Origin of the sequence: Rheinheimera pleomorphica, assembly GCF_011634895.1 — a bacterium.
In the GTDB taxonomy this organism is placed as follows: domain Bacteria; phylum Pseudomonadota; class Gammaproteobacteria; order Enterobacterales; family Alteromonadaceae; genus Alishewanella; species Alishewanella pleomorphica.
Window position 1 is genome coordinate 115,344 of sequence record NZ_SIRR01000005.1, and the last position, 114,608, is coordinate 229,951.

The following is a 114,608-nucleotide window of genomic DNA, read 5'->3' on the forward strand; positions in this document are numbered from 1 at the left end:
GTATGGCCTTCTACCCGCTCGTTCACCTTGTTGTAGTATGTATCCGGCGTTGGCATAAATTCCATACCACGGCTACGCAGCGTGCGTACAGTGTCATAGATATTGTCGGTGGTTAAGGCGATATGCTGAATACCCTCACCTTTGTATTCGCGGATAAACTCTTCAATCTGTGACTTGTCATCAGAGGACTCGTTAATCGGAATACGGATTTTACCGCATGGCGCTGTCATCGCTTTTGATACCAGACCGGTTAACTTACCTTCGATGTCAAAATAGCGGATTTCACGGAAGTTACCGATGTTCTCGTAAAAACCGGCCCAGACATTCATATTGCCGCGCATTACGTTATGGGTTAAATGGTCCAACACTTCCAGGCCAACACCATGCTTGGCCATCTCAACCTGCCAGTTGTCATAATACTTAAAGTCAATGTCGTACACGCTGCTTGCGCCATAACGATCTACAAAGTACAGCAGGCTGCTGCCAATGCCGTACACAGCAGGAATATTCAGCTCCATCGGGCCAATCTGGTTTTTGTACTCTTTGGCGCCGTTGGCTACCGCATGTTTCAGTGCATGAGCGGCATCTTTTACCCGAAACGCCATAGCACAAACGCTGGGGCCATGGGCGCGGGCAAATTCCTCTGCCTGTGAATTAGGCTCTGCATTGACGATAAAATTGATATCGCCCTGTTTATACAGCCAGGCTTGCTTAGAGCGATGTTTAGCCACCTCGGTAAAACCGAGTGAGTAGAATAAATCTTTTAACTTTTGAATGCCTTCTGCATCGGCCGCTGTGTATTCAACAAACTCAAAACCATCGGTACCCAGTGGGTTAATGTTATCAATCATTGGTGTATTCCCTGCTACGTCTTAGATGGCGCTAATAATGCGCTAGCGGCAAAAAAAAGGAAGAGGCCAACAGTCGACACTTAGCTCAGGGCCAAACACTGGTTTTGTAAAGTTGGCGCTACGAAACGCACAAAGTACCCATAACAGGGCAAAAAAGGGCCGCCAACTGGCATTGGCAGCGGTATTTTTGTATTACTTTACAGACAAAGCGTAGTTAAATTTTTACACTCTTGCGATTTATACCGTAATCGCGCAGCTTGTTGGCAACCGCGGTATGGCTTAAACCGAGCTTTTTCGCCAACTGGCGCGAGCTGGGATAGGCCGGAAACAGCTTACGTAACAGATTGGCTTCAAAGCGTTTTACCGCTTCGTCCAGGGTGCCGTCAAAGTCTTGCTCTAAATAGCCAAAGTCGTTGTTGTAACTGGGTAGCTGCAAATGCTCTTTATCCAGCTCAAAGCCTTCTAGCAGTGTAATAGCGCGATACAAGGCATTTTCTAACTGCCTTACATTGCCCGGCCAGGGGTAGTTTTGTAAAAACGTCATGCAGCTGTCAGTGAGTTTTGGTGCTTTGCGGCCTAAGCGGGCGGCAAAACGGGCAATAAAAAACTCCGCCAGTGGCACGACGTCTTGCTTGCGCTCTCTAAGTGCCGGCAAACTTAGCGTCAGTACGTTTAAGCGATAGAACAAATCCTCACGGAATTTGCCTTCCTGCACCATGCCGGGTAAATCTTTTTGTGTGGTGCAAATCACCCGTACATCCACTTTTACTTCATTTTCATCAGCCACGCGGCGGAAACTGCCATCCTGTAAAAACCGGATCAGCTTGGTTTGCAGTGAATGCGACATCTCGCCCACTTCATCTAAAAATACTGTGCCGCCGTTGGCCTGTTCAAAAATGCCTTTTTTGCCCTCCGTCGTGCCGGGAAAGGCATTGGCACCATAGCCAAACAGCTCAGACTCAGCGACATTATCTGGCAAGGACGCACAATTGAGCGCTAAAAACGGTTTGCCACTGCGACTGCTGGCGGCATGGCAAGCGCGGGCCAATAGCTCTTTGCCAGTGCCGGTTTCGCCCATAATTAAAATGGGCGCATCGAGCTGCGACATTTTTTTCGCTTCACGCACCACTTTACGCATGACATTGCTATGCGCCTGTAAGGTGTTAAAACTCTCCTGATCGCCTTTTTTAAACGCGACGATATGCTGCCCCAGCCGGCTTTCAGATTTTAAGTTAATCACGGCACCAGCCAGAATTTCATGGCCGGTTTCATCCGGTACCATTACCGGCAGAATATCGGCAACAAAACGCTTGCCGTGAATTTCTATACGACGGGTTTGCGCCAGCACTTCATCGCCTTCTAACCAGCGCTGAAAATTAAAGCCTTTCACCATGCCCTGCAACGATTGTCCGGCAATCGCATCGTGTGACACGGCTAAGACTTCCAGCGCGGCCTCGTTAATCACAGTAACATTGGCTTTAATATCCACCGCAATCAGACCATCGGGTAAAGTTTTTAATAAGGTAGACAGCTCGTTGTGTTCGCGCTCTGACGGCATAAAAGCCGTGGTTTTCACATCTTCCACGCCGGCAATGCGGCGCATTTTTGCCATCAGTTCCTGAAACTTTTCAAAATTAACCGTCGGAAAGGACACGTACATCCGGCTTAAACCGGGATCCACTTCAATACCGCGCAAGTCCAGTTGATAACTTACCAGTACATTTAATACTTCCTGCGCCAGCCCGAGCCGGTTCTGACATTGAATTTCTAACCGCATACCGCAAAGTGCCTCACGACGATGTAATGAGCAGCATAATACGGTATAACGACAACAAGAGACCAGTAGTTTTGTAAAGAAATGTGAACAAAAACCAATTTAGCCGTGTGCTGTGCTAAGTAAGACGTGGGGCGGGTAAATATCTACTAAACAGAAGTGGCGTCTAAACGCCACTTCGTTCCAATCAGGCCGACAACAGCGCATCGGTTTTGGCAGCACAAATAAAGTCATTTTTGTGCAGGCCTTTAATTGAATGTGACCACCAGGTCACCGTCAGCTTGCCCCACTCCAGTAATAACGCCGGATGATGGCCTTCTGCCTCGGCCAGCTCAGCCACTTTATGGTGAAATGCCCAGGCCAATTTAAAGTTCTTAAATTTAAACTCGCGTTCCAGCTGCAAAATACCGTCGCGCACTACTGGCGTCCAATCCGGGATTTGACGCATTAATTCCGGTAATTCGGCATCTGACACTTTGGGCGCGTCAGCACGGCAGGCCTCGCATTGCATTGCTTTTAATTCAGACATGAATAATTCCTAACTCGCTTGTTTTTCTTTCGGGGGAAATTTTGGCGCATGCAGCCCCAACGCTTTAGCCTGTTCAACCAATGCCATCATATCCAGATGCGCAATATCAAATAGCTGGTCAATACGCTCTATCATAAAGTAAATCGGCTGCATAATATCAATACGATAAGGTGTACGTAGTACATCTACCGCATCAAAGACTTTGCGCTCAGGCACATCAGACTCCAGCGCATAACGGGTTTCACCTGGCGAAGATAAAATACCACCGCCGTATATGCGCAGGCCATCCGGCGTATTTAACAGGCCAAACTCAATGGTAAACCAGTACAAACGAGCCAGATACACTCTGTCCTGCTTACTGGCTGCCAACCCCAGCTTGCCATAGGTATGGGTAAACTCAGCAAAAGCCGGATTGGTTAACATGGCGCAGTGGCCAAAAATTTCGTGGAAAATATCCGGCTCCTGCAAATAATCAAATTCTTCGCGCGAGCGGATAAAGGTTGCAACCGGAAAACGTTTGTTTGCCAGCAGCTCAAAAAATTTATCAAAGCTAATCAGTGCCGGCACCTCAGCGCATTCCCAGCCGGTCGTAGCACGCAGCACCTTACTGACTTCTTCCAGTTGCGGAATGCGGTCAGTGGGTAATTGCAGCTTTTCAAGCCCAGCCATATATTCATCGCAGGCTTTGCCTTCTATCACGCCCAGTTGACGGCTGATCAGCTCATGCCAAATCTGGTTTTCTTCCTCAGACCAGGCGATAACGCCGTGCTCGTCCGACTGACGGGAAACATATTTACTCGACTTACTCATAAACAACCTGTTGAACCATTTGTTATACGGGGGTGTCCCGCTTATCTGCGTTATATGACGTTTATTAGTATGTGCAGATAATTAGTTAGTGCGGATACTAAGCGATAGCGCGGCAAGAGTTAATCTCGTTGCCGCCTAAAGTTAACCGGGTAGGCGTAAAGAATGGCTTACAAGATGCGCAGTACTTAACGCTGCTGTTGCTGCATTTTGGCCAGCGCTTGTGCCAGATCAGCAATAATGTCGTCGACATGCTCCAGCCCGACCGACACCCGAATCAGCCCATCGCTGATCCCCGCCATTTGTCGCTCTTCAGCGCTGTAGGGGCTATGTGTCATAGACGCCGGATGCTGAATAAGTGATTCAGCATCGCCCAGGCTGACCGCCAGGCTCAACAGCTGACACTGGTTAATAAAATAGCGGCTATCATCCAGGCTGGCGTTTAGTTCAAACGCCAGTACACCACCGGCGGCTTTCATTTGCGTGCCAATAAACTTGTAGCCAGCATGTGACGGCAGTCCCGGATAATACACTTCGCGTACCGCCGGGTGCCCCGCTAAAAACTCCGCGACCTTTTGCGCATTGCTGCAGTGGCGCTCTAAGCGCACCGCTAAGGTTTTTAAACCGCGGATAATTAACCAGGCATCATGCGGACTGATGGTCGCGCCCATATCTTTTAGCGTGGTCAGCTTAATGGTTTTAATGGTTTCACTGTCAGACACGATAAGACCGGCAACCACGTCACCGTGGCCATTTAAGTACTTAGTGGCACTGTGAATAACAATATCAATGCCGTACTCGGCCGGCTTTTGCAGCAGTGGCGTCATAAAGGTGTTGTCGATAACCGAGATCAGCTGATGCCGGCGGCAAAAATCGCCCAGAAACGCCAAATCCAGCACCACCATATTCGGGTTGATTGGCGTTTCGGCAAACAACATTTTGGTGTTGGGCTTTATCGCTTGCTCAACCGCGCTATGGTCAGTCATATCAACAAAACTGACGTCGATACCATAACGGGCAAACATGTGGTTAAACAGCGCAAAACTGCAGCCATATATCGCCTTACTGGCAATTAAATGGTCTCCGTGCTGTAAGAACGCCATAGTACTGGCGGCCACCGCGCCCATACCGGTTGCGGTGGCCGCTGCATCTGCCATGCCTTCGAGCGCGGCAATTTTTAGCTCGAGTTCGCGCGTGGTCGGGTTGCCTAAGCGGGTATAAATATAGCCCTCGGCTTCGCCGGCAAAGCGGGCGGCGCCCTGCTCAGCATTGTCAAATACGAAGGTTGAACTTTGGTATAAAGGTGTGGCTAAAGTGCCATATTGGTTTTTTTCTTTACCGGCGTGAATACACAGGGTTTCGGCGTTTTTATTCTTGTCGTGCATAAATGTACTGCTACTGAAAGTTAAAGTCGCTGTAACAAATAGCAGAATCTGATATTTATGGAAGCACGCCAGACATCTTGCAGTCTGGCGGTATCATCAAAGCGACGGTGTACTGTCAGCTTTAGTTTGCACTGCCGCTTTAAAACGCTGCAACAAGGCTTTGCTTAACGCGCTGATGCTAACCCGTGTCGTGGCATCTGCCGGTAGCGGTCTTAACTGTTGCTGGGCCAAATTACCCAGCCGTGCCACTAATAAGCCGGCAATCAATCCCTGCCCGGCCCGGGCCGATAATTTAGCGGTCAGCTCGCTACCGATAACATCGGACGCCATATCCAGTGCCAGCTCTGAGCCTCCGGCCCACAGCAAAGCAGTAAACAGTTGTTTTAATAACACCAGGCTACGCAACTGGCCAATACTGCCGCCATACAATTGCGCCAGCTCACGCACTAAACGGCTGCTGCGCCATAGCACCAGCAGCATATCGGCCAGTGCAAAGGGGCTGATGGCTACTGCCATGCTGGTGTCCGTTGCCGCCCGGTAGACCAGTTGTTGCGCTTGCTTATCCAGTACTGACAACACCAGATGCTGAAATAACTGCAGTTGTTCTTCATCACTGTGTTCATCTTTTACTGCACTGCGCCAATGCGCCAGTGCCGCGCTGAGCGGCGCACTGGCAGGTAAACTTGCCGCTATCGCCTGACATAAAGGCCCGGCTTCACCATATTGCACACTGTTACCAATACGTTCGGCACTTAGTTGCCAACGCCGGTTGCGCGCCAAGCGGCGCCACAGCGCCAGCTCACGCCACAGCAGCGCCGCCAGTAACAGCGCCAGCGCCAATGAGATAAAGGTCAGCACAGCGCCATAAATCAGGCTGTGTTGCCAGCTTTGTTCAAGCCACAGTCCCCACTGCCAGACAGCTAACAGCACTATGGTCAATAAGGTGCACCCGGCTAACCGCCACCACCAGCGTGGACTCGGTTTAACCGTTGCGCTGTCAGCAGTGGCCGGCTCAGCAATAAAAGCGCCTGCTGTAAACTGGCTGGCCGCTTGCAGCGGTGCCGGCTCAGCAGCATGTTGCGGGTCAAAATAACGCGCTTGCTTTAACTCACTCATCGTAGTTTATCTCCAAGCAAAAACTGCAGCACATGGTCCATTCTGACATGCGGTAACGGTTGATGTTCCTGCCACGGCAATGGCCTGAAGTTAGCAAAGCTAAACTGATGGCGGCTAAATAGCGATGCATCGGGCAGCGTTGCCGGCACTTCACCGGGGAAATAGGTCATCGCTTTGCCCTCAACATCGGTGCCACTCAGACACGGCTGTGGCAACCCCTCTACCTGGACAAAACCCGAGCTGCTGGCACGGATAGCGGCAATCGCCATCGCTTCGGTGGTGGCGGCCTGATACTGGCTGTGTTTTAGCGGCTGCTGCAATAATTGCTGTAGCAACAGTGTCAGTGCTTTATGCTGCTCAGGTGTCACATGATCGGCTTTACTGGCTGCAAACAGTACTTTATCAATCCGTGGCTTAAACAGTCGGTTTAACAAGCCTGAGGGGCCATAGTGGAAACTTTGTAAGATAAGCCGCAGCGCCTGTTGCAACTCTGTCATGGCAGCATAGCCGGCATTAAGTGCAGACAAGCAATCTACCAGGATCACCTGACGGTCCAGCGCCGCGAAGTGTTGCTGATAAAATGGTTTAATCACATGCTGGCAATAACTTTGGTAGTGCTGTGCCAGCTTCCTGCTAAGGGCCGTGTCTTGTGCCGCCTGTTCGGGTAACAAAGGAAACAGCTGCAACATCGGCGCGCCAGCCAACTCGCCAGGCACCAACAAGCGGCCGGGCTGGTTCAGGTAAGCACCCGCGGTCTGATGAAACTGGCTTAGCAACTGTTTATAAGCATCGGTCAGTTGCTGTAATGCCAGCTCGCTGTCGTCGTGCAAATTCACTGCCGCTAATTGCTGCTTAAACGCCTCAGCCTTAGCCTGGCGATGATCTTTAGCAAACAGCTGCCAGCTAAACTCGCACCAGTTGGCATAACTGATGTCCAGCATCGGCAGGTCGAGTAACCATTCACCGGGGTAATCGACAATTTGCAGTGCCAGTTCGCTGTGAGTCTGTAGTTGCGCCCTGAGTCCGGCGCTGGCTTTATAACGCAGCTGCAAATTTAACTGGCACCAAAGCCGGGTTGACGGCGGCCAGACAGGAGGCTGTTGTGCCAGACATTGCAGGTTTTGCTCCAGCGGAAAACGTGGCACGGCCAGCCGCTGCTCAGCTAAGCGCCCACCAAGGTAGCGTTGCTCTCGCACCACACTAAAAAAAGGCAAGTTAGCCGCGTTATCACCCTGTGTCAATTGCTGGACTAAAGACGTAATAAAAGCCGTTTTACCCGAACCACTTAAGCCGGTAACGCCCAGACGCAGATGACGGTTAAAGGCGCGACCGGTTAGCTCGCGCCCTTGCTGCTGTACTTTGCTAAAGAAACTCATAGGTTGTGGCAATACCACCTTAAAGGTTATTAAATTCGCGGTTTAACTGGAATCTGGCCGAGGTAACATGACGTTCCATGTCACGCAGGCGCAGCTCCAGGCCGTCAAACTGACTGGTTAAGTGTAGCAGGGCTTCTTTTGGGGCTTCGCCACGTTGCCAAAGCCGGGTTTTCACTTCGACCACCTTCTGTGTCTGCGGACTTAAGTCAGCCGTAGTATTGGTTTTGAAGGCGGCCTTGGACTTTTTTTCCAGTACCACCCAGGCGGCGATATACAACACCAGTACCAGGCCACCGGCACCGAGAAAGAACGCTGATACGGTGATAATACGCACCAGCCATAATTCCCAGCCAAAGTAATCAGCGATACCGGCACAGACACCGGCAATCTTGCCATTGGCGTCATCGCGTAACAGCTCCCGCTTTGGTTTAGTCATGTTGCGACCTCCACTTAGGGCTTTCGGCATCCAGAATCGCTTCCAGCGTTTTAATGCGATCGGCCATTTTTTCTGCCCGGTGAGCCAATTCATTTAACTGCGTCAGCTCTTGATCTGATAAACCTTGTCCCATTTTATTTTTACTGCGGTAATGCATTATGACCCAGATCGGCGCCACAAAAATCATAAACAAAATAAACGGGATGCCAATAACCTCTGAAATTTCCATATCGACTCCTCAACGCCTGATAATCAGGCGTCTTTACCTTTTTGATTAACTTTAGCCTTTAACGCAGCAAGTTCATTATCAATTTTGTCTTGTGCAGCCAGCTCGGCAAACTCATCTTTCAGGGTTTTCTTACCTAAATCGTAAGCTTCAACCTGGGCCTCCAAGGTGTCAATTTTTTGCTCGTAGCGCTCAAACTTGTACATCGCATCATTAATGCGGTTGCTGTCCAGCGTCTTTTTCACTTCCAACCGTGATGCCACAGTTTGCTGGCGCATCAGCATGGATTTCTGCCGCGCTTTGGCATCAGCCAGTTTTTCCTGCAACTGCGCCACTTCGTCCTGCAGCTTACCGATGTGTTCATCCAGATTGGCAATATCCGCAGCTACCGCATCGGCTTGATCTGCTGCTTTTTGCCGCTCAATCAGCGCTGCGCGAGCTAGATCGTCACGCTCTTTACTTAAAGCCAGTTCAGCTTTAGCCTGCCAGTCTGCAACCTCTTCCTGCAAACGGTTTACCACACGTTGCAAATCTTTTTTCTCAGCAATGGTTTTTGCTGATGACGAGCGCACTTCAACCAGGGTGTCTTCCATTTCCTGGATAATCAACCGCACCATTTTTTCCGGATCTTCGGCTTTATCTAACAATGCGTTGATATTTGAGTTCACTATGTCGGAGAAGCGTGAAAAAATACCCATAATATTTACCTCTGTATATGACTGGATTAGTACATTCCAGCTTATTCAGTTTTCTTGCCAACTTTGCAGATTATTTTAACGCTATGATTAGTATTGGTTTTTATTTATTTTGTCGAAAAGCTTCTGCTGCCTGGCATTATGAAATACACTACTAATTAGCCAAATTAACTAACAAATAGCACGCCATGAACCGAAAATTCCAACAAGACAATCTGGTGGGCCAGTCTAACAGCTTTTTAAATGTGCTGGATCAGGTGTCACAAATTGCACCGCTGGACAAACCGGTGTTAATTATTGGTGAGCGCGGCACAGGTAAAGAACTGATCGCCGCCCGCCTGCACTTCTTATCACAGCGCTGGGATCAGCAATATCTGACACTGAACTGCGCCTCACTAAATGAAAACCTGCTGGAAAGCGAGTTATTTGGCCATGAAGCTGGCGCTTTTACCGGTGCCAGCAAACGCCATGAAGGCCGGTTTGAACGTGCCCACGGCGGCACATTATTTTTAGATGAGCTGGCCAATACTCCCGGTCTGGTGCAGGAAAAACTGCTGCGGGTCATTGAATATGGCGAGTTTGAGCGCGTTGGTGGCAGCCGCTCTATCAAGACCGATGTGCGGCTGATTTGCGCCACTAACGAAGATTTACCGGCACTGGCAGAGCTGGGTGAGTTTCGCGCCGACTTACTTGACCGCCTGGCCTTTGATGTCATTACCCTGCCGCCTATGCGCGAGCGGCGCGAAGATATTTTACTGCTGGCAGAGCACTTTGCTATTAACATGGCGCGCGAACTTGGCTTTGAATTGTTTAGTGGCTTTAGCGAAAAGGCCAAGCGCAGCTTACTCGACTACCACTGGCCGGGTAATGTGCGCGAGCTGAAAAATGTGGTAGAGCGCAGTGTTTATCGCACCAATAACGCTTATGTGCCGGTGCATGAGATCCAGTTAGATCCGTTTGAGTCGCCCTACCGCCCGACACAACGTATTAAAGCCACGCGTTTAACGCACAGCACAACACCAGAACAGCCTGCAGCGGCAGCCGCCCCCCCGGCCAGTGCACCGTCACAAACCGCGGATAAATTCGATTTTAGCCAGGTACAGGATTTTAAAACCCTGTCACAAGACTTTGAGATAAACCTGATTAAACAAGCGCTGGCCGCAAGCCAGTATAACCAGAAAAAAACCGCTGAACTGCTTAATCTGACCTATCATCAGCTACGTGGTTACATGAAAAAGTATCAGTTACTGGAAAGCCAGCAAGCATGAACCTGCCGTGGATAACAACCGCTAACACCCGTTACCTTACCCGGCTTTGGCTGTTAAGCGCAGCCAGCGTGCTAAGCGCCTGTCAGCCGCAGCTGCCCGAGACAGTGCGCAGTGGTCTGGTGTATTGCTCAGAAGGTTCGCCTGAGTCTTTCAACCCGCAGTTGGTGACCTCCGGCACCACCATAGACGCTATCAGCCAGCAGCTGTATGACCGCTTACTGGACATTGCCCCCGGCAGCGGCGAGCTGTTGCCAGGGCTGGCGCTCAGTTGGCAGGTCAGCGACGATGGCCTGGTATATCAGTTTACTTTGCGCCCGGATGTACAGTTTCATCATACCGAATATTTTACGCCCAGCCGGCCGCTCAGCGCCGATGATGTGGTATTTACCTTTAACCGTATTATGCTGACAGAACATCCGTTTCATGCCCAGGGCGGCGCGAACTATCCGTTTTTTCAAAGTGTCGACTGGGCCGGGCTGGTTAAAAGTGTTACGGCGCCCAGCCGCACACAAGTACGTTTTACCCTGAGCCGGCCTGACAGCTCATTTTTGTCGAACCTGGCAACCGACTTTGCTGCCATTTTATCTGCTGAATATGGCCAACAGCTGCAGGCCAGCGGTAATCTTTCCCGTTTAGACAGCCATCCGATCGGTACCGGGCCCTTCCGCTTTAGAGAGTACCAAAAAGATGTGCTGATCCGTTATTACCGCCACCGTCATTACTGGCGCGAACTGGCCAAGCCAGAACAGTTGGTATTTGACATAGTGCCAAACAACGCCCGGCGTATGGCCAAGTTGTTTACCCACGAATGCGATGTAGTGGCCTTTCCGCGCGTGGCAGAATTAAGCCTTATCAGCCAGCGGCCCGATGTGGATGTGCAGGAAAGCACCAGTATGAACGTGGGTTTTTGGGCCTTTAACACGGCCAAGGCGCCTTTTAACAACGTTAAGGTGCGCCAGGCCTTAGCGCTGGCGATTAACCGAGAGGCTATCTTACAGGCGGTTTATTTTGGCCATGCCACTGCGGCCAATTCTGTATTACCACCAACCTCCTGGGCCTACAACCCTAATTTAAGTGCGCAGCAATTTGATCCCATACGAGCCCGGCAACTATTAACCGAAGCCGGTTATGCTGATGGTTTTAGTATGGATATCTGGGCGATGCCGGTGCAGCGTTTGTATAACCCCAATGCGCTGAAAATGGCTGAGCTGATGCAGGCTGACCTGGCGCAAATTGGTGTCCGGGCCAGTATAGTGTCGTACGAGTGGAACAGCTTTCGCCGTAAACTCGGCGCCAATGAACATGACTCCGTGCTGATCGGCTGGTCTGCTGACAATGCCGACCCGGATAATTTCTTCCGGCCACTGCTCAGTTGCAGTGCCGCGCAAACCGGTACTAACCGGGCAAACTGGTGTGATGAAAACTTTGACCGTTTCATTGCCCAGGCATTGTTAACCGCAGATCAGAAGCAACGGCGTAGCTATTATATGGCGGCGCAGCAGTATCTTAGTGAACAGATGCCCCTGCTGCCGATAGCGCATTCACAACGCTTTCAGGCGATAAACAGCACCATTAAGGGCATCCAGATTAACCCTTATGGCGGCATCGCTTTGGCCAATGCGACCAAGGATATCAAATGATTTTGTATTTGCTGCGTCGCTTGGTGTTGCTGGCATTTGTATTTATTGCGCTAAGTATACTGGCCTTTAGCCTAGGCTATTTATTCCCGGGCGAACCCTGGCAAAACTTTAGCGGTTTGCGCAGTGCTTCGAGCGAACAACTGGCGCAGTTAACGACATTGTACCGGCTGGATCAGGGGTATATTGCCCAGTATCTGGCTTATTTGACGCGAATTTTCAGCGGCGATTGGGGGTTGTCGTTCGCCAGCCAACAACCGCTGCTGCAGGAGATGCTTACTTTGCTGCCGGCGACGCTGGAGCTGGCCGCCTATGCGCTGTTTATTTCTTTTTTTATCGGCATTCCAATTGGCATTATTGCCGCCGTTAAACCCGATGGCGTACTAAGCAAGCTCATTTCCGCTATTGCCGTCACCGGTTACTCTATTCCGGTATTCTGGTGGGCACTGCTGTTGATCATGCTGTTTTCACTTGGCCTGGGCTGGCTGCCTACTGCCGGTAGAATAGGGGTATTGTACGAAGTTAACCATGTTACCGGCTTTATGCTGCTGGACATTTTGTTATCTGACAGCCATCACCAGCAAGAAGCGCTGATCAACGCCTTGCGGCATTTGCTGTTACCGACACTGGTCCTGGCAACCTTCCCCACCACCGTAATGATAAGGTTCACCCGTGATTCGATGCTGGACGTGTGGGAGCAAAGCTATATTAAAACGGCCCGCGCCAAAGGGTTAAACCGTGGCCAGGTGTTGTATCGCCATGGTCTGCGCAATGCGCTATTGCCGGTGATCCGCCAGATCGGTCTGCAATTTAGCACCCTGATCACCCTGGCAATGATTACCGAAGTGATTTTCTCCTGGCCCGGTATCGGCCGCTGGCTGATCGATAGCATTTATCAGCGCAATTACCCGGCTATCCAGGCAGGTTTGCTGGTTATTTCAACCTTAGTCATTAGCGTAAACATGTTAACAGAAATTTTGCACACCCTGTTTAACCCTCTGGCAAGGAAGCGTTAAGATGGCGAAGTTCCGCTTATTGCCTGATGAATATCTGGCCCGTTCACCGCTCACCCAGCTATGGCGTGAATTCTCGCGGCAACACAGTGCCATTGCTGGCTTAATACTGTTTAGTGGTTTTTTCCTGTTGGCGCTGTTATCGCCGTTAATCACCCCACACGATCCTTATCTGCAAAATGATGCGTTGTTGCTACTGCCGCCGTCCTGGTCAGAGCTAGGACTGGTGCAGTATCCGTTTGGTACCGATGATCTGGGCCGGGATATGTTCTCGCGGTTATTGGTCGGCGCTCGTTACACCTTTGGTATCGCTATGATTACCGTATTGGGTGCCTTAATAATGGGGTTACTGTTGGGCACCTTGGCTGGCATGAGCCGCGGTGTAAAATCCAGCGTGTTTAATCATGTGCTGGATTTAGCCCTCACCATCCCGTCATTGCTGTTAGCCATTATTATTGTTGCGATCCTTGGCCCGGGTTTGCTCAATACGACCTGGGCCATCATGCTGGCGTTGTTGCCACAGTTTGTTCATGGCATTCGCAATGCGATCGCCGAGCAGCTAAACCAGGATTATGTGATTGCTTACCGGCTAGACGGTGCCAATAACTGGCAAGTGTTCAGCCGTATAGTGCTACCGAATATCTGGGAGCGTTTAACCTTAATGGCCACCATGGCACTGTCAACCGCCATCCTGGATATCGCTGCACTGGGCTTTTTGGGGTTGGGGGCTCAGGCACCCACCGCCGAATGGGGGGCCATTATCGCCGACTCACTGGATCTGATTTATGTTGCCCCTGTGGGCGTCGCTATACCAGGCTTATTGATTTTTCTGGCCGTGTTGTCGGTTAACCTGGTTGGTGATGGCTTACGTGCAGCGGCTAAAAAGCGGCGGGAAAACTAATGCTGTTATTAGATATCAAGAACCTGACAATAGAGCTCAATACGCCTGATGGCTTGATCCGGGCCGTCGACAGGGTGAACCTCAGTTTGCGTGAAGGTGAAACCCGCGGCCTGGTTGGCGAGTCTGGTTCAGGCAAAAGTCTGGTGGCTAAAGCCATAGTAGGGGTACTGAATAAACGCTGGCAAATCAGTGCCGACCGTTTCAACTGGCGTGGCCAGGATATCCTGACCCTGCCCTACGAGCAGCAGCGGCGCGTGATAGGCCGCGACATCGCGATGATCTATCAAGAGCCAAGCCGCAGTCTCGACCCCACTGCAGCTATATTAGAGCAATTAGAAGAAGCCATCCCCGACCATTTGCTGGAAGGTCCCTGGTGGAAGCGCAGTTACCTGCGCCGGCGCAAAGCCATTGGCTTGCTGCATAAAGTGGGTATTCGCGATCACCAAAGCGTACTACAAAGCTATCCGTACCAATTGTCTGAAGGCGTATGCCAGAAAATAATGATTGCCATGGCCATAGCGAAGAATCCTAAGCTGCTGATCGCTGATGAGCCCACCACAGCACTGGAAAGCACCACCCAGGCCCAGTTGTTTCGCTTGCTGGCCAGCTTTAATCAGCTTAAAGGCATGTCGGTGCTGCTTATCAGCCACGAGCTGGAAAGTATTGCCCGCTATACCCAGAGCCTTAGCGTTTTATATTGTGGTCAGCTGGTTGAAGCCGGTGAAACCGCCGCTATTATCAAGCAGCCTTTTCACCCTTACACCCATGCGCTGATTAAAAGCGTGCCGGAGTTTCAGCCAAACCTGCAACCGAAAACACCACTGTATGCCCTGCCTGGCAGTATTCCGGTATTACAGCACCTGCCGATTGGCTGCCGGCTGGGCCCACGCTGCCCGAATGCCCGTAAAGAATGCGTAAAAACACCGACTCTGGAAAGATTGCAGAACCATTTTTACAGCTGCCATTTTCCGCTAACCGGAACCAAAGAATCATGAGTATGTTGCTGGATGTCCGCCACCTGAGCAAAAGCTACCGTAAATCCGCGGGCTGGTTTCGCTATCGCCATGTGCATGCGCTGGATAATATTAGTTTCAGCCTGCAGCAGGGCAAAACGCTGGCGATTGTCGGTGAAACCGGCTCAGGCAAAAGCACCCTGGCGAAATTGCTGGTGGGCATTGAAAAGCCCGATCACGGCCACATCCTGCTAGACGGCACCGAAGTACAGCTGCGCCATTATCGCCAGTATAACCATATGGTCAGGTTTATTTTCCAGGATGCGTCTAAATCACTAAACCCCCAGCAGAAAATAGGTCAGATGTTGGATGACGTATTACGGTTTAACACTCGTATGGATAGCCAGCAGCGGATGCACAAAATTCATCAGACCTTAAAGCAGCTTGGCTTATTGAATGAGCACAGCGATTACTATCCGCACATGTTTTCCGGCGGCCAGTTACAACGGGTGGCGCTGGCACGGGCACTCATTCTCGATCCGAAACTGCTGATCCTGGATGAAGCGTTAACGGCGCTGGACCCTTCATTGCGGGCGCAGATTGTCAACCTGCTGCTGGAGCTGCAACAAAAAACCGGTCTGGCTTATCTGCTTATTACCAACCACCTGCGACTGGTAAAGCATATAGCGGATGATCTGCTAGTGCTACATCAGGGCAAGGCGCTGGATTACGGTAACACTGCCCATGTCTTCAAACATGCAGAGCACGATTACAGCCGCAAGCTGATCAACAGCGCCATCGCATAAAAAAACCGTGGCAAGCCACGGTTTTTTTTCAATGCACTACAGGTTAAAGCTGTTCTGTGCTTTGTGTCGCACGCAGATTGCGGCTGATGTCTGCTTTGGCTTTTAACGCCGCAATCACCGCACGATAAGCCTGCTCGGCTTGCTGATCGGCTAGCCGCTGCAACTGTGCAGCCTCGGGCACTACAGTAACATCAGCATCTTTCACTGCCGTCACCGAGACCAACACAGCATCACCGTTAGCTAAGCTGATCAACGCCACTTCCGGCTTGTCTGCTGGGCGAGCCATAGCAAAGGCTTTAGCGCGGATTTCACTGTCCAGGCTGCCACCAAACCGTGGCGTATCCGCAGCTTGCTCTACCGTCATGGATAAGGCGGCGGCCTGCTCTGTCAGGCTGCTATCGGCGATCGCAGCTAACATGGCCTCTGCCTGCTGTTTTGCCAGTAAAGCGCTTTGTTCGGCGCGAACGCCAGCTTCAACCTCGGTTTTCACCTCATCCAGTGATTGCGTGCGGGCCGGTTGATAATCGGTTACCCGTACAACGATGGCGCGCTCTTTGCCCAGCTCAATCACTTCGCTGTTCATGCGTTGTTCGATAAATTCAGCGTCGAACAATTTATTCATCACCAATGGCTCAGATAATGGCGCTGTCGCTTCGGTGCGGCTGAACAAGGGTGTGGTAAGTACTTTCTGGCCTGTGGCGGCAGCAGCATCTTCCAGCGTGTCAGGCACTTCAAAGCTCACTTCAGCCAGACGCTGTTGCAATTCATAATACTCAGCGGTAGCGCGGTCTTGTTTTAACACCTGCGCGATATCGTCCGCCACCTCAGCTAAAGGCTGCACCTGAGCAGGCTCTAACGCCACCAGCTTAATAATGTGGTAACCATAAGCACTTTTTACCACCGTACTTAGCTCACCCTGTTCTGACAATGCAAAAGCCGCCGTTTCAAAATCGGCATCCATATCACCCGGCGCCAACCAATCCAGCACGCCACCGTTTTCGGCAGAGAAGGTATCAGCAGAATGCGCCTTGGCCAGTTCGGCAAAGTCTGCACCGTTATTCAGTTGCTGCAACAAGGCTTCAGCCTTTGCAGCAACAGTGCTGTCGGCCTGTTCTGACTCCAACATGATATGCGCCACCTGACGTCGCTCTTCGCGGGTGTAACGGGCCTTATTAGCCTGATAATAGGCCTCAATTTCTTCCGCCGTAGCCTGCTCATCTGACGCCAATGCCGCGGCAGAAATTTCAATATACTCCACTGCGACCTTTTGCTCTGTCTCAAACTGCGCCAGGTTCATGGTGTAATAATCCTGCAGCATCTGCTCTGTCAGGGTAACCTGAGCCGCAAAGTCTGCGGCGTTAAAGCGCACAAAGCTGATATCACGTTGCTGCTGCTGTAACCTCAGCAGTAGCTGCATCTCTTTTGCTGTCGCGAACTCGCTGCCCACTAACCCCATCATTAACTGATTGCGTGACATTTGCTCACGGATCAGCTCGCGAAACTGCTCTGGCTGATAGCCAGCCTGGCGCAGTAAAGCGATATAACGATCGTTATTAAACTGACCGTCGATCTGAAATTCTGTCATACCACGAATAGCGTCGCGCACCTGCTCGTCACTAACACGCAGCCCCAGTGTATTGGCAAACTGTTTTTGCAGTGTTTCGTCAATCAGGCGTTCAAGCACTTCGCTTCTGAAGTTGCTCATATAGGCCGTATCTGCCGCCAGCGCAGCATACATTTCACCAAATTGTTGCTGCATACGGGCACGTTCATTCTGAAAAGCCTGTTCAAAATCTTCACGGCTGATTTTTTCGCCGTTCACTTCAGCAACATTGGTCTCGGCTGGAGTGCTTAAATAACTACCAACACCTGCCAAAGCAAATGTCAGGATCACCAGGCCTAAAATAGACTTGGCAATAATTCCCTGTGAGCCTTCTCTGATTTTTTCTAACATCTTAGCGCGATCTCTTTATTCAACTTTAAGCAGCCGGAGGGCAACGACACCTGTCTGGTGTTGCCGTAAAAAAAAACGCATCTTAACAGATGCGCTTTTTTTAGAGAAGCCTTGGGAGACGTTGGTTGCCGTATTCAGCGACCTTGTTGCCTTACTGTCATTTACCAGCGTTGGTAACAGCACTCCCAAACTGAGCTTTGCCTGTGCGGCAAAACGTCAGATTAGTTACAGGCGTCTTTTAACGCTTTACCCGGCTTGAAAGAAGGAATTTTCGCAGAAGCGATTTGAATAGTTGCACCAGTTTGTGGGTTACGGCCAGTACGGGCTGCACGCTCACGTACGCTGTAAGTACCAAAACCAACCAATGCTACAGAGTCGCCTTCCTTAAGAGCTTCGGTAACAGCGTCGATGAACGAATCTAAAGCACGACCTGCTGCCGCTTTAGAAATGTCTGCACCAGCAGCAATTTTGTCGATAAGTTGAGACTTGTTCACAATATCATCCCCTTCAATTGTTATTATTTTCAACACTTACACGTTATTAGTTCCGTAAGTGAGCCTCATCGTTATAACAAGCATTTTTTGAGCTTGCAAGCAAAAGAAGCGACAAAACTAATAATTATGGCTTTGACTGCAGCCCTTGTATAACAAGGGCTTGGTCGAAACTGTCCATAACTTAGCACAGCCAACGGGAATGAAAAGCCCCTATGCAGGATTTTTTTCCGTTTTTTTGCTTTTTGCTGAATTTTTTGCCGTATCCGGCACCGAAACGCGCTCTAAAGGCTCTTGTAGCGCCAGTTCCAGCACATCATCTATCCATTTAACCGGGCAAATTTCAATGTCACCTTTGACGTTTTCCGGGATATCTTTTAAATCGCGTACGTTGTCATGTGGAATAAGCACCCGCTTAATACCACCACGATGCGCTGCCAGCAGCTTCTCTTTTAAGCCACCAATAGGCAACACTTCGCCACGCAGGGTGATTTCACCGGTCATTGCCACATCAGCACGCACCGGGTTACCGGTGAGGCTGGACACCAGTGCGGTCACCATACCAATACCAGCACTGGGGCCATCTTTTGGCGTCGCACCCTCTGGCACATGTACATGAATATCGCGTTTTTCGTAAAAGTCTTCATTAATCCTAAGCCCGGCTGCGCGGCTGCGCACCACTGTCATCGCGGCCTGGATCGACTCTTTCATCACATCACCCAGTGAGCCGGTAAAGGTTAGCTTGCCCTTGCCCACGACCGACGCCGCCTCAATTGTCAGTAAATCGCCGCCCACTTCTGTCCAGGCTAAGCCGGTCACCTGGCCAATACGATTACTGTCTTCGGCTTTACCGTAGTCATAACGCTGCACGCCTAAGAAATCTTCCAGGTTTTGCTGATTTATCACCACCTGCTTTAAATCTTTGCTCAGCAGTATTTGCTTTACCGCTTTACGACACAACTTAGAGATTTCCCGCTCTAAACTGCGCACCCCGGCCTCGCGGGTGTAATAGCGGATAATGCCGATGATGGCACTGTCTTCAATCACAATCTCGCTGGCTTTCAAACCATTGCGACCAACCTGTTTTGGTATCAGATGCTGTTTAGCAATATTCAGTTTTTCATCTTCGGTATAGCCGGCCAGGCGGATCACCTCCATCCTATCAAGCAAGGCCGCCGGAATATTCAGGCTGTTTGAGGTGGCAAAAAACATCACATCGGATAAGTCGTAATCCACTTCAAGGTAATGATCACTAAAGGCCGTGTTTTGCTCCGGATCTAACACTTCCAACAAGGCTGCGGCCGGGTCACCGCGGAAGTCTGATGCCATTTTGTCAATTTCATCCAGTAAAAACAGCGGGTTACGCACACCTACTTTGGCCATTTTCTGGATAATTTTACCCGGCATAGAACCAATATAAGTGCGGCGGTGGCCACGTATCTCGGCTTCATCCCGCACCCCACCAAGCGCCATGCGTACATATTTACGCCCGGTGGCTTTAGCGACTGATTGCCCCAGCGAGGTTTTACCCACACCCGGCGGGCCAACCAGGCACAAAATAGGGCCTTTTAGCTTATTCACCCGCTGCTGCACTGCCAAATATTCAACAATGCGCTCTTTAACCTTCTCCAAACCATAGTGATCAGCATTAAGAATTTGCTCAGCTACGGCCAGGTTCTTTTTCACTTTACTGCGCTTTTTCCACGGCACATTGGCCAACCAGTCAATGTAGCTGCGCACCACTGTGGCTTCAGCCGACATCGGTGACATCATCTTCAGCTTTTGCAGCTCGCTGCGGGCTTTATCAGCCACTTCCTGTGGCATCTGCGCTTGCTCAATTTTTTTGCTTAAGGTTTCAAACTCGTCCGGCGCATCTTCCAGCTCACCCAGTTCACGCTGAATGGCCTTCATTTGCTCGTTCAGGTAGTACTCGCGCTGGCTTTTCTCCATCTGCTTTTTTACCCGGCTACGAATGCGGCGCTCTACCTGCAGAATGTCGATTTCACTCTCCATCATTGCCATCAGGTATTCCAGCCGTTCGGTAACATCAAAGATCTCAAGCACTTTTTGCTTGTCTTCGACCTTAAGCGGCATATGCGCAGCCATGGTATCCGCTAACCGGGCCGGGTCGTCAATGCCGGTTAATGCCGTTAGCACTTCCGGCGGGATTTTTTTGTTCAGCTTGATGTAGCCTTCAAACTGATTAATCGCAGAGCGTAAAAACACTTCCTGCTCACGGCTGTCTACCTCGGCCGTTTCAATAATATCAACGTAAGCAGCAAAGGCTTTATCCGTTTCGGTAAACTCGCTCAGCCGGGCGCGGCGGCCGCCTTCAACCAGCACTTTTACGGTGCCGTCAGGCAGCTTTAACAGCTGTAAAATAGTGGCAACGGTACCCACCTGATACAGATCGGTAGCGGCAGGATCATCCAGGGTGGCATCTTTTTGCGCCACCAGGAAAATTTGCTTATCGTTTTCCATCGCCGCATCAAGGCATTTAATCGATTTTGCCCGTCCGACAAACAGTGGTATCACCATATGCGGGTAAACCACTACGTCTCGCAGTGCCAGCACCGGCATATGCAAACGTTCAGCGTGTTCTGATGTCATTGATTCTCTCTCGAAATTAGTTACTGCAGGCGCGAATATGTTTCAGTATATGGGGTTCATTTTAAAAACTTCAATTACATATACGAAAAAGGAGCTGATTCAGCTCCTTTTTTTGTTCTGTGCCGCAGCTTAATGTGATTCTGCTGCAACCGGCTCGCTGCTCTGATAAATCAGAATAGGGTCAGTTTCACCGCGGATAACCGTCTCGTCAATCACGACTTTGGCTACATCCTGCATCGACGGCAGCTCGTACATGGTATCCAGCAATACGCCTTCGACGATAGAACGCAGACCGCGGGCACCGGTTTTACGCTCCATCGCTTTTTGCGCGATGGCTTTAAGTGCATCTTCACGGAATTCCAGCTCGACATCTTCCATGGCAAACAGGGCTGCAAATTGCTTCACTAAAGCGTTTTTCGGCTGACTAAGAATTTGCACTAAGGCATCTAAATCCAGCTCGGTCAGGGTTGCCACTACCGGCAGTCGGCCAATAAACTCCGGGATCAGGCCATACTTTACTAAATCTTCCGGTTCAACATCACGGAACGACTCACTGACACTGCGGCTACTTTCTTTACTGCGTACCTCGGCACCAAAGCCAATACCCGCACCTTTGGCGCAGCGCTGCTCGATAACCTTGTCCAGACCGGCAAAGGCCCCGCCACAGATAAACAGAATTTTTGAGGTGTCAACCTGTAAAAACTCTTGTTGTGGGTGTTTGCGGCCACCTTGCGGCGGCACTGAGGCAATAGTACCTTCAATCAGCTTCAACAGCGCCTGCTGCACGCCTTCACCGGACACATCGCGGGTGATCGACGGGTTGTCCGATTTACGCGAAATTTTGTCAATTTCATCAATATAGACAATACCGCGCTGGGCTTTTTCAACATCGTAGTCGCACTTTTGCAGTAGCTTCTGAATAATGTTTTCCACATCTTCACCAACATAACCGGCTTCGGTTAATGTCGTCGCATCCGCCATGGTAAAAGGGACATCCAACAGGCGCGCCAGGGTTTCCGCCAGCAAGGTTTTACCGCTACCGGTTGGGCCTATCAGCAAGATGTTACTTTTACCCAGCTCAACATCTTGTTTGTGCTGCGCGCTGCGTAAACGCTTGTAGTGGTTATACACCGCTACGGCTAATACTTTTTTTGCATGCTCCTGCCCAATAACATAGTCATCCAGATGGGCACGAATTTCGCGCGGTACCGGTAATTTATCGGCATCACGTTTCGGGGAAATATCTTTAATTTCCTCGCGGATGATGTCATTGCATAAATCAACGCATTCATCACAAATATAAACCTGTGGGCCTGCAATCAACTTACGCACTTCATGCTGTGATTTGCCACAAAAAGAACAGTACAACAACTTACCGTTCTTATCGCCGTCAGTGCGGTGATCGGACATGTATCTACCTCTTTCACTGCGGTGCAGCCCTAAAGCGTTGGGCCGCGCCTATAATTACTTCGTTTCTCTTTGCGTTAATATGGCATCTACCAGGCCATATTCCAAGGCTTGCTGCGCACTTAAGAAGTTATCGCGCTCAGTATCCTTACATACCTGCTCATAACTTTTACCGCTGTGTTCAGCCATCAGGCGGTTTAATTTTTCTTTTATGCTTAAAATTTCCCGGGCATGAATTTCAAAATCCGTTGCCTGGCCCTGGAAGCCGCCTAACGGTTGGTGGATCATCACCCTGGCGTTAGGTAAACAGTAGCGCTTGCCTTTAGTACCACCAGATAACAGGAAAGCCCCCATGCTGGCAGCCTGCCCGACACAGACAGTGGCAATGTCTGGTTTGATATAACGCATCGTATCGTAGATAGATAAACCAGCGGTAACCGAACCACCTGGCGAGTTGATATAAATATAGATGTCTTTTTCCGGATTTTCTGATTCTAAGAACAATAATTGCGCCACAATCAGATTAGCCATGTGGTCTTCCACCTGACCGGTTAAAAAAATGACCCGCTCTTTCAGTAAACGTGAGTAAATATCAAAAGAGCGCTCGCCTTTGGCGGTTTGCTCAATAACGATTGGTACCAGAGCGTTTACTATGTCGTTCAGATGTTGCGGCATAGACATATTATAGGGTTCCCTCTAAATGGCTGGATTTTACTGTTGCGGAAAATAAAATGGCCCGAACTGTTGTCCGAGCCATTAAAGCCGTCACGCCAAAATAAGTCAACGTTAGTTGGCAGTTTGCGGGTTCATTATCTCGTCAAACGCGGCTTTTTCTTCAGTGACTTTAGCACCGGCCAGGATCACTTCAATGGCTTGCTCTTCTAACGCAACATTACGCATGCTTTGCAGCAGTTCTTTGTTGCTGTTGTAGTACTGCACCACTTCTTGTGGATCTTCGTAAGCTGAGGCGACAGTTTCGATTAACGCCTGTACCTTGCTGTCATCAACTTTCAGCTCGTTGCTTTTGATCACTTCACCCAGCAGTAAACCTACCTTAACGCGATCTTTTGCCTGCTCTTCAAACAGTGACGCTGGCAGCTCTGGTAATTGTTTCGGGTCCAGGTTGTTGCCAAAACGCTGCAGGGCTTGTTTGCGCAATACGTCAACTTCACCTTTGATCAGCGCCTGTGGTACTTCTACGTCATTATTTGCCAGTAAACCTTTGATCACCTGGTCTTTAACCTTGGCTTTGATGTTCTGGTTCAGCTCTCGCTCCATGTTTTTACGCACTTCAGTTTTCAGCGCATCAACAGTGGCTGTTTCTAAACCAAACAGCGCAGCGAATTCATCGTTCAGCTCTGGCAGAACCTGCTTCTCTACCGTATTTACCGTCACGGCGAAGCTGGCAGCTTTACCTTTTAAGTTTTCAGCGTGATATTCTTCTGGGAACGTCACTTCAACAGTCACCTGCTCACCGGCTTTTTTACCGACGATACCGTCTTCAAAGCCTGGGATCATCCGGCCCTGGCCCAGTTCTAATGTGAAGTTAGTCGCTTTACCGCCTTCAAATTCTTCACCATCAATAGAACCGACAAAATCAATTACTACGCGATCGCCTGTTGCGGCTTTGCCTTTTTTCTCTTCCCATTTCGCGTGTTGTTTACGCAGGGTTTCAAGCATCTTGTCTAAATCAGCATCGGCAATTTCAACAACCGGCTTGTTGACTTCAATTTTATCCAGATTCTTCACTGCAACTTCCGGATACACTTCGAAAGTGGCTTTAAATTCTAAGTCTTTCCCCTGCTCAAGTTGGCCAGGAGCAAAAGTAGGTGTGCCGGCAGGTGTCAGTTTGTTAGCAATGATCGCATCGTAAAAATGACGCTGCATTTGCTCGCCTGCCACTTCCTGCAATACCGCTAGGCCATAACGCTTTTGGATCAGAGATACCGGCGCCTTGCCCGGACGGAAACCGTCGATACGCTGACGTTTGGCCAGATCACGTAAACGGCTTTTTACTTCAGCATCAATTTTATCGGCCGGTACGGTAATGGTGACCTGGCGCTCTAAACCCTGAGTGGTTTCCACAGAAACTTGCATCTTGTTACCTCAAATTCAAAAACAGGCGTTTAATCAACGCCTTACTAGAGTGATCTGGTATCAAAACGCAGCACTGAACCAGACCTGTTATAAAATAGGACGCGGCATTATAGCGGGGTAAATGTCTGGCGTCGAGCCCTTAGCAGTGCACACGACAGCACCGGCGAAGGGCAAATAAAAAACGCAGCATAGTCAGGATATTACTAATGCTGCGTTGTGCTTTATTGCCGGCTATTGCCGTTAATTGCGGGTTTGGCCGTTACCTGTTACCACGTACTTCTCTGTGGTCAGCGCTTCGAGCCCCATCGGGCCGTAGGCATGCAATTTACTGGTTGAGATACCAATTTCAGCGCCTAACCCCAACTCGCCCCCATCCGAGAAACGCGACGAAGCGTTGTGCATCACTACAGCTGAGTCTACCTGGCGAATAAAGCGCTCGGCAATCGCCTGATCTTGTGTACAAATAACCTCAGTATGCTGACTGCCAAAGCGGTCAATATGCGCCATAGCAGCATCGACATCATCAACAATACGCACGGCAATTTCAGGTGCCAGATACTCCTGGCCAAATTCGTTATCTGCAATCGGCTGTGCTTGATTAAAGTAACCAATACTGGCCTGGCAGGCATGTACGATAACATCATGCTGCGCCAACGCATTAGCAACCATAGGTAAAAAGTCCGTGGCAATATGCCGGTTTACCAGCAAGCCTTCCAGCGCGTTGCATACGCCTGGACGCTGCACTTTGCCATTTAGCAACAACCCTAAGGCCATGGCTAAGTCTGCGCTTTGGTCTACATATAAATGACACACACCTTTATAGTGCTGAATAACCGGAATACGGCTGTGCTCGGTAACAAAGCGAATGAGCCCCTCGCCACCACGCGGAATGACTAAATCAATATACTGATCCTGCTTTAACAGCGCCAGCATCAGGTCGCGGTCAGGGTCTGGCACTATGCTGATGACCTCATCCGGTAATTTATGCTCACGCAGTGCCCGTTGCATCGCACCAGCAATCGCCAGACTGGTCTGAATCGCTTCGCGGCCACAGCGCAGGATCACGGCATTACCAGATTTAAAACATAAGGCACCGGCATCGGCCGTCACATTTGGCCGGGCTTCATAAATCATGCAAATCACGCCCAGCGCAATGCGGCGTTTTTCAATATTAATACCGTTAGGGCGTTGTTCAATCTGCCTCGTAGCGCCTACCGGGTCGGGCAGCGCGATGATCTGCTCGATAGCTTTCGCCATGGCCTCAATACGATCGCTGTTTAACGTGAGGCGATCGAGCATAGCGGCACTGGTGCCATTGGCATTGGCCGTGGCCACTTCGTCTTTGTTTGCCTCCAGGATTGCAGTGCTGGCGGCACGGATATGATTGGCCATACTTTGCAACACCAGGTTTTTTTGCTCAGTGGTCAGGTTGGCGACCGCTTTGGCCGCGACTGACGCTTTGGCGGCTATTGTCGCCGCTACATCGGTACTCATATTCTCTCCAATAACATCATTTCACTGCGATGAATAACGGCATTACTGCCGGCAGGGCAATAGCCCAGACAGGATTCGATATCGCGGCTTTGCTGGCCCTTGATTGAAAACAGCTCACTGGCGCTGAAGCGACTAACACCCTTGGCAATTTTACGCTTACCAGAGGCACAACGCACCAGTACCGCATCACCTGAATCAAACTCACCATGAATATTAACGATACCGCTGCATAACAAGGATGCACCTTGTCGACATAAGGCTTCAATACAACCATCATCAACCCAAATTTCACCTTTGGCGCGTAACGTATGGCGTACCCAATGTTTTTTAGCCGGTAAGGGCTTAGCCTGACCATAAAAAATGGTGCCCGGGTTTTTACCCGCTAAAATACACTGAAACCCTTCTGGTTTATGGCCATCGATAATCACGGTGTCGATACCCTGAGCGGCGGCTTTTTCAGCAGCTTCAATTTTGGTACGCATGCCGCCGGTACCAACACTGGATGACGCACCGCCCGCCAGGGCATAAATACGCTGATCAATTTTACGCACTTCAGGTATCAGGCTGGCATACGGATCCTTATTCGGATCGGCCGTGTAAAGCCCGTCGACATCAGAACAAATAATCAACGCATCAGCGTTGGCAACAGTGGCCACCATCGCAGCCAGATTATCGTTATCACCGACTTTTAACTCGTCGGTGGCGATAGTGTCGTTTTCATTGACAATAGGCAACACCTGATGGTCTAACAGCCTACGTAATGTATTCTGAATATTGACATGACGCACGCGGTCGCTTAAATCGCCATGTGTCAGTAATACCTGAGCACAGGGAAAGTCAAAACAGCGGCTCCAGAAGTTCATTAGCTGGCTTTGGCCAACTGCCGCCATCGCCCGTTTTAATGCGATGGGTACCCGTTGATGTTGAAAATTAAAATGATGACGGCCAGCGGCCACACTACCTGATGAGACCAGGATCACTTCCAGACCCTGCAGTCGGCACTGCCGGATAAATTCGGCGATGGGACGCAAATACTGCTCGCTACACCCCTGGTTTTCTGGCGCGATCAGGGCACTGCCGACTTTAAGCACGACCCGACGCCAGGATGGGTTAATCATAACTCCTCCAATGGTTGTTCCGGCGGCTATAGTAGCAAAAACTGTAACCCGGTTCCACTTGGGTTACAGTTTTATCAGCGTACAGCTACGCCAAACCAAACGTAAGACAATGATTAATATAAACTATAAACACAGGAAATACCCACCATAACAACTCATTGCAGTTACAAAAGCGGATAAAAATGTAATTTAATTACATTTTTATCCGCTGAGCTCAGGCGTATAGCTGAACATACTCGGCAGAGGGCTGCATTTGCACCATCTTTTCGAAGCGTAGCCCCAGGCGCTGCAAAATTTTTACTGATGCCATATTACCGGCCGACGTCAAACCGACAATGCGCTTAAGCTTGAGTTTGCCGTAACCAAAATGCATTACAGCGGCTGCCGCCTCATAAGCATAGCCCTGGCCACGAAACTGCGGCATAAAGGCAAAACCGATATCCGTTTCCTGCAAAAAATCGCGGTACAGCAGGCCACAGAATCCCAGCGGGATATGATTAGCGTTGTCTTCAACCAAAAACAGGCCATAGCCATGCTGCTGATAGCTTTTAATGGGGCCTTCAGCCAAATAATGCATAGCATCAAGTTCAGTGCGCACCCCTCTATCCGCAATATGCGCAATAAAGGCTGGATCATTCAGCAACTGGCAGGTAAAAGCAGCGTCCGCAGCAGTAAGATGGCGGATACACAAACGCGGCGTTTCAGCGATAACCAAAATAATTGTCCTTAATTTGCTGGTTTATTTGCAGCATACCTCAGGCAATATGATGGAGGAAATAGGATTTTTGTTAAATTTAAGTAATTGATATGTGCTAAAACGCAGGCTTTAACAAGGAAAAATAGCTGGTGATACAGAATTTGGACCTGCGACACGTGGGATTAAGAGTATCCAAACCAAGTGCGCTGTCTTGCTTTAAATTGTGGGAGAATGGTCGGTGATGCAGGATTTGAACCTGCGACCCGTGGGGTTGAGAGTACCCAAACCAAGTGCGCTGTCTTGCTTTAAATTGTGGGAAAATGGTCGGTGATGCAGGATTTGAACCTGCGACCCCTTGGACCCAAACCAAGTGCGCTACCAAGCTGCGCCAATCACCGACTGTTTTGAAGCAAATGAGATGGGGTGGATGATGGGGCTCGAACCCACGACAACCGGAATCACAATCCGGGGCTCTACCAACTGAGCTACAACCACCACTGAAACTATACTGCGCTTGTTATGGCGCGCCCGATAGGATTCGAACCTATGACCCACGGCTTAGAAGGCCGTTGCTCTATCCAACTGAGCTACGGGCGCAAAATCGAAAGCCCTACCAAGCTGTTTTCTGAACGCAGATTATATGCTGTCAGAAAGATGGTCGGTGATGCAGGATTTGAACCTGCGACCCCTTGGACCCAAACCAAGTGCGCTACCAAGCTGCGCCAATCACCGACTTTGCTGCACTGCTGCAACGGGGCGGAATATTACAGCTGAGCCGCTATAGCGTCAAACCTTTTTTTGCACAATTCAACCGATTGCCTATTATTTGAACCCATTACACAGCGGGCACTGCAGGATGGCGTTCAGCGGGTAGCTGTGCGAAAATATGCCGCAGTAAAATCATGGCAGAGACGTAAGCAGATGACAGCACAAATTATCGATGGCAAAGCCGTTGCCCAGGCAACAAAAGACAAAGTCGCCGCTCAGGTTCGCGCCCGGGTTGCTGCAGGTAAAAGAGCGCCGGGGCTGGCCGTTGTGCTGGTGGGCGTAGACCCGGCATCTCAGGTATACGTTGGCAGTAAGCGCAAAGCCTGTGAAGAAGTAGGTTTTCATTCAGTCTCCTACGACCTGCCCTCTGACACCTCTGAACAACAGCTGATTGAGTTAATTGATAAACTGAATAACGACAACACCGTCGACGGTATCTTAGTGCAACTGCCGTTACCGGCTGGTCTGGATGCTTCAGCCATTTTAGAGCGGATAAACCCGCACAAAGACGTCGACGGCTTTCACCCGTACAATATCGGCCGTTTAGCCCAGCGCATGCCAGCCCTGCGCTCGTGCACGCCTAAAGGCATTATGACCCTGCTGCAAAGCACCGGTGTTAACGTAAAAGGCATGGATGCCGTGGTCGTAGGCGCCTCTAATATTGTTGGTCGGCCGATGGCACTTGAACTGCTACTGGCAGGCTGCACCACGACAGTGTGTCATAAATTTACCCGCAACCTGGAAGCCCAGGTACGCCGCGCCGATTTATTAGTTGTTGCCGTAGGCCGGCCAGAGTTTATTCCCGGTGACTGGGTAAAACCCGGCGCGCTGGTAATAGATGTCGGCATTAACCGGCTGGACAGTGGCAAGCTGGTCGGCGATGTCGAATACGGCACAGCAGTAAAACATGCACGCTATATCACCCCGGTACCCGGCGGTGTAGGCCCGATGACCGTTGCCAGTTTAATAGAAAACACACTGGAAGCCTGCGAGCTGTATCACGATAAATACTAAAGCTGACTGGCAGCGGCAATTGCAGTAGCCGCTGCCGGGCCAGACATCAAGCCATTACTTCTTCTAGAATTTCTGGGTATTTCGACACAATTTTCAGCAAAGTTTCAGCCGCACCTGACGGCTGACGCCGCCCTTGCTCCCACTGCTGTAATGTGCGCGGTGAAATATGCAATGCCTTAGCAAATTGCGTTTGTGACAAGCCACACTTTAACCGCGTGGCAATAATTTCATTGGGCTCAACAGCATAGCTTTGGCCAACTCTGCCAGCCTTAACATCACGGATCGCCAACAGCAGTTCTTCGCCAATGTTGCGGCCAGCATCTCTTTTCAGCAGCTCTTTTTCATCAATCGGCATTGCCCATCTCCTGTGCTATTTGTTTTAGCAAGTGAGCAGGGATATTCTCCTGCGCACTCTTGGCGTAAATAACTAACAACACCAAAGCCCCGTTTTTAAGTCGAGTCGTGTAAATCACTCTGACTCCGGCGCGTTTTCCTGCTCCTGAGCGCGACCAGCGGATCTTTCTGCAACCGCCGGAGCCTGGTATCACGTCACCCGCTTCAGGGCTGGCAGCTAAAAAAGCGGCAAATTCGGCTCGTTCTTCTTCAGTCCAATAATCAGGCCACAACTTGGTAAATAGCGGTGATTCAATGATTGTCAGCATAAGCGCACCATACGCCAAAGGAGTATAAAATTCAAGTTGGCGTGCCGCTGTATGTTTACAACCCAATCACCAGTGACAAGCCAAATTGATAATTATTTGTTTATAAATAGATAATTTATATATATGATTTCAATAATTTTTGCCAACACTAAAGTGGCAGCAAAGCGTCCTTACTACTGCAGGTTATGTATAAATCTATGGCAAAAATAAAGAATATGCTTGCACTAACCCTATTCGCTTTAGTCTTGTCCTCTTGCAGTAATGCCAGTGAAAGTGATGATATTTTCGGCCGCTGGGTGATGACAGAAGTGGTTTATGATGATGGCAGTGTCAATCAACTGGAAGCCGGTAATTTTGTTGATATAAATGCGGATACGATAACAGAGGTTATTAAGGGCTATGGCAACCGGCAGTACCCCTACACCAGGCAAGACAAAGTGCTTACGCTAATTGCGGATGATGAACAAATTACCTGGCAAATACTCAGTGAAGCCACTCATCGTTTAGAAGTTGCTACTCCGATAGGGAAATACATCTTAAATCGCTGATAAATAGTCAGTTAATCATAATGACAGATAAAGCAGTATATCTTGCTGATTGACAACAGACTGGCCGCTAACGCGGCCAGAACAGCTGTTTTACCTATTTAATCCGAGAAGGATAGTATGTGTTAGGCTTTCACCTGCACTTTTTACACTGACTCTGGTTAGTAACACCACCATCTTTGGTTCTATAACCAAAAATTTTATCTAGCTCCTGCTCTGTTTTAGCTACTACTCCACATTTAGGGCACTTGTGAGGCAAAGTGATTTTTCCTGACATAACTTTTATCCTTATTACTTTGAATGATAAAAAAAACTTTATTAGTTTTCGTCACAACTGACACTTGTTTTAAAACCCACTTAGAAATCGGACTTAATCTATCTCACCAAGAAACGAGACTTACGAACTCAGGATTCTTGCTGACGCTCTTTCACCCGATCTTCCCGCTCTTTTTTAATGCGACGCTCTTTCCCTTCTTTTCCAAGCTCTACTGCTCGCCTGGCTTTTTCAATCTGTTCTTCTGACATTGAATCGGAATTTTTATCAAGAAGCTCTTGGGCTTTTTTTCCAGTCGCTTCTGGTAAATTTTTCACTGCTTCAGCACCAATCTCAACAGCCAGCATCCCAATATTGGCAACTGATTTCCCTAACAATTTTGCAGTGGATGAAAATTTGTCAGTTCCACTTCCATAAGAAAAACTATCCTTGGCTTCGTTAAAAGCATCTTTGATTTTAAAGTACGGTAACTTCATAATTTTTCCTTAGATATAGCAAGAAATAGCCCAACGAAATAGACGACAACCTCAGTCCGCCGCATGTTCGACTTTGAGGTGGGCTTATAGCCACATTGGCCGCACCGGCCCAGAAGGAGCGACAACAGCCTTTTGTTATGTCTCTGAATACGCATGAGTCAATACATTCGCTATCGAATAGATCGCTACGATAATCGGCAGCATGAACTCGAATATCGCCCTTAAGAGTGACATTGGCTTCGTTAACCGACTCCATATTTGGTATTTTCGCCAAGCTTTCTCTTCTTCAAATTGCACTTCCGCGTCATATTGGTTTTGTGGGGAATTGTCGTACATATAGCTTTGGATCATTCCCCTAGATTCTTTAATGTATTCCTCCGTCATCTTCTTTCTCCAAACTATGAAGTCCGACATTGAATACAAGAAAAAGGCTGATAGAAAATACAATAGCCCTACTGCAATTATAAAAAGAAACGTACGCTGTTCTCCGGTGCCAAGCTCAACACCAAGGGCAGTGAACTTTGTTGGTAGTGCTCCACCATGCGTGAAAAACAAAGACAACATACTAAGGCCGAGCAGCATCCGTCGTTCTTTTCTTGAAACTTCTGATAATGGGTCAACCAAAGTTACTGACATTCAAGTTCCTCTGACAACGGCCTGAGCACATAACATTTATCCGGCGGAAAAACCGTATTTAAATGCTAACTATCCTGCTTTATCAATTTAATGTAATAAACATTACACCGATTCTTTTCAACTTACAATCACTTATAGGTACAGCTTGTGTTGACCACAATTACAGCATATTTCAGAGGAATATCAGCCAACTAGCCAAGAGTTAACTGCTGCAACTAAAGCCTTTTACCATTTATGCATATATTTACAGGTTATCGCCTGATAAGCATGATTGCAGATGAAGCAGTCAATCTTGCTGGTGGACAAAACACTGGCCGCTAACGCGGCCTGAAGACCGGTTTTAATCTAATGGTTTTACTCAGTCTATTTAGTTTTTATCTGGCCGCAATTATTCTTAACTTGCCCTCACGACTCTAGACTCCAGCATTTTTTTGTTTCCAGCATCTGTTAACTCCCATTTAGACACGTTTTCATCGCTTTTTACCGAGATTAAATTTAGCGCTACAAGCTGTATCCGAATAGTAAATAAAACCTGAATATCGACAACCAAACTGCTTACATTGTAATCGTTCGTATCAACGCCACTATAGTGTGACGCTATAAACTCACTAATTGAGGTTTCATAAGGCTTATCAACTAAGAAAGGCGAAATAGTGCCAAAAAGCTCTGCCCATGTGGTTTCTTTAGACCACTTCGTATGTATGGTTTGGTGATTCATGCTACGGGCATACATACTATAATTGCCTTTAAGCATTATTTTGGTATTGAGATCGGCTAACTCAGCTGAAGATATTTTGAGTGGCAAGGCGTTATTTTCGTTTAGTTGAAATTTTAAATTGTTATTCTCTTTTCTTAATTCGTTTATTTCAGCTAACAATTCAGGCGAAGCCGTTGAATCAGCGCGAACCCAACCTATAGCAGGAAACATCTTAATAGTCTTGTTTAAGCTAAGAGAGACCTCACCTGGCAACTGCTCTGGATTACACCAGTAACGAACTAATCGACCAGTGCTTACTTTATCTCGAAAACTCTGTAGCTTTTTGTATTTGGCTTCTTCTGTTTCTGATTTTGACCTTGGTAATTCATCTGGTGATTTGTGCAATAAAGCTATTACCTTGATGCCTTTACTGACCGCATAATCAAACTCTTTTTCCGTATAGCTGAGTCCATCATCTGCTGTAGAACCATAACGTCCCCCAACTATTAGCAAGTAATAATCACAGTCATCAATCACTCGCTTGATAAATTCCCACTGTTCTTCATCAGCAGCTGGAAACAATTCCATTCCAGCAGGGATACAATCCATCTCCATTAACGTTTGCAAGACACTTTGCCTTTCTTTTTGTAGATCTACATAAGTTGAACTAACAAAAACTTGATAACGCTTATCCATAAAATTCCTATCTAATTCAACGAACTATAGTTGTTATCAATATCTCTACGATAGCCTAATGCCCGTATTTGCGGTTAGTTTGGAGCGCAGCGGAAAATTAGTCTGGCAATAGAATACCTTGTACATTACACCGCTTCTATAAGACTTACAACGACTTATAGGTACAGCCTATTTCAGGGAAATATCCGCTAACTTGTTGGGCCCTGCCTGCTGCAACTTTCGCGCATAAAAAAACCGCCAACAGGCGGTTTTTTCATTAGGGTTACTAAATCAGCCTTTACGCCAGCTGGTTACGCCGTTTTTATCTTCTACGATAATACCTTTTGCCGTTAACGCATCGCGGGCGGCGTCTGCGGCTGCCCAGTCTTTGTTGGCGCGGGCGGTGTTACGCTGAGCGATCAGCGCTTCTATTTCGGCGACATCATCATCCGATGCGCCTGATTGTAAGAAGGCCTCGGCATCGCCCTGCAGTAAGCCCAGCACGCCAGCTAATAAGTTTAATACACCAGCCAGCTCGGCAGCCTTGGCGGGGTCAGTTTCTTTAAAGCGGTTTACTTCACGCGCCAGTTCAAACAATACCGGTAAGGCTTCCGGAGTGTTGAAATCGTCATCCATCGCCGCTTTAAAGCGCACTATGTACGGGCTGTTTAAATCAATACTGTGGCTTGGCGTGACATTACGCAGCGCGGTGTATAAGCGGCCCAACGCCGCATGCGCCTGCTGCAGGTTTTCCGCGGAATAGTTCAGCTGGCTGCGGTAATGGCTGGATAACAGGAAGTAACGCACTGCTTCAGCGTTGTACTGCGCCAGCACGTCTTTTACCGTAAAGAAATTGCCCAGTGATTTAGACATCTTTTCTTTATCTACCTGCACCATACCGGTGTGTATCCAAGTGTTGACGTACTTGTGGCCGTGGGCACAGGTTGACTGGGCAATTTCGTTCTCGTGGTGCGGGAACTGTAAGTCTGAACCGCCGCCGTGAATATCAAAATGCTCGCCTAAATGCTTGGCACTCATGGCGGAACACTCAATATGCCAGCCTGGGCGGCCATTGCCCCACGGCGATTGCCAGAACGGCTCGCCCGGCTTGGCGGCTTTCCACAGTACAAAGTCCAGCGGGTCGTCTTTGTTATCGGCGACCTCTACCCGTGAGCCGGACTGCAGCATCTCCAGATTTTGCTGGCTAAGCTCGCCGTAGGCTTCATATTTACTGACATCAAACAATACATCGCCATCTTTGGCCACATAGGCATAGCCCTTGGCAATCAACTGCTCAATCATCCGGATAATTTCGGCCATATGCGTGGTTACCCGTGGCTCGATATCCGCCGGCAGTAAGCCCAAAGCGGTAAAATCGGCGTGCATGGCTTGGGTAAAGCGCTCGGTCAGGGCGTCGCAGCTTTCGTTGTTTTCGGCGGCGCGCTTAATAATTTTGTCGTCAACGTCGGTAATATTACGCACATAGGTCACGTCATAGCCTAAAAAGCGTAAATAACGGTTTATCACGTCAAAGGCAACATAGGTGCGGGCGTGGCCGACATGACAATAATCGTAAATCGTAATACCGCAGACATAGAGCCCTGCTTTACCGGGTGTTATTGGTGTGAACAGTTCTTTTTTTCTGCTTAAGGTATTGTAGATATGTAACATGTCTTCCCCGACGTCCTTTGACTAAAAAACACTCACCTGAAAAGGCTGAAAGCTGAAATAAGTGCAGCAGCTGCACCAGCGCGCTAGTGTATCACCGGTGCTGTAACGCGGCTATCCTTGCTTTATGATTTGCTCTGCGTACGGTAGAATGAGCGCACTTTGAACTAAGGACACCTTATTATGATTAGCTTACACACTAACTACGGCGTAATTAAATTAAACCTGTTTGCCGACAAAGCCCCTGCTACGGTGGAAAATTTTATCAGTTATGTGAAAGACGGTTTTTATGACAACACCATTTTTCACCGCGTGATTAATGGTTTTATGATCCAGGGCGGTGGCTTTACCCCAGACATGCAGCAAAAAGATACCAAAGGCAAAATTAAAAACGAAGCGAACAACAAGGTGCCGAATAAAAAAGGTACTATTGCCATGGCGCGCACTAACGACCCACACTCCGCTACCTGCCAGTTTTTTATCAACGTGGCTGACAACGACTTTTTAAACTTCAGCTCTGAAACCGGCTCTGGCTGGGGCTATTGCGTGTTTGGCGAAGTGGTTGAAGGTATGGACGTAATAGACAGCATTAAAAAAGTAGCGACCGGTAACCACGCCGGCCACAGTGATGTACCGGTAAAACCGGTTATTATCGAAAAAGCTGAACTGCACGCCTAAGCGCTGTAATGGCTGAAGCCCACACGTTGTTTATTGCCGATCTGCACCTCGCTGCAGATCGGCCTGACATCACTGCCGCCTTTTTACGCTTTTTGCGCGACACTGCCGTACAGGCTGAAGCCCTGTATATACTCGGCGATCTGTTTGAAGTCTGGATAGGTGACGATAACCCAGAGCCTTTACTGGCTGAGGTTGCCGGTGCGTTAAAAGCCGTTAGCGACGCTGGTGTTGCCTTGTATTTTATTCATGGCAACCGCGATTTTTTTCTGCGACAAGATTATGCCAATCGTTGCGGCATGACCTTGCTGCCGCCATTGCAGGTAGTTGATTTATATGGCCGCTCTACGCTAATTATGCATGGCGACAGCCTGTGCACACTGGATATTGCCTATCAGAAATTCCGTAAATGGTGGAACCAACCCTGGTGGCAGTGGCTAATGCTGCATACCCCGCTGTGGTATCGTCAGCACCTGGCGCGTAAAGCCCGTCGCAAAAGTGCCCGCCATAAGCAGCAATATCTGGCACAGGCGCAGGGGCAGATCATGGACGTAACACCGGACGAAGTGCCCAAAGTGATGGCTGAAGCCGGCGTGCTGAAACTTATTCACGGCCATACCCACCGCCCTGCTGTGCATCAGTTACACGTAAATGGCAAAGCTGCCGAGCGCTATGTACTGGGCGACTGGTATACCCAAAGCAGTTATTTAAAAGTGAGTGCCAGCCAGTGGCAACTGTATTTTGCCGGGTTATAACCACAGCTTCGACACCGGCTGTGCGCATAAAACAACCTTTTTATTAATGCTGTGGTGCTTGACGCAGAATAGCCGTAATAAACGCTATAGCTTCTGGTGACTGATAAGAGTTGTGCTGTGATGGCACAACTACCTCAGCCTGTGCTGCCTGCAGATGGGCGCTGTGATACGGCACTACACTATCATGTAAGGTTTTACAGCTGCTGGCACTGCGGCAGCGCAACGGATCATTATTACCAATCACCGAATAGACCGGCACCTGCAGCGGTAGCTGGCTCAGCTGTTGCACTAATGGGTGCTTTGGCGATAACACATCCACACTGTTGGGGCCAAAGCCACGCATAAAGCCGCGCATAGCAGGCTTAATATCTTCTTTAGTTAGCGCCAACCACATTTGGTTAAACACGTTTTTCATGGTTTGCGGCAGCGTAATCATGGCTGAGGCTAAACGGCCAATCCAGCCATCGGCAGTAGCAGCACCACGATGCGGCGTATCAATAAACACCACTGCTTTAACATAGGGTTTGGCAGTAAAGATAAAAATATCTTCTAAGGTGTGCCGGGTGTCGTCATCGACCGGCAATTCAGCGGGTGGCCGGTAAAACGTAGTATCCCATAAGGCGTTACCGCTGTTTTGCACATAGGTTTTGCTGATAATGCCGCCCATACTATGTCCTACGATTACCATATTATTGGCAGCTACTGCTTGCAGATCCGGCGAAATATGCTGCAACAGCGCATCTGTAAGTTTTCTTAAGCGCATGGCATTAAAAAACGGCGGCGGACCGGATGGGTAAAACGCATGCCATACCTGATAGCGCGCAGACAACTGAGGATTGGAAAATATCGCCCAGCTTAAGCGGCGCCATATTAACGGGCTGGAATTTAAACCGTGGATCATCAGTAGCGGAATTTTATCTTTGCTCAGCGGCTCTATGGCATAGATCCCCAGCTTATCTTCTACTTTGTCAGCATTAAACAGGCCGGTTGTTTCAAGTTGATCGGCCACCGCCGCTTCTACCAAACACAAATAGGCCGACGCCGGATCGTAGTTCAGCGCATACTGCTGCTGGCCAAACGGCCACTGTTGCGGCTGTTGCATATAAACGCCGCGTAATGTCAGTACCGGTAATACCGGGTTGCTAAAATCCAACTTGACCGGCATCACCGTAAGTGGGCGGAAAATGCCCTCCGGTGGAAAATAACGGTCCTGTTCAGCGCCGGTATTTTCACGCTGCCCCACCACAGTAATGCCTAAGCCATTGTCCTGCTGGCGCGACATAAAAGGGTCATAGACTTGTAGATCAGCGGTCAGAAAAAACTGTTCGAATGCTAGGCCACTTTCATCGCTGTCGACCTGTAGCTTAAGCTGTAAATTTAGCGGCCTGGTATCCTGCCCGGAGATAGCAGCTCTAACCAACGGCATTAACGCCCTATTGTAGTAGCCTATGGCCTGTTGACGCTGCTCACCGGTTAGTGGCAGTGCCAGCCAGCGCTCGGCACAGCTTAACTGCAACAGAAACAACTGATACCCCGGCGAACGCTGGGCCGTAAGCTGCAGGCAGTAGTCGGCCACTGCTTCATCCGCAACCTGATTTAAGCCAATATACTGATAAGCCAAAAAACCATTTACGGCTTCACTGTGCGCCGGTGCGGTATTTTCCCAGTAAATGTATTTACCTGAGCTACAGGCCTGGCACAAAACGAGCAGCGTTACCCAGGCCAGGCCTCGCCACATTCTGGCGCTTAGTTGCGACATGTGCTCTCCGGCTGACTAAAAACCACTTCTATTCAAGGCAACTAACAGCATAGCAGTAAGCCAGTAGCGCGAAAATAATCGCGCCGCGCAAACAGAGGTAGCGGCTGCAGCCATAGTTAACTTTCGACTGGCGCACCGCTGTGAAATTTAAAATCGCTATCGGCGGTGCTAATCAGCTCAGCCTCAACAGCAGCAAAAAAAGCGATACGTTCACTCAAATCCTCTGCCGCTATGTCACGGGCTAAGCTTAGATAATCCTGATAATGCCGGGCTTCTGAGCGTAGCAATGACAAATAAAAACTGCCGATACGCGGCTCTAACAATGGTGCCAGTTTGGCAAAGCGCTCACAGGAGCGGGCTTCAATAAAAGCGCCGCAAATCAGTTTATCTACCATCGCTGCCGGCTCGAAAGTACGCACATGACGCAGCAAGCCTTTAGCATAGCGGCTGGAGCTGATTTTTTGGTATTCAATATCACAGGCCGCCATCATCTCCAGCACCTGATAAAAATGATGCAGCTCTTCTTTGATCAGCAGCACCATTTTGTCTATCAGATCCTGAGCATATTTGCTGTTAGCCTTGGGAAGCATCGACTTTTTCAGGCTCAGACCTGCCAGTGCCCGCCAATCGCCCTGCTCACGGTAGGTAAAGTCTTCGTATGGCTTAAGCCACTGCAATAAGGCTTCACCACTTTGTTCATCTACCGCATAACGACGGATCAGATACATGGCACTCTGGGCAGCTTTTAATTCGCAAATCAGATGATCAAGTAGCAGTACCGGTAAGCTTTCGGCGCGGGCGGCGCGGTTTAGCCAGCTGTCGGGGGTTTCACAGGCTAAAAACTGTTGTACTGGCTGTAATAACTGACTGATTTCTGCGTTTAACATGCTATGGCTTTGTTGTACTAAAGTGCGGCGAATTATACCGGAAGCCGCTGGCGGAACCAAACACCGTTACCATGTTCAAATTTTATTCAGATAGCTTGACGAAGCGCATTATATTGGCCATAACTGATATAACGGTTATGACAGCATAACCCGGTAGTTCAGACGTAGTGACAAGGATAATAATTATGATATTGAATCACTTATGGGGACTGTATGCACATCCGAAAGAAGAATGGCATACCATAGATGCAAGACATGAAAGTTTCAGATACAGCCTGATCCATATATTACTGGTGGCGTTAATCCCGTCAGTATGCGCTTACTATTCTGCGGTGCATTTAGGCTGGAGTATCGGCGTTGGCGATCGCATTATGCTGACGCATGACAGCGCATTAATGCTGTCTATCGCTATGTATATTGCATTAATTGCCGGGGTCTTCGCCCTGGCATTACTGGCGCACTGGATGGCGCACACCTTCGGTGCTGAACCCACCTATACCCAAACACTGGAATTGGCAGCTTATACCTCTACGCCGCTGTTTATGGTGGGCTTTGCCGGGTTGTATCCTGAGCTGTGGGTGGTAATGACTGTGGGTTTAATTGGCCTGACCTACTCGGTGTACTTGTTATATGTCGGAGTGCCAATACTGATGCACATACCTGAAGAGCGCGGCTTTATATACGCCAGCTCCGTGGTAACCTGCGGCCTGGTATTGCTGGTGTGTATCTTAACAGCCACCGCAATATTATGGAGTTCGGGCTTCGGCCCCACCTTTACTCATTAGCAGAGGGCACCATGAAAAAAGGGAGCGCCATGCTCCCTTTTTTATGTCTCACTGCTTGTGGCTTAACCTTCGTTATAGGTTTCCAGATTAGTTGCCATAGCAGCACCTGATTTAGCCTTAGCATCGTCACTGCGCATTTGATCCAACCGGTTCAGGTATTCCTGATCAATATCGTTGGTCACATAGTTGCCATCAAATACTGAGGTTTCAAAACGTTTGATTTCCGGATTTTCCAGCCGCACCGCTTCAATCAAATCAGGTAAGGACTGGAAAATTAAGCCATCAGCGCCGATGGTATCGCAAATGCTATCAACATCATGGCCATGTGCAATCAGCTCATTGGCAGAAGGCATATCGATACCATAGACGTTAGGGAAACGAATTTCCGGTGCAGCCGAGGCAAAGTAGACTTTCTTCGCCCCTGCTTCACGGGCCATATCAATAATTTGCTGTGAGGTGGTACCACGCACTATAGAGTCATCTACCAGCAACACATTTTTATCTTTAAACTCTTGCTTAATGGCGTTGAGCTTACGTTTAACCGACTTTTTCCGTGCTTCCTGGCCCGGCATAATAAAGGTGCGGCCAATATAGCGGTTTTTTACATAGCCCTGACGGTAAGGTAAACCTAATACAGTGGCAATTTGCAGCGCCGCATCGTTACTGGTCTCCGGAATGGGGATCACCACGTCGATATCCAGATGTGCCCACTCACGCTTAATTTTTTGCCCCAGCATAGTGCCCATCGCAACCCTTGAGGCATATACCGAAATATTATCGATAGTTGAATCTGGCCGGGCAAAATAAACATATTCAAAAATACACGGCGTGTAGCTTGGGTTCTCTGCGCATTGGAAGCTGTGTAATTCTCCCTGCTCAGTAATATACACCGCCTCACCTGGCGACACATCGCGCAGCACGGTAAAACCGTCAGCGTCCAGTGCCACACTTTCGGAGGCAACCATATATTCAGTACCCAGCGCCGTTTCACGTTTGCCCATGACCAGCGGCCTGATGCCATTGGGATCGCGAAACGCCAGTAAACCATGGCCAATAATCAGCGCAACAACCGCATAGCCGCCTTTTACCTTGCGATGCACATTGGCCACGGCACGAAAAATATGCTCGGCCTGCAGCTCCATCACGCCGGTGTTGTGCAGCTCATGCGCCAATACGTTTAACAACACTTCCGAGTCAGAGGTGGTATTAACATGACGACGGGCGACGCGGAAGATTTCCTCTTTCAGCGTATGCGAGTTAGTTAGATTACCGTTATGCGCCAGCGCAATACCAAAGGGGCTGTTGACGTAAAACGGCTGCGCTTCAGCTGTACTGGATGAGCCGGCGGTAGGATAACGCACATGACCAATACCAATATTGCCAGCCAGACGTTGCATGTGTCTGGCTTCAAAAACGTCTTTTACCAGGCCGTTTGCTTTGCGCAGACGCAGCGTATTGTTATCAACGGTAACAATACCGGCCGCATCCTGACCTCGATGCTGCAGCACTGTTAAACCATCATACAGTGCCTGATTAACCGGATATTTCCCAACAATTCCAACAATACCACACATGGATTTTCTTCCTCGCCAGTGTTAAGGCTTTTGCATAAAACTGGAATGGCTCTGCAAATAATCGAAGAACCATTCAATGATAAAACCAAATTCGGGGATCAGGGTTGAACTCTGCCACCAGACAGCACTTGCCGCCGGGGTAAACGCATCCATAAAAAATAACATGGCACTGACTACCAGCACGCCACGAAGCGCACCGAAGACTAAGCCCAACAAACGGTCTGTACCGGAGAGGCCGGTTGATTGCACCAGCTTGCCAATCACAAAATTAATCAGGGCGCCGAGGATAAGGCTGCAAATAAACAGAATAGCGATAGCAGACGCATTACGCAGGGTTTCGTCCTGCATGGAACTGAATAGGCTGGCAAGATGAGGATAATATTGGCTGGCAATAAAAAACGCCAGGATCCAAACCGCAAGAGAGATAGCTTCTTTGACAAAGCCGCGTACCAGGCTTATCACTGCCGATAACGCTATAATTGCCAGGATGGCAAAATCAACCCAAACCATGTGCTACCAAAGGTTGCTTGATGACGGCGCGCATTCTATCAAACTGGGCGGCTGCTTGGCTAATTATTTTCAGTTGGCTGATAGCTCATCACCGCTAACCGCTCAATGCCGGTAAGTTGCTCTAGCCGCGGCAGCTGCTGCTCCAGCCGTTGCTTACGCAGCTCTGGCCCTACCAATACACTGGTCAATTTCAGCCCCTGACTATTGGTAATTTGCCGGGTAAAGGTAACAAACCCCTCCTGACGTAACTTTGCCTCCAGCGCGGAGGCGTTTTGCGCTTTACTGAAGCTGCCAACCCGAACTACCCAGCCGGCTTGTGCCAGTGCCGGGTTGCTCAACGCTTTATTGGCAGTATCAGCTTGAACCGGCGCGGTGACCTGAGCATAGTTTTGCGCTGGCAGTTGCTCCGTCGTTACAGCTTGATCCAGCGCCTGTTCATTGCCTGGCTGGTCGGCAACTTCTGCCTGTAGCTGCTCAAACTGCTGTGGGTCAAGTACCTGTTGCTGCTGCACACCTTTAAACTCAGGCCGGTTAGGGATCACTTTAAAATCATCTTTTACAATTTGTTTTTCGCCATCCAGTAAATCTGGCAAAAAGATAATACCTGCCATCACCAAAATAGCACTACCCAGTAAACGATGCTTAAATGCCGGTGTCACTTTGCCTCCTGTTGCCCTGCCAAGACGGCGGACACAGTGAAAAAAGAACCAAATACAACCAATAACTCGTCCGCCTTCAGGGCTGTACTGATACGCTGGTAAGCTTGCTGCACGTCGTCGTGTAGCTGCAGCGCTGTACCAACGCCGTTGAGATTTTCAGCCAATTGCTGCGCCGATGCGCCACGCGGCCCAGCCAGAGACACAAGATGCCATTGATCAAACAATGGCGTCAAGGGTAACAGAGTTTGCTGAATATCCTTATCTTTTAGCATCCCGACTAAGGCCACTACGCGCCGATAACGGGGTTTTAAGGGGGTTAAGCAACGCGCCAGATAGGCTGCTGACTGCGGGTTATGCGCCACATCAACAATCACGGCGGGTTGTTGCTGCAACCACTGCATGCGCCCGGCCAATGTCAGCGTTGACAACACACTGCACAGTTGTGCCGCGGTCGGTAAAGCGTCTAACTGCTCCAATACAGCAAGAGCACAAGCTGCGTTTTGCACCGGCATGGCCGGTACCGGCAAGTCATTATAACTGGCGGTTTGCCCCTGCCACTGCCAGCTATGCGCTTGCTCGGTGTACTGGTATTGCTGACACACCTGCACCTTAATGCAACCAAGTTTTTGCGCCTGCTGCAACATCGACTGCGGGGGCGCCAGTTCGCCTATCACGGCCGGTTTGCCGGCGCGAAAAATACCGGCTTTCTCAAAACCAATACTTTCTTTGTCGTTGCCCAACCAGTCCTGATGGTCTAAATCTACCGTGGTTATTACACTGACAGCGGGTGACACTATATTAGTGGCATCAAGCCGGCCGCCAAGACCAACTTCTATCAGGCAATAGTCAACCTGTTGCTGCTGTAAGATACGAAAAGCCACTAAAGTGGTAAATTCAAAGTAGGTCAGCTCGGTATCGCCGCGCAGCTGTTCAATAAACGCAAAGGCGTCAAGCCAATCTGCATCGGCAACATCAACACCATTGAGGCGCAAACGCTCATTAAAGGCCAGCAGGTGCGGTGAACTGTATACGCCAACACTGTGACCCTGCACCAGCAACAATTGTTCTAATGCCCGCGCAGTGGTGCCTTTACCATTGGTACCACCAATCAGTACCGTTTTACCGGGCAGATGCTGCAAATCAGCGCGGGCTGCAACGTTCAGCACACGCTCAAGACCGAGTTCAATCTGATGGACAGGATGGCTTTGCTCAATATAACGCAGCCAATCGGCCAGGCTGTGGCACGATTGGCTGGCAGGCAGAGAAGTTGACATGAAACCCTTAAGCGGCGTCGTGCTCCGACACCGGAGCAGGCAGCTGCATAAACTTAGCGACTAATCGCGCAATTGTATCGCGCATTTTGCGCCGGTCAACAATCATATCGATAGCGCCATGCTCTAATAAGAATTCACTGCGCTGGAAACCTTCAGGCAATTTCTCCCGCACGGTTTGTTCAATAACCCGCGGGCCGGCAAAACCGATCAGCGCCTTGGGCTCACCAATATTGACATCGCCTAACATCGCTAAGCTTGCCGACACGCCGCCCATGGTCGGATCGGTTAATACCGAAATATACGGCAGCCCCGCTTCGCTCATTTTGGCCAGGGCCGCACTGGTTTTGGCCATTTGCATCAATGAAAACAGCGCTTCCTGCATGCGGGCACCGCCGCTGGCAGAGAAACAGACAAAAGGCACTTTGTGTTTTAACGCATGCTCGACACCTGCGACAAATTTAGCCCCGACGACCGAGGCCATAGAGCCGCCCATAAAGTCAAACTCAAAGGCTGCCGCAACAATCGGCATGCCTTTTAAGCTGCCGTGCATCACTACCATGGCATCTTTTTCGTTAGTGTCTTTTTGCGCAGCACTGATGCGGTCTTTGTAGCGCTTACTGTCTTTAAATTTCAGTAAATCCTGTGGCTCCAGCTCAGCTGCCAGCTCTTTGGTTGAATTGGTGTCCAAAAAGTTGGTCAGACGGGCGCGGGCCGATACCCGCATATGATGATCACATTTAGGGCAGACGCCCAGATTGCGATCCAAATCAGCTTTATATAGCACCGCTTCGCACGAGGTGCACTTAGTCCAGACACCTTCCGGGATATTTCGACGCGCGGAAGAAGAGGATGTTCTGGGCAGGATCTTTTCTAGCCAACTCATAAATTTGTCCTATAGCTAACACCACAGCGCAGTTGCTATGGCGTAAAAACGTTAAAAAACGCCGAAATTCAGTAAACCGGCGCTATTAAAGCATAAAACCTACAGCGCCGAATACAGAAAACTGGTCTTAGTAGTGCCGCTTAGTCTGGCAAAAATAACGGCCCTACGGCAAGTTTGGGCAAGGAAAAATGCGCCGGATAATCAACATCCACCAGATACAAGCCACCCGGCTTGGCCGTCGCTGCAGCCAGGTTACGATTTTTTGCCGCCAACAGGTCGCCAATCCACTGTGGCGGGCGGTTTTGCATGCCTACTTCTAACAGGCTGCCGGTAATATTGCGCACCATATGATGTAAAAATGCATTCGCTTTAATATCCAACACAATGTAGTCGCCGCGCCGCTCAATGGTTAAATGCTGTACATTGCGAAAGGGTGTTTTCGATTGGCACTGTACGGCACGGAATGAACTAAAGTCCTGCTCACCCAGCAACAGCGGAGCCGCTTGCTGCATCAGTGAAATATCCAACTTTTGGTGATAGTGGCTCAGACCGGAGCGTAAAATCGCCGGCCGGTATTTGTGGTTATAAATAATATAGCGATAGCGCCTGGCCGTGGCACTGAAACGGGCATGAAAGTCATCCGGCACCGGCTGTGCCCAGCGCACGGCTATGGCATCGGGCAATTGCGCATTCGTGCCCATCACCCAGGCTTTGCTGTCACGTACTGCCGACGTATCAAAATGCACCACCTGGCCGGTCGCGTGCACGCCAGCATCAGTGCGGCCGGCGCAAAACAGCTCTATTGGCTGGTTCGCCACTTTACTCAGCGCCGTCTCCAGCTCTTGTTGTACGCTATTCACTTCACGCTGTCGCTGCCAGCCGTAAAATGCTGAACCGTCGTATTCAATCCCCAGTGCAATGCGCATGCCGCCCCCTTTTACTAAACGGCGGCGATTATAACGCAAGCCAGTGCTTAGTACAGCGCTGTTACCGCTTACTGGCGCAGACGTTGCGCTTCGTCTTTAATATGTTCAGGTGCATCTGACGCCGCAATTTCGTCTAACAATAAATTGGCACTCTCGCTGTCATCCATTTCAATATAGGCCCGCACCAGGTCGAGTTTTGCCGAAAAGCCATTGTCTTCAGTATCAACATCGCGTTGCTCATGCTCACCAATGATCGCCGCGTATTCCTCCAGCCCGACATCCACATTCAACTTATTAAAACGCTCCGTGTCTTGCTCCTGCTGACCGGCACTGGCCAGCAAGGTGTCAATTTCGACAAAATCATCATCGGTAAAGTCGAAGCCATTATCTGACTGTTGCGCATTCTCAAGCTGGTGCGCCAGACTCTCATCGGACTGCTGCTCCAGTTCGTGCTCGGCCGCATCCAGATTATCTGCCATCGCTTCAAGCTCTGACATCAGTGAATCAAACTGTGCGTCGGGTATCGGGTCCAGTTCCAGCTCACTGTCCTGTGCCTCGGCCTGCAAATCGTCATCAGCCAGGGCATCAAGCTCTGATAGTAATGCCTCAGTGTCCTGATCTGCAGAGATCTCCTCGTCAGACAATTCAAGTTGGGGATACTGATCCAACATTTTACTCGGGTTTTCTACTGACAAGGCCGCTTCGCTTGGCCTGTCGACCGAATCATCTTCCTGTGTCAACAGATCGGGCACCGCTGCTGCGGGTTCTTCGGCCTCGCTATCGGTGTCATCAAGCAACACTTCGTCTATATCCGCAACGGCGCCATCGTCAACGATGGTCTGATCAGCGATTGCTATCGCCAGCTCATCAGCATCAGGCGTTTCCACAGGCTCAGCGTCCGAAGCGTCATTCACCTGATCCAACAGTTCAGTCAGTTCGGCGTTTAGTAATGCCTCATCGGTTGGGTCAAGATTATCTTGCTCCAGCGTGTCAGCGGTGCCATGCTCTGCCGCCAGGCTTTCCGCGAAGGCATCAAGTTCAGAACTGTCGAAACCGATATTGTCATCAACTGCCGGCTCTGCTACCTCTGTAACACTATCGTCCGCCTCGGTAAGGCTATCTTCCGGCTCTGTACGGGTATCGTCCTGCGTGTTTACGTCTGCATCGGGAAAACTGTCGCCGACCACGGGCTCTGCCGCTTCAGCCGGCGCAGCCATCGCTTGTACGAGTTGTTGCTCTTGGGTTGTGGCTAAAGCCGGCTCGGCTTCGCTGAGCTCGTCCAAATCAACTTCTTCGATAAGATCATCGATATCAAAGTCATCCGGTTCGGGTAACGACTCTGGCGGCGTATCGGCTCCAACAGCGGTATCATCATCAGCGAGCTCAATCACATCATCATCATCTGCTGCTGCCAACAGTGCTGACAAGTCAGTGTCAGATAAAATATTGTCCGGATCAAAATCATCCAGCGCATCGGCATCCGTTTGGTCATCCAGTAGCGCAGCGTCATGCTCAGCGGGTAGCAAGCTGTCATCTTCAAATGACAACTCATCATCGAACTCCAGTAAGTCATCCGTGTCAGCAACGGCTGCCGTTGGTTCTTCCGGCTCTGTAAAGGCTTCTTCGAGTAGCGCATCGTCAATTTCAAACAGGCTGTCGTCTATTTCAGTGTTGTCCAGCGGAGGTAACGGCGAATGATAGCCAGGGTCTGGCGCCGTTTCCGTTGTTGCAGCACTTACTATCTGTTCTGTATGCTGACTGCGCTTTTTTACCCAGAGTAAAATACTCAGCAGCACCAATAATGCCGGTATACAAGCGGCCAATACCCACGCCAGTGGATGTTTCAGCCATTGTTGCCAATCGCTGCTCTCCGCCTCTGCCGCGGCCTCGTCCTGCGCGGCCTTCGCCTGTAACAATTCAGCCTGTTGTTGCAGTAACAATTCAATTTGCTGCTGCATTGCACTGTCGTCACCTAATTGCAGCTTTATCAGCTCGAGCTCCTGCTGTACTTTGGCCAGGCTGGTTTTTAGCTGCAAGTTTTCGTCGGCTATGGTATCAACCAACTGAATAGACTCAGCAAATTGGCTGCGCAAGCTATCCAGTTCTTGCCGTTGTTGCTCACCGATACGGGATAACTCTGCTTGCCACTGTGCTGTTGGTTCAGCACTCACTGTCGCTGCCGTTTGCGTCGCCTGATTGTTGTTGCTGGCAGCTTTTTGCCGCGCCGCCCACACCTGGTCATCCTGCTCCGACTTCTGTCTGGCGACAGTGATGTCAACCTGCTGTATTTCCTCTAAAGTGGGTAACGTCAGTACCGCCGCCGGGCGCAGATGATTGAGATTGCCTTCTAAAAAGGCATCCGGGTTTTTCAGATACAACGCGTACATCACCTGATACAGGCTGACATTTGTATCCGGCCTGACACGCTGGGCCACGCGCCATAAGGTGTCTGATGGGCTAAGCGGGCCTATGGTTAAGGGGGCTGGAGGGGCATCACTGCCGCGTGGGCCACGGATCTGGGTCGCGTTTTCCTGCGCCAGCAGCGCCGACGGAAAATTGACTAACACGGCAATAAAGACAACAAATAACAAAGGCATTAACAGTTCCTACCCCAATTCAGGCGTATTGATACAAAGTTGTCGGCAGCACGGCTGCCAGGCTTTAGATCCTAAGCAAACAATGTTCCAACTTTTTATGCTGGCAATTTCGCTAAAATATAAAGCACTGCAGCAATTTAGACCAGTGTTTAAACATAGCGTTGATATAACAGGGAAGGCAAGACGAAAATGCCACCTTTACGGTTGATGGCATTGCGGCAATGCGGCCCCCTAACTGGGGGCCAACTCAAATTAGAGGTAATCGCGGATCAGATGCTCTGCTATCTGAATACTGTTGGTTGCCGCACCTTTACGGATATTATCCGCCACTACCCACAGGTTAATGCCATTTTCGTGTGATAAATCCTGTCGAATCCGGCCAACAAACACCTCATCCTTGCCTGCAGCGCTGCAGACCTGTGTAGGAAAATCAGCATTGTTCTCCAGCAATACTACGCCTGGTGCATTGGCTAGCAGGGCTTTTACCTGGTCAACACTAATTGGCATCCGGGTTTCAATATGCACCGCTTCAGCATGGCCAAAAAATACCGGCACCCGCACTGCAGTGGCATTAACAGAGATACTGCTGTCGCCAAAGATTTTCTGCGTCTCCCAGTGCATCTTCATTTCTTCTTTGGTGTAGCCGTTATCCATAAACACATCAATTTGCGGGATCACATTAAAGGCAATCTGGCGGGCAAATTTGCCTTCACTTTCAATCGGACGGCCATTCATCAATTGTGCGGCTTCGTGCGCCAGCGCTTCTACTGCATCCTGGCCAGCACCGCTGACAGACTGGTAAGTGGCGACGTTAATGCGGCTGATGCCCACAGCATCGTGGATCGGTTTTAACGCCACCAGCATCTGGATGGTTGAGCAATTCGGGTTGGCAATAATATTGCGGTTACGGTAGTCCGCTATAGCATGGGCGTTGACTTCCGGCACTACCAGCGGAATATCGGGCTCATAGCGATAATGCGAGGTGTTATCTATCACGACACAGCCGGCATCAGCCGCTTTAGGCGCATAAATGGCTGATACACTGCCACCGGCAGAAAACAAACCGATTTGTGCTTGTGACCAGTCGAACGTTTCAGCATCAATGACCTTCACCTTTTTGCCTCTGAATGTCACGGTACCGCCGGCAGAGCGGCTGCTGGCCAACGGAAACAATTCGCCGACCGGGAAGTCGCGTTGCTCCAGAATTTCGATTAAATGTTGTCCTACTAAACCTGTTGCACCTAAAACGGCAACATTGTATTGCGAAGCCATGACAATTCCTCTGGTTATTGTGCGAGGTTGAACCCTAATTGCGGCAGAAACGTTGGGATCAGACTGCCGGATAATTGCAATGAGCTGAATTCCCGCCGCGGCGGATAGTTTTTTCTCAGCCAGTCAAAGCCGTGACTGTGCAGATAATTGCGCAACAAAGCATCATCACGTCGCACATCATATAACAGTCTTGCCAGATTTTGGACATCTGGAAGCCCAAAATTTGGACTAATTTGTAATTTTTCCATCGCTGGCACGGCTAATAGCCGGTCAAGCGACTGCTTGAGCGGTCGCTGCAGCAGTTGGCAGCATTGCTGATACAGCATTTCGGTGCCACGCGCCTTGCCTTCAATGCTATGGCCGGCAATATGGGCGGTGGCGATATCAACATAAGGCAACAGGGCTGTCATAATGTCGGGTTCATGCTCCCATACATCCAGCACCACTGCCCTGCGCTGCGTCGCGGCTTGTAAATCAGCTAGCAAGGCCGTGTTATCAACAATAGCACCTCGGGCGGCATTAATTATTGCGCAATCCGGTTTTAACTGTGCCAGTGTGTCAGCATTTAACAAGTGTCGTGTTGGCCAGCGACCGGTCGACGTTAACGGTGTATGAAAACTGATAATATCGGCCTGTTGGCAAAGCTGAGAAAACGCCGTGTGCGCAAAGCCAGGTTGCTGCTCGGCCAACCACGGATCGCACAGTAACACCTTGATGTTCAGTGCCTGCAATGCCCGCGCCAACCGGCTGCCGATATTGCCAACGCCAACGATACCCAGCGTTTTATCACTCAGATCCCACTGATATTTTTGCGCCAGACACCACAGGCTGCTAAGCACATATTCTGTCACCGACTGCGCATTACAACCCGGCGCACTGCTAAAGGGAATATTACGCTGTGCCAGATAATGCTGGTCGATATGATCTGTGCCAATTGTCGCGGTACCGACAAAACGCAGCTTAGTATTCAATGCCAACAGGTCGGCATTGACCTGTGTCACCGAGCGTACCAATAAGATATCTGCATGCTCAAGTTGCGATGCAGTCACATTGCGGCCGTTGAACAAGGTCACGTCGCCAAGCTCGGCAAAAAACTGTTGTACCAGCGGCATATTTTCGTCGGCAAAGATCTGCATAGGTGTTCCTGATAGCACTGCCAGAGATGGCGGCAGTGTAACAAATAGCACCAAGCCAGCCTACTATATTAGGCTGGCTTGGTGGCAGAACTTACTGCGGTAGCGGTTAAGGCAGTGCCACTTCAAAAGAATAGGTCAGTGATTCGCGCAGCTTATCAGCCAAATCTGAGGCCGTCGCTGCAGAATAAGACGCTTCGATCAGATACCGGCCAGCCTGCGCCGGCGTAAAACTGACAACACCATCTGCGCCGGTTTCAAATTCCACCCGCCCGGCGTCATTGCGGTACAGCTCTCCGGCGAAAGACAATACACCTTTAACACCGGCTTGCGGCTTACCATTTAGGCTAAACACAAACTGCAGCGCTTCTTGGGCGACAACATCGGCCGGGTGAGTATTGCTGCTAAGCTCCAGCCCCTGCCCCTGAAGTTTCAGTACCGTGTCTGTCGGACCATTGACGGTAATATAAGCAAAGTTGCGGCTACGCATCTGCACCGTTTCAACCTTAGTCGCACCTGTTGGTAACTGCGCCGTACGCGCCTGTTTATTGGCCAGTAAACGCTTGCGCTCGCCGTCTATTTCATAGCTGGTGAAAAAACGCACGGGGTTAGCCAGTTCCAGCCGGTAAGTACCATCGCCGGCCAATTGCACGTCAGCCATCGATTTACGTTTGCCCTGATAGAGTTCCGTTACCGGCTTTGCGCTGCCATCGGGCAGATACAGCGTCAGCGATTTCAGCGCGATGCCTTTATCCGGTACAAAAGTCATGTTCGCCGCGGAAGCATCAACGCTAATCCAGCTGTCCGGTTTAGACAATACATAATGGCTGGGGACAAGCCACAAGGTATGGGCACTGAGGCTGCTGCTAATCAGCAAACTTGATAACAACACGGCGGTTTTTTTCAACATAAAAGTCCTTATGATCAATAATGATCAGCAAATAGGTTAACGTATCTGTGCCGAGATATGGCCAAGTTCACCCTGGGCAGCAATATCAATGACAGCGCCCTGGGCCGGCAGCGTGAACGCCTGTTTAACCAGACTGCGCCCGCCCTGCTCGCGCGCGGCTTCGACCAGCAAAGTATATTGGCCCGCCGCCAAAGGCTGAGCCTGGTTATCTTTGCCGTCCCAGTAGAGCTTATAGGTACCGGGCTTTTGCGTAGCACCACTTACGGCATCAACCAAAGCCGTATCACTGCGGCCTATCTTGCGCCAGAAACGGCGCAGATCTTTTAGCCAGTCCGGTTTTTCTACCCATAAGGCAATAAGCTTTACCGGCTGCTGCTGCGCATCTTCTACCCACACCGCCACATAAGGCCGGTGATACTGGCTGGTTTCAATAACTGGCAGTTGCAGGCTGATTTCACTCGCGGTGGCACTGACACGGGTACTGCACAGCGCCGCTGCTGTAAAACAGGCTAATAAAGCCGTAACGGCTAATTTCATACTAAACTCCCAAATAGGCGCCTGTTGGCGGCATTAGTGTAACGACAAAATATAAGCGAAAAGGCTGATAAAAATACCCAACATCGCCAGGCTGTTACCCAGGCTGCGCCGGGAAGGTTGTTTTAGTAACAGATAAAAGCCTGTCAGCGCGAATACAATGCAGGCAATGGCGGTAAGATCAATCAGCAGTATCCAACTGGTGCCGGCATTACGGCCTTTATGTAAGTCGTTAAGCAGCGCCAGGTAACCGGCAAATTCCGTATCAATAGCCGCCTTACCGGACTGAAAATCGACCAGTACAGTGGCATAGCCGGCTGGTCGTTTGAAATCCAGCTCGAGTAACCCCTCTTCGGGTTCAAAAGCGTAACTGAATACTGAGGCTTTCAGTTGCTGTTCGCTGCTTAACCAGTCCCGAAACTGGATAGCGACGTTAGCCTGCTCAGCGGCAGAATCTGGTAAGGTGGTAAAACGCAGATGTTGCGGCAGCGCCACATCAACCTGGCGGCTTTGCTGGCCGGCCTTGCTGTATAGCCAATCAGGATGATTTAGCGTAATACCGGTGACGGCAAAAAACAGCAACAGCATCAATACCAGCATAGAACTATAGCTGTGCACTGCCCGCATCAGTTTTGCCAGGGCAGGCCCCTGCCAGAATTCAGTCATAACTACTTTATGTTCACGGCAATAAAAACTTAACAGGCATGATACTGAGAATTATTACTATTTGCAATAACGAATTAAACCATCGCCGTGCAACAAACTGACGGCGGCGTTTAGCTAAATGGGATTATCTGACCGGTAACTCAAAGCGGGCAAACATACGGTCAATCTCTTCCTGATTGCGCAGTATATTGGCTTTTTCAACCACGTCTTTTGTCAGGTGCGGTGCAAAACGTTCTATAAAATCATACATATAGGTACGCAAGAAGGCACCTTTGCGAAAGCCTATTTTGGTGGTCGAGGCTTCAAATAAATGACTGCCGTCAATTGCCACCAGATCTTTATCTAAGGTTTTATCTATGGCCATTGATGCGATAACACCTACGCCCAGCCCAAGCCGGACATAGGTTTTTATCACATCGGCGTCCGTTGCCGTGAACACGATCTTCGGTTCAAGGCCTTTGGCGGCAAAAGCCCGGTCTAATTCAGAACGCCCGGTAAAACCAAACACGTAAGTTACTATCGGATGTTGTGCAACATCTTCAATGGTAATTTTGCGATCCAGTTGCAGTAAAGGATGGTCATGGCGGACAATGACACTGCGATTCCAGTGATAACAGGGCAACATCACTAAATCGTTATATAAATGCAAGGCTTCGGTGGCAATGGCAAAGTCGGCATCACCGCGCGATGCCGCCTCAGAGATTTGTTGTGGTGTGCCCTGATGCATATGCAGCGAAACTTTGGGATACTTTTGCATAAAACCGCTAATCACCGGCGGCAAAGCATAGCGGGCCTGAGTATGGGTAGTGGCAATGTTTAACTTGCCTTGATCTGGCAGCGTATGCTCTTTGGCTACCGCTTTAATACTTTCAACCTTGGCCAGTATTTGCTGGGCAATGTCAATCACATCCCGCCCGGCTGGCGTCACATGGGTTAAATGTTTGCCGCTGCGGCCAAATACCTGAATACCCAGCTCGTCTTCCAGCATCCTCACCTGTTTACTGATCCCAGGTTGCGAGGTATAAAGACTTTCAGCGGTGGAAGAGACATTCAGATTATGGTTCAGCACTTCAACTATATAACGCAGCTGCTGCAATTTCATGTGTCACAGATCCGGTAATGGCATATCATTGCTCAATATACCTATATGGCAGGATATTCCAACTTATTTTTAATTCAGGTGTTGCTATAACTAATGGTAGCTAAAAATAACGGCGCTGCCAGCCGCGGTGAAGGAGAAACTATGACTAACACGGTTACCGGCATTGATTTTGCCTCGGTACTGGCGTCTACCGTACACGATATGAAAAACTCGTTATGTATGCTGATCCAATCTACTGAGCTCATTCAGCAAGAGAGCAACCATTTATCTGACAATGCACAAGACGAGTTAGCCCGGCTAAATTATGAAGCTAACCGGCTTAACTCAAATTTGCTGCAACTATTGTCGCTTTACCGGATGGAACGTAATCAGTTGCCGGTGCAAATTGATGAACACTATATTGCCGACATCACGGAGGAGATCCTGTTGAAAAACCAGTTTTTCAGCAGGCAGCAAAAAGTACAGATTGCGCTGGAACATCCCGACGCCCTATGCTGGTTCTTCGATTACGATTTGATTGTTAACCTGCTAAACGACGCCGTTGCCAATGCCTTGCGCTACTGCAACAGCCAGGTGTTGTTAACGGCCTCAGTGCAACACAACCGGTTGTGTATAGAAGTACAAGATGATGGCCGTGGCTTTCCGGATTTTATGCTTAACACCGCCGCTTTTAATATGAATACCCCGGATCTGGCAAATAATCACACCGGACTTGGAATATTTTTTGCTAAGCTAATTGCCAGTGCTCACCAGAATAAAGGTGAGCGCGGTACTGTGGAACTGAGTAATGGTGGCCGTCTGGGGGGAGGCGTATTCCGTCTTAGCCTGCCATAAAGCAGGCAGACAGCTGTTATTTCAGCTATTTTATGATTACTATGATGACTGAAGTCAGTCTGGCATGAGGTTTAAATGCTGTTAACCTTAATAATAACGCTGGTTGTTGCCCTGGTGGTTATCGCCATCATTGTTAATGCTATCCAGCAACATAAAGAACGGCTGGCAGCGTTAAAACGGGCAGAGTTTGGCAAGCTGCGTACTATTTTGGAAGACACGGAAGAGCTGATTGTCAATTCAGCCAATGTGCCGCTGTCGCCGGGGATCAGCCAGATGCTGTTAAAACGCATCGCCTTTGCCTTAAGGGCCATGGTAGAGCTTGAACCAGGTGCCCGTGATATAAAGCAGCGGCTGCAGGAAACCGAAAAAAGGTTAACCGAAAGCCATGCCGATAGCAGCTTTACCGAAACAGTTACCCTGCCCGATAACGACCAGCAACTTATCGGCATGATTAAAGGCATTAAAAAATTGCGCACTGTGCTGCGTGCAGAGCACGCCCGCGGTAATGTCGACACACAAATGGTGATTCAGGAAGATAAGCGCCTGGAAACATTGCAATTGCGCATTAATGTCGAAAGCCAGATAAAACGCGGCAATCAGGCCAGAACCAACAATATGCTCGGCTCTGCCCGGCAGTATTTTGAAAAAGCCCTGACAGCACTTACCAGCACGCCGCATCAGGACGATTATGCGCTAAGCCGTAAGTCGGAGGTGATGCAAGCGCTGCAAGACATCGCCACACAGCTAAAAGAGGGCAACTTGCGCGACAGAGAGAAAAAAGAAGAAAAAGAAAACAAAGACTTAGACGAACTATTTGCTCCCAAACGCAAATGGTAACTCTCCGCTGATAAACAACAGGCCGCTATTGCGGCCTGTTTCATTTATCAAGCTCAGATTCAGGGCTTAGACACCACCCATTTACCGTCTTCAAACCAGGCCGACCAGCCCGTTGCCTTGCCGTCTTTCTCTGACATCACATATTGCTGCTTGGTTTTACGGCTCCAACGCACAATCGCCGGGTTGCCTTCGGGATCTTGCGCGGGTGCATCGGCCAGATAATAAAACTTCGGCGACAACAGCGTGCGATACTTAGCCAACTCTGCTACTAAGGGTGCCCGGGTCTCACGTGATTTGGGGAAAGTTGACGCCGCCAGAAACAAGCCGGCTGCACCATCACGCAACACAAAGTACGCATCGGATTTTTCGCATTTAAGCTCAGGCAAGTGCACCGGGTCTTCTTTTGGTGGTGCCGCTTCGCCGCTGCGCAACAGTTTACGGGTGTTTTTACACTCGCTGTTAGTACAACCAAAATATTTGCCAAAGCGGCCCGATTTCAGCTGCATGTCACTGCCACATTTATCGCATTCAATCAAAGGCCCATCGTAGCCTTTAATTTTAAAGCTGCCCTGCTCAACTTCAAAGCCATCACACGCCGGGTTGTTACCACAAACATGTAACTTCCGGCTTTCGTCAATTAGATAGCTATCCATCGCTGTGCCACACTTGCCGCAGCGTTTTTTCTGCCGCAATGCTTCAGTTTCCATCTCATCATCATCACTGACATTGACCGCCACATCACCGGCAACCAGATTCATCGTGGTAGTGCAGCGCTCTTTAGGCGGCAAATTATAGCCGGTACAGCCTAAAAATACCCCGGTAGAAGCCGTTCTTATGCCCATTGGCCGGCCACAACTGGGACACGCGATATCGGTTACCACTACCTGATTTACCCGCATGCCGCCCTGATCGGGATCGTTTTCCGCCGTTTTCAGTTTCTGATAGAAATCACCGTAAAAATTATCCAGCTCTTTACGCCACTGCGCCTGGCCGTTGGCAATATCATCCAGCTTTAACTCCATATTGGCGGTAAAATCGTAATTCATCAGATCGTTAAAGTTCTCGACCAGACGATCGGTGACGATTTCCCCCATTTTCTCCGCATAAAAGCGCTTATTCTCAACCCTGACATAACCACGGTCCTGAATCGTCGAAATAATGGCGGCATAGGTAGAAGGCCGGCCGATGCCCCGTTTTTCCAACTCTTTGACTAAGCTGGCTTCACTAAAGCGGGCTGGCGGCTTGGTAAAGTGCTGCGCACTGTGTAGTTGTTGCAGGCTTAAGGTTTCGCCCGGCTTAACATCAGGCAATACATTGTCTTCTTCGTCCTTGCGCTTTACTGCCGGCTGTACCTTGGTCCAACCATCAAAGCGCAACACGCGGCCTTTGGCCTTTAGCTCAAAATCCGCGGCCTGTACGGTGATATTAGTGACGTCATACTGCGCAGGTGGCATCTGACAAGCCACAAACTGGCGCCAGATTAGCTCATACAGCTTACGGGCATCGGCCTCCATATCGCCAAGGCTTGATGCGAGTACATTAACATCTGATGGCCGGATCGCTTCATGCGCTTCCTGCGCATTAGCTTTGCTGCCATAACTCAGCGCCTGCTCCGGCAAATACTTACTGCCAAAATGGGTAGCAATATAATCCCGGCATGCGCCAACCGCATCAGCACTGAGGTTGGTTGAGTCGGTACGCATATAGGTAATATGGCCCGCTTCATACAGTCGCTGTGCCAACATCATGGTTTTTTTCACGCCATAGCCCAAGCGGGTGCTGGCCGCCTGCTGCAATGTCGAGGTAATAAAAGGCGCCTGTGGTTTGCTGCTGCTGGGTTTATCTTCTCGTTCCAGCACCTGATAGCTGGCGTTGGTAAGCAGCTGCAACGCTTGCTCAGCCTGGGTTTTGTTAACCGGCTTGAAAACTTTTCCCTGCTGTTTGACCACATCTAACTGCAGTGCCTGACGCGCCGCCGTTTGCGTATCGGCTGCCACAGTCCAGTATTCTTCGGGTACAAAGGCTTTAATTTCACGCTCGCGTTCTACCACCAAGCGTACAGCGACAGACTGTACACGGCCGGCAGATAACCCTCTGGCTACCTTTTTCCACAACAGGGGTGACACCATAAAGCCGACCACCCGGTCAAGAAAACGGCGCGCTTGCTGCGCATTGACTCTGTCAACATTGACCTCGCCGGGTTCTTTAAACGCATTCTGAATAGCGTTTTTGGTAATTTCATTAAATACCACCCGCTTAAACCGCTGCGGCTCACCGCCGATAATCTGCTGCAAGTGCCAGGCAATCGCTTCTCCTTCACGGTCTAAGTCCGTTGCCAGGTAGACCGTGTCGGCTTTCTCGGCTAAGGTTTTTAATTCTTTAACGACCTTTTCTTTGCCGGGTAAGATTTCATAGCGGGCTTTCCAGCCATGTGCCGGATCTATGCCCATGCGGTCAACCAGCGCCTGATATTCTTTCTCTTCTTTGCTCAGTGTTTTACTCAGCGCCGACTTTTCTTTACTACTGCTGGTCGGTAAGTCACGAATATGACCAACACTGGATTTGACGACAAAGTCGTTACCAAGATATTTATTGATTGTTTTCGCTTTTGCCGGTGACTCGACTATTACCAGTGATTTCGCCATCTTAATACCAGGATCCCTAACATTTTATGCATGTCTGTTATGCTGCTTTTTTAACGTATATCCGTAAACCGCAGTTGTGACAAGTGAATAAACTCATTATTATGCAAACCAGCTCATTTTCAGAGCTGTCTGGCGAAAGCTTCGCCAGAACTAATGAAGCATCCTAAGCGGCCGCAAAAATAATAAAAACAGTGCCCAATCCAAATAAAGGATATAAAGCAAAAATGAAATTCTTTGAAGCAAATTTCGATGGTCTGGTCGGACCAACCCATAACTATGCCGGTTTATCTATCGGCAATGTTGCCTCGTTATCTAACGCTAAAAATACCTCCAGTCCGCGCCAGGCGGCAAAACAGGGCTTAAGTAAAATGAAAGCCTTGCACGACCTTGGCATGGTACAGGGAGTATTAGCCCCCCAGGAGCGTCCAGACGTTTATACACTGCGCCGGCTTGGTTTTAGCGGCTCTGATGCCCAGGTCATTGCTAAAGCGGCCAAACAGGCGCCTGCTGTGTTTAAAGCCGTATGCTCTGCATCCAGCATGTGGACAGCCAATGCCGCTACCATTTCACCCAGTGCCGACACTGCCGACGGTAAAATTCATTTTACCCCGGCCAACCTGACCAACAAGTTTCACCGCTCGCTGGAGCCGCTTACCACCGGCAACATTCTCAAGGCCATGTTTCGCAATCCTGAGCACTTTGCTCACCATAGCCACTTGCCTGACAATGACCACTTCGGCGATGAAGGTGCGGCTAATCATACCAGACTTTGCAGCGCTTATGGTAAGCGCGGTGTGGAACTCTTTGTATTTGGCCGTTATGCGTTCGATAGCAGTAAGCCGGCGCCCAAGCGTTTTCCGGCGCGCCATACGCTGGAAGCCTGTGAGGCGGTAGCCCGTTTACATGGCTTAAGTGACGAACATGTGGTGTACATGCAGCAACATCCTGATGTGATTGATCAGGGCGTGTTTCACAATGATGTTATTGCTGTGGGTAACCAAAACGTGCTGTTTTACCATCAGCAGGCGTTTGTTGACAGCCAGACGAAACTGGCAGAGTTGCAGCGTAAGTTTGGTGATGATAGCCAATTACACTTAATTGAGGTGCTGGACAACGAAGTCTCCGTCGCTGAAGCGGTAAAAACTTATCTGTTTAACACTCAGGTAATCACCTTACCAAGTGGCGAGATGGCGATTATTGCGCCAACCGAATGCCAGGATAGCCCGGCAGTATCCGCCTATTTAGCTGAACTGACACAGCGCAATACACCGATTAAGCAAGTGCATTACTATGATGTGAAGCAGAGCATGCGTAACGGCGGCGGCCCGGCCTGTTTACGCTTACGGGTTGCCATGAGCGAGCAGGAAAAGCAGGCAGTTAACCAGCACGTGCTGATGAATGATCAGCTATTTACTACCCTGAATAGCTGGGTTGATAAACACTACCGTGATGAAATTTCAGAAGCCGACCTGGCCGACCCGCAATTGCTGCAGGAATCGCGCAGCGCCCTGGATGAGCTGACGCAAATTCTGAACTTAGGCTCGGTTTACCCGTTCCAGCAAGGCTAAAATAATTTAGCAATACTGCACAAGAAAAAGGGAGCCAATTGGCTCCCTTTTTCTGTTACAAACTTCGTTACCGCTAGTCCGTTGAAGCACAGTTTGGCGTTTCACCATATGGTATCCGCGGCGGCGGGATATCTTCATTGGTAACATCATCAGACAATACATCTAAGGTGTAGCTGCGTGATGACACGTTTTCTGTACCGGCAGCGCTGCCTGAGGCTTGGATCAAAATATCAATCCAGGCGCCATAGTCCTGAGTGTAGGTCAAATGGAACTGAGCTATACCGTTTTCGTCGGCCGTAACAAACTCTGGCACCGCAACAACATTACCCGGCGTTAACTCACCATCGCCATTGGTATCTTCAATAGTGATATCCAAGATACCATCAAGATTAATATCTTCGTTCGGACAAGTAATAGAACGTGCCGCATCATAATATTCAAACGGTCCCACTGCCGGTACTCTGACCCAGGCACCTTTACCATACGAAAGCGGTACTACTGTCAGGTTAACACGCTGACCTGCAACCGGATTGCCAGAACTATCCGTCACGATAATTGAAAACTCTTTGCGGTAAGTACTGGCTGTAGGCTCTTCCATTTCGTTACCGGTACCAAAACGGAAAAACAGCGTGCGCTTACCGACGGCAATATCCGCAGCATCAGCAATGGCATTATTATTCTCTAATGCGGCTTGCACCTGCAGGTTCAGTCCATCAACACCGGCACCTGTGTTAGCGTCCGCAGTAAAGACAGTAGTGGCAATGCCCTGTGAGTTAGTGGTTGCTGTGCCGCTACTGATAACACCACCGGCTGCATTATCCAGCGTAAATACTACCTTCTGATTTTTCACCGGGTTATTATTGGCATCCCGCACTACTGCACGCACTGTGCTCGACTCGCCCGGGCCAACTTTCGCCGGAATGGCCTGCGTTTCGACGGTAGCAGGCGTTGTTGCGACAAATTCGATAATTTTCTTCGCACTTACCGCGCTGTCATCCTCACCGGCGGTGGCATTTAATGTGACCAAACCGGCATAGGCTGAACGGATGTAAGCCTCCGCCACACCATCAGCATCAGTATCGTTTTCAGCAGAGACAGCATTGCCCAGATTAGCTTCCTGATCGGCAATAACACCGCGGGTAGTAGCAAAATTTACTGTAGCAGCGGGGTTAGGTGCATTACTTACCAACCATTCCACTTCAACTTTCTGAGCGGTATTTAGCGGCACTTCCTGCACCGGGTCGCCAGGCAAAACGTCATCGGCATTATCTGTTAACGCTAAGAAAGCAAAAGCATCGGCACTGACATTAATATTAGTAACTGTGGTAACACCAGCAGCCGAGACGGTTAATACATCATTGCCGCTATTCACTGCAGTATAAGTGAAGCTGGCTTTACCAGAAGAACCAGAGGTTGCCGGGCTGTCGTCGCTCAAGCTGTTCTCCAGTGCTGATGCTACTTGCACTTCCGTCCCCTGAATACCCGCACCATTTGAATCAGTTAAAAACAGATCAATAGTAACCGTATCACCTAATACAATAGAATCCGGCGCTGCTATCTCTAACTGATTACCTACTACAGCCACTGTAAGTTCAGACACTTGTTGCTGTACCCGTGCTGTGACTAACATGCTGCGGTTACTTTTATCTGTTTGCGTAGTCAACGTGGCACGGGCAACGCCATTTTCAGCCGTTGCGTCATCCAGCGGTTGCAGCTCTCCAGATTCAGCAAAAAACACCACCGGCACCCCTTCGAGCACCACATTGTTAGCATCACGCACTAACGCCGTCAGTTCAACTTTATCCTGAATACCCGTTCCAAGCTGCAAAGTATCGGCTATCAGTACGATTGAACCAACGGTAACGTCAACCTGCTCGCCACCATCACCGGCAGACACAAAAGCCGCCTCAGCTGACGCCTCATCAAAGCTTGCTGTTACCGTACCGGCGCCACTGCTCCCCCCCGCTAATAAGGTAATAGTTGCAACACCGTCAGCATTAGTTACCGCTGTACCTGCGGTGTTACTCAACGTCGCCAGAGCAGCATTACTTAACGTAAACTCGATAAGACGCCCGGACACAACACCATTGTTCGTTGCCGTTAATGTTGCAGTAACGGTTAGCGGCGTCGCTTGCGCTAACTGACCATCGGCATCAGACAAGGCCACGCTCAGGCTAAACACGGGTGTAGTGCCGCCGCCGGCGCCACCATCACCGCTGTCTAAAGTACCGCCGCCGCCACAGGCAGCAAGCGTTGTAACGAGTAGCGCAACAAGAAGTCGCTGGATGTTTCGCATGAAAACTCTCCCAAGCTGTTTTTATTATATAGTTTTTGTTAATTCTGTATCTTAAACCATTAATCTGGCAAACGTCACAGCAAATTTAAAAAAAAATTTGCGCTAATCTGCCTTTCATCAAACCAACCTGTTAGGCTTAGCAACATTATGAACTGAATACTCGTCTGATGTTATGACAGATAATAAAAAGCTCGGGCTCACTGCCCGCATAGTGATTGGCATGGTAGCTGGCATCGCCGTTGGCTTCTTTTTTAAGTTTTTACTGGCCGGACAAGAAGAACGTATCCTGCATCTGCTGGGATTAGACATTCCGTTAAAAGCATTATTTGTTGATGGCTTTTTTCATATCGGCGGTGAAATATTTATCGCCAGTTTAAAAATGCTGGTTGTACCACTGGTGTTTGTCTCGCTGGTCTGTGGAACCTGTTCATTATCAGACACCTCAGCATTAGGCCGTTTAGGCGGTAAAACCATAGCACTGTATCTGGTTACCACTGCTATTGCTATTAGCCTGGCCATTTTTGCTGCCTTGCTGATTAATCCCGGTGAAGGCGTGCAAATGCAATCCGAGGCCAGTTTTAACCTCAGCGAAGCGCCAGCTCTGTCACAGGTCTTTATTAATATTTTCCCCAGTAATCCGATAGAGTCGATGGCCAAAGGCAATATGCTGCAAATCATCGTGTTTGCCGTACTGTTTGGCATCGCCATGGCAATGAGTGGCAAAGCCGGCGAGCGTTTAAGCGCGGTATTTAACGATCTTAGCGACGTGATTATGAAGCTGGTAACCTTGCTAATGAACCTGGCACCTTATGGCGTCTTCTTTTTGATGGCCAAGCTGTTCACTACCCTGGGTTTTGAAACCATCGCCAGTCTGGCGAAGTATTTTGGTGTCGTCCTGGCGGTGTTAATCCTGCATGGCACTCTGAGCTATGGCATTATCCTGAAACTATTTACCGGCCTTAATCCATTAATTTTCTTTAAAAAGATGCAAGATGCAGCCTTATTTGGCTTTAGCACCTCCAGCAGTAACGCCACTATGCCGGTGACGATGGAAACCGTGACAAAGAAAATGGGCGTTAAAAATAGTGTTGCGTCTTTTACCGTGCCTCTGGGTGCAACCATTAACATGGATGGCACCGCCATTATGCAGGGCGTCGCAACAGTATTTATTGCACAGGTTTTTGCCGTTGATTTAACCCTGAGTGACTATCTTATGGTTATTTTAACCGCCACGCTGGCATCAATAGGTACCGCAGGCGTGCCCGGTGTCGGCCTTATCATGCTGGCGATGGTTTTACAGCAAGTGGGTTTACCGGTAGAAGGTATCGCGCTGATAATTGGTGTTGACCGTTTGCTGGATATGACGCGCACTGCCGTAAATGTCACCGGCGATGCCATGGTGTCCTGTATTGTCGGTAAAAGCGAGCGCGCCTTTGATGCCAAGGTCTTTAACGACATCAATGCCGGCAGCAAAGAAGAGAATATCGACTTTCACCATTTACGCTAGCGGTAATAACACAACCGGCTGCTGTTATGGCAGCCGGATACTATAAGCCTTCTCGACCAGACTCGAGGTCAAAAAACGACGTCTGGCAAAACCTTTGCCGGTTTGCTCTAATTCGGCCAGCAGACTAATTTTTGCCCCCTCAAACAATAACGCCAACTCTTGCTGTGACACACTAAAAGGTGGCCCTTGCTTTTCGTGTTGCGGATATTCCAGGCTAATCAATAAAATCGTGCTGCCAGAGGGTAACAGTTGTTTAAGCTTAGCCGCATATTGCTGTCGCATCTGTGGCGGCAGTGCAATGAGGGCGGCACGATCATAAACCAGTTCAGCATCAGCCAGATGCGCTTTGGTTAAAGCAAAAAAATCGCCCTGCCACAAGGCAATACGCTCGCTGTGGTAACACTGAAACGGTGCTTGCGCCGTAACGGTATAGGCAATTTGATTCGAAACAAAAAAGTCATTACAGGCTATTTGTGACAGCTCAACACCGGTCACCGGTAAATGCTGCGCCAGATAGCACATATCAAGTGATTTACCACACAACGGCACCAGCACACGGCGGTGCTGCGCCAGCACCTCAGGCAAACAGCGCTGCAACAATGGATGTACCGCATCCAGCTGAAAGCCCAGCTCGTTATTTTGCCAGCGTGCCAGCCAGAAGTCGGCATCCATCTCAGCGCGCCCAGTACTGTTGCATCATCTTTTGCCACCACAACGAAAGCACATTCGCCGAGCCCATACCTACTTTCTCTGCAATGCCTTTACGTAGCTGATATTTCACCTGAAACACCTGGCGTTGTGGTAACTGAGCAATCAGATAGTCGTCGCTGGTTTGGATCTCATCAATCAAATTCAGTGTCAGTGCCTGATAACCAAACCAGTGTTCGCCTGTTGCCACCTGCTCCACATCCAGCTGTGGCCGGTGTTGTTGCACAAACTGCTTAAATAACTGGTGTGTTTGCTCCAGCTCCTGTTGAAACTTTTGTCGGCCCTGCTCGGTATTTTTACCAAACAAGGTTACCGTGCGCTTATATTCACCGGCAGTAAATTGTTCAAAGTCGATATTGTTTTGCTGTAATAGCTTATGAAAATTCGGTAATTGCGCGATAACGCCGATAGAACCAATAATGGCAAAAGGCGCGGCTAGCACTTTATTGCCAATACAGGCCATCATATAACCGCCGCTGGCCGCCACCTTATCAACTGCTACGGTTAGCTTAATGCCCTGCTGGCGCAACCTGTCTAACTGCGATGCGGCTAAACCATAACCATGCACTACGCCACCACCGCTTTCCAACCGCAGTAACACTTCATCTTCCGCGGTGGCAATAGCCAGAATGGCGGTAATTTCCTCGCGTAGTGATTCTGTTTCCCGCGCATCCATACTGCCATGAAAATCAACTACGTATAACTTTGGTTTAGCCTGCGCACTGTCACGTTGCTGTGCCTTGTGCCACAATTTGAACTGCTTTTTGTCCAGCAGCTGGTGCTGCAAGTCCGCTTTCATACTCTGGTGCTGCTCAGTTAAATCCGTAAACTGCAACTGGCCCTTTTTCGGCTTTGCTTTGGCCGAGGCAGCACCGGCAACCAGCGCTATAACAACGCCAACCGCAACCACCAAGGTCACGCTTTTGGCCAAAAATAAACCGTATTCATATAGAAATTCCAAAGCCTTCCCCTAAACAAATGTTTGATTGCTGCGCGTCGCTGTATTGTAACGCCTGATACAAAAAGAAAAAGCCCGGCGAACCGGGCTTGGATATGCAAGTACTAATCTTAATTAGCCGGTGCTAGCACTGCTGGGTTATTCACTTGAATAACAGCACCACCAGAGACAATAAAGCTTGCAGTCTGACGTTGCATTTCTTGCGTAGCGGCAGCGCTTGCTGCTGGACTCAGAATAGAACCATGATCACCCGCTGTATAAGATGAGATAGCAGTGTTACCCTCAGGCATAAAGGCTCCAGCAACATTACCAACTTGCTCAGCACCTAATAAGCGGGCTAATGGCAAAGTACCAGCAAGTGGCATTTTGCCTGCGCCAGCAGCCTGCAATGCGCTATTAAAACCATTCGGAATAACCTGATCTGGTAAATTTGCATCTCCATCACCTACCACTGCAATAACATAAGTAGGTGTTTCTGTTTCTACCAAATGTTGAGCATAGTTCGAAGGATCACCACTATCGATTACCGTTTGCGCAGCAAAAGCAAACTGATTATAACCAGCATAAAGTGCCGCAACAGTTGCATCCTGCCCCTGTTGCAACAGGAACTGCTCAAAAGCGTTGTAACACGCTGCAAAAGGTGCAACTAGTGGCTCACCACAACCACTTTGCGCTGTAGCAAACTGCGTAAAAGCTGTACTAATTTCCTCACCGCCAACACCAAATAATACAGAGGCTTTAATTACCGGACCAAAACGTGCTGAATCCAGCAAGAAATTTGCAATCGCACTACCTGGCATTGCCAGTGTAGCAGTATCAACTTTAAATAAAGCATCAATTTCAGCTTTCTGCTCTTCTTCAAGTTTATCATTTTGTACCGGAGTATTAGCCATGGCAATGGCCGAAGTGCCAGCAATACCACCAAGAGAATGACCTATAAAAGACACTTTAGTAGGGTTTATAGTACCGGCTTGAGTCAGGTTGCTAACATAAAGTGCAGCACGCAGCGCCAGGATATCACTGATGCTCTGACGCACGTTATCACGGGTTGTCAGTAAGCTTTGCAGATTCATGTAATCGGTTGCGGCATTGTCTGTCGCATTGATCACTAACTCTTCTTCAGCGCCCTCTTCATTAGTCACTGTAACTGTAAATCCACGCTCACCGTGCAACATGTGGTCGATTGCCACTACGGCGTATCCCGCCATAGCCATAGTTCCAGCTATCGCCAGCATATTTTCTTTCTCGCTGGTAATACCATGCTGAAAAATAACTACCGGCCAGCCGCCAGCAGGAGCAGTAATAGGATCTTGCTGCTGTAAAGAACGCAGTAAGTTAATCTGATCTAGATCAGGCACTGTCATTAATACTGGCACGTTGTCTAGCTCAGTTACTTTAGGCAAGGGGTTAAACTTAGTAATATGACGCGCTTTATCAAGGTCAAAATCGAAACCAAATAAGTTTGCTGGATTTTGCAGCTCTTCTGCTGTTAACCCTGTTAGAGCGGGATCTAATAAGCCTGCCTTAATAGCGCCCAATAAAGTTACCGGACTATCGTACTGCGCCAACCAGCGCCCAGTGAGCGCAGCATCAGGGTTTTCACCAGTAGACACCGGACTGAAATAAGGTAATAAAACACTACCTTTATATACTTTTGCCGTTGTTGCTGCGGCATAAGCCGGATTGGTTAAGTTATCTTGTCCAACTGGAATTGAACCGGCCTGAACTAGCGCCTGCCCTGCATTATAGCCTTGATCGGTTACCACTAAAGGTCGCTGTGACGCGCTTTGGGCAATAACTTGCTTAAGAGTGTTAAAGACAACATCGGTAGACTGGGTTGTCATAGCCGCTGTGTACACAATGCTACCACGGTCAACACCTTCTGCTTCAAGTACATCTTCAAAGCTGTTAATCAATTTTTGCAAGGCTAACTGTGACTCAGTGCTTAGTGGCAAGGTCTCATCATCTTGCTTAACCAACTCATAGGAAGTTGAAGGTGCCAGAGACTGACCATTGTCATCCTCGATCAGCGAAGTTAACACTGTCATATAAGTTGTAGCGGGTTTGAGTGGTTTAAGCGGCACTACCACAATATTATTGCCGCTAACTGAAGTAACGTAATCCTGACCAAACACCAGTTCTGACACTACCTGACAAGCAAAACCCTGATTAGCCGTTTGGCACTCTTCAACGGCAGAGGTTGGCCCCTGCATCACCATCTCAAACAGGCGCACAGCACCAGGTTGCTGTACAGAAGACGCCACCAGCTCGGCACCAGCGGCAACATCGACGGCAATCGTATAAGGATTTTGGGTTGACCAACCGTCCAGCGCACCTAACGCGACCTGCGGATTGGTATAGTCAGGTGAATCACCCGAGTCAGTGGTTAAAGTACCATCCGTCGTACCTTGAAACAGTAAATCATTCGGTACTGATAACCGCGGGCTGGCTGCACCCGGATCGAATACTACGCGGGACAAGGGTTTAATACTGCCCTGTTCTTCTTGTGTAATTTCTTCTAAAGACTCGCCACCGCAGCCGGTTAATCCCAAAGCGAGTGCGACAGCTATGCTAAGTGCCAGCTTGTTCATAGTTTCTCCCCTATCCTGACTTTTATTTTTTATTTGCAAAGCAAAAGCTTACCTTGCTTATTAGAAACCTGTTGCCAATATAGCTGTAACAGCTACGACCAGTTAAAGTTAACTCAAACCAAAAGAAATCGCTAGCTGAAAAATACAGAATCGACGAAGAAAGGTGCAAAGTTGGCCATTTGGGCGTATGCTGGCGCCGTTTTTGCGGCAACAGGTAAAATTTTATGCAAAGTTATCAAGCAACTAACGACGCACTACAGGATAAAGTGATTCTGATCACCGGCGCTGGTGATGGCATAGGGAAAGAAGCAGCGTTAACTTATGCCCGTCATGGCGCCACGGTTATTCTGCTGGGTAAAACGGTCGCTAAACTCACTGCCGTGTATGATGAAATTTTAGCCGCTGGTGGCAAAGAACCCGCGATTATTCCATTAGATTTAAAAGGCGCCACCGCTAAGCATTACCGGGATATGGCAGCCACCATCAGTGCAGAATTCGGTAAACTGGACGGCGTATTACACAATGCTGGCATTTTGGGCGTGCTCAGCCCGTTTGAGCATATTGATTTGCCGACCTGGCAAGACATTATGCAGGTGAATGTAACGGCCGCCATGCTGATGACGCAGGCCTTGCTACCGGTATTAAAGCAGGCACCGCATGCATCAGTGGTATTTACCTCATCAGGTGTGGGTCGCAAAGGCCGGGCATTCTGGGGGCCTTATGCCGTCTCAAAGTTCGCCACTGAAGGTCTGATGCAGGTTATTGCCGATGAATATGATAACAGTACTATACGGTTTAACTGCATAAACCCAGGCGCTACCCGCACTAAGATGCGCAGCCGAGCTTATCCGGGTGAAGACGTTAGTCTGCTGAAAACACCTGCCGATTTAATGTGGCTGTATTTGTATCTGATGAGCGATGACAGCCTCGATGTTAACGGTCAATCGCTTGACGCCCAGCCCAAATAGCAAAAAACCCGGTTTTAACCGGGTTTTTTATCTCAGCGTGATGCTTTGGCAAAATATTATTTTTTGCTTAGAATTTCTTCACCATTCGCGGCAGCCCACTCGTTCCAGGCATCTACTTTGCCGTTAAAATTCTCGACTGCCTGCGCTGTCGCATCAGCAATTAAGCTGTCGATTTGTTTAGCATATTTTTTGTCGACTTTGTTCACCGGCACCACATCAATACCACGGTCCTGCAACCCCTTTTTCATCGTGTGAGTACGCAACAACTGCAACTGGCCATTTTCAACATAAAAATATTGGCTGTCTTTATTTATCGTTTTGAACTTTGGTTTAGTTGGACGCTTATCCGCTTTTACCGGGCTGTCATTTGCATCAGTTGCTACAAAATCATTATTCAGTTTGTAACCCAGCTGCTCTAAAGTGAAACCCTGCGATTTCGCTAATTGCTCTAGCTGGGTGATAAGTTCGACTTCTTTCTGCCGTTCAGCTAAAACAGCATTCAGGGTTTCAATAACATCCGTCAGTTTAACCAGCGTTAGTTCCTTTGCCGCTTTCTTTAATTCACGTTTATCTAATAAAATTGACATCGCTATCTCCTCTAAACAATTATGCTGCAAGGATAAGCAAATTGGCCATTAAAATAAAGATATAAAAAATACAATCATTGCAAAAACAATATCATTTATTCAGCTTCGGTTAAGATTGAAATGATTTCCGCTGTTTTTTGTTCCATTAAAGCTATATTCTGCTTTGACTCTACGTTTAACCTTAATACACTCTCGGTATTAGAACTGCGCACATTAAAACGCCAGTCTGCAAATTCCATACTAAGGCCATCGGTGAAATCAAGCTGAGTGCTTTGTGGCTGGTAATGTTGTTGCACTCTGGCGATGGCCTGCTGTGGCGCTGCAATATGAAAGTTAAGCTCACCCGATGACGGATAATCAACGATCATTTGTGATACCAGGGCTGACAGCGGTTTGCCACTTAGCGCGACCAGTTCAGCGACCAGCAACCAGGGGATCATGCCACTGTCGCAGTAGGCAAAATCACGAAAATAATGATGGGCACTCATCTCGCCACCGTATACCGCATCTTCTGCGCGCATCCGCTCTTTTATAAACGCATGGCCGGTTTTACTCATAATGGCCTGGCCACGCATAGACTTAACCACTGCATGGGTATTCCAGTACAGCCGTGGGTCGTGGATGATTTTCTGTCCTGGGTGTTGCTTTAAAAACGCAGCACAGAGTAAGCCAACAATATAATAGCCTTCAATAAACTGGCCATTTTCGTCAAACAAGAAACAACGGTCAAAATCGCCATCCCAGGCAATGCCAAAATCTGCTTTGTGTTTGATCACAGCGTCAGATGTCGCAGCACGGTTTTCGCTTAGCAAAGGGTTAGGAATACCATGTGGGAAACTGGCATCAGGCTGATGCTGAATTTTAATAAATTCCACAGGCACCTTCGTTTGCGTAAACACCGCTTCGATAGCATCAATAACATGACCTGCAGCGCCGTTGCCGGCATTGACCACCAATCTCATCGGTTTCAATCGTGTCGGGTTAACAAAGCTCAGTATGCAGCTAACATAGGCAGCTAATACCGATTGTTGTTGCCAGTTAGCACCTTGCCAGCTGAAGTGAGCCTGTGTAGCTGCTAGCTGGCAAAACTGGCTAAACTGCTGCTGTGGGAACGGCTCTGCCAACAAAACAGCGGTTTGTTGTTTAATATCGTTAAGGCCAGTGTCACCGCTTATTGGCCGGGCATTTTGTCGTACCAGTTTCATGCCATTGTAATCTATCGGGTTATGGCTGGCAGTCACTTCAATAGCACCGTCAATATCCAGATATTGCGCGGCAAAATACACCTCTTCTGTGCCGGTCATACCGAGGTCGATAACATTAACGCCTTCGCTTAACAGCCCCAAAGCCAGGGCGCGCTTCAACGGCTCAGATGTCGCTCTGACATCAGCACCTAGCGCAACGGTTTTGGCTTGCACTACCCGTGCATAAGCTCGCCCAATACACCAGGCCAGGTGTTCGGTTAACTCTTCTTCCAGCTTACCGCGGATATCATAAGCCTTAAAACAACGCAGTGCCTGCTCAATTGCGACCATATTTATCCTCAAGCCGTACTATGTCATCTTCACCAAGATAGCTGCCCGACTGCACTTCAATCAGCTCCAACGGTATCTTGCCAGGGTTTTCTAAAGAATGGACAGTGCCCACCGGAATAAAGGTCGATTCGTTTTCCGTTACCAGAAACTCTCTGTCACCATTACGTACCAGGGCAGAACCACTGACGACCACCCAATGCTCGGCACGGTGATGATGCATTTGCACTGACAATTTCGCGCCGGGTTTAACGGTAATATGCTTCACCTGATAGCGGTTGCCGTGATCAACAGAGTCGTATTTGCCCCAGGGACGAAATACTTCGCGATGCAGATCAACTTCGCTGCGGCCATAACTTTGCAGCTTAGCGACAATATTTTTCACTCCCTGGATATGGGCTTTGCTGGCTACCAGCACGGCATCTTTGGTCTCGACTACGACCACATCATCCAGGCCTATCACTGCGACCAGGCGTTGTTCAGCATTAACATAACTGTTCTTACACTGCTCCAGTAACACATCACCGCGACAGGCATTGCCAAGTTCATCTTTGGCCATTACCTGCCATAACACATCCCAGCTGCCGACATCGCTCCAGCCCGCATCCAACGGCACCATGACCGCGTTAGCCGATTTTTCCATCACAGCGTAATCAATTGAATCGGATGGGCTCTGCACAAAAGCCTCTGTGTCCAGCCGGATAAAATCGAGATCCGTTGTTGCCTTAGCCAGGGCCCGTTCTGCCGCAGCAACGATATCCGGCGAAAATTGCTGTAATTCGGCCAACAAGCGACTGGCTTTGAATAAAAACATGCCGCTATTCCAGAAATATTCGCCACTGTCGACAAACTGTTGCGCTGTTGCGGCATCAGGTTTTTCATAAAACTGTGCTACGGTGCTAACGCTTTCAGCTAACGCCGTATCGGCTTGCGCACCGCGGCGAATATAGCCGTATCCGGTGTGGGCACTGGTAGGCACTATGCCAAAGGTCACCAGCTTGCCCAGCTTGGCCGCTGGTACAGCTTGCTCTATCGCCTGATGAAACGCCGGTATATCTTTAATAGCATGATCCGCGGCCAGTACTAACAGCAGCGGATCATCGCCAGCGCGCATCGCTTGTAGCGCCGCCACCGCAATGGCCGGTGCAGTATTGCGCCCTACCGGTTCTAAAATGATCTCCGGTTGCACTAGCGACAGTTCCCGCAGTTGCTCTGCCACCATAAAACGATGATCTTCGTTGCATATCACCATTGGCGCTGCCAAATCAGGCAGCCCCTTAAGCCGCAGCAAGGTATTTTGCAGCATGCTTTTATCATTAAGCAGCGGTAGAAATTGCTTAGGTTTTTTTGCGCGGGATAACGGCCACAACCTTGTGCCCGAACCACCGGAAAGTATAACGGGGATCATTCTCACTCCTTTGCTGAATTTATCTGCTGAAATTGCGCTTATAAAACAATCGTTGCCACAGTATAGCCAGATTGTTTGATATACGTCAGCCACCTGGCCTAACTTAATGCGACAGCTAATTTTATGCAGCTTTAGCTGGTCGGTGCTCTAAAACAGGGTAAGATCGGCTATCGTGACGCGATTTTTAAGCATAGGGTAACCATAATGCCAGATTTTAAGCAGCTGTTTATAAATAACAAAAACTGGGCTGACCGGATAGAAAAAGAACAACCGGGCTTCTTTAAACAATTGTCTGAGCAACAGGCACCGGAATATTTATGGATTGGCTGCTCCGACAGCCGGGTGCCGGCGAATGAAATTGTTGGCTTGCTGCCAGGTGAATTATTTGTGCACCGTAATGTCGCTAATTTGGTGGTGCATTCGGACATGAACTGTCTGTCAGTACTGCAATATGCCATTGATATCTTAAAAGTTAAGCATATTTTAGTGGTTGGCCACTACGGCTGCGGTGGCGTTAAAGCGGCAATGACCAAACAGCGGGTTGGTTTTGTCGATAACTGGCTGCGTAATGTTAAAGATGTGTACGCTATGCACCGTGATGAAGTGGATGCACTCAGCGATGAAAACGAGCGTTTAAACCGTTTGATAGAGCTTAACGTAATGGAGCAGGTACGCAATTTGTGCCATACCAGCTTTGTGCAGGAAGCCTGGGAGCGCGCCCAGCCACTCACGATTCATGGCTGGGTGTACAGCTTGCGCAACGGCCGGGTAAAAGATTTACGCGTCAGCCACTCTTGTGCCGATAAAATAGACGATATTTACACCCTGGATTTAACTGACGCTGGCGAAAAATAGTTACTTAAATCTAATCGGCTGCGCTGCTACCGGTTTATAGGTAGCACTGTGGCCATCAACCCAGTTGCCGTTCTGTAAATAACTGGATTTTGTCTGCAAAGTACCGTCTGGCATAATGCGGCTAAATGACTTCACTTGGGTAATGCCGTTCTGGTTATTTTCGACATTTTCCAGCGCAACTATCTCACCGCTTTGGGTATTAAACTCCATAGTGCCATGAGTGTAAAAACCGGCAGTGGTAAAGTAATAATACACCAGGCTTTGTTTACTCTCGCCCCAGAAAATAAAGGATTCACCACCGTATTGACCATCGTTGATGGAATGCACCGTTTTTATCGCCTGGCCGTTTAGTGCCCGGCTCCACAATGATCTATCAATAACTTTTTCGCTTTTCCCCGGCTGAGTTAAATCGCCCTGCCAATGCTGGTTCAGGTAAGGCCGTAGCGGCTCTAATTTGGGGTGCAGTGCCAACGTTTCTGTTTGTGCTGCGTTAGCTAGCGCAGCGCAGAATAACAGCAGACCGGCCAGAATAGTTTTCATCATAAAGCCCTATAGTGGTGATGTGCCAAGTATTAAAGATAAACGTTGTAAAGTAAAACCTGCTTTACAGGATCACCGTTTTATTGCCATGCACAAAAACCCGGTCTTCCACCACCAGCTGTAACGCCTTGCTCAACGCCGCTTTTTCTACATCACGGCCAGCGCGTGCCATATCTTCAGCACTAAAATTATGATCAACCGGTGCCACCATCTGCTGAATAATCGGGCCTTCATCTAAATCATCATTCACAAAGTGGGCAGTGGCACCAATAATTTTCACCCCGCGCTCAAACGCCTGCTGGTAAGGATTAGCACCAATAAAAGCCGGTAAAAAACTGTGATGAATATTGATAATTTTTTCCGGAAACTGCGCGACAAAGGCCGGCGTCAAAATACGCATAAACTTGGCCAACACCAGATATTCCGGCTGATAAGGCTTAATCACTTCCAGCAGTGCCGCTTCATGCTCAGTACGGCTTAAGCCCTGATGACTGACATGGTGATAAGGTAAATCAAAACGGGCCGCCAGCTGCTCCAGTTCCGGGTAATTACCGACTACCGCGGCAATATCCAGCGCCAATGAGCCATCAAAAACCTTAATTAAAATATCGCCAAGGCAATGCGCTTCTTTCGTCACCAGGATCACCACCCGCTTAGCGCGCTGGCTGACTAAACTGCGCTCGGAGCCCGGCGGCAGTGCACGGTCTAAATCAAACAGTAAGGTGGCATCGTTAAAGACGCCTTCCAGCTCGGTGCGCATATAAAAGCGACCACTGACCGGGTCAACATATTCGGTGTTACGAATAATGTTCAGCTGGTGTTTGTAGCAAATATTGGTTATTTGCGCGATCAAGCCTTTCGAATCCGGGCATTCCGTTAATAAAATTTTGCGTTCCATAATTAATATCTGTTGTGAGTTGGTAGACTACGTTTTACCGCATCCTTAGCATTAGCGTCAAAGACATTCAGACGTCTTTAGCTTAACTTGTTGTTTTGGCAAAAAACCGCATAATACCGCTGTGTTACTTCATAACGCTTAACAGGAGCCTATGGCATCGTTTCAGTTTAATGTGGTCGGCTATATCACATCGCCGTACAAACAAAAATTTGCTATTCCGCGCCAGCCCGGGCTCATTCCTGAGGCGGTCGGTTATCTGGAACTGGAAACAGAGTACAGCGATGATGCCATTTTGCGCGGTATCGACAGCTTTAGTCATCTGTGGTTGCTGTTTGTCTTTCATGAAACCGCGGATAAAGGCTGGTCACCGATGGTGCGCCCGCCTCGCTTGGGCGGCAATGAGCGCAAAGGCGTATTTGCCACCCGCGCGACGTTCAGGCCTAACCCGGTCGGCTTGTCGGTAGTCAAGCTGGAAGGGGTTGAGCGTAAAAACGGTAAGCTGATGCTAAAACTCAGCGGCATTGATTTACTGCATGGCACACCGGTTATCGATATCAAACCCTATCTGCCTTACTCCGATGCCCTGCCTGAGGCTGCCGCAGGCTTCGCTGACAGCGCACCGCAAACGGCGATGACAGTAAGTTTTTCCGAACAAGCCAGCAGCTTTTGCCGGCAGCAAAACCAATACCCCGATTTACAAGTATTTATAGAGAAGGTATTAAAACAAGACCCCAGACCGTCGTACAAAAAACAGCGCGATGGCGAACAAAGCTATGGTATGAGCTTGTACCACTACAATATTAAATGGACCGTAAGCGGAGAGCATAACCATGTTACTGAAATTCATCAGCTTAAGCCTTAAGCTGACCGCTGCAGCAACCTGTGTTGCCCTATCGGCCAGCACCTTACCCGATTTACCCGAACCGGTAAGCAATAATGCCGTAGCCAGCACCAGTATCCGCGGCAAAACCTATATCGCCAGTTTTATGGGCATAGGCCCGGCAAAGCAGCACAGCGATATTCACAACAAAGTGTTTATGCATACGCTAGGCGAATTTGGCTGGCAAAGCTTACCTCCGGTGCCAAGCCAGCAGCGCTTAACTGGCCGCATTGCCGCCAGTGCAGTGGCACTGAATAATAACTTTTTTGTCTTTGGCGGCTTTAGCGTTAATGCCGATGGCAGCGAGCAAACGGCGGCCGACAGCTACCGGCTGGATCCTATTACCCGCCGCTACACCAAACTAAATGATATACCGGTGCCGGTTGATGACGCCGTGGCACTTACCTACCAAAACCGCTACATCTACCTGGTCAGTGGCTGGAGCGACCATGGCAATGTTAATCTGGTGCAGCAATTTGATAATTTTACCCAGCGCTGGTCACAGGCCACGCCATTTCCCGGCAAGCCGGTATTTGGCTTAGCCGGTGCCATGGCCGGTAATACGATGCTGTTGTGCGATGGGGTGGCGCTTAATTATTACGCCGATAAAAGCCCGACGTACCAGGCTGAGCCAGCCTGTTATCTGGGTACCGTAAGCGATAACGCCAATAAAATAGACTGGCGCCTGATAGAACACCCTACCGGCACGGCACGCTACCGCATGGCCGCTATTAACACGCAAATAGATGGCAAAGATATGCTGGTGTTTATTGGCGGCAGCACCAACCCGTACAACTACAACGGCATTGGCTATAATGGTCAGCCGTCAGAGCCGGACAGTAAAGTTTGGGTATTTTCTGTCGCCGATAAGCGTTGGTTAAAAGCCTCAGACACCACGGCGGTAATGGATTTACGCTCACTGGTAGAAATCGATGGCGACATTTACTCGGTAGGCGGTATGCAAAGTGGCCAGCAAGTCAGTTCAAAGCTGATTAAACACCCGATAAAACTCCAATAGAATTGCCCCCGCCGCCTTGCTAGAATGGCGGCAATTTTTAGCACGACATACGAGAATACGATGCGCAGCAGTCAGTACTTACTATCTACCGTCAAAGAAACCCCGGCGGATGCCGAAGTTATCAGCCACAAACTTATGCTGCGTGCCGGCATGATCCGCCGCGTTGCATCGGGCATGTACACTTATTTGCCCACCGGCGTGCGGGTACTGCGCAAAGTCGAGCAAATCGTGCGCGAAGAAATGAACAAAGCCGGTGCCATTGAAGTGTTAATGCCAATGGTACAACCGGCTGAGCTGTGGCAGGAGTCTGGCCGCTGGGACAAAATGGACGCCGAACTGCTGCGCTTTAAAGACCGCCATACGCGCGATTATGTGCTGGGGCCGACGCATGAAGAAGTCATTACCGATTTAGTCCGGCGCGAAATTACCAGCTACAAACAGCTGCCGCTGAACTTATACCAAATTCAGACCAAGTTCCGTGACGAGCGCCGGCCACGTTTTGGCGTGATGCGCGCCCGCGAATTTTTAATGAAAGATGCCTACTCCTTTCATTTAAGCCAGGACAGCCTGCAACAAACCTATGATGCGATGTTTCAGGCCTACTGCAATATTTTCACCCGCCTGGGGCTGGATTTTAGGCCGGTGCTGGCCGATACCGGCGCCATCGGTGGCAGCATGTCGCACGAGTTCCACGTGCTGGCGGCATCAGGTGAAGACGCTATCGCCTTCTCTGATAGCAGCGATTATGCCGCCAATATCGAAATGGCCGAAGCTATTGCGCCAGCGGGTGAACGCCCGGAGGCCAGTCAGCCATTAACTGAAGTAGCCACGCCTAATGCTAAAACCGTTGCTGAAGTAGCCGCTTTATTAGGCCAGGACATTAAGCAAGTCAGTAAAACTTTGATTGTGTATGGCGTAAAAGGCGATGACGATAAAACCCAGCCGTTGGTAGCACTGGTGCTGCGTGGCGACCATGAATTAAACGAAATCAAAGCCGAGAAGCTAGCGCAAGTGCAAAGCCCACTGGTATTTGCCAGCGAGGAAGAAATCCGTACGGCTATCGGTGCCGGCCCCGGTTCTTTAGGCCCGGTAGGTATGACGCTGCCACTGATTGTCGATCGCAGCGCGGCACACCTGGTTGATTTTAGCTGCGGTGCCAACAAAGATGGCTTCCATTTAACCGGCGTAAATTGGGATCGTGATATCCAAAACTACAGTGTGGCAGATTTGCGTAATATCGTTGAGGGCGACCCAAGCCCTTGTGGTAACGGCAAGCTGGTGATCAAACGCGGTATTGAAGTGGGCCATATCTTCCAGCTAGGCGATCGCTATTCGCAGGCATTAAAAGCCGGCGTATTAAACGAAGAAGGCAAGCACCAGATCATGACGATGGGCTGCTACGGTGTTGGCGTATCGCGTATTATCGCCGCCGCCATTGAGCAAAACCACGATGATTTCGGCATTATCTGGCCGGATGCGATAGCACCGTTTCACATTGCACTTATTCCAATGAATATGCATAAATCTGTGCGGATTGAAGAAGCCACCGTGCGGTTATATAACGAACTGACTGCCGCTGGCTTTGAAGTATTGTTTGACGATCGTAAAGAGCGCCCCGGCGTAATGTTTGCCGATATGGAACTGATGGGCATTCCGCACAGCATTGTTATTGGCGAGCGCAACCTGGATAACCAGCAGGTAGAGTACAAAAATCGCCGTACTGGCGAAAAAGAGATGCTGGATATTCCGTCTGTCGTTGCCGCTATGCAACAAAAACTAGCGAAGTAACGCCAGTTACACTTAACTGAAACAGCATTAAAAAGGGGCAGAGAAATCTGCCCCTTTTTGTTTGGTTTAACCCAACTAGAACAACAGGTTTCTGCCAAAAAAGATGGTTGATACTGTGTTGACGAAAATTATTGCCAGAATAAACGGGATAAAGGTACCCAGCGAGAAATTGACATACTTTTGCAGCAATGAGCCGGCAAAGCTGCTGTTACCCTGGCTTATTTCCGCATCAAAGTTGTGCTTTTTCCAGCGGTAAATCACGAACAAACACAGCAATAAGCCATTTAACGGCAGTATGGTTTCGTAGAAAATATCGTACACCAGATCAAAAAACGACTTTGTTTTACCGCCATAACTTAGCAATTCACTTAATGCCTCTACCCGGCCAAAGGACAAGGCACAAATAACTGCCAGCACTATCATCGCCAGGCCGAGTGAAAACAGCGCTGTGCGCCGGCTGACGCCTTTACCGTCCATTAAGCTGCACACCGGTACTTCAATAATGGATACCAGTGAGGTTAACGCGGCAAAAAACACTAACAGGAAAAAGAAACTGGCAATAAAAGACGCACCGAAATAACCAATATCGGCCTGCAGCGCTAAAAATATCTTCGGCAGAAACATAAAAATCATACCGATACTGGACTCAGACAGCTCACTTAACTGGATATCCGGGTTAAAGGAAAATACTGCCGGCAGGATTAGCAAACCAGAACAAGCGGCCACCAGCAGCGACAAACCCGCCACCATTTTACCGGCTTGTACTATGTTGTTGTTTTTCTGAATATAAGAGCCATAAGTAATTAAAATACCCATCGCCAGCGACAGCGAGAAAAACGCCTGCGCTAAGGCACCGTTTAGCACCTTGCCGGTCAGCTTGTCAAACTCCGGGATCAGGAAAAACTTAACACCTAACATAGCGTTATCCAGCGTAAACACGTATATCACCAACGCAATCAGCATAACAAACAGCATTGGCATTAATACCCGCGCTGCTTTTTCAATGCCTTGCTTTACGCCGCCTTGTAAAATAGCGAAGGTTAAGCCTATTACTACGGCCATATAGATAAACAGCTCATTACTGTTAATAAAGCTGCCAAAACTGTCTGGCCCGGCGAGCTCGTTCAACTGGCCCATAACCGATTTGGCCAGATAACCGAAGATCCATACGGTGATCACCAGATAAAACACGCCAATCATAAAAGGCGTGATAACCGACAACCAGCCAACCGAGCGCCAGGCGCGGTTCTGGCCAATCTCAGTGTAAGCACCCAGCGGGTTCTGCCGGGTATGGCGGCCCAGACTCATCTCGGCCAGCATTACCGGCAGGCAGATAAAGAACACAAAAAAGGCATACATAATTAAAAAGGCGGCACCGCCATTTTTACTGGCCATTACCGGAAAGGCGACCAGATTACCGATACCTACAGCTGAACCGGCGGCAGCCAGTACAAAGCCCAGGCTGGAGCTAAATTGTTCACGTTTCATTAGTACGCGGACTCCCTGAATCTTTCTTATTAGAATAATTGAGCTGAGCTCATTTTTTTGTAAGCGCCCTGCATGCTAACAGGCTGTTACACTAAATCCTAGTACTGCACTGCTCCGATGCGTTTAACAGCGTTGGAAGCCGGACCGGGATCTGCTATCGTGCGCCGAGTAAAATCCGCGCCGAAAAAGGACAGCCTCATGTTTTATATGATTTACTCAGAAGATGTTGCCAACAGTTTAGAACAGCGTCTGGCAACCCGCCCTGCACACTTAGCCCGGTTAGAGCAATTAAAAAACCAAGGCCGCCTGCTGTTAGCCGGGCCATTACCGGCGATTGACAGCTTAGACCCAGGCGCGGCTGGTTTTAGCGGCTCTTTAGTGGTTGCCGAGTTTGCCAGCTTAACCGACGCCCAAGCCTGGGCCGATGCCGACCCTTACCTGGCAGCCGGGGTGTATGCGCGCTCAACGGTAAAACCGTTTAAAAAAGTGTTACCTTAATTAGCCAGCCACAAGGACAGTCGCATGAGTTATATCTTACTGACCGGCGGCGCCGGTTATATTGGCAGCCATACTGCACTGGAACTGTTAAACGCCGGTTTTTCGGTGCTGAGCTTTGATAACTTTAGTAACAGCTCAGCTGAAGCGCTTAACCGGGTGCAACAGTTAAGCGGTAAACCGCTTATTAGCATTGAGGGTGATATCCGCGATGAAGCAGCGCTGCGTCAGCTATTCAGCCAGTATGACATCAGTGCCGTGGTGCATTTTGCCGGTTTAAAAGCCGTGGGCGAGTCCACCGAACTGCCGCTGCATTACTACGATAACAACGTTGCCGGTACGGTGACGCTGTGCCGGGTAATGCGCGACTTTGCTGTTAAAAAACTGGTATTTAGCTCATCTGCTACCGTTTATGGTGATGCTAAACAGGTGCCAATCCCGGAAACAGCGCCGCGCTTTGCCACTAACCCCTATGGCCAGAGCAAACTGATGATCGAGCATATACTGCAAGATCTGCAAACGGCAGAGCCAGACTGGGGTATTACCTTGCTACGCTACTTTAACCCGGTGGGTGCCCATGACAGCGGCCGTATTGGTGAAGATCCAAGCGGTATCCCGAATAACTTAATGCCGTTTATCTCGCAGGTGGCTGTCGGTAAACGCGACAAGTTGAGTATATTCGGTAATGACTACCCCACCCACGACGGTACCGGTGTGCGTGACTATATTCACGTGGTCGATTTAGCCCGCGGCCATGTTAAAGCCTTGCAGTATCTGCAGCAGCACAGCGGTATTGAGGCCATTAACCTCGGTACAGGCAGCGGTTACAGTGTACTGGATATGGTAAATGCCTTTAGCCGGGTTAATGGCGTGGCAGTGCCTTACAGCGCTGCGCCGCGCCGACCAGGTGATATAGCCATTTGTTATGCCGAGCCGTCCAAAGCCAAAGCCTTGCTGGGCTGGCAGGCCGAAAAAACGCTGGATGATATGGTGCGCGACAGCTGGCGTTGGCAGCAGGCTAACCCTAATGGTTATTGCAGCTAACTGATAAGCCCCAGCTCCAGCGCTAACAACACGGCACGGGTGCGGTCACGCACCCCCAACTTACTTAAAATAGCCGAGCACTGGTTTTTTACTGTACCTTCAGATTTATACAGCGCAGTAGCAATCTCTTTATTGCTATAACCTGCCGCCATCAGCTGCAAAATCTGCAACTCTTTATCGGTTAACGGCTCCAGCTGCGCCGGCATGCTAAAATCGCTGTTACCGGCCCGTACATTACCGAGTAAACGTTCAGTAATATTCGGGGCAAACCAACTAGCACCGCCAGCCAGAGTACTGATTGCTTCAACTAAGGTGTCCAGTGACACATCTTTTAGTAAAAAGCCCCTCGCCCCCAGGGAGATACTTTTTAACACCAGCTCATGCTCGTCAAAGGTGGTCAGAATAAGCACCGGCGTGTTGATCCCTGCCTGCTGTAAGGCCGCTAGGGTTTGTACGCCATTCATCAGCGGCATGGATAAATCCAGCAAAATCACCTCTGGCTGATACAGGCGGCAAGCCTGCACAACCGTGCTGCCGTCGGCACATTCCGCCACTACCTCTACTTTGCCGGAGAGGCCAAGTAAGCTTTTAATGCCATCGCGTATCAGCTTTTGATCGTCTACCAGCAACACCTTATGCATTATCACTCTCCTGATACGGCAAACACATGCTAAGTTGCAGCGCACCTTGCGCTTGAGTAATAGCCAAACTGCCACCGCATTCGGCCAGACGTTCCTGCATGCCTCTGATGCCATTACCCGGCTGCCAGTTTGCCGATAATTTGCCATTATCGACAATAGTCAGTTGCAGTTTGCCGTCGGTGACCTTGGCAGTGATTTGCATTTCAGATGCGCCGCTGTGTTTTAAACTGTTACTAATGGCTTCCTGCACTATGCAGAGCAAATGCTGTGCTTGCTGTAAATTGTTAAGCATAATAGCGGCAGGGATCTGTAATCTTACGTTAAGCTGCTCAGGTAATAACGCCACTAACGGCTGTATCGCGTCCAACAGCGTCACATCTGCATACTGGCGCATCGTGCTTACCGCCTCACGCACATCGGCCAGCAATAATTTGGCCAGTTGATGGCACTTGTCTATCTGCTGCTTCGCGTCGCCACTGCTTAAATGGCCGGCAACCTGCAGCTGTATGGTTAATGCCGTCAGATGATGTCCGACTAAATCATGCAAATTACGTGCAATGCGGGTGCGTTCACTCTGACGTGAGGCCGCCTGCAGCAATTGCTGAGTTGCCTGCAGTTGCTGGTGTTTTTGCTCCAGCTCTTCTTTGGCTTTTTCGGCATCGCGGCTGGCGCTTTGCACTAACACGGCAAACAGATGGAAACTGCCGTACAACAAGGCAGTGATCCACACGCTATGACCACTTTGCCAGGCAACGACCGCAAACCAGCCCACCACCACCATGATCACCACCAGCATGGCCTGCGCGGTACGCATCACAAAAGGTAACATCGCCGCCCAGATCACGGTTAAAATGGGCAAAAACTCAAAATGCCGCCCCGGTAACTGCCACAGCAGCGCAAAGGCCAGCAGCAACTGTAATGCCAACAGTGGCCGGCCAAAACGGCCGCTCAGAGCAAAATCCCCCTGCTCTGTCGTAAGCAAGATGAACAAAGCACCGTACAGCAGAAATAACACATGCACCAGCCAGTGGCTGGTGCCTGGCTGAACGCGTTGCAGGATAAAAATACTGATGCCATACACCAGCAGCCAGGTCAGTACACCGGCCAGGGTGGCAAAATCAAATTTTCGTTTCATTGCGCCATTATGCGCAGCTTTATACCAACTGCAATAGGCCAGAAGTCATAGTGAGAATTCCTGACTTTCGGCACCTGCGTCGGCATCAGCCAGGGCGTAAGCTGCGGTTAACAACCAAAGGAGCTTCATTATGCTAACGCTGCATACCGCTTTACTGTATTTACATATTGCACTGGGCGCCGTTGCCTTGCTGCTGTACTGGGTTCCGGTTATTGTCCGCAAAGGCAGTCCTGTGCATATCAATGCCGGTAAAATATTTTATTATCTGATGCTGACAGTCTCCGGCTCGGGCATCATTCTTTGCCTTATGGGCTTATATGATCCTGTTGGCATTTACACTGCCGGCAAGCAACTCAGTACTGAAAGCATTCAACGCATGTTGGTTTGGCGCATTCCGGTATCGCAGTTTTTACTGCTAGTCAGTCTGCTTACCTGGGTATCCGTGCGCCACGCCATCGGCGTATTAAAAGCCAAAGCCGATCGCAGCCTGTTGCGCCGCTGGTACTATCAGGGGCCGGTATTTGCCATGTTTCCACTGGCGATATATGTGGCTTATCAAGGGTTCAGCATAGGCATGCCATTACTGATTATTTTTGCTGTGGTTAGTCTTATAACAGCAAGCACCATGACCCTGTACGTTTATAAAAAACAGGTAAGCCCACGTGCCTGGATTATTGAACACTTCGGAGCCATGGTCGGCAGTGGTATCGCTGTTTACACCGCGTTTTTTGCCGCCGGTGGTCGTAGAATGTTGGCCGAGCTATTACCTGATAACTGGCTACTGGTTAGCTGGCTGGCCGCACCGGTTATTGGAACTACCGCACTTATTACACTGACCGGCTACTACAAACGCAAATATAAAGTTCAGCCAAACAAGGCTTTACAACAGGGCTAGAACCGGCTTACTGTCATGTCAGACTAAGCAGCAGAAAAAGCCGCAATATGAAAAATTCAGCAGTACAGAATAAAGTAATTTGGATCACCGGTGCCTCGGGCGGTATTGGCGAGGCGCTGGCCCGCGAGCTGGCTGCCGACGGCGCCCGGCTAGTACTAAGTGCCAGGCGGCAGAGCGAGCTGCAGCGGGTACGCGCCAGTTTAGCCAACAGCAGCCAACATTTGTTGTTGCCGCTGGATATTACCGACGATGCCGCTATCGCCGCGGCAATTGACACCATACAACAGCAAATTGGCGGCCTGGACTGGTTAATTAATAATGCCGGTATCAGCCAGCGCGCGCTGATTGTCGACACTACTGCAGACACCGATCGCAAGCTGTTTGAAGTCGATTATTTCGCGCAGATTAATGTAACCCGCCAGGCACTGCCGCTATTGCTGGCCGATGGCGGCGGCAAGGTGGTATTTGTTTCCTCCGTTGCCGGTTTAGTCGGCACTCAATATCGCGGCAGTTATTCCGCTGCCAAGGCGGCACTGCATTTATGGGCCAATAGCTTACGTGCTGAACTCTTTGATCAGGGTTTAACGGTGGCCACTATCTTCCCGGGTTTTGTCAAAACCGATGTATCACTTAACGCCTTAACCGGCGATGGCAGCGCGCTTGGCAGCATGGACGACGCCCAGGCCAATGCCATGAGCGCAGACGCCTTTGCCGAAAAAGCAGTAAAAGCGCTGCTAAAAGGCAAAAGCTATATTGTTATCGGTGGGTTAAAAGAGCGCCTTGGCGCACTGGTATCGCGCTTATCGCCAGAACTGCTGTATAAAATGGTACGCAAAAGTACAGTACGTTAACTGAGCACTGCCTGATAAATCAACCGCAAACCGAGCAGCAACATGCTAATACTGATTACATGGTAAAAGGCTTTTTCGCTGAATTTATGTTGTAAGCTTATGCCAAGCTTTACCCCCAGCCACACCAGCGGCAAGCTAAGTAACGCATAGCCAAACAAGGCAGCATTAAGTTGCCCCAGCATTAAATACGGCGGCAGTTTCAGCAGGTTAACCACGGCAAAAAACACCACTGCCGTGGCCAGATAGTGTTGTTTCGGCATGCCCTGTGGCAATAAATACATATTCAGCGGTGGCCCGCCGGCATGAGCAACAAAGCTGGTAAAGCCGCTCAGTGCGCCTAACACGCGGCCGGCCCAGGGCGACGTTAACCATGACTGGTTTACCAGTTTTAGCAGCATATTCAGCGCAAATAGCAGCGTAATTATCCCCAGCAGCAAGCGTAAGCCGGTTTCATCTAACCAACCAAAGCTGGCATAGCCAACAATTATGCCGAGCAATGCTGCCGGTAGCAGCAGCGCTAAATGCTGCACATTGTGCTGCCCCCACCACTGACGCAGGCTCAGCACATCGGCAATGATTAAAATCGGCAATAACAACGCTGCCGCCAACGCCGGACTTATCACCAGCGACATTAACGGCACGGTAATACCGCCAATAGCCCCGGCAAAACCGGATTTGGAAATACCGGTCAACAGCACCGCCACAGCAATAACCAGCAGGGTTAACATATCAATATCAGGCACTAGTCAGCCTTGTTTTAGTAAGTTCTTTCAAGTAATTCCAGTGTAAAACCAAACCTCAGGAGTGGCGAACATATCTTGGTAAGGCCTTCAACTGAGGTCTTTTTGTTGCTTAAAACCCTCACACCATGCTTTAATACTTTTAATTTACATTAAATAAACAAGCTAAAGAGGGAACAATGGCTATTACCAGCGGCAACGGAGCTGAAACACTCATACTATCTGCAAATGAAAAAGAATCTGTACAACAATTAATGGAACAGCTTAGCAAAGACAATTCTCATCTTTCAGAAGCTTTTTTTAGTGATTTTGCTAAGAACCAAGCTCCTGTATGGCAACGATACAGTAATGGTATATACAACCATCCCAAAACGTGGTGGATTGGAATAATTCAAGTTCTGATGATCACTGGATCTTTAGGTCCGAAACGAAAGGCTGAAGCCATGTTGCGGCAAAATGCTCTAGCTCAAATTTTGCACGAGCTTTTAAGATCAGAGAATATTGAACAAACACAACAACATATATTACAAGTTGTACGTTTTAATCTTAAATACCGAAAAAGCGATATTGCAGGCCGCTTTCACGGCGGTATATTTACTAACTACGCGACTATGGTTGGCAGATTAGGTAAAAACATTCCTTCCGCCAAAAAATGGTCTGCGCGAATTACTAACCTAACAATTGCGAGCTTTGGAGCAGCTATTCAGGCAATAGCGTCGGGTTATAACTCTCCAGACGCTATTATGAACGCAGTCCTTACAGGAAACACAGAACGTATACCGGACGCTTTTCGTGCCATACCTCATACACCTAAAACGACAACTGAAGAAGATGGTATATCGTCCGCATTATTCGCAGAAATACAAGCAGTCCAAATTGCGAACAGTATTGAGTCAACCCCGATTCCCATCAAGGAGTTCTGCCGCAGACCAGAAAATATTAATTTGAAAGGTCTCTGCAGCTAAGGAGTAGAATTATGCAAGGCAGGAAACAAGGCTTTTTTAACTCGTTAAGAGCTTCAATAGCGGAATTATTGGATGAATTACTGACCTTTATCAGCTTTATTATCGCTATGTTCGCGGGACTATATTTTTCCTCCTGGTGGATCTTCTTCGTGGCACTTCTGGTGGGATTTGGCCTTGCAAGACTTTGCAGCAAGCTACTGCTAAAAAATGAAGACAAAACACACCCAACTTAAGTCTGGTGGGCAAAAATACTCATGGCCTTTCGCCAAACAAAATATTATATAAATCAAGTTATTGAATAAATCATAAGGGAAGTACATTCATGAAAACGCTGCAATGCTCTGCCTGCAAACACCAAGTGAGTTTAAAACAGGATGTCGCAACTAAAAAAGTTAACGGTATCTTTATGTTGCAGTGCGCTAATTGTCAGCAATGGAGCCATGAGCATCGCAACGCAGCCGTAGTAAAAAACCTTGGTTTAATGCTAATGATAACCGGCTCAGTGATGGGTTATTGTCAGCTTGGTGGCTTTATCACCGGCCCGTTGATTGCAGTCATCGGCGGTTTAATTGCGGTTGCTACACTATTTGCTGTGCCCAGAGCAGTGTATACCGGCACTTAACCGCTGTTGAAGTATTTCTCAGACACAACAAAGGCGCTTTCGCGCCTTTATCTTTAGTGCTTAACCTCTGCCTTCACGGCTGGGCTTTTTACCATTAGGCTGCCGTATTGGCTTGCCTTTGGGCTTGGCCGGGCCTCTGCGACCTGCCGGCTTAGCGGCGTCCGGTTTAGCTGGCCTTGCTTCGCTTGGCTTGCGTTCTTTCGGTGTACGCGCCGGGGTTTTAGCGGCGATATCGTGCTTACGTACCGCGCGTTTCATGCTGGCCATGCGGCGGCGGCGCTCGTCGCGGTCTTCCGGCTTAACCAGGGTGGCCACTTCCGGCGCTAAGCTGACTAACTTACGCAGGTAATTTACCTCTTCCAGCGGATATTCGGCATAGCCACCGGCCGGTAAGTGTTTTGGCAGCAGTAAATCACCATAGCGCACGCGGATAAGGCGGCTAACCACAGCACCCTGTGACTCCCACATGCGGCGTACTTCGCGGTTACGGCCTTCGGTTAACACTACATGAAACCAGCGGTTAATGCCCTCACCTGGCAGCGCTTTAATTTTTTTGAAGTTGGCTTTGCCGTCTTCTAACTCAACGCCGGTGCGTAAACGCTGGATCATCGCATCATTGATCTCGCCAAACACCCTTACCGCGTATTCACGTTCGACTTCAAACTTGGGGTGCATTAAACGGTTCGCTAATTCACCATCGGTAGTAAACAGCAATAAACCTGAGGTGTTAATATCCAGCCGGCCGATGGCAATCCAGCGCGCGCCTTTAATGTTGGGCAGGCGGGAGAATACTGTTGGCCGCCCTTCCGGATCAGTACGCGAGCAAATCTCGCCTTCCGGCTTGTGGTAAGCCAGCACGCGACATATTTGCTGCTCTTCGCTGGCAATTTGTACCGGGTGGCCATCTACCCGCACTTGCTGGGTCGGGCTTACACGGTCGCCCAGTGTGGCCGGTTTGCCGTCTACCGTAACGCGGCCACCGCTAATCCAGTCTTCCATTTCGCGGCGCGAGCCTAAACCTGCGCGGGCTAATACTTTTTGCAGTTTTTCACTGCCGGCTTTTTCACTCATTAGTGCAATTCTCCTGTCGTCACGACGGTGTCGGCCAGATCCAGGCTAATGGCCTGAAATTCCGGCAAGGGCGGTAACTGGTTTAAATGTTTTAAACCAAAATAATCTAAAAATTCTTTTGTTGTCGCGTATAAGCCGGGCCGGCCCGGTACTTCTTTATGACCTACCACCTTGACCCAGCCACGGTCTAACAAGGTGCGCATGATCTGGCTGCTAACCGACACGCCGCGGATATCTTCAATCTCGCCGCGGGTAATCGGCTGGCGATAGGCAATCAGTGCCAGGGTTTCCAGTACAGCACGCGAGTAGCGCGGCGAGCGCTCAGGCCATAGCCGGGCTAAATAATCACTCAGCTCCGGTTTGGTAATAAAGCGATAGCCGGATGCTGTTTCCGTTAAAATAATACCGCGCCCGGCGTAGTCTTGCATCAGCCGCGCTAAGGTATCGTTTAAGCGCTTTTTACTGACATTTAAGCCATCCAGCACGCTGCTTTGTAAATCCTCAGTACTAAGCGGCTTATCAGCAGCAAAAATGGCCGCTTCTACCAGCTGCATTAACTGCACGTCATTTATTTTGCCCGCCATTATGCCTCAGCGTCCTTTAATTTGACATGAATTTGGCCATAGGCCTCAACCTGAATAATCTCTACCAGCTTTTCTTTGGTCAGCTCCAGCATGGCTAAAAAGGTCACTACCACACCTTCGCGGCCTTCTGTGACATCAAAGCAGGCGGAAAACGCCAGATAGCCCTGATGCGCGCTTAATAAATCCAGAATACGGCTCATGCGCTCACGGGTAGATAAATGCTCGCGTTTAATATGGTGGTGCTGAAAATCCTTCGCCCGTTTGACAATATCTTTAAGCGCCAGTGTCAGCTCAGCTAAATCAACATCCGGCAAAATCAGCAGCGGGGCAAAGTTTTCTGCCAGCGTAGCCTTGGCGGTAAAATGATCGCGCTCATCACGCGGCAGGCTGTCCAGCTCGGTCGCAGCCTGTTTGAATACTTCATATTCCTGCAGGCGGCGGATAAGCTCAGCACGCGGATCGGCTTCTTCATCTTCGACTTCGCTGTGCCGGGGCAGCAGTAAACGCGATTTAATCTCCGCCAGCATCGCCGCCATCACTAAATATTCAGCCGCCAGTTCAAAGTTCAGCCCCTGCATTAACTCAATATATTCCATATATTGCAGGGTTATTTCGTTTACTGGCAAATCGACAATATCAAACTTATGCTTGCGGATTAAATACAGCAAAAAATCCAGCGGGCCTTCAAAAGCATCCAGCAGAATTTCCAGCGCGTCCGGCGGTATATATAAATCCTCCGGCCGCTCCAGCACCGCTTCGCCACGCACAAAGGCCAGCGGCAGTGGTTGCTGTATGGTTAAGCTATCAGGCAGGCTGTCAGATAAGGTATCGCTCAAGCGTTGTGGCCTTATTAACGAAACGGCGCCGGGTCGCCACGGCCCTCACGCAGTAGCACAGGTTCATCCTCGGATAAATCGACTACTGTGGTTGGCGCTTCACCTATAACACCGCCGTGCATAATCAGATCGACTTGTTTTTCTAAGCGGGCACGCATTTCTTCCGGGTCGCTTTCAGCAAATTCTTCGCCGGGTAAAATTAAACTGGTGCTTAGCAGCGGCTCGCCAAGCTCTGCCAACAATGCCAGCGCAATTTTATTTTCCGGGATCCGCAGGCCGATGGTTTTCTTCTTGTCGTTTAATAAGCGTTTAGGCACTTCTTTAGTGCCGCGCAAAATAAAGGTATAAGCACCGGGCGTATTGTTTTTAATTAAGCGAAAAGCGCTGTTTTCCACTTTGGCATACACCGACAGCTCAGATAAATCGCGGCACAGCAACGTAAAATGGTGATCGCCACTGACCTGACGGATTTGTAAAATACGCTCCATGGCGTTTTTATCGCCAACATGACAGCCCAGCGCATAGCCGCTATCGGTTGGGTAAATAACCACACCGCCCTGCTGAATAATTTGCACCGCTTGTTTTAACAAACGCTGCTGTGGCGTTTCCGGATGGATATGAAAAAATTGGCTCATTGTTATTCTTCTTTACTTATTTAATTGCTATCGGAGCAGCTAAGCTGTGGCCAGCAGTGGCCAGTTGGCCCACACCGGCAACACATCGTCGGTTAAATATAGGTTTTTTCCGATATCATTCCAAGTTGTTGCCTGATGAAAGTCTGACCCCACTGACGCCGTTAAACCATGCAATTGGCACAGTGCCCAAAGCTCACGTTTTTGTACCGGCGTTTGCTGCGGTGAAATCACTTCTATTGCATCACCACCGGCAGCGGCAAACTGCTCAGCCAGCCGTTTTACCCATTTGGTGGTTAGCTTATATTTCAGCGGATGCGCCAGCACAGCGACGCCACCAGCCTCATGGATCCAGGCAATCGCCTCGTCCATCGCAACCCAGTTATTTGGCACATAACCAATTTTGCCGCGGCCAAGATACTTTTTAAACACGCCATCCATGGTGCTGGCTTTGCCAATACTGACCAGATGGCGGGCAAAATGAGTACGGGTAAGGGCGGCACCGTTGGCCAGCTTTAGCACTGCAGGCAACACATCGGGAATTTGGCTTTTTTCCAGCCGGCGCGCCATTTCTTCTGCGCGCACCACACGTGCCTGACGCTGAGTGTCTAGTCTGGCTAAGAATTGTGGGCAATCCGGGTTAATATTCAATCCAACAATATGAATTTCCAGCTGTTGCCAGCTGGTAGAGATTTCCACACCGTTAATCAGCTCAAGCGGCAATTGCTGGTCGCTAATGGCTTGTCTTGCGTCGGCTAAGCCAGCCACGGTGTCATGGTCGGTAATCGCCAGCACATCCACGCCCTTCTCCACTGCCCGCGCAACTAAATCGGCCGGTGACAGGACACCGTCAGAGCAATGGGTATGGCTGTGTAAATCAATCTTCATTCGCACCTCAAATTAAGGCGGCTATTGTCGCACAGCAGTGGGTTATCACAAAATAAACTGAACCTGAAGCGCTGTTGTCGCGTAAAGCTAACATCTTAAATTGCACAGGTGGCATTATGTTTGGCTGGTTAAAATCCGATCCGGTAAAAAAATTGCGCAAAGCTTATGATCAGAAGCTGGAGCAAGCGATGCACGCCCAGCGTAATGGCGATATGCGGTTATTTGCTGATTTAACCGCAGAAAGCGAAGAAATTTGGCAGAAAATTCAGCAATTGGAAAAAGCTAACGGTTAGCAATTTTGTGCAAGCATCAGCCATCTGGCCACTTATACGCTTTTATTTCTGAGTTATAACAAATAAGCACTTGACGCCCGCTACCGTTTTGCGGTTTTATGTTGGCATAACCAACGAGGTAACCAAAGCCAATGCAATTTATCACAACCCCTAACCTGACTAACTGGTGGTGGCACATTCCCAACGGGCGTGTGTAGGCGTTGTATTCGCTTTATTTACCAAAGCCCGTTTCCACAAGAAGCGGGCTTTTTTTATGGGCTGGCAAAATTGTGCGAAGCGGCAAAACAAAAAGCGTGTTGAAAAATAAGGGAAAAGCATGATTTTTAGTCATATTACCGATACGCCGGGCGAGGTGGCCAGCATAGCGATGCCGCTGCCGTATCACAGTGACGCCCTGGCCTGTTACCAGCTGCTGACGGCGCAAAGCCCGTATTCGCTGCTGCTGGAATCAGCCGAGATAGACAGCAAAGATAACTTAAAAAGCCTGCTGCTGATTGATGCGGCGCTGCGGATTGAATGCAACGATCAAAGCGTGGTTGTGCAGGCGGTGAGTAACAATGGCGCTGTACTGCTGCCGTATCTGGCGACTAAACTCAGCGCAGATGCGACCGTTGAGCAACAAAACGGCCAACTGCGTGTTACCTACCAGCGCCCGGCGCTGTTGCTGGAAGAAAGCGCCAGGCTGCAAGCGCCTAACCCCTTTAGCGTACTGCGCACTTTGCAAACCGCGCTAAAGTGTCAGAGCGACGAGCCCTTTGCGGTATTTTTAGGCGGCGTTATTGGTTACGACATGGTGGCCACGGTTGAGCAGTTGCCAGAAGTGCCAACCGCAGAAAACCAGTGCCCGGATTATGTGTTTTATCTGGCCGAAACCCTGCTGGTGCTGGATCATCAAAACGGCCACAGCAGAATAGTGGGTAATGTGTTTTGTGGCGAGCAGGCCGCCGCCAACTGTTTTGTCATCGGCAAACGGCTGGAGCAACTTAAGCAATTGCTGCAAACGCCCGCCGCGGCCACCACAGCCGCCACCGCAATACAGGCACAGGTGCAGGTCGATATCAGCGATGCAAACTTTGTTGCTCAGGTCGAAAGACTAAAGCAGCATATTGTTGCCGGTGACGTGTTTCAGGTGGTGCCTTCACGCTGCTTTACCCTGCCCTGCCCCAATCCATTGGCGGCTTATCAGCGCTTAAAGCAGCAAAACCCCAGCCCTTATATGTTTTATTTGCAGGATGCCGCCTTTACGTTGTTTGGCGCCTCACCCGAGTCAGCATTGAAGTTTGATGCCCAAAACCGCCAGGTCGAAATTTACCCTATTGCCGGTACACGGCGGCGTGGCTTTAAAAGCGATGGCAGCATAGACCGAGATCTGGACAGCCGCATTGAGCTGGAGCTTAGGCAGGATGAAAAAGAAAAAGCCGAGCATTTAATGCTGGTTGATTTAGCCCGTAACGATGTCGCCCGTATCAGTGTGCCGGGCAGCCGCTATGTTAAAGAGCTGCTAAAAGTCGATCGCTACTCTTATGTGATGCATTTAGTGTCACGCGTTGTCGGGACCCTAAAACCCGAGCTGGATGCGCTGCATGCTTATCAGGCCTGCATGAATATGGGCACTTTGGTTGGCGCGCCGAAAGTGAAAGCCGCCGAGCTTATCCGTGGCGTCGAAGGCAAACGCCGTGGCAGCTACGGTGGCGCTGTCGGTTATTTATCCGGTAACGGCGATTTTGACAGCTGCATTGTGATCCGCTCGGCCTATGTGGCCGATAGCACCGCTTATATTCAGGCCGGCGCCGGTGTGGTATTTGATTCAAACGCCCAGGCCGAAGCCGATGAAACCCGCAGCAAAGCCCAGGCCGTGATAAATGCCATAGTGTCAGCGCATAGCAGCGCCGGGAGGAGCAACTGATGGCCGTCATCTATTTACTCGATAATATCGACTCTTTTACTTACAACCTGGTCGATGAATTTTCCCAGCTGGGCTACCCGGTAAAGCTGTACCGCAATACCGTACCGGCTGACTATATTTACCAGCAGATGCTGACTGAATCAGAGCCGGTATTACTGGTGCTTTCGCCAGGCCCCGGCAGCCCAGCTGATGCCGGTTCAATGCCGGCATTGCTAAAGCGGTGTGAAGCACAATTTCCGGTATTAGGCATTTGTCTGGGGCATCAGGCTATTGTTGAACACTTTGGTGGTGTGGTCGGCCGCGCCGGTGAAACCGTACATGGCAAGACAGCCGCGATAACGCTGAATGAGCATCCGTTATTTGCCGGTTTACCCAAGCCGTTTTTGGTGGCGCGCTATCACTCATTAATGGCCACCGAAATGCCCAATGCGTTAACCCTGCTGGCCAACGACCGGCATATTCCGATGGCAGTGATTAATGAAGAAAAACGCATGTTGGGCTTTCAGTTTCACCCTGAGTCTATTTTGACCACCCTGGGTAAGCCATTGCTGAAAAACAGTATTGATTATTTATTGCGAGACTGACGATGACAGATCCAATTTTAGCTACCGTACAACACAGCTTAACCGGCCAGCCGCTGAGCTTTACCCAGGCCGAGCAGTTTTTTAGCGCCGTAGTACAAGGCGAAGTTGAACCGGTGCAGCTGACTGCGCTGTTGGTGGCGCTGAAAATGCGCGGCGAAACGGCCGCTGAAATTGCCGGTGCCGCCAGTGCACTGCGCCGCGCGGCGAAAAGCCTGCCGCAAACGGTGAGTGGCGCCATTGACTGCTGCGGTACCGGCGGCGATGGCAGTAATACCATTAATATCTCTACTACAGCCGCCATTGTTGGCGCAGCCATGGGCTTAAAGGTGGTAAAACACGGGAACCGCAGCGTGTCATCACGCTCTGGCTCGGCCGATTTGCTGGAACAGCTTGGCATCAATATTCAGATGACACCGGCTCAAGCGGCCAACAGCCTGGTGCAAACAAACTGCAGCTTCTTATTTGCGCCGCTTTATCATGCCGGTATTAAACATGCGATGCCGGTACGCAATGCGCTAAAAAGCCGCACCCTGTTTAACCTGTTAGGCCCGCTGGTCAACCCGGCAGCGCCGGATTATCAGCTGCTGGGCGTATATGATCCTAAACTGTGCCGCGTAATGGCGCAGGCGCTACAACAGCTGGGCGTAAAACGCGCCTGGGTAGTACATGGCAGTGGCTGTGACGAGGTCGCGCTGCACGGTAATACCTATGTTTGTGAGTTAAAAGACGGGGAGCTTAGCGAGTTTAGCCTGACACCAGACGATTTTGGCGTTACGCAAATGCCGCTTAGCGCTTTAGCCGGTGGCGAGCCGGTTGAGAACGCCGCCGCTACGCTGGCCATTTTGCAAGGCCAGGGCCAAAGTGCGCACAATGCCGCTGTGGCAATAAACGTCGCGGCGATGCTGAAAATTGCCGGCATGGGTGATGATTTAAAAGTCAACACCCGCGCCGTACTGGAACTGTTAAGCTCAGCCAAAGCCTTTAGCACGCTCAGCCAGTTTAAACAGCTAAGCCAGCAGCAGGAGGCTGCCGATGTCTGATACTATGCCCAATGTGCTGGCAAAAATCGTGGCGCATAAGCGCGATGAAGTGGCACAACTGAAACAGCAGCAACCTCTGACCACTTTTATCAGCAGCGTAACACCGAGCCAGCACGATTTTCTTGCCGCGCTGAAGCAGCCGGGGCCGCGGTTTATTTTAGAATGCAAAAAAGCCTCGCCGTCGAAAGGTTTGATCCGGGCCGATTTTAATCTTGCAGAACTCGCTCAGGTATACGGCCAGTACGCCGATTGCATCTCGGTATTAACCGATGAGAAATTCTTCCAAGGCAAATATGACTATTTGCGCACCATGCGTAGCCTGGTTGATAAACCACTGCTGCATAAAGACTTTATTATCGACAGCTACCAAATCTATTTAGGCCGCCACTGCGGCGCCGATGCCGTGTTGCTGATGCTGTCCGTGCTGGATGATAATGAATACCGCCAGCTTGCTGCCACCGCGGCAGAGCTTAATATGACGGTATTAACCGAAGTCAGCAATGAAGAGGAAACCCTGCGTGCCGTGGCGCTAAATGCTGAGCTTATCGGTATTAATAACCGTGACCTGCGTGACCTGAGCACTAACCTTAACACCAGCTTTGAGTTGGCCAAACTGATCCCAGAGGGCAGAATGGTAGTATCAGAGTCGGGCATTTACACTAACCAGCAGGTGCGGCATTTAGCCAAGGTCGCCGATGCCTTTTTAGTTGGCAGCTCACTAATGGCGCAACATGACTTAGCTGATGCTACGCGCAAACTGGTACTGGGCGAGCATAAAACCTGTGGCTTAACACGGCCAGAAGATGCCGCAGCGGCTTTTGCCGGCGGCGCTTATTACGGCGGCTTAATTTTTTATCCGCCATCGCCACGCAACGTGACACCAGAGCAGGCCGCTGCGGTGCAGCAAGCTGCGCCGCTTAATTATGTCGGCGTCTTTGTTAATGCTGAGCCGACTGAAGTCACCCGTCTGGCGCACAGTTTAAAGCTGAGCGCCGTACAGCTGCATGGTGACGAAGATGACAGCTATATCAGCGCATTAAAGCCGCTATTACCGCCTGGCTGCAAGATCTGGAAAGCCTATAGGGTAAAAGATGAGTTGCCTGCATTTACCTCTTATGCCGATTCTATCTTGCTCGATGCCTATCATCCAACGCAGCACGGCGGCAGTGGCCTGAGTTTTAACTGGCAACTGCTGGCCGAACAGAGCGCCAGTAAACCTATCATGCTGGCAGGCGGCTTAAACAGTGACAATTGCCTGGCTGCTGCCAGGTTGCCGGTTGCCGGGCTCGATTTCAATTCAGGGCTGGAAAGCGCGCCAGGCATCAAAGATGCGGCGAAGATCCGGTCAGCTTTTACACTTTTGCGGGAGTTTCACTATGAGTGAGCTAAAACTTAACCCTTATTTTGGCCAGTACGGCGGCATGTTTGTGCCGCAACTGCTGGTGCCAGCGCTTAAACAGCTGGAGCAAGCCTATGTTGATGCGCTGCAAGACCCGGCCTTTCATGCTGAGTTTCAACAGCTGCTAACCGAATACGCCGGCCGGCCAACGCCGTTGACCCTGTGCCGTAATATTTCACCCAATCCGCTGGTGAAAATTTACCTGAAACGCGAAGACTTGCTGCATGGCGGCGCGCATAAAACCAATCAGGTGTTAGGCCAGGCGCTGCTAACTAAACGCATGGGCAAACAAGAAGTGATCGCCGAAACCGGCGCCGGCCAGCATGGTGTGGCCACAGCACTGGCCTGCGCCTTGCTGGGGCTGAAGTGCCGCATTTATATGGGCGCCAAAGATATTGAGCGCCAGCAACCGAACGTGTTTCGCATGAAGCTGATGGGCGCGACCGTCATTCCGGTAACCAGCGGCAGTGGCACGCTAAAAGATGCGGTAAACGAAGCGATGCGCGACTGGTCTGCCACTTATGACACGACGCATTATATGCTGGGCACCGCCGCCGGCCCACACCCGTTCCCGACCATAGTGCGCGACTTTCAAAAAATGATTGGCGAAGAAGCCAAGCAGCAAATACTCAAAGCCGAGGGTAAATTACCCGATGCGGTGATCGCCTGTGTTGGCGGCGGCTCTAATGCCATTGGTATCTTTGCTGATTTTATCGCTGAAGAGGGCGTAAAGCTGATTGGCGTTGAACCCGGTGGTAAAGGGTTAGACACCCACCAGCACGGCGCTGCGTTATCAACCGGCAGCTATGGCATTTTACACGGTGCTTATACGGCCATTATGCAAACCAACGATGGTCAGATTGAAGAGTCGTATTCCATTTCAGCAGGTCTCGACTATCCGGCCGTTGGCCCACAACATACCCATTTGCAGCAGACCGGCCGCGCTGAATACGTGGCCATTAACGATGATGAAGCCTTAGCGGCCTTTCAGCAGCTGGCGAAAAGTGAAGGCATAATTCCGGCACTGGAAAGCTCACATGCGCTGGCGTATGCACTGAAACTGGCCGAGCAGGCTACTGAGCCAACAGTATTATTAGTGAATTTATCCGGCCGCGGCGATAAAGATTTAGCCCATGTGCACAGCGTATTAGCAGGAGGCCAGTTATGAAGCGCTATCAGCAGATGTTTGACCGCTTAAGCCGCGAAGGCCGTGGCGCCTTTGTGCCCTTTGTTACCATTGGCGACCCGACACCTGAACTGTCGTTCGACATCATTAAAACCTTAATTGACGCCGGTGCCGATGCACTGGAGCTGGGTATTGCTTTCTCTGACCCGATAGCCGATGGCCCAACGATACAAGGCGCTAATATCCGCGCCCTGGCCGCCGGCACCACACCGGCTATCAGTTTTGATATTATTGCCAGAATCCGCCAGTACCACGCCACTATTCCGATTGGCTTGCTGCTGTATTCCAACCTGGTGATGGCGCGCGGTCTGGATAATTTTTATGCCCAGGCTGCCAGTGCCGGCGTCGATTCAGTGCTGATAGCCGATGTGCCGCTGCACGAGAGCAAACTATTCCGCCAAAGCGCCATTAAGCATGATATAGCGCCGATTTTTATTGTGCCGCCTAATGTCGATGATGACGATCTGCGCCAGATAGCATCATATGGCCGTGGTTATACCTATCTGCTAAGCCGTGCCGGTGTCACCGGCACTGAAACCGCCGCCGCTATGCCAACCAGTGAGCTGATAGCGCGTATTCGCAGCTATAACCCGGCACCGCCATTGCTCGGCTTTGGTATCTCAACGCCAGCACATGTGCAGAATGCAATAAAAAGCGGTGCTGCCGGCGCTATTTCGGGCTCAGCCATTGTTAAGCTGATAGAGCAGTATCAGCAACAACCGGCAGAGCTACTGGCACAGTTAACGCAATTTGTCAGCAGTATGAAGGCCGCAACCTAAGCGGCCAGGTTCAGACCGCTTATGGCCAGCCTGCTACTGCGGCAGGCTGTCTGTCAGCTGGTATTTTTGTTTTAGCGCGCTTATCTCTGCCTGATGGCTAAGTAAGAAACGATTAAATTGCTGCAATACCTGCGGATGGCGCACGGTGGATAAATGAAATGCCACCCGCGTCATTGGCAGGTTGTCCGCTACCACTAAAGCGCCTGGTTGTTGCTGCTGGCGCAAAACTTGCTGCGCCACATTGTATTCAACATCAGCGCCTTGCAGCTCTCCCTTTAGCACTAAATTCACAGCCGATACGGCATTGGGCACTTCATAAAGTTTAAAACGATACTGGCCGCGCAGCGTCAGCCAGGCCGTCGGGGTGAAACCATGAATAACCGCCAAGGTGCGAAACTGGTCTAAGCGAATTTGTTTGTTGGCGGGCAATACCAAAGTGGTGCCCAGATTGTAAATCAGCGGCTCACTGAACAACCGACTGGCTTGCGAGCCCTGATATTTCACCCAATTTGGGTTGTCAGGGTAGATAAAATCCACCAGATTATCCAGCTCATGGTACAAGCGTTTAACGGGCAACGGCTGAAAGCTGAACTGATAACCATAGCTGCGGGCAAACAGCTGCAATACCTCATTGGCGAATCCCTGACTGTCAGCGCTGGTGAAATCGTAGTGAGGATAAAAATTCAGATCTTCAGTACCGACGACAAACTCAGTTTGTGCCGCTACAGCAGGCGTGAACCACAGCCAGAGCATGACAAACACCGCCGCCAGACTTTTATCCATGTATAGATTGCCTAAATTACTGCGTTAATTGCAGTGTAGTGAGCAAATAGCAAAGCGCCAACTACCACTTTAGGAACAAAGCTAAAAAGCAGTCGATTTTTCTCTGTTGTCGCCGGATAATAACGGCTTTTCTCGCAGCGGATATCAGCTTATGCAAATCAGCAACAACAGCGTAGTACAGTTTCATTACACCCTAACCGATGCCCAAACTGGCAAGCAAATTGAAAGCTCGCACGGCAGCCACCCGCTGCTGTATCTGCACGGCCATCAGCAAATGCTGCCGGCGCTGGAGCAGGCGTTAACCGGCAAAGCTGCCGGAGACAAACTCGACCTTACCTTAACACCACAGCAAGCTTACGGTGAGCGCGATGAAAATGCGATTCAAAGTATTCAGGTAAAACACCTGCTGGGCGCCAAGAAATGGCAACCGGGTATGACAGCCGTGGTGCAAACCGAACACGGCCAGCGCCAGGTGACTATTGTCAAAGTAGGCATGTTTAAAGCCGATGTCGACACCAACCACCCACTGGCCGGCAAAACACTGCAATTTGCCATTGACGTATTAGCCGTGCGTGAAGCCAGCGAAGAAGAAATTGCTCATGGCCACGCTCACGGTGAAGGCGGCCATCACCACCACTAACACCACAGCCGGGTTGCGACGTTAACAGCCCGGCGAATTTCGCCGCTAAAGATTAATTTTCTACCCTGCTTACTTATCCATCGCAGAAACTGCTAAGATCGGCTCAGGCTTTTAATCAGTAAACTGTTCACGCAGCTTGGGCGTAACAACAGTTTCATCACTAAAAGAGCAGCCGTTCTGTTATGCGCTATATCAATACCCGCGATTTCGACCACAAACAGGCCGATAAAATCGGCATACTGATAACTAACCTTGGTACGCCAGACGAGCCCACACCCAAAGCGTTAAAGCGCTATTTAAAACAGTTTTTATCTGACCCCCGTGTCGTCGAAGTACCGCGTGTATTATGGTGGCTGATTTTAAACGGCGTAATTTTACAATTCCGGCCGCGCCGCTCGGCCAAAGCTTATGCCAGCGTATTTACTGACCAGGGCTCACCGCTATTGTTTCACACCCAGGCGCAGCGCGATGCTATTGCCCTGCAGTTGCAACAAGAAGGCATGACGGATGTGGTAGTGGAGTTTGCCATGCGCTATGGTAACCCCAGCTTTGACAGCGTGCTGGATAAGCTGTTTGCTCAGGGCGTGCGTAAACTGTTGGTGTTGCCGCTGTACCCACAATATTCTGCGTCGACCTCAGCCTCCAGTTTTGACGAGCTGGCGCGCAATTTTATGCGTCGGCGCTGGCTGCCGGATTTACGTTTTGTATCACACTACCCGGATTATCCGCCCTTTATTGCCGCCGCCGCAGATAAGATCCGTCGCCACTGGCAACAGCATGGTCGGGCTGACAAATTAATTTTATCTTATCACGGTATCCCCAAACGCTATTTGCTAAACGGAGACCCCTACCACTGCGAATGCTATAAAACCTCGCGCTTAATAGCAGAGCAACTGGGGCTGGGCGAAGATGACTATCTGACCACCTTTCAGTCGCGCTTTGGCCGTGAAGAGTGGTTAAAACCTTATACCGATGACACACTAAAAGCCCTGCCGGCACAAGGTGTAAAGAGCGTGCAGGTGTTTTGCCCGGGTTTCTCTGCTGATTGTCTGGAGACCATCGAAGAGATAGCAGAAGAAAACCGGGAATACTTTTTACATGCCGGTGGTCAGCACTATGAATATATCAGCGCGCTGAATGCAGAACCGCAGCATATTGATGCGTTGTGCCAGTTAATTAAAGCCAATTTACAAGGCTGGCAGGTGCCAGCCAATACCCAACGCGCTGAGCGGGCTGCGGCGTTAAACCGTGCAACTTATGGAGACTAACCGGTTGGTATGAGTAGCCGCAATGGCAACAGGCCAAGGCAAGAGCCGACATTAAATGCTCAGCCGCTGCTACAGCGGACGAAGTTTGATAATGTGCGTGAGGCACCCTATGTGCCGCCACCTAAACCGCCATTGCGTTTAACGCCCTGGTTGCTGTTGCTGATGTTTATTCTGCTAACAGCTTTGCTGTATCAGGAAAGCCGCAACCACTTTTATCAATCACATTTCTGGCATTGGCTGGCGTCTAAGCTTGACTATCAGTTAGTCAGCGGAGCGTCGTCACAGATCCGTTATCCGGCTCAAGGTCCGTTTGACCAGCGATTTGGTTACAACCAATTAGCTCAGTGGCGTGAAACCCTGGAACAAACCGGCTTTCAGATCACAGCGCAAAGCCAGTTCTCCGACAACCTGATGCGTTACACCCAATATGGCTTTTACCCACCTTATCGGGAAAAGCAACAAGCAGGTTTGAGCATTCAGGGCTGTGCACAGGATCTGTTATACCAACACCAGGCGCCGGCGTTTCAGTTTACACATTTAGCCGATGTCGCCCCGCTGATAGTACAAAGCCTGCTATATGTTGAAGACCGAAGCTTACTAACGCCCGGCCATCCACACGCTAATCCGGTACTGAATATTCCCCGCTTAGGCGCCGCACTGTGGTCACAACTGCAGCGTGCGGCAGGTATTCCTGCGGCAGCAGCAGGTGGCAGTACACTGGCAACCCAACTGGAAAAATACCGCCATAGCCCACAAGGCTTAACCTCTGATATGACGGAAAAGTTCCGCCAGTTAGTGTCAGCCAGTGTTCGTACCTACAAAAACAGTGTTGATACCTCTGATAGCAGACAAAACATTGTACTCGATTATATTAATACCGTGCCGCTGGCAGCCACCGCCAGTTTCGGCGCCGTGCATGGTGTCGGCGAGGGTTTACATGCCTGGTTTGGCGAACAGCCCGCTCAGGTTAACAAACTATTGCAACAAGGCGCCCCTTATACTGATGAACAAGGCCTGGCATTAAAGCAGGTGATAGCGCTTATTGTTGCCCAGCGCCGGCCTTCTTATTATTTACTGCAAGGGCGCAACGATCTGGCCAATCTGAGTAACCGCTATATCAGCCTAATGCAGCAACAAGGTATTGTGCCCGCCGGGCTGGCCAACAAAGCCCTGGCGCAAAAACTGAGTTTTCATGCTAAAGCGGCTCTGGTTGCACAGCCAGGGCAGGATTTTAAAGCCACCACTATGGTACGAAACCGGCTGGGTCAGCTATTAGACCAGAATATGTACCAGCTGGACCGGTTAGATTTGCTAAGTCGCACCAGCATTAATACCGCGTTGCAACGCGATATCAGTCAGCATTTACACAGTTTAAGCCAGTATCAGACCGCAGAGCAGGCTGGCCTCTTTGCCGAGCGCCTGTTACAACCCGGGCAACAAGCTAACGTACGCTACAGTTTTACCCTTTACCAAACCACTGACAATGGTAATAAAGTCAGAGTGCAAACCGACAACACTGATCAGCCGTTTGATATGAACGATGCCAGTAAACTGGAGTTGGGTTCTACCGCTAAACTCAGGGTGCTGGTTAGCTATCTGCAGATGGTAGCCGAGCTACACCGGCTGTATGCCGAAGAAAACCCGCAAACCTTGCAGTTTGTTGAGATAGCCCCACAGGACAACCTGACACAATGGGCGTTAAACTATATCAGCCAGCAACCCGGAGTGAGTTTAGATACCATGCTGCAAGCGGCACTGTTACGACGCTACAGTGCAGATCCTAAGGAGAGCTTCTTTACCGGAGGCGGCCTGCATACCTTTAACAACTTCCGAAAAGAGGAAGACAAGCTTAACCCCACTATCGCAGAAGCCCTGCAGCACTCTATCAACCTGCCCTTTGTGCGCTTGCTACAGGACATGGTGAACTATGTTATTTATCACGGTGAAAACAGCAGTTACCAGTTACTGAAAGACGACGACAATCCACGCCGGGAGCAATATCTGCGCCGTTTTGCTGACCGTGAAGGCACAACCTTTTTACGCCGCTTCTGGCAAAAATATAACACATTAAGTAGTGAGCAGCGTTTGCAACTCTATCTGAGCAGCAGCCGGCAAACACCCGAGCGGCTGGCGGCAGCCTATTTGTTCATTCAAGCGGATGCAACGCCAGCACAATTTGCCAGCCTGATGCAACATCAGTTTAATGGCGCCGTCAGTGAAATGGAGTGGCAAAAGCTATACGACAAATATCAGGGCGATGCCTTTAGCTTACCGGATCGTGCTTATCTGTCACGCAGCCACCCGCTGGAGCTGTGGTTACTGGCCTATTTACAGCAAAATACCAACGCTGCATTAGCGCAGGCAATTGCTGATAGCAGTGACACCCGTCAGCAAGTGTATCAATGGCTGTTTAAGACCCGCTTTCGCAGTGCCCGCGATAACCGTATCCGCAATATGCTGGAGATAGAAGCGTTTTGGGACTTACACCAACGCTGGCAGCGATTGGGCTATCCGTTTGACTATCTGGTACCGTCTCTGGCCACGGCCTTAGGTAGCTCAGGTGACCGGCCAGCGGCATTGGCCGATCTCGTAGGCATTATTTTGAACGACGGTAAAAAGCAACCCACTATCCGCATTGACCAACTGTCGTTTGCGATAGATACCCCTTATGAAACGCACTTTAACCGGCCAATGCCCCCGGCGCAGCAAGTGCTTGAGCCTGAAGTTGCTGCAGCGGTGCGCACGGTATTACAGCAAGTTGCCACTGACGGCACCGCCAGACGGTTACAACCTTCCTATGCGAGCGCTCAGATAGCGATAGGCGGCAAAACAGGCACCGGCGACAACCGTCTGGTGCAATTAAATGCCAAAGGTCAGCAAATCAGTTCAAAAGCCCTGAACCGCACAGCGACCTTTGTGTTTTATCTTGGTTATCAGCATTTTGGCGTACTTACCGCTTATGTTCCGGATGCCCACGCAGAAAAATTTAGTTTTACATCAGCATTACCGCTGCAGGTAATGAATAGCATGGCCCCCATATTGGTACCGTATCTGAACAACCAGAACAGATGCGAGTAGACGGTTTAGCCAACTACTACCTGATTGCGGCCCTGATGCTTCGCCTGGTACAACGCCATATCGGCACGGTGTAACCAGGCTTCCCAATCTTCTCCTGCTTGCAGCATGGCAATGCCCACCGACGTGGTAATATGGCTGCCATCGGGTAGCAACATTTTTTGTTCAACCCCCTGTCGCAGCTTCTCTGCCAGCTTTTCCAGGGCAGCAGCGCTAATATCGGCCACCACCACGACAAACTCCTCACCACCAAACCGGAATACCGGATCATGCTGGCGCAGCAGCGATTGCAATACCGGCACCAGCTCAATCAATATTTTGTCACCGGTTTTGTGGCCATATTTATCATTAATTTGTTTAAAGTGATCCAAATCGAGCAAAATCAGGCCGTACTGCCGGTTATGCCGGCTCTGCTGCTCTATTGCCAATACCAGTTGCTCATTCAGGGTGCGCCGGTTTGACGCCCCGGTTAAACTGTCTGTGGTGGCTAATCGCTGTAACTCACGACGCTGTATCTGGGCCCGATACGCAAAAATGAAGGCAAACAAGCTGGTAATAGAGGTAGTAACGAAAAATGCTAACATCTGAAATTGGCTGGAGAAGATTAAATCAGGCTTGAAACTGCTGATCGCAAACAACGCCAGCAACATCAGCAGCAGTAATGCAAAGGCTCGCAGCGGTGACACCAGAAAAAACACAAACACCAAAAACGGATATACCCAAAACACGCCATCCACGCCCAGGCTGATACAGACCAGTATAGCGCCAACACAAAAGACCACCGCCATAAACAGGCCGGGTTTCACTGTATCTCCGGTGCGCCATGCCGTGACGGTGGCAGCAATAGCGCAGCCAACCATTATCAGATCAGCAATACCGACAATATAATTACCGCTATATAACCGGTAAATGCCGTAAGGTGTTACGCAAAGTACGATTGTTACACCAACCAGCGTTAGCATCGCCAGATAGAAATCGTCTTTTAACCGTTTTAGCACCTACCGCGTCTCCTGCTTTGGGCTGACAATATGCTTAAAGATAGCTGCATCCTAGCTTATTTATTCAGCACTTTGCAAAATACTGCTGGCGTTTCATCCCGTCAGTGCTTGCGCTAGCTGGTCAAAATGGCTAAAACACCAATCTGCCTGCGCTGCAAAGTGTTGATTATTGCTGTTCAGATACAAACACGATGTCATCCCGGCGTTGCTGGCCGTTTGCAGATCAAAAATATAGTCTCCGACATAAATCATCTGCTGCGGCGGAATTTGCAATTGCGACGAGAAAAGTAAAAGGCCTGCCGGATCTGGCTTAGCCGCGCAGTCTTCACGCGTTAACACACGGCTTATTGGAATACCCAGCCGCTCAATAGTCAGAACCGTTGCCTCACGCATATTGCGGGTTAACAGTGCCAGTGGCAGACCGACGCGCTGCAGTTGCTGCAAACAACATTCTGCCCCCGGCATCCAGCACGCTTCACGCGCGCCTTGCAATTCATGTTGGCGAATAATCTGCAGTGCTCTGTCATGCTCCGCAACGTCGGTTAGCTGGGCTAATTGCTCTAACAAGGGCGTGCCGCGCGGCCAGCCAATGTCATCACAGATGGCGGCAAAGTTTAGCCTAGAGTCGACCAGGGTGCCGTCTAAATCAAATACCACTGCTTTAATATGCGCTAACTGCAACTTATCTACTCCCGCTTAAAACTGGCTGAATTTACCACTTATTAGTTAAAAAATGTGCACAGGCAACAAGCTAAAATTATAAATAATTGTTTTTAAACAAAATAAAACTGGCATAGCAGCTGCTTACTGAGACTCATCTGATAACAGCGAGATAGTCATAATGAGCATACTGCGTTTACTTTTTAATATACTCTGGTTTGTACTGGGTGGTTTTATCATGGGCCTGCTGTGGTGGCTGGCCGGCCTGCTGTGTTTTATCAGCATTATCGGCATCCCGTTTGGCCGCAGCTGCTTTGTCATTGGCGAGATGGCATTCTGGCCATTTGGCCAGGATGCGGTAAACCGCCGTTATATTAACCGCATTGATGATCTTGGCACCGGCACTTTGGGCACCCTGGGTAATATTATCTGGTTTCTGTGTTTTGGTATCTGGCTGGCGCTGGGCCACCTTGGCCATGCCATAGTGTGTTTTGTCAGTATTATCGGTATTCCGTTTGGTATTCAGCACCTGAAACTGGCGATGCTAACCCTGGCGCCTATTGGCAAAACGGTGGTAACGCGTCATGCTATTTAAGCCCTGTAACTTACGGTTGAAGGCACGAGCCCATGCAGCAGAACAACTATCAACGGATCTGGCAGACCGTTCTACAAATTCCGCCAGGCAAGGTTGCCAGCTATGGCCAGATAGCCGATCTGGCTGGCTTGCCCGGCAGGGCGCGTTTGGTGGGTAAAGCCCTGGGCTATGCGCCGGAACATCTGGCCGTGCCCTGGTTCAGGGTACTGCGCAGCGACAGAAGCCTGGCGTTTGCGCCAGGTTCAGAAAGTGCAGAGCGGCAACGTCAATTGTTATTGGCTGAGGGCGTATTGCTGAAAAACTACCGGGTGCAACAACAGCATCTGTGGCAACCTGATTTGAGTGAGCTGTTGTTTAAGCTGCAATATTGATCTGGTTATACCCGGGTTAAACGCTGCTTTGCCCGCTGCAGCGCTTCCTGTTCAAATTCTTCCATATATTCGGCTAAATCGCCCTTCCATTGCTCATCCGCGGTGGCGGCGGCATCTTTTACCAGCCCAACTTCTAACTGATCGCGCCTGACCAACAATTGATGGGCCCTGCTATGCATTTCAAGCTCAACCTCAGCCTGGATCTGGCTGATAGAGCGCAAAAAATGCAACCGCTTAAACATCAGCAAGGCTAATGCGTTGAGTAAAACCATAAAGCTGACAAATAAAAAGACCATCAACTGACTCCATGAAATTTCTGTCTGAACGTAACGTTTTGCATCGCCCATACCAGTACTAACAAAGGCATCAAAATGGTATTTATCAGCGGTATTCCATACTGATATAACCCACGGGTGTAATCAGTCAAAAACAGGTATTGTTCTACAAAAAACAGGCTTTGTAAGGTGGCTAGCAGTAAAAAGGCAACGCCAGCCAACTCCGCTACAGCACTAACACTTTGTTTGAGCATATTATGAAACTTAAACAATAAATATATTGCTAATACATCGATCAAACAAAAAGTACCATACCAGACAAATTTATAGGCAATACCTTCTTTTGCGGCAATCTGGTAGAGCACAGGAACCAAAGACGTCATTACACCGTTAGTTACCGCAACAACGGTAAATGTAATCAGAACAGAGGACACTTTATTTTCAATTCGAATGGCTACAATTAGTAGCAAAAAATAAGCAATAAACAAATACTTATCCAAACTGAATAAAACTAACTCCAGCCAATCCCATTCCATATCTCTGATATTCCTATGCGTAAATAGTAAATTTAGTTACCAGGCGGAATTATACCGCCACCATTGCCTAAGGTGCTGATACCGCTATCTTTACCAGTTGAGCTTGCAGGTGCATTACCAGGAGGAATTATGCCGCCGCCGTTGCCCTGCGTGGTTACAACCGTTTCTTTTTCTAACAGCGCTCTGGCGCGTTCGCTTATTTGTACAGAGTCTGCACGGTTAACCTGAGCATTATTGGTTTCGCGTTGCGCAGTGTTGGTAGCCACAGCACTTTTTTCCTGCGCATATACTTGCAACTGGGCGCTATTGTTATTACTTATGTTGTTAATTGACATCATTTACCTCTATCTATGCTGAGTTACTGATAGCCCATACTAGAATTATGTTAGGTACAATGCCAGCATACCGGCGGCAGATAAGTTGACAAAAATATGATATTTAGCATAAATCAGGTAAAAATCGCCAGATGAATTATCTTGCTCACCTCGCTTTAGCACAGCCTAATCATCATTCTTTAGTCGGCAACTTGTTAGGCGACTTCTGCAAAGGTGTTCCGCTAAATAGCCTGCCTGCCACCATACTGGCGGGGCTTGCCAATCATCGTGCTGTAGACAGGTTTACCGACCAGCACCCGCTGGTACGTCAATCCCGGTTGCTATTTTCTGCACAGCGCCGGCGTTTTGCTGGTATAGCGCTGGACGTGTTATTTGATCATTTCTTAATCCGGCACTGGCAACAGTTTTACCCGCAACCTTTTACCCAGTACAAACATCAGCTGTACCGCCAGTTGGCAGACGCTGAACCTTTAATGCCCCTGGCGATGCAACGCACGATGCAAAGTGTCCGCTCAGATGATTGGTTCGGCAGTTACCAGCATTTGCCCACCGTAGCAATAGCACTGGAGCGTATTGCCAAACGTATCCGCTTTAGCAATCAGTTTAGCGGAGTGCTGACCGACATAGCGCCCAATTATGTCAGCCTGGAACACACCTTTTTGCTGTTTTATCCACAATTACAGCAACATGTTGCCCAGCTGGCGCTTGAACATGCATAGATAAGTGATAACAAAGCCGGCCATTAGAGGTATCAGCGCAGATTTATCTGACCTTTTGTTGCGTTAAAAGCCTGCTATTGGCTAGACTAGCGCCCTGTTCGTTTTGATAGCTAAAAATACAGGAGCGCAATCATGGGCGCACAATGGAAAGCCAAACACAAAATGGATGCGGCCAATGCTAAAGGCCGTATTTTTACCAAGCTGGCAAAAGAAATTGCCGTTGCCGCGCGCAATGGCGCCGATCCGGATATGAACGCTAAATTACGCTCTGCTATAGAGGCGGCCAAAAAAGCGTCGATGCCCAAAGATACTCTGGAACGGGCAATTAAAAAAGGCGCCGGTTTACTTGATGGCCCGGCTAACTATGAAACCGTAGTGTATGAAGGCTTTGCGCCACATCAGGTACCGGTGATTGTAGAGTGTTTAACCGATAACAAAAACCGCAGCGCTATGAGTATCAGGCAGTTGTTTCGAAAAGGCCAGCTGGCCACATCAGGTGCCGTATCCTGGGATTTTAAACACTTAGGCCAGATTGAAGCTGAGCCTGAAACGGCCGATGCCGATATGGAGCTGGCGGCAATAGAAGCCGGCGCGCAGGACTTTGAGCAGGGCGATGAGAACGAAGTGGTGTTTTTAACCGAAGCCACCGACTTGGACGCTGTTGCCAAAGCCTTACCGGAATTTGGCTATAAAGTACTAAGTGCCAAACTGGTGTATCGCGCGAACAACCCGGTGACGCTGGATGACGCACAACGCGCTGAAGTTGAAGCCTTTTTAGATGCTATCGATGCAGATGATGACGTACAAAACGTTTACGTTGGCTTGGCCGGTTAAACTGCTTTTTCGTCCGCTGCTGTTAAGCCATCCGCCGGATGGCTTTTTTATTGCTGCTTAGCCAAACAATAATTGCCAGATACTGACCTTGCGCTGCTTATGATATTGCTTACGCAACGCCTCAACCTGCCGCAAGTGCTGCTGGGCTGTGGCAAGATCATCACGCTGCGCTGCTGCTTTAGCGGCTTCCAGTTCAGTCAGCACCTGCGCCAGGCCGTGCCGAAACTGCTGTGCTTTATCTTCAGTAAACTGTGCCTGCCTGGCGTGCGTGGTTTGAACAATTAACTCGTCTAATACCGGCAATAAGGCATGGCTGTCTGTGGCTGTTATCGCTTGCTTAAATTGAAAGCCCATATTCTTCATTGTTTGTTCCAAGTCTACCGCCGCACTGGCGGCGAAGGTACAGAACAAACACAGACTGAAGCAAAAATTACGCATCATAACAACTCCGCTGAGAACAGGTGGACAGAGAACAGGCCGACAGAAAACAGGTGGGCAGTGTAAACGAAAATAGCCGGACAGGCAGCAATACGCTGCCCGGCCGGCAAAATAATACAATAATATGCTTAGTAGCGGCTGAAAAAGTCCTCTACCTGCGTCATAGCATCTTCCCGGTCCAGGCCATAACGCTCCTGGATAATGTCGGCCAGCTCATCAAAATTGCCCCGGGTTTGCTCCAGCTCGTCGTAACTGATTTTATCCCACTGCAGTTTAGCCCTGGCGCGCATCTCGCCCCAGTTGCCTTCGTAATATTTGTAGCTCATGCGATTACTCCTATAGTTACAAGTAACGCTAAACCGGCGCTGCCTGCCTGATACAGCCCGGCACCTGATAAGCAACAGCTTATCGGGCTAAGTTTAGTTGCTGTTTGGTGTTGTCGCTAAAATTTACCAACTGGTCTGACAGCGCTTGTTCTGCCCCGAAAAACCTGTTCAGATAGCAGCACACTTTCTCCTGATAGGAGCTAAAAATGTTGCTAAAACTCCGGCCATTGGCCTTTTTATGCAGTGCTGCCCTGCTGACAGCCTGCGCCGCGCCGACCGATAGTCTGCCAACACAACGCAGCGCACAGCAAATTGCACAGCAAAGCATTATTATTGATACCCACATCGACGTGCCCTACCGACTGCATAAAGACTGGGAAGATGTTACTGTCGCCACCCAACGTGGCGAATTTGATTACCCGCGGGCGCAGGCTGGCGGTTTGAATGCGCCCTTTATGTCAATTTATATACCGGCGTCGTATGAGCGCACCGGTGGTGGCTATCAATTGGCGAACCAACTGATTGACAGCATGGAAGCGTTGGTTGGCCGGGCACCGGATAAATTTGCCATGGCATACAGCACTGAAGATGTACAAAATCAGTTTGGCAGTGGCAAGGTATCACTGGCGCTTGGCATGGAGAACGGCACGCCTATAGAAGGCAAGTTAGACAATCTGCAGCACTTTTATCAGCGCGGTATCCGCTACATTACGTTGTCGCACTCTGAAAGTAACCATATCGCTGACTCCAGCTACGATTTACGCCGGCGCTGGAACGGCTTAAGCCCCTTTGGTAAAGCGTTAGTGGTCGCGATGAACAATATCGGCATGATGATTGATATCTCGCACGTCTCTGACGAAGCGTTTTATCAGACGGTAGCGCTGAGCAAGGTACCGGTGATTGCATCACATTCATCACTGCGCAGCTACACACCAGGCTTTGAACGCAATATGGATGACGATATGCTCAAGGCGCTGGCAAAAAATGGCGGCGTGGTGCAAATAAACTTCGGTTCTTCTTTCGTTACGCAAATGGCAAACCAATATGGCGCTTTACGTAAAGCGGCAGCAAAACATGCCGGCGTCCCTGATGATGACGCCTTTGAACTGGCGTTTCGCAAAAAGCATCCTTATCCGTTTGCGACCTTAGATACGGTGCTGGATCACATTGATCATGTGGTAAAACTGGTGGGTATTGATTACGTTGGTATAGGTTCAGATTACGATGGCGTGGGCGACTCTTTGCCGATTGGTTTAAAAGATGTCGCCAGCTACCCTAATCTGATTGACGGTTTGCTAAAGCGGGGTTATAGCGAAGCGGATATCGACAAGATACTCTCCGGCAACTTGCTGCGGGTTTGGCGGGAGGTTGAAGCATACGCCGCTAAACAGGGTTAAGTTTGCCCGCATCAGCGCGGCTATTGCCGCGCTGCATATTTTATAAGGGTATCAAGGCTGCAACCAAGCCAATCAGGCCGCCAAAAACACCACCCCACACCACCAGCCAGCCCAAATGCTGTTTAATCATTTGCTGAATAATGTCTTTGACCAGGGCCGGCGTTAGCTCGTTCAAACGCTGCTGCACTATGGTATCCACCTGGCTGCGAATACCTTCCAGTTGCTCCGGTTTGTCCAGCTGCGCCAGCACCAGCTGATTAAACTCATCCGACTGCGAAACCTCCACCAGCGCCAGCTTTAGCTTGCCAATAAATGGCTCTTTTAATGGCAACAGTGCCGCGCTGCCACCAAACATGCTAAGCATGCCACCAAAGGAGGATTGTTCGACCACTTTTAACAAGGAGTCAAAGGCCGGTGATAAATCGGCGTTATTAATGACCGGTTCAAAATCAAAGGTCGGGCTATGGCTTTGCTGCTTATCCGCTAAAAAACGGTCAATGTTAGTGCTGCTGAAAAACTGTGTCATCACCAACTGGTAAATGCCGCTTTTGAACTGTTCAAACCGCGCCGGGATCACACCTGAGCCATATAACAGCGGCACCTTTTCAAATAGCATATGCACTGCCAGGGCATTGGTTAACGCTCCCGACAGGGCAAACAAGCCGACACTGAGCAACAGCGGTTGCTGCCAATACCAGGCTGCAAGCGTAACCAGTGCTGCTAAGCCATTGGTAATCATATTTTTATTCATGCCCACCTCAAATTGCATTAACGCTGTAGTTGTGAGCGCCGATTCTAATCAGCCCGATGCAGATCGGCAAGAGCAGGCTTCAGGTGGTGGCAGTTTAACTGCTATGCTAGCGCCAGCGAGTAACACGGGAGAGCAAAATGAACATTGTCGTCGCGTCGGCCAACCCGGCTAAAATTAGTGCCGTACAACTGGCTTTCAGTCAGATATTTGCCGGCCAAACATTAGCGTGTCGCGGCCAGAGCACCGCTTCAGGTGTTGCGGCTCAGCCAATGAGTAGTGAGGAAACCTTGCAAGGTGCACTGAACCGGCTACAGGCTATTACAACAGCGGTGCCGGGTGCCGACTATTATGTTGCGCTGGAAGCCGGCCTGGACGGTGATTGTAGCTTTGCCTGGATTGCCATTTCACATCAGGGTCGTATCAGTAAAACCCGCTCCGCCAGTTTACCTTTGCCGCCCGCCGCCCTGCTGGCGATACAGCAGGGTGAAGAGCTCGGCGATGTGATGGACCTTATGTTTGCGCAGCGTAATATCAAGCAGCAAGGCGGCGCTATTGCTATGCTGACGAATCACTTGCTGACCCGCTCCGGGGTGTATCAGCAAGCCATTATTCTGGCGATGATCCCCTATATGCAACCACAGCTATTTAACCAATAACGCTTAGTTATACCCCAGCACAGCACAATGCGCGGTGTCAGCTTCACGCCGCGGCTGTGCCTTATCTGCACTGTTGTCAGTCCATACCAGGCTTAGTGCCTGACGCTCCTGCTGGCTTAAATCCACGGTTTTCTGCTGCGCAAAATAAAACGGTTGTTGCTGACTATGGTGTTGTTTAACGGCACTCATAACAGACTCCTGTAAAGACAATAAGTTGATAGCACCCGCTAACTGTATTAAACAGAGCCTGAGCCCTGGCTGAACAATACGTAACTATTTGTCCTGTCAGACGGCCTGCGGTAGACTGTCGCGCCAAATTACTAACAGCGCCGCAGTGCGCTGACACAACACTACAGGGCCGTTCGGTTATGGTTAAATGGATGCGGGTGCCACACACCCTGACTTTGTTATTCAGTATGATGCTACTGGCGATGGTCGCCACCTGGATAGTGCCGCAAGGCTTTTTTGAAACCCAAACCCTGGCCAATGGCCGTTCTGCTGTGGTGCCCGGGACCTTTGCGCTGGTGGAAGAACGCCAGTATTTAAGCCCCTGGCAACTACTTACCGCTATACCACGGGCTTTTGCCAGTGCGCAGGATGTTATTTTCTTTGTGATGATTTTAGGCGGTGTATTATCTATTGCCCGTGCTACCGGCACTGTCGATGCCTTAATTGGCCGTTTACTGGAAAAATACGGCGAAAAGCCGCAGATGCTGATCTTTATGGTGGTGTTTTGTTTTGCCATGGCATCAAGCTTTATCGGTACTGCCGGTGAGTATATTCCCTTTGTGTTAATTTTAGTGGCCTTGTGCAAAGCCATGCGGCTGGATGCGATGACCGCTGTCGGCATGACAGTAGCCGGCTATGGTATAGGTTATGGTGTATCGGCGTTTAACCCTTTTACCGTGCTGATTGCCCAGCAAATAGCTGATTTGCCGCCTATGTCAGGTAACTGGCTGCGGTTTGCTATCTTTGTCCCCTTTGTGCTGATTGGTTTTCATCATGTCTGGAGCTACGCCAAAAAAGTATTGGCTAACCCGGCTAACTCTATGGTGGCCGATTTACCCTGCCCACTGGGTACCGAAGCACAGGTGAACTATCCCCCGCTGGCCTTAAACCATAAAGTGATCCTGGCCAGTTTTGTCGGCACTATAGCGCTGGTCGCTTATGGTATAAAAATACATGGCTGGTACTTATATGAGTTAAGCGCCTGCTTTATCGGCTGGGGCTTGTTTGCGGCGGTGGTTGGCCGGGTCAAGGCCGATACCGCAGCACAGAAATTTATTGACGGTGCCATGGAGCTAACCACCACAGCAATGCTGATAGGTGTGGCGCGCGGCATTTCACTGGTGATGGAAGACGGCCAGATCTTACACAGCCTGGTGCATGGCTTGTCTATGCCATTATCTTATGTGGGCGCTGAAGCCGCGGCGGTCGGCATGTTATTAATTCAGACCTTGCTGAACTTCTTTGTGCCCTCAGGCAGTGGCCAGGCGTATGTT

At 49.7% G+C, this 114,608-nt stretch carries 113 protein-coding genes and 4 tRNA genes (2 of these 117 cut by a window edge); 44 read left to right on the plus strand and 73 right to left on the minus strand.

What is annotated here, in order from left to right:
* From hppD to pspA, 10 genes are all read right to left on the minus strand, one after another.
* A protein-coding gene (gene hppD, locus EYB30_RS05460) for a 4-hydroxyphenylpyruvate dioxygenase (RefSeq protein WP_166837911.1) crosses the window boundary here: on the minus strand, positions 1-851 show its 5' portion. 223 nt of this gene lie to the left of the window's left edge; only the first 851 of its 1,074 coding nucleotides appear in the window; it begins with the start codon at positions 849-851; the stop codon falls past the left edge of the window.
* Positions 852-1,065: 214 nt separating this feature from the next.
* On the minus strand, positions 1,066-2,628 hold the full coding sequence (gene tyrR, locus EYB30_RS05465; protein ID WP_166837912.1) for a transcriptional regulator TyrR: 1,563 nt from the start codon (positions 2,626-2,628) through the stop codon (positions 1,066-1,068).
* A gap of 184 nt (positions 2,629-2,812) precedes the next feature.
* Positions 2,813-3,154: a 4a-hydroxytetrahydrobiopterin dehydratase gene (locus EYB30_RS05470; protein WP_166837913.1), complete on the minus strand. Its 342-nt coding sequence runs from the start codon at positions 3,152-3,154 to the stop codon at positions 2,813-2,815.
* A 9-nt stretch (positions 3,155-3,163) separates the two neighbouring features.
* Complete coding sequence (gene phhA, locus EYB30_RS05475) at positions 3,164-3,964, minus strand: phenylalanine 4-monooxygenase (protein ID WP_166837914.1); 801 nt, start codon at positions 3,962-3,964, stop codon at positions 3,164-3,166.
* A 185-nt stretch (positions 3,965-4,149) separates the two neighbouring features.
* Positions 4,150-5,346: a trans-sulfuration enzyme family protein gene (locus tag EYB30_RS05480; protein ID WP_166837915.1), complete on the minus strand. Its 1,197-nt coding sequence runs from the start codon at positions 5,344-5,346 to the stop codon at positions 4,150-4,152.
* Positions 5,347-5,442: 96 nt separating this feature from the next.
* Complete coding sequence (locus EYB30_RS05485) at positions 5,443-6,462, minus strand: YcjF family protein (protein WP_166837916.1); 1,020 nt, start codon at positions 6,460-6,462, stop codon at positions 5,443-5,445.
* Positions 6,459-7,850: a YcjX family GTP-binding protein gene (locus EYB30_RS05490; RefSeq protein ID WP_241697973.1), complete on the minus strand. Its 1,392-nt coding sequence runs from the start codon at positions 7,848-7,850 to the stop codon at positions 6,459-6,461. Before EYB30_RS05490 ends, EYB30_RS05485 begins: the two co-directional genes overlap by 4 nt.
* A 7-nt stretch (positions 7,851-7,857) precedes the next feature.
* Complete coding sequence (pspC, locus tag EYB30_RS05495; protein ID WP_166837917.1) at positions 7,858-8,274, minus strand: envelope stress response membrane protein PspC; 417 nt, start codon at positions 8,272-8,274, stop codon at positions 7,858-7,860.
* On the minus strand, positions 8,267-8,503 hold the full coding sequence (pspB, locus tag EYB30_RS05500) for an envelope stress response membrane protein PspB (protein ID WP_166837918.1): 237 nt from the start codon (positions 8,501-8,503) through the stop codon (positions 8,267-8,269). The genes pspC and pspB overlap by 8 nt, the downstream gene beginning before the upstream one ends.
* 23 nt (positions 8,504-8,526) lie before the next feature.
* Positions 8,527-9,198 carry a phage shock protein PspA gene (gene pspA, locus EYB30_RS05505; protein ID WP_166837919.1) on the minus strand — a complete coding sequence of 224 codons (672 nt, stop codon included), beginning with the start codon at positions 9,196-9,198 and terminating at the stop codon, positions 8,527-8,529.
* 185 nt (positions 9,199-9,383) lie between these two features.
* Here pspA and pspF point away from each other — a divergent pair, with 185 nt between their 5' ends.
* Genes pspF through EYB30_RS05535 form a run of 6 tightly spaced genes read left to right on the plus strand, consistent with a single transcriptional unit; the run spans position 9,384 to position 15,773 of the window.
* Entirely contained in the window at positions 9,384-10,463 is a 1,080-nt protein-coding gene (pspF, locus tag EYB30_RS05510; protein WP_166837920.1) for a phage shock protein operon transcriptional activator, read from the plus strand.
* The gene (locus EYB30_RS05515) at positions 10,460-12,103 is read left to right on the plus strand and encodes an ABC transporter substrate-binding protein (protein ID WP_166837921.1); all 1,644 of its coding nucleotides are present in this window, start codon (positions 10,460-10,462) and stop codon (positions 12,101-12,103) included. The genes pspF and EYB30_RS05515 overlap by 4 nt, the downstream gene beginning before the upstream one ends.
* Positions 12,100-13,116 (plus strand): ABC transporter permease subunit, encoded by a 1,017-nt coding sequence (locus EYB30_RS05520; protein WP_166837922.1) that lies wholly within the window; start codon positions 12,100-12,102, stop codon positions 13,114-13,116. The genes EYB30_RS05515 and EYB30_RS05520 overlap by 4 nt, the downstream gene beginning before the upstream one ends.
* 1 nt (position 13,117) lies before the next feature.
* Positions 13,118-14,014, plus strand: a complete 897-nt coding sequence (locus tag EYB30_RS05525; protein ID WP_166837923.1) for an ABC transporter permease subunit — start codon at positions 13,118-13,120, stop codon at positions 14,012-14,014.
* Complete coding sequence (locus tag EYB30_RS05530; protein WP_166837924.1) at positions 14,014-15,009, plus strand: peptide ABC transporter ATP-binding protein; 996 nt, start codon at positions 14,014-14,016, stop codon at positions 15,007-15,009. Before EYB30_RS05525 ends, EYB30_RS05530 begins: the two co-directional genes overlap by 1 nt.
* Positions 15,006-15,773, plus strand: coding sequence for an ATP-binding cassette domain-containing protein (locus tag EYB30_RS05535; RefSeq protein WP_166837925.1), 768 nt, complete (start codon positions 15,006-15,008; stop codon positions 15,771-15,773). Before EYB30_RS05530 ends, EYB30_RS05535 begins: the two co-directional genes overlap by 4 nt.
* 43 nt (positions 15,774-15,816) lie before the next feature.
* Here the strand turns inward: EYB30_RS05535 and EYB30_RS05540 are convergent, their stop codons facing one another.
* From EYB30_RS05540 to EYB30_RS05600, 13 genes are all read right to left on the minus strand, one after another.
* Positions 15,817-17,727, minus strand: coding sequence for a SurA N-terminal domain-containing protein (locus tag EYB30_RS05540; protein WP_166837926.1), 1,911 nt, complete (start codon positions 17,725-17,727; stop codon positions 15,817-15,819).
* 221 nt (positions 17,728-17,948) lie between these two features.
* Complete coding sequence (hupB, locus tag EYB30_RS05545; protein WP_008220336.1) at positions 17,949-18,221, minus strand: nucleoid-associated protein HU-beta; 273 nt, start codon at positions 18,219-18,221, stop codon at positions 17,949-17,951.
* A 210-nt stretch (positions 18,222-18,431) separates the two neighbouring features.
* Positions 18,432-20,828 carry an endopeptidase La gene (lon, locus tag EYB30_RS05550; protein WP_166837927.1) on the minus strand — a complete coding sequence of 799 codons (2,397 nt, stop codon included), beginning with the start codon at positions 20,826-20,828 and terminating at the stop codon, positions 18,432-18,434.
* A gap of 129 nt (positions 20,829-20,957) precedes the next feature.
* Complete coding sequence (clpX, locus tag EYB30_RS05555; RefSeq protein ID WP_166837928.1) at positions 20,958-22,238, minus strand: ATP-dependent protease ATP-binding subunit ClpX; 1,281 nt, start codon at positions 22,236-22,238, stop codon at positions 20,958-20,960.
* Positions 22,239-22,292: 54 nt separating this feature from the next.
* Positions 22,293-22,898 (minus strand): ATP-dependent Clp endopeptidase proteolytic subunit ClpP, encoded by a 606-nt coding sequence (gene clpP / locus EYB30_RS05560; RefSeq protein ID WP_166838079.1) that lies wholly within the window; start codon positions 22,896-22,898, stop codon positions 22,293-22,295.
* Positions 22,899-23,021: 123 nt separating this feature from the next.
* The gene (gene tig, locus EYB30_RS05565; RefSeq protein ID WP_166837929.1) at positions 23,022-24,332 is read right to left on the minus strand and encodes a trigger factor; all 1,311 of its coding nucleotides are present in this window, start codon (positions 24,330-24,332) and stop codon (positions 23,022-23,024) included.
* Positions 24,333-24,572: 240 nt separating this feature from the next.
* A complete protein-coding gene (locus tag EYB30_RS05570) occupies positions 24,573-25,826 on the minus strand; it encodes a glutamate-5-semialdehyde dehydrogenase (RefSeq protein ID WP_166837930.1) in 1,254 nt (417 codons plus the stop codon).
* Positions 25,823-26,944 (minus strand): glutamate 5-kinase, encoded by a 1,122-nt coding sequence (gene proB / locus EYB30_RS05575; RefSeq protein ID WP_166837931.1) that lies wholly within the window; start codon positions 26,942-26,944, stop codon positions 25,823-25,825. Before proB ends, EYB30_RS05570 begins: the two co-directional genes overlap by 4 nt.
* A 214-nt stretch (positions 26,945-27,158) precedes the next feature.
* Positions 27,159-27,659, minus strand: a complete 501-nt coding sequence (locus EYB30_RS05580; RefSeq protein WP_166837932.1) for a GNAT family N-acetyltransferase — start codon at positions 27,657-27,659, stop codon at positions 27,159-27,161.
* 303 nt (positions 27,660-27,962) lie between these two features.
* Positions 27,963-28,039, minus strand: a tRNA-Pro gene (locus tag EYB30_RS05585).
* A gap of 21 nt (positions 28,040-28,060) precedes the next feature.
* Positions 28,061-28,136: transfer RNA gene (locus EYB30_RS05590), tRNA-His, on the minus strand.
* A 25-nt stretch (positions 28,137-28,161) separates the two neighbouring features.
* Positions 28,162-28,238, minus strand: a tRNA-Arg gene (locus EYB30_RS05595).
* 58 nt (positions 28,239-28,296) lie between these two features.
* Positions 28,297-28,373 (minus strand) — tRNA-Pro (locus tag EYB30_RS05600).
* 189 nt (positions 28,374-28,562) lie between these two features.
* On the opposite strand from EYB30_RS05600, the gene folD reads away from it, so the two are divergent.
* On the plus strand, positions 28,563-29,423 hold the full coding sequence (gene folD, locus EYB30_RS05605; protein WP_166837933.1) for a bifunctional methylenetetrahydrofolate dehydrogenase/methenyltetrahydrofolate cyclohydrolase FolD: 861 nt from the start codon (positions 28,563-28,565) through the stop codon (positions 29,421-29,423).
* A 46-nt stretch (positions 29,424-29,469) separates the two neighbouring features.
* Here folD and EYB30_RS05610 read toward each other — a convergent pair whose 3' ends face one another.
* Positions 29,470-29,778 (minus strand): helix-turn-helix domain-containing protein, encoded by a 309-nt coding sequence (locus tag EYB30_RS05610; protein WP_166837934.1) that lies wholly within the window; start codon positions 29,776-29,778, stop codon positions 29,470-29,472.
* On the minus strand, positions 29,768-30,085 hold the full coding sequence (locus EYB30_RS05615; protein ID WP_174978728.1) for a type II toxin-antitoxin system RelE/ParE family toxin: 318 nt from the start codon (positions 30,083-30,085) through the stop codon (positions 29,768-29,770). The genes EYB30_RS05610 and EYB30_RS05615 overlap by 11 nt, the downstream gene beginning before the upstream one ends.
* Before the next feature lie 197 nt (positions 30,086-30,282).
* On the opposite strand from EYB30_RS05615, the gene EYB30_RS05620 reads away from it, so the two are divergent.
* A complete protein-coding gene (locus EYB30_RS05620) occupies positions 30,283-30,633 on the plus strand; it encodes a DUF2147 domain-containing protein (protein WP_166837935.1) in 351 nt (116 codons plus the stop codon).
* A 402-nt stretch (positions 30,634-31,035) separates the two neighbouring features.
* Here the strand turns inward: EYB30_RS05620 and EYB30_RS05625 are convergent, their stop codons facing one another.
* The 4 genes from EYB30_RS05625 to cysS form a co-directional block, all read right to left on the minus strand.
* The gene (locus tag EYB30_RS05625) at positions 31,036-31,380 is read right to left on the minus strand and encodes a hypothetical protein (protein ID WP_166837936.1); all 345 of its coding nucleotides are present in this window, start codon (positions 31,378-31,380) and stop codon (positions 31,036-31,038) included.
* A 135-nt stretch (positions 31,381-31,515) separates the two neighbouring features.
* Positions 31,516-32,016 carry a hypothetical protein gene (locus EYB30_RS05630; protein WP_166837937.1) on the minus strand — a complete coding sequence of 167 codons (501 nt, stop codon included), beginning with the start codon at positions 32,014-32,016 and terminating at the stop codon, positions 31,516-31,518.
* A 394-nt stretch (positions 32,017-32,410) separates the two neighbouring features.
* A complete protein-coding gene (locus tag EYB30_RS05635; protein ID WP_166837938.1) occupies positions 32,411-33,409 on the minus strand; it encodes a DUF4062 domain-containing protein in 999 nt (332 codons plus the stop codon).
* Between the two features lie 270 nt (positions 33,410-33,679).
* On the minus strand, positions 33,680-35,059 hold the full coding sequence (gene cysS, locus EYB30_RS05640) for a cysteine--tRNA ligase (RefSeq protein WP_166837939.1): 1,380 nt from the start codon (positions 35,057-35,059) through the stop codon (positions 33,680-33,682).
* Positions 35,060-35,239: 180 nt separating this feature from the next.
* Here cysS and EYB30_RS05645 point away from each other — a divergent pair, with 180 nt between their 5' ends.
* On the plus strand, positions 35,240-35,734 hold the full coding sequence (locus EYB30_RS05645) for a peptidylprolyl isomerase (protein ID WP_166837940.1): 495 nt from the start codon (positions 35,240-35,242) through the stop codon (positions 35,732-35,734).
* An 8-nt stretch (positions 35,735-35,742) separates the two neighbouring features.
* Positions 35,743-36,486 carry a UDP-2,3-diacylglucosamine diphosphatase gene (locus tag EYB30_RS05650; protein ID WP_166837941.1) on the plus strand — a complete coding sequence of 248 codons (744 nt, stop codon included), beginning with the start codon at positions 35,743-35,745 and terminating at the stop codon, positions 36,484-36,486.
* Positions 36,487-36,529: 43 nt separating this feature from the next.
* Here EYB30_RS05650 and EYB30_RS05655 read toward each other — a convergent pair whose 3' ends face one another.
* The gene (locus EYB30_RS05655) at positions 36,530-38,245 is read right to left on the minus strand and encodes an esterase/lipase family protein (protein ID WP_166837942.1); all 1,716 of its coding nucleotides are present in this window, start codon (positions 38,243-38,245) and stop codon (positions 36,530-36,532) included.
* Between the two features lie 116 nt (positions 38,246-38,361).
* Entirely contained in the window at positions 38,362-39,132 is a 771-nt protein-coding gene (gene miaE, locus EYB30_RS05660) for a tRNA isopentenyl-2-thiomethyl-A-37 hydroxylase MiaE (protein ID WP_174978729.1), read from the minus strand.
* A 185-nt stretch (positions 39,133-39,317) separates the two neighbouring features.
* Here miaE and EYB30_RS05665 point away from each other — a divergent pair, with 185 nt between their 5' ends.
* Positions 39,318-39,917 (plus strand): Yip1 family protein, encoded by a 600-nt coding sequence (locus EYB30_RS05665; protein ID WP_166837943.1) that lies wholly within the window; start codon positions 39,318-39,320, stop codon positions 39,915-39,917.
* A 62-nt stretch (positions 39,918-39,979) separates the two neighbouring features.
* Here the strand turns inward: EYB30_RS05665 and purF are convergent, their stop codons facing one another.
* From purF to cysB, 13 genes are all read right to left on the minus strand, one after another.
* Positions 39,980-41,491 (minus strand): amidophosphoribosyltransferase, encoded by a 1,512-nt coding sequence (gene purF, locus EYB30_RS05670; RefSeq protein ID WP_166837944.1) that lies wholly within the window; start codon positions 41,489-41,491, stop codon positions 39,980-39,982.
* Between the two features lie 21 nt (positions 41,492-41,512).
* Positions 41,513-42,001 carry a CvpA family protein gene (locus EYB30_RS05675; protein ID WP_166837945.1) on the minus strand — a complete coding sequence of 163 codons (489 nt, stop codon included), beginning with the start codon at positions 41,999-42,001 and terminating at the stop codon, positions 41,513-41,515.
* Between the two features lie 59 nt (positions 42,002-42,060).
* Positions 42,061-42,660: an SPOR domain-containing protein gene (locus EYB30_RS05680; protein WP_166837946.1), complete on the minus strand. Its 600-nt coding sequence runs from the start codon at positions 42,658-42,660 to the stop codon at positions 42,061-42,063.
* Complete coding sequence (folC, locus tag EYB30_RS05685) at positions 42,657-43,934, minus strand: bifunctional tetrahydrofolate synthase/dihydrofolate synthase (protein ID WP_166837947.1); 1,278 nt, start codon at positions 43,932-43,934, stop codon at positions 42,657-42,659. The genes EYB30_RS05680 and folC overlap by 4 nt, the downstream gene beginning before the upstream one ends.
* A 7-nt stretch (positions 43,935-43,941) precedes the next feature.
* Positions 43,942-44,817: an acetyl-CoA carboxylase, carboxyltransferase subunit beta gene (gene accD, locus EYB30_RS05690; RefSeq protein WP_166837948.1), complete on the minus strand. Its 876-nt coding sequence runs from the start codon at positions 44,815-44,817 to the stop codon at positions 43,942-43,944.
* 140 nt (positions 44,818-44,957) lie between these two features.
* The gene (gene truA, locus EYB30_RS05695) at positions 44,958-45,743 is read right to left on the minus strand and encodes a tRNA pseudouridine(38-40) synthase TruA (protein ID WP_166837949.1); all 786 of its coding nucleotides are present in this window, start codon (positions 45,741-45,743) and stop codon (positions 44,958-44,960) included.
* Between the two features lie 68 nt (positions 45,744-45,811).
* A complete protein-coding gene (locus EYB30_RS05700) occupies positions 45,812-48,340 on the minus strand; it encodes a FimV/HubP family polar landmark protein (protein WP_166837950.1) in 2,529 nt (842 codons plus the stop codon).
* A gap of 252 nt (positions 48,341-48,592) precedes the next feature.
* Positions 48,593-49,612, minus strand: a complete 1,020-nt coding sequence (locus EYB30_RS05705) for an aspartate-semialdehyde dehydrogenase (protein WP_166837951.1) — start codon at positions 49,610-49,612, stop codon at positions 48,593-48,595.
* 14 nt (positions 49,613-49,626) lie between these two features.
* A complete protein-coding gene (locus EYB30_RS05710) occupies positions 49,627-50,748 on the minus strand; it encodes a 4-phosphoerythronate dehydrogenase (protein ID WP_166837952.1) in 1,122 nt (373 codons plus the stop codon).
* 106 nt (positions 50,749-50,854) lie between these two features.
* The gene (locus tag EYB30_RS05715) at positions 50,855-51,655 is read right to left on the minus strand and encodes a DUF4198 domain-containing protein (protein WP_166837953.1); all 801 of its coding nucleotides are present in this window, start codon (positions 51,653-51,655) and stop codon (positions 50,855-50,857) included.
* 36 nt (positions 51,656-51,691) lie between these two features.
* Positions 51,692-52,192, minus strand: a complete 501-nt coding sequence (locus EYB30_RS05720) for a DUF2271 domain-containing protein (protein ID WP_166837954.1) — start codon at positions 52,190-52,192, stop codon at positions 51,692-51,694.
* A gap of 33 nt (positions 52,193-52,225) precedes the next feature.
* Positions 52,226-52,855: a PepSY-associated TM helix domain-containing protein gene (locus EYB30_RS05725; RefSeq protein ID WP_166837955.1), complete on the minus strand. Its 630-nt coding sequence runs from the start codon at positions 52,853-52,855 to the stop codon at positions 52,226-52,228.
* 124 nt (positions 52,856-52,979) lie between these two features.
* On the minus strand, positions 52,980-53,957 hold the full coding sequence (cysB, locus tag EYB30_RS05730) for an HTH-type transcriptional regulator CysB (RefSeq protein WP_166837956.1): 978 nt from the start codon (positions 53,955-53,957) through the stop codon (positions 52,980-52,982).
* Positions 53,958-54,098: 141 nt separating this feature from the next.
* On the opposite strand from cysB, the gene EYB30_RS05735 reads away from it, so the two are divergent.
* Both EYB30_RS05735 and EYB30_RS05740 read left to right on the plus strand, forming a co-directional pair.
* On the plus strand, positions 54,099-54,791 hold the full coding sequence (locus EYB30_RS05735; protein ID WP_166837957.1) for a sensor histidine kinase: 693 nt from the start codon (positions 54,099-54,101) through the stop codon (positions 54,789-54,791).
* Between the two features lie 75 nt (positions 54,792-54,866).
* Entirely contained in the window at positions 54,867-55,628 is a 762-nt protein-coding gene (locus EYB30_RS05740) for a hypothetical protein (protein ID WP_166837958.1), read from the plus strand.
* Between the two features lie 59 nt (positions 55,629-55,687).
* On the opposite strand, the gene topA is transcribed toward EYB30_RS05740, so the two are convergent.
* The gene (gene topA, locus EYB30_RS05745) at positions 55,688-58,273 is read right to left on the minus strand and encodes a type I DNA topoisomerase (RefSeq protein WP_166837959.1); all 2,586 of its coding nucleotides are present in this window, start codon (positions 58,271-58,273) and stop codon (positions 55,688-55,690) included.
* Positions 58,274-58,497: 224 nt separating this feature from the next.
* Between topA and astB the strand changes: the two genes are divergently transcribed.
* Positions 58,498-59,841 carry an N-succinylarginine dihydrolase gene (gene astB / locus EYB30_RS05750; RefSeq protein WP_166837960.1) on the plus strand — a complete coding sequence of 448 codons (1,344 nt, stop codon included), beginning with the start codon at positions 58,498-58,500 and terminating at the stop codon, positions 59,839-59,841.
* Positions 59,842-59,914: 73 nt separating this feature from the next.
* Here astB and EYB30_RS05755 read toward each other — a convergent pair whose 3' ends face one another.
* On the minus strand, positions 59,915-62,137 hold the full coding sequence (locus EYB30_RS05755; protein WP_166837961.1) for an Ig-like domain-containing protein: 2,223 nt from the start codon (positions 62,135-62,137) through the stop codon (positions 59,915-59,917).
* A 172-nt stretch (positions 62,138-62,309) separates the two neighbouring features.
* Here EYB30_RS05755 and EYB30_RS05760 point away from each other — a divergent pair, with 172 nt between their 5' ends.
* Positions 62,310-63,644, plus strand: a complete 1,335-nt coding sequence (locus EYB30_RS05760; protein ID WP_166837962.1) for a dicarboxylate/amino acid:cation symporter — start codon at positions 62,310-62,312, stop codon at positions 63,642-63,644.
* 24 nt (positions 63,645-63,668) lie between these two features.
* On the opposite strand, the gene EYB30_RS05765 is transcribed toward EYB30_RS05760, so the two are convergent.
* The 3 genes from EYB30_RS05765 to EYB30_RS05775 all read right to left on the minus strand — a co-directional run bounded on the left by EYB30_RS05765 (position 63,669) and on the right by EYB30_RS05775 (position 67,901).
* Positions 63,669-64,316 (minus strand): thiopurine S-methyltransferase, encoded by a 648-nt coding sequence (locus EYB30_RS05765; RefSeq protein WP_166837963.1) that lies wholly within the window; start codon positions 64,314-64,316, stop codon positions 63,669-63,671.
* A gap of 1 nt (position 64,317) precedes the next feature.
* Positions 64,318-65,313, minus strand: coding sequence for a protease SohB (sohB, locus tag EYB30_RS05770; RefSeq protein ID WP_166837964.1), 996 nt, complete (start codon positions 65,311-65,313; stop codon positions 64,318-64,320).
* Between the two features lie 107 nt (positions 65,314-65,420).
* A complete protein-coding gene (locus tag EYB30_RS05775; protein ID WP_166837965.1) occupies positions 65,421-67,901 on the minus strand; it encodes a VolA/Pla-1 family phospholipase in 2,481 nt (826 codons plus the stop codon).
* A gap of 224 nt (positions 67,902-68,125) precedes the next feature.
* On the opposite strand from EYB30_RS05775, the gene EYB30_RS05780 reads away from it, so the two are divergent.
* Positions 68,126-68,869, plus strand: a complete 744-nt coding sequence (locus tag EYB30_RS05780) for a YciK family oxidoreductase (protein ID WP_166837966.1) — start codon at positions 68,126-68,128, stop codon at positions 68,867-68,869.
* Positions 68,870-68,925: 56 nt separating this feature from the next.
* Here EYB30_RS05780 and EYB30_RS05785 read toward each other — a convergent pair whose 3' ends face one another.
* From EYB30_RS05785 to EYB30_RS05795, 3 genes are all read right to left on the minus strand, one after another.
* A complete protein-coding gene (locus tag EYB30_RS05785; protein ID WP_166837967.1) occupies positions 68,926-69,456 on the minus strand; it encodes an H-NS family histone-like protein in 531 nt (176 codons plus the stop codon).
* Positions 69,457-69,551: 95 nt separating this feature from the next.
* Positions 69,552-70,991 carry a phosphohexomutase domain-containing protein gene (locus EYB30_RS05790; RefSeq protein WP_166837968.1) on the minus strand — a complete coding sequence of 480 codons (1,440 nt, stop codon included), beginning with the start codon at positions 70,989-70,991 and terminating at the stop codon, positions 69,552-69,554.
* Entirely contained in the window at positions 70,978-72,396 is a 1,419-nt protein-coding gene (locus EYB30_RS05795) for a mannose-1-phosphate guanylyltransferase/mannose-6-phosphate isomerase (RefSeq protein WP_166837969.1), read from the minus strand. Before EYB30_RS05795 ends, EYB30_RS05790 begins: the two co-directional genes overlap by 14 nt.
* A gap of 204 nt (positions 72,397-72,600) precedes the next feature.
* Here EYB30_RS05795 and can point away from each other — a divergent pair, with 204 nt between their 5' ends.
* Entirely contained in the window at positions 72,601-73,251 is a 651-nt protein-coding gene (can, locus tag EYB30_RS05800) for a carbonate dehydratase (protein ID WP_166837970.1), read from the plus strand.
* Here the strand turns inward: can and EYB30_RS05805 are convergent, their stop codons facing one another.
* Entirely contained in the window at positions 73,252-73,794 is a 543-nt protein-coding gene (locus EYB30_RS05805) for a hypothetical protein (protein ID WP_241697974.1), read from the minus strand.
* Between the two features lie 61 nt (positions 73,795-73,855).
* On the minus strand, positions 73,856-74,689 hold the full coding sequence (gene purU, locus EYB30_RS05810; protein ID WP_166837971.1) for a formyltetrahydrofolate deformylase: 834 nt from the start codon (positions 74,687-74,689) through the stop codon (positions 73,856-73,858).
* 151 nt (positions 74,690-74,840) lie between these two features.
* On the opposite strand from purU, the gene tsaA reads away from it, so the two are divergent.
* The 3 genes from tsaA to EYB30_RS05825 are packed head-to-tail and all read left to right on the plus strand — an operon-like array spanning position 74,841 to position 78,375.
* A complete protein-coding gene (gene tsaA, locus EYB30_RS05815) occupies positions 74,841-75,551 on the plus strand; it encodes a tRNA (N6-threonylcarbamoyladenosine(37)-N6)-methyltransferase TrmO (protein ID WP_166837972.1) in 711 nt (236 codons plus the stop codon).
* Positions 75,520-76,587, plus strand: a complete 1,068-nt coding sequence (locus tag EYB30_RS05820) for a Kelch repeat-containing protein (protein ID WP_166837973.1) — start codon at positions 75,520-75,522, stop codon at positions 76,585-76,587. The genes tsaA and EYB30_RS05820 overlap by 32 nt, the downstream gene beginning before the upstream one ends.
* A gap of 60 nt (positions 76,588-76,647) precedes the next feature.
* On the plus strand, positions 76,648-78,375 hold the full coding sequence (locus tag EYB30_RS05825) for a proline--tRNA ligase (RefSeq protein ID WP_166838083.1): 1,728 nt from the start codon (positions 76,648-76,650) through the stop codon (positions 78,373-78,375).
* 75 nt (positions 78,376-78,450) lie between these two features.
* Here the strand turns inward: EYB30_RS05825 and EYB30_RS05830 are convergent, their stop codons facing one another.
* The gene (locus EYB30_RS05830) at positions 78,451-79,863 is read right to left on the minus strand and encodes a sodium-dependent transporter (protein WP_166837974.1); all 1,413 of its coding nucleotides are present in this window, start codon (positions 79,861-79,863) and stop codon (positions 78,451-78,453) included.
* Between the two features lie 198 nt (positions 79,864-80,061).
* Here EYB30_RS05830 and EYB30_RS05835 point away from each other — a divergent pair, with 198 nt between their 5' ends.
* Both EYB30_RS05835 and galE read left to right on the plus strand, forming a co-directional pair.
* Positions 80,062-80,361, plus strand: coding sequence for a YciI family protein (locus tag EYB30_RS05835; RefSeq protein ID WP_166837975.1), 300 nt, complete (start codon positions 80,062-80,064; stop codon positions 80,359-80,361).
* A 24-nt stretch (positions 80,362-80,385) separates the two neighbouring features.
* A complete protein-coding gene (gene galE, locus EYB30_RS05840; protein WP_166837976.1) occupies positions 80,386-81,402 on the plus strand; it encodes a UDP-glucose 4-epimerase GalE in 1,017 nt (338 codons plus the stop codon).
* Here the strand turns inward: galE and EYB30_RS05845 are convergent.
* Positions 81,399-82,043, minus strand: coding sequence for a response regulator transcription factor (locus EYB30_RS05845; RefSeq protein ID WP_166837977.1), 645 nt, complete (start codon positions 82,041-82,043; stop codon positions 81,399-81,401). The two genes, galE and EYB30_RS05845, sit on opposite strands and share 4 nt — an antisense overlap.
* Positions 82,036-83,178: a sensor histidine kinase gene (locus EYB30_RS05850; protein ID WP_166837978.1), complete on the minus strand. Its 1,143-nt coding sequence runs from the start codon at positions 83,176-83,178 to the stop codon at positions 82,036-82,038. Before EYB30_RS05850 ends, EYB30_RS05845 begins: the two co-directional genes overlap by 8 nt.
* A 130-nt stretch (positions 83,179-83,308) precedes the next feature.
* On the opposite strand from EYB30_RS05850, the gene EYB30_RS05855 reads away from it, so the two are divergent.
* Complete coding sequence (locus EYB30_RS05855; protein ID WP_166837979.1) at positions 83,309-84,073, plus strand: hypothetical protein; 765 nt, start codon at positions 83,309-83,311, stop codon at positions 84,071-84,073.
* Positions 84,074-84,120: 47 nt separating this feature from the next.
* Positions 84,121-84,924, plus strand: a complete 804-nt coding sequence (locus EYB30_RS05860; RefSeq protein WP_166837980.1) for an SDR family oxidoreductase — start codon at positions 84,121-84,123, stop codon at positions 84,922-84,924.
* Here EYB30_RS05860 and EYB30_RS05865 read toward each other — a convergent pair.
* Positions 84,921-85,667 carry a sulfite exporter TauE/SafE family protein gene (locus tag EYB30_RS05865; protein WP_206674573.1) on the minus strand — a complete coding sequence of 249 codons (747 nt, stop codon included), beginning with the start codon at positions 85,665-85,667 and terminating at the stop codon, positions 84,921-84,923. The genes EYB30_RS05860 and EYB30_RS05865 overlap by 4 nt on opposite strands.
* A gap of 176 nt (positions 85,668-85,843) precedes the next feature.
* On the opposite strand from EYB30_RS05865, the gene EYB30_RS05870 reads away from it, so the two are divergent.
* The 3 genes from EYB30_RS05870 (at position 85,844) to EYB30_RS05880 (ending at position 87,251) form a co-directional block, all read left to right on the plus strand.
* Complete coding sequence (locus tag EYB30_RS05870; RefSeq protein WP_166837981.1) at positions 85,844-86,629, plus strand: hypothetical protein; 786 nt, start codon at positions 85,844-85,846, stop codon at positions 86,627-86,629.
* Positions 86,630-86,640: 11 nt separating this feature from the next.
* Entirely contained in the window at positions 86,641-86,862 is a 222-nt protein-coding gene (locus tag EYB30_RS05875) for a hypothetical protein (RefSeq protein WP_166837982.1), read from the plus strand.
* An 89-nt stretch (positions 86,863-86,951) separates the two neighbouring features.
* Positions 86,952-87,251 (plus strand): hypothetical protein, encoded by a 300-nt coding sequence (locus tag EYB30_RS05880; protein ID WP_166837983.1) that lies wholly within the window; start codon positions 86,952-86,954, stop codon positions 87,249-87,251.
* Between the two features lie 60 nt (positions 87,252-87,311).
* Here EYB30_RS05880 and rluB read toward each other — a convergent pair whose 3' ends face one another.
* Genes rluB through rnm form a run of 5 tightly spaced genes read right to left on the minus strand, consistent with a single transcriptional unit; the run spans position 87,312 to position 91,262 of the window.
* Entirely contained in the window at positions 87,312-88,322 is a 1,011-nt protein-coding gene (gene rluB / locus EYB30_RS05885) for a 23S rRNA pseudouridine(2605) synthase RluB (protein WP_166837984.1), read from the minus strand.
* Positions 88,322-88,906, minus strand: coding sequence for an SMC-Scp complex subunit ScpB (gene scpB, locus EYB30_RS05890; protein ID WP_166837985.1), 585 nt, complete (start codon positions 88,904-88,906; stop codon positions 88,322-88,324). Before scpB ends, rluB begins: the two co-directional genes overlap by 1 nt.
* On the minus strand, positions 88,906-89,742 hold the full coding sequence (locus tag EYB30_RS05895; RefSeq protein WP_166837986.1) for a segregation and condensation protein A: 837 nt from the start codon (positions 89,740-89,742) through the stop codon (positions 88,906-88,908). Before EYB30_RS05895 ends, scpB begins: the two co-directional genes overlap by 1 nt.
* A 14-nt stretch (positions 89,743-89,756) precedes the next feature.
* A complete protein-coding gene (locus tag EYB30_RS05900; RefSeq protein ID WP_166837987.1) occupies positions 89,757-90,377 on the minus strand; it encodes an L-threonylcarbamoyladenylate synthase in 621 nt (206 codons plus the stop codon).
* A gap of 39 nt (positions 90,378-90,416) precedes the next feature.
* A complete protein-coding gene (rnm, locus tag EYB30_RS05905) occupies positions 90,417-91,262 on the minus strand; it encodes an RNase RNM (RefSeq protein WP_166837988.1) in 846 nt (281 codons plus the stop codon).
* 116 nt (positions 91,263-91,378) lie between these two features.
* On the opposite strand from rnm, the gene EYB30_RS05910 reads away from it, so the two are divergent.
* From EYB30_RS05910 to trpA, 7 genes are all read left to right on the plus strand, one after another.
* Positions 91,379-91,555: a DUF6435 family protein gene (locus EYB30_RS05910; protein WP_166837989.1), complete on the plus strand. Its 177-nt coding sequence runs from the start codon at positions 91,379-91,381 to the stop codon at positions 91,553-91,555.
* A 316-nt stretch (positions 91,556-91,871) separates the two neighbouring features.
* Entirely contained in the window at positions 91,872-93,461 is a 1,590-nt protein-coding gene (locus EYB30_RS05915) for an anthranilate synthase component 1 (RefSeq protein WP_166837990.1), read from the plus strand.
* A complete protein-coding gene (locus EYB30_RS05920) occupies positions 93,461-94,045 on the plus strand; it encodes an aminodeoxychorismate/anthranilate synthase component II (RefSeq protein ID WP_166837991.1) in 585 nt (194 codons plus the stop codon). Before EYB30_RS05915 ends, EYB30_RS05920 begins: the two co-directional genes overlap by 1 nt.
* 2 nt (positions 94,046-94,047) lie before the next feature.
* Positions 94,048-95,085, plus strand: coding sequence for an anthranilate phosphoribosyltransferase (trpD, locus tag EYB30_RS05925; RefSeq protein WP_166837992.1), 1,038 nt, complete (start codon positions 94,048-94,050; stop codon positions 95,083-95,085).
* Positions 95,078-96,469: a bifunctional indole-3-glycerol-phosphate synthase TrpC/phosphoribosylanthranilate isomerase TrpF gene (gene trpCF, locus EYB30_RS05930; protein ID WP_206674574.1), complete on the plus strand. Its 1,392-nt coding sequence runs from the start codon at positions 95,078-95,080 to the stop codon at positions 96,467-96,469. The genes trpD and trpCF overlap by 8 nt, the downstream gene beginning before the upstream one ends.
* Positions 96,462-97,652 (plus strand): tryptophan synthase subunit beta, encoded by a 1,191-nt coding sequence (gene trpB, locus EYB30_RS05935; RefSeq protein WP_166837993.1) that lies wholly within the window; start codon positions 96,462-96,464, stop codon positions 97,650-97,652. The genes trpCF and trpB overlap by 8 nt, the downstream gene beginning before the upstream one ends.
* The gene (gene trpA, locus EYB30_RS05940; RefSeq protein WP_166837994.1) at positions 97,649-98,449 is read left to right on the plus strand and encodes a tryptophan synthase subunit alpha; all 801 of its coding nucleotides are present in this window, start codon (positions 97,649-97,651) and stop codon (positions 98,447-98,449) included. Before trpB ends, trpA begins: the two co-directional genes overlap by 4 nt.
* Positions 98,450-98,482: 33 nt before the next feature.
* On the opposite strand, the gene EYB30_RS05945 is transcribed toward trpA, so the two are convergent.
* Positions 98,483-99,232, minus strand: coding sequence for a substrate-binding periplasmic protein (locus EYB30_RS05945; RefSeq protein ID WP_166837995.1), 750 nt, complete (start codon positions 99,230-99,232; stop codon positions 98,483-98,485).
* Positions 99,233-99,383: 151 nt separating this feature from the next.
* Here EYB30_RS05945 and EYB30_RS05950 point away from each other — a divergent pair, with 151 nt between their 5' ends.
* The 3 genes from EYB30_RS05950 (at position 99,384) to EYB30_RS05960 (ending at position 104,218) form a co-directional block, all read left to right on the plus strand.
* Positions 99,384-99,872, plus strand: a complete 489-nt coding sequence (locus tag EYB30_RS05950) for an FKBP-type peptidyl-prolyl cis-trans isomerase (RefSeq protein WP_166837996.1) — start codon at positions 99,384-99,386, stop codon at positions 99,870-99,872.
* A 182-nt stretch (positions 99,873-100,054) separates the two neighbouring features.
* Positions 100,055-101,140 (plus strand): ferrochelatase, encoded by a 1,086-nt coding sequence (gene hemH / locus EYB30_RS05955; protein ID WP_166837997.1) that lies wholly within the window; start codon positions 100,055-100,057, stop codon positions 101,138-101,140.
* A gap of 9 nt (positions 101,141-101,149) precedes the next feature.
* Complete coding sequence (locus EYB30_RS05960) at positions 101,150-104,218, plus strand: transglycosylase domain-containing protein (protein ID WP_166837998.1); 3,069 nt, start codon at positions 101,150-101,152, stop codon at positions 104,216-104,218.
* Positions 104,219-104,223: 5 nt separating this feature from the next.
* On the opposite strand, the gene EYB30_RS05965 is transcribed toward EYB30_RS05960, so the two are convergent.
* Positions 104,224-105,213, minus strand: a complete 990-nt coding sequence (locus EYB30_RS05965; RefSeq protein WP_166837999.1) for a GGDEF domain-containing protein — start codon at positions 105,211-105,213, stop codon at positions 104,224-104,226.
* Positions 105,214-105,306: 93 nt separating this feature from the next.
* Positions 105,307-105,894: an HAD family hydrolase gene (locus EYB30_RS05970; RefSeq protein ID WP_166838000.1), complete on the minus strand. Its 588-nt coding sequence runs from the start codon at positions 105,892-105,894 to the stop codon at positions 105,307-105,309.
* A 160-nt stretch (positions 105,895-106,054) separates the two neighbouring features.
* Between EYB30_RS05970 and EYB30_RS05975 the strand changes: the two genes are divergently transcribed.
* Together EYB30_RS05975 and EYB30_RS05980 are read left to right on the plus strand one after the other, a co-directional pair.
* Complete coding sequence (locus EYB30_RS05975) at positions 106,055-106,468, plus strand: YccF domain-containing protein (protein ID WP_166838001.1); 414 nt, start codon at positions 106,055-106,057, stop codon at positions 106,466-106,468.
* A gap of 32 nt (positions 106,469-106,500) precedes the next feature.
* Positions 106,501-106,839 (plus strand): MGMT family protein, encoded by a 339-nt coding sequence (locus EYB30_RS05980; protein WP_166838002.1) that lies wholly within the window; start codon positions 106,501-106,503, stop codon positions 106,837-106,839.
* Positions 106,840-106,844: 5 nt separating this feature from the next.
* Here EYB30_RS05980 and EYB30_RS05985 read toward each other — a convergent pair whose 3' ends face one another.
* The 3 genes from EYB30_RS05985 to EYB30_RS05995 are packed head-to-tail and all read right to left on the minus strand — an operon-like array spanning position 106,845 to position 107,916.
* On the minus strand, positions 106,845-107,135 hold the full coding sequence (locus EYB30_RS05985) for a hypothetical protein (protein WP_166838003.1): 291 nt from the start codon (positions 107,133-107,135) through the stop codon (positions 106,845-106,847).
* Entirely contained in the window at positions 107,135-107,650 is a 516-nt protein-coding gene (locus EYB30_RS05990; protein WP_166838004.1) for a hypothetical protein, read from the minus strand. The genes EYB30_RS05985 and EYB30_RS05990 overlap by 1 nt, the downstream gene beginning before the upstream one ends.
* A gap of 32 nt (positions 107,651-107,682) precedes the next feature.
* A complete protein-coding gene (locus EYB30_RS05995; RefSeq protein WP_166838005.1) occupies positions 107,683-107,916 on the minus strand; it encodes a hypothetical protein in 234 nt (77 codons plus the stop codon).
* Between the two features lie 200 nt (positions 107,917-108,116).
* On the opposite strand from EYB30_RS05995, the gene EYB30_RS06000 reads away from it, so the two are divergent.
* Positions 108,117-108,704 (plus strand): acyl carrier protein phosphodiesterase, encoded by a 588-nt coding sequence (locus EYB30_RS06000; protein WP_166838006.1) that lies wholly within the window; start codon positions 108,117-108,119, stop codon positions 108,702-108,704.
* A gap of 132 nt (positions 108,705-108,836) precedes the next feature.
* Positions 108,837-109,538: a YebC/PmpR family DNA-binding transcriptional regulator gene (locus EYB30_RS06005; RefSeq protein WP_166838007.1), complete on the plus strand. Its 702-nt coding sequence runs from the start codon at positions 108,837-108,839 to the stop codon at positions 109,536-109,538.
* Between the two features lie 57 nt (positions 109,539-109,595).
* Here the strand turns inward: EYB30_RS06005 and EYB30_RS06010 are convergent, their stop codons facing one another.
* The gene (locus tag EYB30_RS06010) at positions 109,596-109,979 is read right to left on the minus strand and encodes a cytochrome b562 (protein WP_206674575.1); all 384 of its coding nucleotides are present in this window, start codon (positions 109,977-109,979) and stop codon (positions 109,596-109,598) included.
* Between the two features lie 125 nt (positions 109,980-110,104).
* A complete protein-coding gene (locus EYB30_RS06015) occupies positions 110,105-110,302 on the minus strand; it encodes a CsbD family protein (RefSeq protein WP_166838008.1) in 198 nt (65 codons plus the stop codon).
* 206 nt (positions 110,303-110,508) lie between these two features.
* On the opposite strand from EYB30_RS06015, the gene EYB30_RS06020 reads away from it, so the two are divergent.
* Positions 110,509-111,699 (plus strand): dipeptidase, encoded by a 1,191-nt coding sequence (locus EYB30_RS06020; protein ID WP_166838009.1) that lies wholly within the window; start codon positions 110,509-110,511, stop codon positions 111,697-111,699.
* A 40-nt stretch (positions 111,700-111,739) separates the two neighbouring features.
* Here the strand turns inward: EYB30_RS06020 and EYB30_RS06025 are convergent, their stop codons facing one another.
* A complete protein-coding gene (locus EYB30_RS06025; protein ID WP_166838010.1) occupies positions 111,740-112,450 on the minus strand; it encodes a DUF445 domain-containing protein in 711 nt (236 codons plus the stop codon).
* Between the two features lie 137 nt (positions 112,451-112,587).
* Here EYB30_RS06025 and yjjX point away from each other — a divergent pair, with 137 nt between their 5' ends.
* Positions 112,588-113,106 (plus strand): inosine/xanthosine triphosphatase, encoded by a 519-nt coding sequence (gene yjjX, locus EYB30_RS06030; protein ID WP_166838011.1) that lies wholly within the window; start codon positions 112,588-112,590, stop codon positions 113,104-113,106.
* Positions 113,107-113,109: 3 nt separating this feature from the next.
* Here yjjX and EYB30_RS06035 read toward each other — a convergent pair whose 3' ends face one another.
* Positions 113,110-113,295 carry a hypothetical protein gene (locus EYB30_RS06035; RefSeq protein WP_166838012.1) on the minus strand — a complete coding sequence of 62 codons (186 nt, stop codon included), beginning with the start codon at positions 113,293-113,295 and terminating at the stop codon, positions 113,110-113,112.
* Positions 113,296-113,474: 179 nt separating this feature from the next.
* On the opposite strand from EYB30_RS06035, the gene EYB30_RS06040 reads away from it, so the two are divergent.
* A protein-coding gene (locus EYB30_RS06040) for a YfcC family protein (protein WP_166838013.1) crosses the window boundary here: on the plus strand, positions 113,475-114,608 show its 5' portion. It continues 273 nt past the right edge of the window; only the first 1,134 of its 1,407 coding nucleotides appear in the window; its start codon is at positions 113,475-113,477; its stop codon lies beyond the right edge, outside the window.

Excerpts from the sequence above, each read along its gene's own strand:
- trpB (WP_166837993.1), top strand. The coding sequence starts at position 96,462 with ATGAGTGAGCTAAAACTTAACCCTTATTTTGGCCAGTACGGCGGCATG.
- pspB (WP_166837918.1), bottom strand. The coding sequence starts at position 8,503 with ATGGAAATTTCAGAGGTTATTGGCATCCCGTTTATTTTGTTTATGATT.
- phhA (WP_166837914.1), bottom strand. The coding sequence starts at position 3,964 with ATGAGTAAGTCGAGTAAATATGTTTCCCGTCAGTCGGACGAGCACGGC.
- EYB30_RS05635 (WP_166837938.1), bottom strand. The coding sequence starts at position 33,409 with ATGGATAAGCGTTATCAAGTTTTTGTTAGTTCAACTTATGTAGATCTA.
- EYB30_RS05735 (WP_166837957.1), top strand. The coding sequence starts at position 54,099 with ATGACTAACACGGTTACCGGCATTGATTTTGCCTCGGTACTGGCGTCT.
- EYB30_RS05480 (WP_166837915.1), bottom strand. The coding sequence starts at position 5,346 with ATGCACGACAAGAATAAAAACGCCGAAACCCTGTGTATTCACGCCGGT.
- accD (WP_166837948.1), bottom strand. The coding sequence starts at position 44,817 with ATGAGTTGGCTAGAAAAGATCCTGCCCAGAACATCCTCTTCTTCCGCG.
- EYB30_RS05705 (WP_166837951.1), bottom strand. The coding sequence starts at position 49,612 with ATGGCTTCGCAATACAATGTTGCCGTTTTAGGTGCAACAGGTTTAGTA.
- EYB30_RS05620 (WP_166837935.1), top strand. The coding sequence starts at position 30,283 with ATGGCAAAAATAAAGAATATGCTTGCACTAACCCTATTCGCTTTAGTC.
- tsaA (WP_166837972.1), top strand. The coding sequence starts at position 74,841 with ATGGCATCGTTTCAGTTTAATGTGGTCGGCTATATCACATCGCCGTAC.
- EYB30_RS05975 (WP_166838001.1), top strand. The coding sequence starts at position 106,055 with ATGAGCATACTGCGTTTACTTTTTAATATACTCTGGTTTGTACTGGGT.
- EYB30_RS05880 (WP_166837983.1), top strand. The coding sequence starts at position 86,952 with ATGAAAACGCTGCAATGCTCTGCCTGCAAACACCAAGTGAGTTTAAAA.
- EYB30_RS05775 (WP_166837965.1), bottom strand. The coding sequence starts at position 67,901 with ATGAACAAGCTGGCACTTAGCATAGCTGTCGCACTCGCTTTGGGATTA.
- EYB30_RS06000 (WP_166838006.1), top strand. The coding sequence starts at position 108,117 with ATGAATTATCTTGCTCACCTCGCTTTAGCACAGCCTAATCATCATTCT.
- trpCF (WP_206674574.1), top strand. The coding sequence starts at position 95,078 with ATGTCTGATACTATGCCCAATGTGCTGGCAAAAATCGTGGCGCATAAG.
- galE (WP_166837976.1), top strand. The coding sequence starts at position 80,386 with ATGAGTTATATCTTACTGACCGGCGGCGCCGGTTATATTGGCAGCCAT.
- EYB30_RS05675 (WP_166837945.1), bottom strand. The coding sequence starts at position 42,001 with ATGGTTTGGGTTGATTTTGCCATCCTGGCAATTATAGCGTTATCGGCA.
- EYB30_RS05780 (WP_166837966.1), top strand. The coding sequence starts at position 68,126 with ATGCAAAGTTATCAAGCAACTAACGACGCACTACAGGATAAAGTGATT.
- miaE (WP_174978729.1), bottom strand. The coding sequence starts at position 39,132 with ATGTTAAACGCAGAAATCAGTCAGTTATTACAGCCAGTACAACAGTTT.
- EYB30_RS05920 (WP_166837991.1), top strand. The coding sequence starts at position 93,461 with ATGGCCGTCATCTATTTACTCGATAATATCGACTCTTTTACTTACAAC.
- EYB30_RS05535 (WP_166837925.1), top strand. The coding sequence starts at position 15,006 with ATGAGTATGTTGCTGGATGTCCGCCACCTGAGCAAAAGCTACCGTAAA.
- EYB30_RS05790 (WP_166837968.1), bottom strand. The coding sequence starts at position 70,991 with ATGGTCGCAATTGAGCAGGCACTGCGTTGTTTTAAGGCTTATGATATC.
- EYB30_RS05845 (WP_166837977.1), bottom strand. The coding sequence starts at position 82,043 with ATGCATAAGGTGTTGCTGGTAGACGATCAAAAGCTGATACGCGATGGC.
- topA (WP_166837959.1), bottom strand. The coding sequence starts at position 58,273 with ATGGCGAAATCACTGGTAATAGTCGAGTCACCGGCAAAAGCGAAAACA.
- EYB30_RS05755 (WP_166837961.1), bottom strand. The coding sequence starts at position 62,137 with ATGCGAAACATCCAGCGACTTCTTGTTGCGCTACTCGTTACAACGCTT.
- EYB30_RS05875 (WP_166837982.1), top strand. The coding sequence starts at position 86,641 with ATGCAAGGCAGGAAACAAGGCTTTTTTAACTCGTTAAGAGCTTCAATA.
- EYB30_RS05915 (WP_166837990.1), top strand. The coding sequence starts at position 91,872 with ATGATTTTTAGTCATATTACCGATACGCCGGGCGAGGTGGCCAGCATA.
- trpA (WP_166837994.1), top strand. The coding sequence starts at position 97,649 with ATGAAGCGCTATCAGCAGATGTTTGACCGCTTAAGCCGCGAAGGCCGT.
- proB (WP_166837931.1), bottom strand. The coding sequence starts at position 26,944 with ATGATTAACCCATCCTGGCGTCGGGTCGTGCTTAAAGTCGGCAGTGCC.
- purU (WP_166837971.1), bottom strand. The coding sequence starts at position 74,689 with ATGGAACGCAAAATTTTATTAACGGAATGCCCGGATTCGAAAGGCTTG.
- folD (WP_166837933.1), top strand. The coding sequence starts at position 28,563 with ATGACAGCACAAATTATCGATGGCAAAGCCGTTGCCCAGGCAACAAAA.
- EYB30_RS05855 (WP_166837979.1), top strand. The coding sequence starts at position 83,309 with ATGCTAACGCTGCATACCGCTTTACTGTATTTACATATTGCACTGGGC.
- rluB (WP_166837984.1), bottom strand. The coding sequence starts at position 88,322 with ATGAGTGAAAAAGCCGGCAGTGAAAAACTGCAAAAAGTATTAGCCCGC.
- EYB30_RS05655 (WP_166837942.1), bottom strand. The coding sequence starts at position 38,245 with ATGTCGCAACTAAGCGCCAGAATGTGGCGAGGCCTGGCCTGGGTAACG.
- EYB30_RS05835 (WP_166837975.1), top strand. The coding sequence starts at position 80,062 with ATGTTTTATATGATTTACTCAGAAGATGTTGCCAACAGTTTAGAACAG.
- EYB30_RS05740 (WP_166837958.1), top strand. The coding sequence starts at position 54,867 with ATGCTGTTAACCTTAATAATAACGCTGGTTGTTGCCCTGGTGGTTATC.
- cysS (WP_166837939.1), bottom strand. The coding sequence starts at position 35,059 with ATGTTACATATCTACAATACCTTAAGCAGAAAAAAAGAACTGTTCACA.
- EYB30_RS05625 (WP_166837936.1), bottom strand. The coding sequence starts at position 31,380 with ATGAAGTTACCGTACTTTAAAATCAAAGATGCTTTTAACGAAGCCAAG.
- EYB30_RS05485 (WP_166837916.1), bottom strand. The coding sequence starts at position 6,462 with ATGAGTGAGTTAAAGCAAGCGCGTTATTTTGACCCGCAACATGCTGCT.
- yjjX (WP_166838011.1), top strand. The coding sequence starts at position 112,588 with ATGAACATTGTCGTCGCGTCGGCCAACCCGGCTAAAATTAGTGCCGTA.
- EYB30_RS06025 (WP_166838010.1), bottom strand. The coding sequence starts at position 112,450 with ATGAATAAAAATATGATTACCAATGGCTTAGCAGCACTGGTTACGCTT.
- cysB (WP_166837956.1), bottom strand. The coding sequence starts at position 53,957 with ATGAAATTGCAGCAGCTGCGTTATATAGTTGAAGTGCTGAACCATAAT.
- EYB30_RS05470 (WP_166837913.1), bottom strand. The coding sequence starts at position 3,154 with ATGTCTGAATTAAAAGCAATGCAATGCGAGGCCTGCCGTGCTGACGCG.
- scpB (WP_166837985.1), bottom strand. The coding sequence starts at position 88,906 with ATGGCGGGCAAAATAAATGACGTGCAGTTAATGCAGCTGGTAGAAGCG.
- EYB30_RS05830 (WP_166837974.1), bottom strand. The coding sequence starts at position 79,863 with ATGAAACGTGAACAATTTAGCTCCAGCCTGGGCTTTGTACTGGCTGCC.
- EYB30_RS05765 (WP_166837963.1), bottom strand. The coding sequence starts at position 64,316 with ATGGATGCCGACTTCTGGCTGGCACGCTGGCAAAATAACGAGCTGGGC.
- EYB30_RS05645 (WP_166837940.1), top strand. The coding sequence starts at position 35,240 with ATGATTAGCTTACACACTAACTACGGCGTAATTAAATTAAACCTGTTT.
- purF (WP_166837944.1), bottom strand. The coding sequence starts at position 41,491 with ATGTGTGGTATTGTTGGAATTGTTGGGAAATATCCGGTTAATCAGGCA.
- EYB30_RS05760 (WP_166837962.1), top strand. The coding sequence starts at position 62,310 with ATGACAGATAATAAAAAGCTCGGGCTCACTGCCCGCATAGTGATTGGC.
- EYB30_RS05785 (WP_166837967.1), bottom strand. The coding sequence starts at position 69,456 with ATGTCAATTTTATTAGATAAACGTGAATTAAAGAAAGCGGCAAAGGAA.
- pspC (WP_166837917.1), bottom strand. The coding sequence starts at position 8,274 with ATGACTAAACCAAAGCGGGAGCTGTTACGCGATGACGCCAATGGCAAG.
- pspA (WP_166837919.1), bottom strand. The coding sequence starts at position 9,198 with ATGGGTATTTTTTCACGCTTCTCCGACATAGTGAACTCAAATATCAAC.
- EYB30_RS05985 (WP_166838003.1), bottom strand. The coding sequence starts at position 107,135 with ATGGTCTTTTTATTTGTCAGCTTTATGGTTTTACTCAACGCATTAGCC.
- EYB30_RS05945 (WP_166837995.1), bottom strand. The coding sequence starts at position 99,232 with ATGGATAAAAGTCTGGCGGCGGTGTTTGTCATGCTCTGGCTGTGGTTC.
- EYB30_RS05820 (WP_166837973.1), top strand. The coding sequence starts at position 75,520 with ATGTTACTGAAATTCATCAGCTTAAGCCTTAAGCTGACCGCTGCAGCA.
- tig (WP_166837929.1), bottom strand. The coding sequence starts at position 24,332 with ATGCAAGTTTCTGTGGAAACCACTCAGGGTTTAGAGCGCCAGGTCACC.
- can (WP_166837970.1), top strand. The coding sequence starts at position 72,601 with ATGCCAGATTTTAAGCAGCTGTTTATAAATAACAAAAACTGGGCTGAC.
- EYB30_RS05870 (WP_166837981.1), top strand. The coding sequence starts at position 85,844 with ATGGCTATTACCAGCGGCAACGGAGCTGAAACACTCATACTATCTGCA.
- clpX (WP_166837928.1), bottom strand. The coding sequence starts at position 22,238 with ATGTCCGATCACCGCACTGACGGCGATAAGAACGGTAAGTTGTTGTAC.
- pspF (WP_166837920.1), top strand. The coding sequence starts at position 9,384 with ATGAACCGAAAATTCCAACAAGACAATCTGGTGGGCCAGTCTAACAGC.
- EYB30_RS05725 (WP_166837955.1), bottom strand. The coding sequence starts at position 52,855 with ATGACTGAATTCTGGCAGGGGCCTGCCCTGGCAAAACTGATGCGGGCA.
- EYB30_RS05980 (WP_166838002.1), top strand. The coding sequence starts at position 106,501 with ATGCAGCAGAACAACTATCAACGGATCTGGCAGACCGTTCTACAAATT.
- EYB30_RS05570 (WP_166837930.1), bottom strand. The coding sequence starts at position 25,826 with ATGAGTACCGATGTAGCGGCGACAATAGCCGCCAAAGCGTCAGTCGCG.
- EYB30_RS05860 (WP_166837980.1), top strand. The coding sequence starts at position 84,121 with ATGAAAAATTCAGCAGTACAGAATAAAGTAATTTGGATCACCGGTGCC.
- EYB30_RS05795 (WP_166837969.1), bottom strand. The coding sequence starts at position 72,396 with ATGATCCCCGTTATACTTTCCGGTGGTTCGGGCACAAGGTTGTGGCCG.
- EYB30_RS05825 (WP_166838083.1), top strand. The coding sequence starts at position 76,648 with ATGCGCAGCAGTCAGTACTTACTATCTACCGTCAAAGAAACCCCGGCG.
- rnm (WP_166837988.1), bottom strand. The coding sequence starts at position 91,262 with ATGAAGATTGATTTACACAGCCATACCCATTGCTCTGACGGTGTCCTG.
- lon (WP_166837927.1), bottom strand. The coding sequence starts at position 20,828 with ATGACATCAGAACACGCTGAACGTTTGCATATGCCGGTGCTGGCACTG.
- EYB30_RS05900 (WP_166837987.1), bottom strand. The coding sequence starts at position 90,377 with ATGAGCCAATTTTTTCATATCCATCCGGAAACGCCACAGCAGCGTTTG.
- EYB30_RS06035 (WP_166838012.1), bottom strand. The coding sequence starts at position 113,295 with ATGAGTGCCGTTAAACAACACCATAGTCAGCAACAACCGTTTTATTTT.
- EYB30_RS06005 (WP_166838007.1), top strand. The coding sequence starts at position 108,837 with ATGGGCGCACAATGGAAAGCCAAACACAAAATGGATGCGGCCAATGCT.
- EYB30_RS05530 (WP_166837924.1), top strand. The coding sequence starts at position 14,014 with ATGCTGTTATTAGATATCAAGAACCTGACAATAGAGCTCAATACGCCT.
- EYB30_RS05540 (WP_166837926.1), bottom strand. The coding sequence starts at position 17,727 with ATGTTAGAAAAAATCAGAGAAGGCTCACAGGGAATTATTGCCAAGTCT.
- truA (WP_166837949.1), bottom strand. The coding sequence starts at position 45,743 with ATGCGCATTGCACTGGGGATTGAATACGACGGTTCAGCATTTTACGGC.
- EYB30_RS05630 (WP_166837937.1), bottom strand. The coding sequence starts at position 32,016 with ATGTCAGTAACTTTGGTTGACCCATTATCAGAAGTTTCAAGAAAAGAA.
- astB (WP_166837960.1), top strand. The coding sequence starts at position 58,498 with ATGAAATTCTTTGAAGCAAATTTCGATGGTCTGGTCGGACCAACCCAT.
- EYB30_RS05700 (WP_166837950.1), bottom strand. The coding sequence starts at position 48,340 with ATGCCTTTGTTATTTGTTGTCTTTATTGCCGTGTTAGTCAATTTTCCG.
- EYB30_RS05850 (WP_166837978.1), bottom strand. The coding sequence starts at position 83,178 with ATGAAACGAAAATTTGATTTTGCCACCCTGGCCGGTGTACTGACCTGG.
- EYB30_RS05650 (WP_166837941.1), top strand. The coding sequence starts at position 35,743 with ATGGCTGAAGCCCACACGTTGTTTATTGCCGATCTGCACCTCGCTGCA.
- EYB30_RS05805 (WP_241697974.1), bottom strand. The coding sequence starts at position 73,794 with ATGATGAAAACTATTCTGGCCGGTCTGCTGTTATTCTGCGCTGCGCTA.
- EYB30_RS05960 (WP_166837998.1), top strand. The coding sequence starts at position 101,150 with ATGAGTAGCCGCAATGGCAACAGGCCAAGGCAAGAGCCGACATTAAAT.
- EYB30_RS06015 (WP_166838008.1), bottom strand. The coding sequence starts at position 110,302 with ATGAGCTACAAATATTACGAAGGCAACTGGGGCGAGATGCGCGCCAGG.
- EYB30_RS05665 (WP_166837943.1), top strand. The coding sequence starts at position 39,318 with ATGATATTGAATCACTTATGGGGACTGTATGCACATCCGAAAGAAGAA.
- EYB30_RS06020 (WP_166838009.1), top strand. The coding sequence starts at position 110,509 with ATGTTGCTAAAACTCCGGCCATTGGCCTTTTTATGCAGTGCTGCCCTG.
- trpD (WP_166837992.1), top strand. The coding sequence starts at position 94,048 with ATGACAGATCCAATTTTAGCTACCGTACAACACAGCTTAACCGGCCAG.
- EYB30_RS05520 (WP_166837922.1), top strand. The coding sequence starts at position 12,100 with ATGATTTTGTATTTGCTGCGTCGCTTGGTGTTGCTGGCATTTGTATTT.
- EYB30_RS05950 (WP_166837996.1), top strand. The coding sequence starts at position 99,384 with ATGCAAATCAGCAACAACAGCGTAGTACAGTTTCATTACACCCTAACC.
- EYB30_RS05525 (WP_166837923.1), top strand. The coding sequence starts at position 13,118 with ATGGCGAAGTTCCGCTTATTGCCTGATGAATATCTGGCCCGTTCACCG.
- EYB30_RS05910 (WP_166837989.1), top strand. The coding sequence starts at position 91,379 with ATGTTTGGCTGGTTAAAATCCGATCCGGTAAAAAAATTGCGCAAAGCT.
- tyrR (WP_166837912.1), bottom strand. The coding sequence starts at position 2,628 with ATGCGGTTAGAAATTCAATGTCAGAACCGGCTCGGGCTGGCGCAGGAA.
- EYB30_RS05610 (WP_166837934.1), bottom strand. The coding sequence starts at position 29,778 with ATGCCGATTGATGAAAAAGAGCTGCTGAAAAGAGATGCTGGCCGCAAC.
- EYB30_RS05710 (WP_166837952.1), bottom strand. The coding sequence starts at position 50,748 with ATGCAGATCTTTGCCGACGAAAATATGCCGCTGGTACAACAGTTTTTT.
- EYB30_RS06010 (WP_206674575.1), bottom strand. The coding sequence starts at position 109,979 with ATGATGCGTAATTTTTGCTTCAGTCTGTGTTTGTTCTGTACCTTCGCC.
- EYB30_RS05615 (WP_174978728.1), bottom strand. The coding sequence starts at position 30,085 with ATGCTGACAATCATTGAATCACCGCTATTTACCAAGTTGTGGCCTGAT.
- folC (WP_166837947.1), bottom strand. The coding sequence starts at position 43,934 with ATGTCAACTTCTCTGCCTGCCAGCCAATCGTGCCACAGCCTGGCCGAT.
- EYB30_RS05515 (WP_166837921.1), top strand. The coding sequence starts at position 10,460 with ATGAACCTGCCGTGGATAACAACCGCTAACACCCGTTACCTTACCCGG.
- EYB30_RS05990 (WP_166838004.1), bottom strand. The coding sequence starts at position 107,650 with ATGGAATGGGATTGGCTGGAGTTAGTTTTATTCAGTTTGGATAAGTAT.
- EYB30_RS05720 (WP_166837954.1), bottom strand. The coding sequence starts at position 52,192 with ATGAAATTAGCCGTTACGGCTTTATTAGCCTGTTTTACAGCAGCGGCG.
- EYB30_RS05715 (WP_166837953.1), bottom strand. The coding sequence starts at position 51,655 with ATGTTGAAAAAAACCGCCGTGTTGTTATCAAGTTTGCTGATTAGCAGC.
- hemH (WP_166837997.1), top strand. The coding sequence starts at position 100,055 with ATGCGCTATATCAATACCCGCGATTTCGACCACAAACAGGCCGATAAA.